We start from the raw sequence: 112,918 nt of genomic DNA, 5'->3' as shown, positions 1-112,918 counted from the left end.
AGCAGCACCGTCGGAGTTCCCTCGAAGCGCGGCACGAGACCCCCGGCCGCGGCCGCCCAGTCGACGTGCGACACGAACATGCCGGCGAGGAACCCGAAGGCGATCACGGCGAGCAGCCCCCCGATCACGAACTCGAAGCTGCGCTGCCGGCGATTCGACTGGATGAGCAGCAGGGCCATCGACACGAGCCCCACGATGAGCCCGCCGACCACGAGCGGCAACCCGAACAGCAGGTTCAGCGCGATGGCTCCGCCGATGACCTCGGCGATGTCGGTGGCGGCGGCCACGAGTTCGGCCTGCACCCAGAAGGCGCGGCGCCCCCAGGGCCGGGTGCGCGCACCGATGTGCTCGGGCAAGGTCTTGCCGGTGACCACGCCGAGCTTGGCCGACTGGTACTGGATGAGCATCGCCATCGCGTTGGCGAGCACCAGCACCCACACGAGCAGGTAACCGTACTGGGCGCCCGAGGTGAGGTTCGCGGCCACGTTGCCGGGATCGACGTAGGCGATCGACGCCACGAAGGCGGGGCCGAACAGCGCGATGCCGTGCCACCACCGCGGCCGCACGGCGATGCGGTCGACTCCGTCCCGCACTGCCACCCCATTTTTAGGCATGCCTAAAAATTAGCACAGCCCGAGGCTTCTCAGACGCTCGTGTAGCCCCCGTCGATCGGGAGGGAGACGCCCGTGATCATCGAGGCGCCGTCGCCGAGCAGGAATACGACCGGTGCCGCGATGTCGGCCTCCGTGGCCCAGCGGCCGAGTGGCATGGCCGCGAGGAACGGCTCCTCGATCTCGGGCTGACCCCAGTACGAGGCCGACATCGGCGTCATCACCACGGTGGGGTTCACCGCGTTGACCCGGATGCCGTACCGACCGAGTTCCAGCGCCGAGACGCGGGTGATGCTGTCGACGGCCGCCTTCGAAGCGCCGTAGGAGACGTGCCCGAGCAGTGCCACGAGTCCCGCCTGGCTCGAGATGTTCACGATCGCGCCGCCCCGGCCGAGCCGGATCATCTCGCGGGTCGCGTACTTCGTGACGAGCAGGGTGCCGCGGGTGTTGATGCTCATCACCGTGTCGAAGATGTCGATGTCGGCCTCGGTGGTGGGCTGCACGAGCCCACCCCAGCCGGCGCAGTTCACCACACCGTAGAGGTCGAGGCCCTCGATGGCGGCCCTGACCGCCTCCTCCGAGCGCAGGTCGAAGGCGAGAGCGCGGGCGCCGGTGGCAGCCGTGATCGCCTCGAGCGACTCGGGCGTCGCATCCGCCGCGATCACGTCGGCCCCCGCGGCCACGAGCTGACGCACGATCTCGCCGCCGATTCCGCCGGCGGCTCCCGTCACGAGCACGGTGCGGTTCTCGAGTGTGGTCACGCGTTCCTCCTCAGTGAGGCCTGACCGAGGCGGCCGGCCGGTGGTGGTGGTGGGCCGGCCGCGTCGCAGCCGGCCGGTGGTGGTGGTGGTGGCGTCAGTCGGTGCGGCTGATCCAGACGGCGTCGGCCGCATCGGGGGAGATCGGAATCCGCACGCCATCCGCCGCGACCTGGATGCCCGCATCCATGACCCGCACCTCGGTGCCGGGGCCCACCCCGTGCTCGGCGAAGGCGCGGAGCAATGCGGGGTCGCGGTCGTTGACGCGCACGATGCGGCCCTCGTGACCAGGGCGCGCCTCCGTCAGCACCACGGCGTCGAGATTCGGGATCGTGCCATCACGACCCGGGATGGGGTCGCCGTGCGGATCCTGCGCCGGATGTCCCAGCCGCGCGTCGATCGCATCGAGCAGTCGTTCGCTGATCGAGTGCTCGAGCACCTCCGCCTCGTCGTGCACCTCGTGCCACTCGTAGCCCATCTCGCGCACGAGCCAGGTCTCGATGAGGCGGTGCCGGCGCACCACACCCATGGCGCGCATCCGCCCCTCCTCGGTGAGGGTCAGTGGCCCGTACGGCACATGGGTGATGAGTCCCGCCGCGGCGAGCTTCTTCACCATCTCGGTGACGGATGAGGGGGCGACGCCGAGCCGCGCCGCGAGCACCGACGGCGAGATCGGCGCCGTCTGCCATTCGGTGTGGGCGTAGACGGTCTTGAGGTAGTTCTCGGTGGCGATGTCCTGCGCAGCGGAGCGGGCGGCTGAGGAGGAGATCGACATGGTGCGTCCAGCCTAACGATCGTGACGGATGTCACGACCGGATCGTGACGGCCGTGCACCGCATCCGCTCCCCCGGGCGGGCACGCTGGGTGCATGGACACCTTCACCCCCTCCCGCGAGGACGCCGTCGCCGTGGCCGCGACCGGACTGGCCAAGTCGTTCGGCGGCGTGCGCGCCGTCGACGGCATCGACCTCCACATCCGCCAAGGCGAGATCGTCGCCTTCCTCGGCCCGAACGGCGCCGGCAAGACCAGCACGATCGACATGCTCCTCGGCCTCACCAGCCCCGACGCCGGGACCGTCCAGGTGTTCGGCGAGTCGCCGCGCGCCGCGATCTCCCACGGCTTGGTCTCGGCGGTGCTGCAGACCGGCGGCCTGCTCAAGGACATCACCGTACGCGAGACCCTCGACCTCACCGCCAGCCTGTTCGCCGACACCCGCCCGGTGGCGGAGGTGCTGCAGCGCGCCGGCATCACCGAGATCGCCGACCGGCGCGTCGGCGTCTGCTCCGGTGGGCAGCAGCAGCGGCTGCGCTTCGCCATGGCGCTGCTCTCCGATCCGGGGCTGCTCATCCTCGACGAGCCGACGACCGGCATGGATGTGGAGGGGCGCCGATCGTTCTGGAACGCCATCCGCGCCGACGCGGCCCGGGGCCGCACGGTGCTGTTCGCCACGCACTACCTCGAGGAGGCCGACGAGTACGCCGACCGCATCGTGCTGATGGCCCGCGGCCGCATCGTGGCCGACGGAACCACCACCAAGATCAAGAACCTCGTCTCGGGCCGCATCGTGCACGCCACCCTGCCCGGGGCCGACCCGGTCGCGATCGCCGCACTGCCGGGCGTCGACGACGTCGAGGCCAAGGGCGACCGCATCGCCGTGCACACGCGGGACTCGGATGCGGTGGCCCGCTTCCTCCTCACCCAGACGGCCGCGCACGACATCGAGATCGCCGCCCAGAACCTCGAGAGCGTCTTCCTGGCGCTCACCTCCACCTCCGCCTCCGCCTCCGAAGGAGCCCTGTCATGACCACCGCGCCCCCAGCCGATCGCGTCACCCTCGACCGCCGCGTGCCGCCCTTCGGCGGCTTCAACCTCACCTATCTGCGCATCGAGCTGCTGCGCAAACTGCGCAACCGGCGCACCCTGATCTTCACGATCATCTTCCCGATCGCGCTGTACGTGATCATCGGGGTGCCTCAGGTCGACACCCCGCTCACCGCGACGCCGATCGCCCAGGGCGGCCCGTCGGTGGCCGCGTACATCATGGTGTCGATGGCGATGTACGGCGCGATGATGTCGGCCACCCAGACGGGCGCCGCCGTCGGCGTCGAGCGGGCACAGGGCTGGAGCCGGCAGCTGCGCCTGACCCCCCTGAACCCGCTCGTCAACGTGATCATCAAGATGATCGCCGGCCTGCTGCTCGGGCTCTTCGCCGTTCTGGCCACCTTCGCGGCGGGGGCACTGAGCGGCGTGCAGCTCTCCGCCGTGCAGTGGATCGGCACCGGGCTGAGCGGCTGGATCCTCGCGGGAGCCGTCTTCACGGCGCTCGGTCTGATGGTCGGCTACCTGGTTCCCGGTGAGAACGCCGCCCAGATCACGAGCCTCGCCATCGTGCTGCTCGCCTTCATCGGTGGACTGTTCTACCCCGTGAGCACCATGCCCGACTTCATGCAGTCGATCGCGGCGTTCACCCCCGTGTACGGCATCAGCCAGATCGCCCGCGCACCGCTCACCGGCGACACCCTCGACCTGCTGTGGGTCGTCAACGCGGTCGGCTGGCTCGCACTCTTCGTGGCCGGCACGGTCTGGGCGTTCCGTCGCGACACGCAGCGGGTGTGACCGTGCGGGCGGCGGCGACCGCGGCGGCGGGCACGCGGCCTAGAGTGATCGGCATGGGCACTGCATCCAGTCGGCCGACGGCATCCGGAGTGCTTCTCGCACCGCCCGCCGTGCGCTGGTACGGTGGCGCGGCCATCTCGCTGATCTGGCTGGCGATCATCGGGCAGCAGGTCGTCGACCGGTCGGAGTCGACCGCCTCGGCCGTCGTCGGGATCGCGCTCGTCGTCGTCTTCGGCCTGGCGTTCCTGGTGGGAGCGCCCGTGGCCTGGTCGACGCCACGGCGATTCCGGATGCTGGTGCCCGCCGCCCTGCTCGCCCTCTCCTTCTGCTTCTTCCCCTGGGTCGGCTGGAACGTCACCGCGACCTGGACGTACGTGGGCGTGCTCGTCGGGATGTGCGTCCTCAGCTGGGGCGTGACCTTCTCGGCCGTCATCGGGCTCGGGGCCGTCGCCCTGATCTCCGGTGGCGTCACCTGGGGCTGGACCGAGGACATCCTGTGGCTGCCCGCGGTCATCGTGTCGATCTCGCTCATGATGGCCGCGTTCGGCCGCACGACCACCGCGATGACGCAGCTGCGCAACACGCAGGCGCAACTCGAAGCACTCGCGGTCGAGCGTGAACGCAACCGTCTGGGGCGCGATCTGCACGACATCCTGGGCCACTCGCTCACGGTCATCACCGTCAAGGCCGAGCTGGCCGGCCGGCTGCTCGATGTGGATCCGGCCCGGGCGCGAACCGAGATCGGCGAGGTGGAGGAGCTCGCGCGCGGCGCTCTGGCCGACGTGCGCGCGACCGCCGCCGGCTTCCGCGGCGTCAACGTGAGCGGCGAGCTCGCCGCCGCCCGCTCGGCACTCGATGCGGCGGGGATCACCGCCGACCTCCCGTCGTCGACCGATGTCGTGCCGGCAGACCGCCGCGAACTCGCCGGCTGGGTGGTGCGCGAAGGGGTGACCAATGTCGTGCGTCACTCGGGAGCGACGCGGTGCCGGGTGGTCTTCCGTGCCCGCGAGGTCGAGGTGGCCGACGACGGCATCGGGCCCTCGACCGCGGCCACGAGCTCGACCGGTCTTGCCGGCCTGCGCGAGCGGGTCGAGGGCTCGGGCGCCCGGATGAGCATCGGCCGGAGCGATCTGGGCGGCTTCAGCCTCAAGGTGATGCTGTGAGCGGCACCGGATCGGCCGCGGGCCGCCCGCCCATCCGCCTGCTCATCGCCGACGACCAGGCCCTCGTGCGCGGAGCTCTCTCCGCGCTGCTCGGCCTCGAACCCGACATCGACGTCGTGGCCGAAGTGGGCCGCGGCGACGAGGTGCAGCACGCGGCGACCAGCGCCCGCGCCGACGTGGCGCTGCTCGACATCGAGATGCCCGGCATCGACGGCATCGCGGCGGCCGCGAACCTGCGCACGGCGCTCCCGGGCTGCCGGGTGATCATCGTGACCACCTTCGGGCGGCCCGGCTACCTCCGCCGGGCGATGCAAGCGGGTGCCTCCGGATTCATCGTGAAAGACACCCCGGCGGCCCAGCTCGCGGATGCCGTCCGCCGAGTGCATCAGGGCCTGCGCGTGGTCGATCCGACACTGGCCGCCGAGTCGCTGGCGCACGGCGACTCGCCTCTCACCGAGCGGGAGACCGACGTGCTGGAGGCCGCACGCACCGGGGGGTCGATCGCCGACATCGCGCGCATCCTTCACCTCTCCGAGGGCACGGTGCGCAATCACCTCTCGAACGCCATCGGCAAAACCGCCGGCCGCAACCGGGCCGACGCGGCCCGCATCGCGGAGAACAACGGCTGGCTCTAGGGTCCGAGGCCCTCCTCCCCCGCCGGATCCCGTGCGGCACCCGCGAATCGGTGGCACGATCGTTCGCAGGGGGGCATGACGAGGTGCGCACGGACAGGGTCAAGTGGTGGGCCGGCTATCTCGCGGACGAGCTCGCGGGTCACGCCGACGTCGTCTACGAAGAGCTCGCATCGACCGACGACCGGCATTGCCCCGGTCGGGTCGGCTCTCCCGCTCTCGTCTCGGTGACACCGCTTCGCCCGACAGCCCTGCCGTTCACGGTGCACGTGAGCGACGACGACGTTCCGGTGGTGCGGTTCGGCGAGGCCGCCGAGGTGAACTGCTTCGGCATCCCCTCCAGCGACACCACCGGTGGGCTCGACCCCTCGAACCACCTGGGGGTCATGGCCGCCGCCGTGATCAGTGACGGCGCGACGCTTCTGCATCGGCGCGGCCGCCGACGCACCCTCGTGCTCGGGCCTCTGGGGAGGCATCCGGGGCTGGCCCGGCACACCGTCGTGCAGGAGTGGACCCCGTACTCGGAGCTCTACGGGACCATGACGATGTTCCGCCGCCCGCCCGCCTACGACGAGCTCCCGGTCGCGGCGTTCGTCGTGCCCGGGCGAACCGGCCGTCTTCCGAGGGCACGCCGGCCCGCTTGAACGATCGGGGTCACACCCCCGCGTAGCGCCCCGGCCGGTGGTTGAGGGCGAGCACGAGGTTCAGCACCACCGCGCCGGCCGCCGACAGCAGCACGGTCAGGGGCGGCACCACCGCGAAGGCGCAGAGGACGAGGGTGACGTCGAGCGCCATCTGCACGTAGCCCGCGCGCCAGCCGAACTTCTCCTGGAGGAGGAGGGCGAGGATGTTGAACCCGCCGAGACTCGCCTTGTGCCGGAACAGCACGAGCAGGCCCATTCCCGCGAGAAGGTTGCCGGCGAGCACGGCCCAGACGGGGTCGAGGTGGTCGATCACGACGGCGAGCGGGTTGATCAGCGAGAGCACCGAGACGAGGGCGACACTCGCGGCCGTGCGGAGCGTGAAATTCCAGCCCTTCTTCCACGCCGCGAGGGCGAAGAACGGGAGGTTCACGGCGAGGAAGATCACGCCGAACGGAATCGGCACCACGTAGCTGAGCAGGAGCGCGAGCCCGGCGGTGCCGCCGGTGACGGCACCCGCCGACTTGAGCAGGAACAACCCGATGGAGGCCACGACGGTGCCCGTGGCGATCCCGAGCACGTCCTCCACGGGTGAGTGAGCAAGAGGGTTCGCCTCCTCGCGACCCGTCACTAGTGGCCCTTCCCGCGGTGTCTTCGGGCGAGAAGTGACGGCTCGCGGAGCCTTTGCGGTGGTCATAGGGCGGGGGCGACGGATGCGAGCACCGCGAGCACGCGATCGTTCGAGGCGCGGTCGGCGATCGAGATGCGCACGCCGGCGCCGGCGTAGGCGCGCACGAGGATGTCGTTGCGGGCGAGGAGGTCGACCACGAGCTCGCGGCGGTCGTCGGGCATCCGGAGCCAGACGAAATTGGCGAGGCTGTCGGGGGTGACCCAGCCCTGAAGGCGGAGTTCGCCGATCATCCGCTCGCGCTCGGCGGTGACAGCCCCGACGCGGGCCGCGATCTCGGTGGCGGCGACGGGTTCGAGCGAGGCGATGGCGGCGCGCTGGGCGATCGCGCTCACGGCGAAGGGCATGCCGGTGCGGCGCAGTCCGTCGGCGATCGCGGGGGCGGCGACGGCGTAGCCGACGCGCAGGCCGGCGAGACCGTAGGCCTTCGAGAAGGTGCGCAGCACGCAGACATTCGGATGCGCGCGGTAGAGCGCGACCGAGTCGGCCACAGCGGCATCCGTCGCCGGATCGGCCGCAGCCTCCGTCGCCGGACGGGCGTACTCGATGTAGGCCTCGTCGATCACGACGAGCACGCGCGAGGGCACCTCGGCGAGGAAGCTCTCGAGTGCGGCCTGGCCGAGCGAGACGCCGGTGGGGTTGTTGGGGGTGCACACGATCACGAGCCGGGTGCGGTCGGTGATGGCCGCGGCCATCGCGGCGAGGTCGTGGCCCTCCTGCGCGTCGAGCGGCACCATGACCGGCACCGCGCCGGCGAGGCGGGTGAGGATCGGGTAGGCCTCGAACGACCGCCAGGCGAACACCACTTCGTCGCCCGCGTCGCAGACGGCGGTGATGATCTGCTGCAGCACCCCGGTGCTCCCCGGCCCGACGGCCACCTCGACGGGGTCGACGCCGAGGTGGCCGGCGATGCTCTCGCGCAGCTCGAGGGCGCCGTTGTCGGGGTAGCGGTTGAGCGTCGCGGCGGAGTGGGCCACGACCTCGAGCACGGAGGGCAGGGGCGGGAAGTGGCTCTCGTTCGAGGCCAGCGCGGCGACGGCGGCGCAGTCGGCGCGCCGGCCGGCCACATAGGCGGGCAGCTCGCGCACGGTCGACCGGGGCCGGGGGAGATCGGCGGGCCCCGAAGCATCCGTCAGGAGTTCGCGGTCGAGGGGAAGCAGCGTCATGGTGCCATTCTGCGAAGCGGTCGGGCATGCGCGCAATCGAAGTGAGATCGACTGTGCAGATTGCACGAATTGACGGGAATCGGTGGCAGAGTGATCAGCATGAGTCTCCTCGACCAGCTGGATGCCCGCATCCTCCTCGCCCTCGACGCCGACCCGGATGCCACGGTGCTCGCCCTCGCCCACTCGCTCGGCATCTCCCGCAACACGGTGCACGCCCGACTGCGGCGGATGACCGAGAACGGCGCCCTCGGCTCGTTCAGCAAGCGAGTCGCCCCCTCGGCTCTCGGCTATCCGCTCGTGGCGTTCGTGTGGATCGCGATCAGCCAGACGGAGAACGACCCGTCGGTGGAGAAGCTGGCCGAGATCCCGGAGATCGTGGAGATGCACGCCACCACCGGCGATGCCGATCTGCTCGTGAAGGTCGTCGCGCGCGACCCGCAGGACCTGCGCCGGCTCACCGGCCGCATGCTCGCGGTGGAGGGAGTGGTGCGCACGAACACGGCCCTGTCGCTCGTGGAGGCGATGCCGCACCGCGTGCGCAGCCTGCTGGAGGAGGCGGCGGGCTAGGCGCTCGCGCGGAACGCCGCCGAGCCCATCACCCTCGTCACGTCGATGGCGATCACCACGCGGAGCGGATTCGGCTGGGGCCGGCGGTAGCGGGCGGCGTAGCGCTCGACCGCATCCTGCACCGACTCCGGGTCGTCGAGGATGCGCGCCGCACCCTCGAGGGTCAGCCACGTCGGCCCTTCGAGCTGGCTCACGCTGGCCCGGCCGTCGCGCCGCACGTTCAGCACCTTCTGGCTCGGCCCGTTCGTGATGATGCGAACGGTGCCGCCGCCGGGCGTCGGCTCGAAGGTGAAGCCGACGGGCACGACATGCGGCGAGCCGTCCGCGCGGAGGGTCGACAGGGTCGCGAGATGGCGCTCGGTCACGAAGGCGAGGCCGGCGGGCGAGAGGAGGGATGAAGGGTCTGTCACGATCACCCACCGTACGGCGGAATTCCCGCCGGGTGGGAGACCCTCCGTCGAACGGGAAGGAATCGCTCGCGTCTCAGCGAGGGTAGGCGATCCGCCGGAGTGTGTCGGCGAGCAGCTCGCGCTCTTTCGCCGACAGTGCGGAGTGCACCTCGAGCTCGGCGCGCTGCGTGGCCCGTCGGGCCACGGCGAACAGCTCCCGCCCGGCGGTCGTGCCCACGATCACCTTCGCCCGGCGATCGCTCTCATCGGGCAGCCGGGTCGCGAGACCGCGACGCTCGAGATCGTCGACGAGCGCGACGACCTGGCTCGGGTCGAGGCGCAGGAACTCGGCCAGCTCCCGCTGCGACGGCCGTTCGTCGCCCACGACGAGCGCGAGCACGGAGTAGGACCGCACCTTGAGGTCGAAGGCGGCGAGCGCCGTGTTCGCCGCCGACACCGACAGCGCATTCGCGCGCGCGAGCAAGAAGCTCAGATCGTCACCGAGATCGCCGTGGCGCAGCCGCTCGACCGGAACCGTCTGCTTCGGAGTCTCCGTCATGCCCCCATCGTAACGATTTCGATGCTCGGTTTTAATTATTGATTTCCACAATTATTTATGTTGTCATGAGTATGCGTCCACGACGGACGCCCGATCTGAGGAGCACGCGGATGCCACTGCACGGCAAAGTCGCCATCGTCACGGGTTCGGGCCGGGGGCTCGGCCTCGCCTACGCCCAGGAGCTCGCCCGGCAGGGAGCCGCTGTCGTGATCAACGACGTCGACACCGAGACCGCGGCCGAGGCGGTCGCGTCGATCGAAGCCAGCGGGGGACGGGCGGTCGCAGTGGTCGCCGCTGTCGGCCCCACCGCCACGGCCCAGGAGCTCGTGCGGGCCGCGGTCGAATCGTTCGGCCGCGTCGACATCCTCGTCACGAACGGCGGCGTCTTGCGCGACACCGTGCTCTGGAAGATGAGCGACGACGATTTCGACACGGTGATCGGCGTGCACCTGCGCGGCACCTTCACCTGCGTGCGCGAGGCGGTGATCCGCATGCGGGAGCAGGGCGAGGGCGGCCGCATCATCTGCATCGGCTCCCCCACCGGGCAGCGCGGCACCTTCGGTCAGACCAACTACGCGGCGGCGAAGGCGGGCATCGCCGGGATGGTGCGCACCTGGGCGATCGAGCTCGGCCGCTCGAACATCACGGCCAACCTCGTGATCCCGGTGGCCGCCACCGCGATGACCGCGACCGTGCCGTACTTCGCCGCGGCGGTGGAGGCGGATGCGGCCGGCGAGCCGATGCCGGCCTTCTTCCGCCACGACCTCGGTTTCGGCACGGCCGGCGATGTCGCGGGCACCATCGCCTACCTCGCCTCGGACGAGGCCGCCGGCGTCACGGGCCAGGCCATCGGGGTCGGCGGTGACCGCCTGCAGGTGTGGTCGCATCCGGAACCCGTGCTCAGCGCCTACCACGCCGGGGGCTGGACGGTCGAGGCGCTCGACGAGCAGTTCGCCGAGGTCGCCGGAGGTTCGCTGCAGTCGGTCGGTGAGTCGTTCCCTCCGCTGCCCGACGACCTGCGACGGTGACGGTCGCTCGATGAGCCGCTACGAATCCCGCATCGACGTCGCGGCCCTCACCGCGATCGATGTGCACGTGCACATCGAGACCGATGGCCACGGCCACGGCTCGCTGCCCGACGACCTGGCCGCGGGCGCCGCCGCCTACTTCAGCACGACCGGCCCGAACCCCGACCTCGACTCGATCGCGGAGCACTACCGCGAACGCTCCATGGCGGCCGTGGTCTTCAGCGTGGATGCCGAGACCGCACTCGGGCACCCTGCCCTCTCGAGCGCCGAGATCGCCGAGGGCGCTGCGCGTCACGCCGACGTGCTCATCCCGTTCGGCTCGGTCGACCCGCATCGGGCCGACGCGATCGACCGGGTGCGACGGCTCGTCGAGGAATCGGGTGTGCGCGGCTTCAAGTTCCATCCGACCCTGCAGAGCTTCGATCCGGGCGAGCAGCGCTGGTACCCCCTGTACGCGGCCATCGCGGATGCGGGGGTGCCCGCCTTGTTCCACACCGGGCAGACCGGCATCGGCGCCGGTCTCCCCGGCGGCCGGGGTCTCAAGCTGGGGCTGTCGAACCCGATGCTCCTCGACCCCGTGGCCGCCGACTTCCCCGAGCTGCAGATCGTGATGGCGCATCCGTCGGTGCCCTGGCAGGACGAGGCGCTGTCGGTGGCGACGCACAAGCCGAACACCTGGATCGATCTCTCCGGATGGAGCCCGAAGTACTTCCCGGAATCGCTCGTGCGCGCCGCGAACTCGTACCTGAAGACGCGGGTGCTGTTCGGTACCGACTTCCCCCTGCTCACTCCCGAGCGCTGGCTGCGCGACGCGGAGACCACGACGCTGAAGCCCGAGGTGATGCCCGGCATCCTGCGAGGAAACGCCGCCCGGCTGCTCGGACTCGTCTCCTGACGGCCATCCGCACCCTCGATCCACCCACGAAAGGACCCCACCCATGACCACCATCGTCGACTACGCCGATGCCGCCGGACTCGCCGGCACCGACCTCGGCTGGACCGAGTGGCTCGAGGTCACGCAGAACCGCGTGAACCTCTTCGCCGACGCCACCGACGACCACCAGTGGATCCACGTCGATCCCGAGCGCGCCGCGAGCGGCCCGTTCGGCGGGGCAATCGCCCACGGCTTCCTGTCGTTGTCGCTCACCGTCACCTTCTGGTCGGAGCTGTTCGATGTCACCGGCGTGGGCACGAAGGTCAACTACGGCCTCGACAAGGTGCGCTTCGTCTCACCGGTGAAGGTCGGTGCCCGCGTGCGGATGAACGCCGTGATCGCCGAGGTCGCCGAGGTGCCGGGGGGCTACCAGTTCACGGTCGACCAGGTGATCGAGGTCGAGGGCGGCTCGAAGCCCGCCGTGGTCGCGCGGGGGCTCTACCGCTTCTACGCCTGAGGCCGGGGCGGTGACGACGATGCACGACGGACTCGGCTCCTGGCTGCAGAGCCGACGCGTCACGTCTCCCGAGAAGACGGCTCTCATCGTCGACGACGGCCGTCGGGTGAGCTACCGGGAACTCGCCGACGACGGCGACCGGCTCACGACGCTGCTGGAGGAAGGCGGCATCCGCCCGGGTGATCGGGTCGCCTATCTGGGCGAGAACAGCCCCGAGTTCCTCGTGAGCCTGTTCGCCTGCGCGCGGCTCGGCGCGGTGTTCGTGCCGGTCAACACCCGGCTGGCACCGCCCGAGATGCTGCACGTGCTCGGCGACTCCCGCGCCCGCGCCCTCATCCACGATCCGGAGTTCGCCGAGCGGCTCGCACCCCTGGTGTCGGCCCTCGGCATCCCCCTCGTCGTCGAGACCGGCGCGGGAGCGACCGGTGGATCTCCGGTGCCGAGCGGCGCGATCGCCGGCACCGGCCTCGACGACCCCGTGGCGATCGTCTACACCTCGGGAACCACCGGCCGGGCGAAGGGAGCCGTGCTCACCCACGGCAACCTCACCTGGGCGTCGATCAACAGCATCGTCGACTACGACCTCGTGTCGACGGATGTCGCGCTGATGATCTCACCGCTGTTCCATGTCGCGGCGCTGGGGATGGGCGCGCTGCCGATTCTCCTCAAGGGCGGAACGCTGGTGCTCGAGAAGCGGTTCGACGCCGCGCGGGCGCTCCAGCTGATCGAGCGGCACGGTGTGACCATGCTCAGCGGTGTGCCCACCACCTTCCAGCTGATGGCCGATGACCCGGCATGGGCGGCCACCGACCTCTCCAGCCTCACGAAACTGACCTGCGGCGGCTCGGCGGTTCCGACGCGCATCCTCAGGGCCTTCGAGAACCGTGGCCTGTCGTTCTCACAGGGGTACGGCATGACCGAGGCGGCGCCCGGCGTCACCGCGCTCCCGGCCGGTCGCACGCTCGACAAGCAGGGCAGTGTGGGCGTGCCGCACTTCTTCACCCGGGTGCGGATCACCGACGGCGGAGGCACCGCCGCGACCCCCGGGGCAGTGGGTGAGATCGAGATCGCGGGGCCCAACGTGTTCCCCGGTTACCTCGGCCTGCCCGATTCCTCCAGGGCGGCGTTCACCGATGACGGATGGTTCCGCACCGGTGATCTGGGCCACCTCGACGCCGACGGCTTCCTCTTCCTCTCCGGCCGGCTCAAGGACCTGATCATCTCCGGCGGCGAGAACATCTACCCCGCCGAGATCGAGAACGCCCTGAGCGGGATCCCCGGCATCACGGCCGCCGCGGTGATCGGCGTGCCGGACGACCGCTGGGGCGAAGTGCCGCTGGCTGTGGTGACGGTCGCCGACGACGCCGATGTCGACACCGAGGTCGTGCGGGCCCATCTCGACGGCCGGGTCGCCCGCTACAAGATCCCGAAGCGGGTGGTGGTGGTCGACGAACTGCCGCGCACGGCCTCGGGGAAGGTGCGCACGGCGGAGCTGCGCATCCGCTACGGCGCGCCGGCCTCGCCGCTCAGCTGAGCCGCTCGATGACGATGGCCATGCCCTGGCCCCCTCCCACGCAGAGGGTGGCCATTCCGAGCGTCTTGTCGTCGGTGGCCAAGCCGTTGACCAGAGTGCCGATGAGCCGGGTTCCGGTGGCCCCGAACGGGTGCCCCAGGGCGATCGCGCCGCCGTGGGTGTTGAGCTGACGGTCGATGTCGATGTCGAGCGCGCGGGCCGAGGCGACGACCTGAACGGCGAAGGCCTCGTTGATCTCGATCAGGTCGAGGTCGGCGACGCCGAGTCCCGCCCGCGCCAGAGCCCGCCGCGACGACTCGACCGGCCCGAGTCCCATGATCTCGGGAGAGATGCCCGACACCGCCGTGGAGACGATCCGGGCGAGCGGACGCAGCCCGTGCGCCCTCGCATACCGGCCGGAGACCACGAGGGCCCCGGATGCGCCGTCGTTGAGCGGGCAGGCGTTCCCCGCGGTGACGCTCCCGGCGGGAGAGAACACCGGCTGCAGCTCGGCCAGGCCCGTGACGGTGGTTCCCGGTCGCAGGGAGTCGTCCGCGTCGAAGATGCTGCCATCGGGCCGGGTCACCGGCACGATCTCGCGAGCGAGGTAGCCGCTCGTCTGCGCCTCGGCCGCGAGCCTCTGCGAGCGCGCCGCGAACTCGTCCTGCTCCGCGCGGGTCACCCCCGAGAGACGGGCGACGTATTCGGCCGTGAAGCCCATCTGGATGTACGCGTCGGGCAGCTCGCCACCATCCCTCGGGTCGCTCCACGAGCCATCCGAGGCCATCGCCGTCTCCGTCCGCCGGGCCGCATCCGCGAAGGCGGGGTTGCCCGCGCCCACCGGAGGGGCCGCGTGCGACGTCGACTCGGTTCCGCCCACCAGGAAGGCATCTCCTTCGCCCGCCCTGATCGCGTGGAAGGCCATCCGGGTGGTCTGGATCGATGATGCGCAGAACCGGTTGACCGTGGTGCCCGGCAGGCTGTCGTAGCCGAGCAACGTGGAGACGACGCGGGCCATGTTGAACCCCTGCTCGCCCTCAGGTGCCGCGGTACCCAGCATCAGGTCGTCGACGTCGCCGACATCGAGGCCGGGCACACGGTCGATGACCGCCGCGAACACCTGTCGTGCGAGCTCGTCGCCGCGCACCTCGACGAGTCCGCCCTTGCGGGCGCGGGCGATCGGCGTTCTGGCGATCGAGACGATGACGGCATCGTCGTCTCTCAGCGATGGGGTCATGTCAGCTCCAGAAGGGTGGCGGGGTCGAGGGAGGCGAGGAGGGTGACGGCGTCGTCGACGGTCGAGGCCGATCCGAAGCCGTGGAGGTCGGGGCGATACACGAGGGCGATGGCCCCGGTGACATCGAAGACCCCGAGGTACCGGCCGTCGAGGTCGGCGCCACTGTGTCGATTGCGGGGCGGCTCGTCGACCGGCAGCACCTCGATCACGGGGCAGTCGATCGTGGCGGGCTTGGCGGCCCGGATGCGCTGCGCCTCATCCGCAGATACCCGCCGGCCGTCGAGGAAGGCGATGAAGCCGCCCCAGCTGAGCCGGTCGGCCGAGGTCTCTGCGCCGTCGAACCCGCGCAGCCGTCCCTGCACGCCGATCCGCCCGGCCACGGGGTCGACACCGGGGACTCCGCGGAAGAATCCCGGGCCGAGGAGTTCCGGCGGCATCGGAGGCATCGCATCCTGCGGATACGGCCCCACGGTGAGGAAGTGGGAATCCCGGGCCGCCACCTTCACCGGATCGGTCTCGCAGATCATCCGGCCCAGTTCGACGGACATGCCGATGGCGTGCTGCACGTGCCCGATCCGCTCGCTGCCGTAGGTGTCGAGCAATGCGAGCGGGGCGACTCCACGGAGCACGTGGTCGAGCTTCCAGGAGAGGTTCATCGCGTCGCGCACGCCCGACACCATGCCCCGTCCGAAGAACGGGGGCATCTGGTGCGCGGCGTCACCGGCGATGCTCACTCTCCCCTCGGTCCAGCGTGTCGCCCAGCGTGCGCGGAAGGTGTACACCGCGAGCCGCTCGAGCTCCGCCTCGTTCTGAGACACCCCCCAGGGCTCCACCAGCCGCCAGGCGTTCTCGGGCGTGGCCATGGTGGACGCATCTTCGCCCGGCATGATCATGAACTCGAAGCGACGACGCCCCGGGCCACCCGAGACCACCGAGGTCGGTCGGGCCGGATCGCAGATCTGGCCGTTCTCCGGAATCCACTCCCGCGGCGGCATCGTGAGGTCGAACACGAGCCAGTCGGAGCTGAAGCCGAGATCGGTGACCTCGAATCCGGCGAGGCCGGCGACATCCGAGTTCGCGCCGTCGCAGCCCACCAGGAAGCCCGCACGCACGGTCGAGCGCTCGCCGCCCGGGCCGGCGATCTCGGCGGTCACACCATCCGGATCCTGCGCGAACCCGATCAGCTCACTGCCCCACCGCACCTCGAGCCCCGGCACGCGCTCCTGCTCGATGCGCAGCGCGGCCTCGAGCTCGGGCTGGCTGAACATCGTGGAGTCGGGCCAGCCCTGGTCACCGTCGAGGGGCGCGGGAAACGTCAGCAGCAGCTCGCGGCCGGCCGAGAGCCAGTCGTAGCTCGTCGCCGGCTGGCTGAACTCGCTCTGCCGGGCGGCGTCGAGGCCGAGACCCGCCAGGATGCGGTTCACGTCGGGGTCGTAGTGCACGGCGCGGGGCAGCGAGTACGGTGCGGCGTGACGCTCGACGGCGAGCACCCGGTGTCCGCGCTGGGCCAGGTAGAGCGACACGATCTGCCCGACCGGCCCCTGACCCACCACGAGCACGTCGGTCTGGAGGTCGGTCATTTCTCGCCCAGCCCCTCTGCGCGTCGGAACGCGCGAGCGCGATCGGCGAACCAGGTCACCGAGTCCGGATTCTGCAGGGATCCCGTGTTCACCGCTGCGCCGAGCTCGTGTCCGAGGAACAGCTTCTTCAAGGGCACCTCGATCCGCTTGCCCGCGTGGGTGACGGGCACCGCAGGAACCACCTCGATCGCGTCGGGCACGTGCCGCGCCGTCGCCCGCGAACGGATGGTCGACCGGATCCGCTGGGCGAGCTCATCGTCGAGTACCGCGTCGTCGACGAGTTCGATGAACAGCGGCATCCAGTACCGCCCGCCCGGGAGTTCGAGGCCGAGAACGACTCCGTTGCGCACCTCCGGCACGAGGAGCAGGGCGGCGTAGATCTCGGCGCTGCCGAGCCGCACGCCGTCGCGGTTGAGGGTGGCGTCCGAGCGCCCGTGCACGACGAGCCCTCCCCGCGGTGTGCGGCTGATCCAGTCGCCATGGGTCCACACCGACGGGTCGGCACCGAAATAGGCCGATCGGTACTTCTCGCCGCCGGGATCGTTCCAGAACATCACGGGCATCGACGGCATCGGACCCGTGAGCACCAGCTCGCCCACCTCGTCGTCGGCGGCTTCCGCCCCGTCGTCCGTGCGCACCTGCAGCGGTGTTCCGAGCGTCGGGCCCTGCAACTCGCCGAGATGCACGGGCTGCCAGGGGTTGCCGCCCATGAAGCCGCCGCAGATGTCCGTACCACCGGAGTCGCTCGTCAGATGCACGTCGGGCTTGACCGCATCGTGCACCCACGACCAGGTCGACGGAGACAGCACCGAACCCGTGGACATGATGGTGTGCAGGGCCGACAGATCGAAGCGGTCGCGCGGCCGCAACCCCGACCGTTCGACGAGAGCGAGGTAGGCGGCTCCCGTGGCCAGCATGGTCGTGCCCGTCGCCGCCACCAGCTCGAACTGCCGGTCGGCCTCCGGCCACATGGATGCGCCCGGGAACGTCACGACGGATGCCCCGACGCTGAGCGTGTTCGGCAGCGTGTTCCACACCATCCAGGAGGTGTTCGCCGCTGTGAAATAGCGGTCGCCGGCCCCGAGGTCGAACTGCAGGCCGATGCCCTTCGCGGCCTCGAGCAGGATTCCGCCGTGCCCGTGCACGATGCCTTTGGGCGCGCCGGTGGTTCCCGAGGAGAACAGCACCCACAGGGGGTGATCGAACGGCACACGGCGATAGACGGGCGCCGCCGGCGGGAGTGCATCGAGGTCGTCGACGTACTCCACCGCGTGCACCGACGGCAACGCTGCGGCGACCGCCTCGACGAGCGGACGCGAGTCGACCGGCCGGGTCTTGAAGGTGTAACCCGGGTACCCGAGCAGCACCGCGGGCTCGAGCGGGCGGAGGCGGTCGACGATCGCGGTTTCGGCGAAGTCGGGCGAGCACACCGACCAGATGGCACCGATCGATGCCGTAGCGAGCATGGCCGCGATGGTCTCCGGCACGTTCGGGAGCACCGCGCCGACCACGTCGCCCTCCCCGATCCCCCGGGCCGTGAGGCGTGCGGCGAGGCGGGCGACCCGATCGCGCAGATCCGCCCAGGTCCATTCGACCCTCCCATCGGCCTCGTCGAGACCGACGATGGCCACCTCGCCGGGCCGGGCATCCGCGTGCCGGAGCACGTTCTCGGTGTAGTTGAGTCGCGCACGCGGGTACCAGACCGCTCCCGGGAGGCGCGTCTCGGTGAGTGCCGGCCCCACCAGGCCGTCGCCCACGATGCCGGCGTGCTCTCTGACGACGTCCCAGAAGTCGCCCGGCTCATCGACCGACCAACGCCAGAACTCGGCATAGTCGCGCGGGTACACACCGAAGCGCTCCCGAGCGAGTTCGCGGAGCGACCAGAGGGCGGTCGCTCGGATGCCGGCCTCGGTCGGGGCCCAGGTGACCGCCGGCGCCTCGGCCGTGCGGATCATGACGCGGCGACGAACTCGTTCGTGAACGAGCCGAATCCGTCGAGGGTGCTGGTGAGTCGGTAACCCGGGCGCATCAGGATGCCGCGCGACAGCCCCACACCCGCCGGCGTGCCGGTGAACACGATGTCTCCGGGCAGCAGGGTGACGATCTGCGAGAGCCGGTGTATCGCTTCGTCGATGGGGAAGAAGAACTGCGCCGTGTCGCCGGTCTGGAGCGTCAGGAGGGGCTCGCCCGGCCGCTCCAGCACCGCTCCGAAGCGGATCGAGTCGCGGTCGGGCAGCTCATCGGGGGTCACCACGAAGGGGCCGAAGGGGCCGAAGTTCGGAAAGGACTTGCCCAGCGAGAACTGGGGCACGGGCGGTCGGCGCTGCACGGTGCGCTCGGAGTAGTCCTGTCCCACGGCGATGCCGGCGACGTGCGACCAGGCATCCTCGCGCGAGATCCGATGGCCGCCCGCACCGATCACGACCACGATCTCGGTCTCGTAGTCGACGTCGTCGCTCGGCAGTTCGACCGTCGCGTTCGGGGCACCCAGACTCGACACGAACTTCGTGAACACGATCAACTCGTCAGGGTCGGGGATGCCGGCCTCGGCGGCGTGGTCTTTGTAGTTGACACCGATCGCGAGCACCTGCGGGGGCCGGGGCACCGGCACCCCGAGGTCGGACGGCTCGTACGGCAGGGCGTCCGGAAGCACCGCCGCCTCGGCCCAGGCCAGGAACTCGGCCCAGCGCTCGTAGACGTCCATGGGATCGGGGCCGAAGGCCCCCGCGGACGCGGATTCGATGTCGATCGCGCCGGACTCGACGACGAGGGCGGCGCGCCCCCGCAGGTTGGCGATGCGCATGGCTCAGGCCTCCGGAGCGGTGGGGAGGGGCACGCCCTTGAGCAGCTCCGGGTCGGCGGCGATCTTCTCGGCCCATCGGTCGGGGAAGGCCGGGTTGGCGGCCTCCACCTCCGGGCGGTACTCGCCGGCGTAGGCGCGCCGGTGGATCTCGTCGTGGTCGAGTCCCTCCTCCCGCGCGACCACGAGCTTGTCGGGGTCGAACTGCGGTCCGAGCTGATCGTCGGCGAACTCGCGGGATGCCCACATCCACTCGGTCGACTTGCCCCAGTCGTGGAAGTTGTCCACCTGGATCTCGATGCCGTTGCCGTCGGGGTCGGCGTAGTAGATCGACATCGTCATGCCGTGATCCATGCAGAAGGCGGGGAGGATGCCCTGGTCGCGCAGTCGCACGTAGTTGTCGAGCCAGGAGTCGAAGTCGCCGTACTCGAAGGCGGTGTGATGGATGCCCGCCGAGTGCGGCTTGTCCACCGGCGGGACCGTGCCCGGCAGCCGAAGGAGCGCGATGCGGTGGTTCGCCTCGTCATTCACCAGCCAGGCCGCGTGCTCGGAGTAGAACACCGGCTGGAGACCGCACACCGCTTCGTAGAACTTCACCATCGGATCGATCTCCATGGTCATGAAGGTCGCGTGGTGGAGTCTCGGAACCCGGATGGGACGCGGCTTCGGCGTGGTGGCATAGTTCGACAGGTCGTGGGACATCATTGTTCCTTCGTTGATCGACGCGTCTCGCCCGGAGCGAGATATGTACTGTACGGTTCAGTATACATTGCACAGGGCGCGCCGCCAGATCAATTTCCGGAGAAGCGGGCTCAGCGCTCGAAGGCCGGGCTCCAGGGATAGGCGTCGTAGCCGACCGGCAGTTCGGCCCGCCCGCCCGGAACGAGCGCCCCCTGCACGACCAGGTCGACCACGAGGCGCACGTGCAGGCCCACGATCTCGTCGCTCGGCTCGAAGTCCGACGTCAGCATGTCCAGCTGGAAGGTGGGACCGGCGAGGCGGAGCAACAGCACGACCCAGTGATGAGCCGCCACCAGCTCGACCCCTCGCTCGTCGGCGACCGCTTGGAGGAACGGCTCGAGAACGGAGATGACGTCGGGCAGCCCGGTCTCGGTGCGCGCTTCCTCGAGCGCGCCGGCGAGCTGGCCGCGCCGCTCGTGTTCGGCGATCAGCACCCGGAAGAACGCGATCAGCTCGGGGGCGATCGCCGACTCCACCACCGCGGTGAGGGCGCGCACGAGTCGCTCCACCGGATCGCTGACCTCGCCCGAGATCGCCTCGGACACGTTCGGCACCAGCATCGACGACGCGTGCGCCATGACCGCCCGGAACAGCTTGTCCTTGTCGGCGAAGTGCGCGTAGACCGTCGTCTTCGACACCCCGGCCTTCGCCGCGACCGCGTCCATCGAGGTTCCGCCGAAGCCCTTGGCGAGCAGCAGTTCCACCGCCGCCTCGAGGATCGCGTCGCGCTTGGTGCCGGTACCGTGGGTTCGCGGTCGCCGCATGTGTGTCTCCATCATCTCGAGCTCGTACTGTCCGGTTCAGTACATCATTGCGCGGAGGCGCTTGCTCAGAACCACGTCAGCGCGCCGCATCCAACTGCACGCTCGCACCGGTGATCCAGCTCACCACCGAGTCCCCGTCGCAGTCCGCGGTCAGGGCATCGGCGACCTTGCGGCCGCGGTTCAGCACCACCGTGCGATGGGAGACCGAGAAGGCGAGGGGCAGGTTGTGCGTCACGATCACGATCGACGTCCCCTGCGCAGCGAGCGTGCGGATGAGGTCCTCCACGAGTTCGGTCTGCTCGTGCCCGAGAGCCGCCGTGGGCTCATCCATCAGCAGCACCCCCCGCTCGGGAAGCCGCGCGGCCGACCGGGCGATCGCCACGACCTGACGCTGGCCACCGGAGAGCATCTCCACCGAGCGGTTCACCGGCGCCGTGCGCACCCCGAGCGCATCGAGCTCGGCCTGGGACTGATCGCGCATCGCCCGCCTGTTGATGAACCCCAGCCAGCCGAGGGGCCCCCGCAGAAGGGGCTCGCGACCGAGCGACAGGTTCGCGGCGATGTCCATCGCGTCGACCAGCGCGAGATCCTGATAGACCATCTCGATGCCCGCCGTGGCGGCATCGCGCGGCGAGCGGAACTCCACGGGCTGCCCGCGCACCAGCATCCGCCCGGTCGTCGGGCGATGCGCGCCGGACATCACCTTCAGCAGAGTTGACTTGCCGGCGCCGTTGTCACCGAGAAGGGCGACCACCTCTCCGGGCCCCACCCGCAGCGAGACTCCTTCGAGCGCGCGGGCGTAGCCGTAGTGCACGGAGATGTCATCCAGTTCGAAGACCGCGTCGCTCATGATGCCCGTCCGATCGCCGCAGCCGTTCTGCCACCGGAGAGCAGCAGCTTGGAGGTGGTCTTCGTGGTCCACATGTTCAGCCCGAGACCTCCCACCAGCAGCGCACCGGTGACGATCGACGACCAGTCGGTCGGCACCTTGGCGAGCAGCAGTCCGGCCGAGATCGTCGAGACCACCACCGCGCCGAGGGCGACCCGGGGAAGGCTCCCCCGGCCGCCGACGAAGGGAACGCCCGCGAGGGCGACGGCGGTCATCGCGCTGAAGACGATCCCCACGCTCGCGCTCGGCACCGCCGTGGTGATGTACGCGGTCGTGACGATCCCGCCGAGCGCCGCGCAGAATCCGGAGATCATGAAGCCCAGCACCCGATAGCGGTTCACCTCGATGCCGACCCGGCGGGCGGCTTCACGGCCGCCACCCACGGCCAGCAGCCGCATCCCCGTGCGGGTGTACCGCAGGAAGACGGTCAGCGCCGCGAACACCAGAACGGCGATGTAGACCGGGGCCGGGATGCCGAGGTAGGTCTGCGTGCCCATGAACTGCAACTGGGTGAGCCCCGAGATGTTGTAGTCGTTGGCGAGTAGCAGCGAGAGGCCGCCGAGTGCGCTGAGCATGGCGATCGTCACGATCAGCGGATCGAATCCCCGGATCGCGATGAGGCCGTTGACGAGACCGACCACGCACCCGATCGCCAACCCGGCGAGCAGCGCGAGCGGCACCGGGGCGCCGCCCTGGAGGAGCAGCCCCGTGACCACCCCCGCGAGCGCGGCCGTGCCGGGGACCGAGAGGTCGAGCACTCCCGTCATGACCCCCACGGTGACGCCGGCGGCGTAGATCCCGGCGATCGCCGCGGAGTTCAGCACCGAGATGCCGGTGGCCAGGGTGAAGAAGTGAGGTGCGCCCCAGAAGGCGAACACGATCACCAGCACGATGAAGAGGGCGAGCAGCCCCTGGTCGCGAACGAGGATGAGTCCTCGAACGCGACCCGGGAGCTTCTCCCCGCGGGCGATCTGATGCACCGATGCGATGGTGGCCACGGTCACGGCGCTACTTGATGACCGAGATGGCCGTCGGGTTGATCGTGCCCTCCGCGGTGGGATCGCCGATCAGCGTGATGAGGCTGTCTCCGGAGGCCTTGGCCGACGCGGCGTAGTCCCAGGCGACGACCTCGGTGATGTCGCCCGCCTTCTGCGCGGCGAGCACGTCCTGCCCGCCTCCGCCGACCACGACGCAGGCCGGAGTGCGACCGGCGGCCTTGAAGGCTCCGACCGCTCCGACCGCGGTCTCGTCCGTGGCCGCGATCACGACGTCGGCATCCGGATGCGCGATCAGAAGCTGCGTGACCGCCGACTGGGCGCTCGCCGGGTCGCCCGCTTGGGCCGTATCGACGATGGGTGCCGACGGGGCAGCCTCACCGTAGACCTTCTGAACGGTGTCGGGGATGACGGTCGAGCCGCCGCTCGACCCGGGAGCAGAGAGGAACAGTGCCTCCGTCCCTCCGTTCGACGTGGCGCAGTCGGCCGCATCCGTGGCGATGGTCGTGGCGTACTGCACGTAGTCGGACGCATCGAAGACCACGCCCGGCTGAGCGCCGTCGAAACCGAAGTCGCTCGGCTGCGCTTCGAGAACCACCGGCACCTGCTTCGACTGCAGGAGCTGGACGCTCTGGGTGAGCGCTTCGGGTGCGACGGGGAAGATCCAGGCTCCGACGATCGAGCCCGTGCTCACGGCCTGCTCGATCTGCTGGGCCTGCTTCGCGGGATCGAACTGCGCGTCTTTCACGACGACGGTGTAGCCCCTGCCCTCGAGGTAGCTGGTGACCTGGTCGGCGAGGGTGTTGATGAGGGGGATCTGCCCCGAGACGGTGAAGAAGTCGATCTCCCCCGCGGCCGCGGTCGATCCATCGGCTGCGGCGCCGGTCGATTCGGGGGAGGCACTCGAGCAGCCGGCGAGAGCCAGTAGCACGACGGCGGCCGCGGAGAATGTGGTGATCAGGCGTTGTTTCGTCATTGAAACTCCTTGCTGGGTGTTCATGGTGGGAGGTGGTGCTGGTGTGCAGGTGCTCCTGCTGCGCTGCCGCCCCGGCGGGGCTTCAGTGCACGGGCCGGTTGTCGGCGTCGATGCCGCTCCAATGCTCGGCGAGGCGCCCATCGGTCACCCGATAGGCGTCGAAGAGGTAGCGGATGAACGTGCCACCCGATCCGTCGGGCTGCGGGATCCCGGCGGCGATCACGACGCGGTCGCCCTCGCCCATCAGGATGACGGGCTCGGTGTCCGGCGACTCCGGCGCCGGAATGGGACCGTCGGGGAACAGCTCCCGCACGAACCGTTCCAGCCCGGCGCGCCCCGGAGGCACATGCTTCGCGTGCTGCACGTAGTCCTCGGCCACCAGGTCCGCGACGGCTCCGGCATCGTGGGCGTCGAAGACGCGACGGTAGAACTCCGTCACCGTGACCGTGGTGCGGCTCACGTCGCCGTCGCCGATCGGCACCGGCACATGATCGGGATCCGGGCGGCCCGAGCCGATCGGCGCCGAGCCGGGAGCGGAGTTCGACCACTCCTCGACCACCCGGCCGTCGCGCACCCGCACGGTGTGGAAGACGTAGAACTCGTCATCCGCCGCTCCCCGCAGCTCCCGGGTCACGACGGTCACGAGCTCGCCGTCGGCGATCACGAACTCCGGCGGGAACGCCTCGGCGTACTCGCCGAGATGCTGCAGTGCGACCGCCTTCACCGCAGCCGTCACGGCGTGGCCGACTTGTTCTGCAGGCCGGCGGCGAACATGTCGAAGGCCTGCTGACCGAGCAGCCGGCGGCCGGTGATCTCCGCGAGCGACTCCATCCGCAGTGCGCCGTGGGAGAGGATCACCTGGGCATCGCGCGAATACCGCTGGAGCGGGTTCGACAGCGTCATCACCGACGAACCGAGGATGCGCACCAGCAGGTTGATCGCATCCTGGCAGAGGTGCCCGGCGTAGGCGAGATCCATCGAACGCTGCGCCTCTTCGTCGGCCGTGAAGTCCTCCCCGATCGTGGCGAGGTGATCGATCTCGTCGGCGTACAGGAGCAGGGTGGATCGCGCGAGGGCGATCATCGCCTTCGCCTTGCCGGCGGCCACCTGAGCCGAGGCCATCTCCGCCACCGAGGGGTAGGGCGGGCTGAACGGCTTGCGCTTCTGGGCGATGTCGGCGAAGACCTCGAATGCGCCTTCGGCCATGCCGACGAGCACGCCGATGTTCAGCACCATCACCGACATCATCGAGGCGCGCGTGCGGGCCTGGTAGGCGAGGCCATCGAACCGGAAGGATGCCGTGTCCATGTGGATCGGCAGTTCGGCCATGTCCACGAAGTGGTGGTCCGGCACGAACATCGGCGCCGTCGTGACCACGGAGTTGGAGTCGGAGGCCGACATGCCCGAGGTGTGCCAGTCATCCAGCCGCTCGATGTCGGCCGGGTCGAACATGATGAGACCGTGGCCGCGCCGCTCGCCGTCGGCCCACGCGACGCCGCCGAACAGCCAGGCCGCGTCCCGGTTGCCGGAGACGTAGGTCCACTTGCCCTCGACCAACCATCCCGCCTCGGTGCGCACGGCCGTGCCGGTGATGGCGGCGAACGTCGATCCGCCGGCGGCCAGGGGTCCGTCGTGACCGTCGAGCCGCGAGTACAGGTCGTCGACGAGCTCTTTCGGGAAGGTGCTGACCATCCGCAGGCTGCAGGCCACGAGGAACGTCCATCCGGCTGCGGCGTCACCCCGGCCCAGCTCGGTGGCGATCTCCGCGATGTCCCGGGCCCCGATGGCGTAGCCGCCGTACTCGAGGGGAGCCGCCGAGCGGTAGAGACCCAGTTCGGTCAGCTCGTGGATGATCTCCGGCGAGAGCCGCCCGTCACGCTCCGCCTGGGCACCCCGTTCGCGGATACGCGGGGTCAGTTCGCGAACACCGGCGGCGATGCGCATCCCGGTCTCGGAGAGGTAGCGCGATGCAGACGGGTCCAGAGGCGTCGTGCGCTCGGGCGGCGGTGCGAGGGATAGCAGATCGTTCATGTCAATGACTCCTTCGGCAGTGATCGCGATCAGTGTACTGCACCGATCAGTACAGTCAACCCTAGCCCTAAACTGCACTGGCTGGTACAGTACAGTTCATTCATCGTCGAAGGAGACAAGCATGAGCATCACGTCGGACGACACCGTCTCACGCGATCTGGTCGACCAGATCGCGTTCCGCAATGCGATGGGAGCCGTGGCCACCCCCGTCTCCGTCGTCACCACCCATCTCGACGGCCCTCACGGCACCACCGTGAGCGCGTTCATGTCGCTGTCGCTCGAACCGCCGATGGTGCTCGTGTCGCTGCAGGAGTCGAGCAACCTCCTCCCGCCCCTGCGCGCGACCGGCCGCTTCGGCCTCAATGTGCTCGCCCACGACCAGTCGCCGATCGGCGCCGGCTTCGCCAAGCGCGAGGGCGACCGTTTCGCGGGTGTGGCCTGGAGCGACTTCGACGGCGTGCCCCGCATCCACGGCGCCGCCGCCTTCACGGTCTGCACCGTGGGCGAGATGATCGTGGCGGGCGATCACATCATCGTCACCGGGCTCGTCACCCACGCCGAGAACCACCATGAGCCCGGCCTGGTGTACCAGCACCGGGCATTCGGCACATTCGCCCCGCACTGAGGCGGAATCACTGAGGCGGAATCACTGAGCCGGCAGCGGCATCCGCGAGCAAGAGGAGGGGGTGACCACGGTCACCCCCTCCTCTCGTTGCTGCGCCGACTCGGCGATGCCGTCACATCGGCGGCATCCCCGGCGGCAGCTTGCGGAAGGTCGTCCAGTGCTCGACGAGCTTGAGGTTGCGCACCCGGAAGGTGGTGAGCATGTACCAGTCGTAGAACGAGCCGGGGGCGGCAGGATCAGGCAACGGCATCATCATCATGATCGTGGCGAGCTCTCCGTCGACCATGACCGATACGACGGGCGGCGGCACCATCCCGTCTCCCGTCGGCACGTTCCTGAAGTACTCGATCAGGTTGTCCCGTCCGTCACCGGGGGCATTGGGGTCGTGCTGCACGTACTCATCGGCCGAGACGTACCGGTCCATCACCGCCACCACGTCGTCCTGCACGGTGTCGTTGCACACCATCCTGGCGAGGTCGGCTTCGAAGTCGACGCAGAGCCTCTTCACCGCCGCGATCTCGGGCGACGGATGGGCCGCCACGGCCGCCTTGAAGTCCTCCCGGTCGATCCAGGTGCGGAAGATCTCCGGATCGTCGATCCGGGCGACGCCGCCGATCATCTCGAAGCCGGTCACGAGGCCGCCTTCGCCTCGGGGGCGATGGCCTGACCGTCGAACTCCCGCGGATGCATCGGCCAGGGGGCAGGATACTTCGGCAGGAGCACCGCCAGCACGACCGCCACGATGGTGAGACCCGTCACCACGACCAGCGGCACGGTGTAGCTGCCCGAGCTCGCCTGGATGGCACTGACGAGATAAGGCGAGAGCGCGAGGGCCGGCCCGGTGATCGCGAGCGTGAGGCCCTGCAGGGCCGCGAACGACTTCAGCCCGAAGTACCGCGCAATCAGTGCCGGGCCGAGCGCGGACTCCGCTCCGGTCGCGAACCCGAGAAGGGCCATCGACACGAACAGCAGAGCGGTGGATCCGGTGTTGAGGATCGCGAGCGCCATGCCCACGGGCACCGTGGCGATGAGGATAGCAACCACCCACGGGTGCCGGGCCCGGTCGAGGATCGTTCCACCGAGGAGCAGGCCGACGACCGAAGTCGTGAACAGCACCGAGAGGCCGAGCGACACGGTGGCGGAGTCGATCCCCACGCCGCCGAACAGGTCGACGGCATTCTGGCGGATGGCGATCGGCCCCGTGGCGGCGAGCGTGAGCAGCAGCGCGATGAAGATCCAGGCCCGGGTGGAGACCGCCCGCTTGAAGGGCACACCCGGCAGCGCGGCTTCGACGCTCTTGGGCAGGGTGGGGGCGGGCGCGATCTTGGGCTCCGAGATGAGCCAGATGACGGTGGGGATCCCGATCACGGCGATCGCGATCGCGAGCACGTAGTAGACGCCGTCCCACCCGAGACCCAGGAACACGCCCGGGTCGGCTGCCGGCGGTGCCACCGCTCCCGCGGGTGGGGCCGCGCCGGCCGGAGCGCCCCCGGCAGGTGCTGCAGGGGCGTTGCCGTTCACCAGCCATTGGAAGAGTGGCGAGAACACCGCGCTGGCAAGGCTCGACACCACACCGATGAGGCCGAAGCCGATTCCCCGGTGCTTCGGGAACCATCCCGAGATCACCTTGAACACGATGCCCAGGCTGGCGGCGAATCCGAAGATCGACGACAGCACGAGCATCAGCCCCACCAGCCAGCCCGTGCCGGCCACCAGTGGGATGCCCAGGGTGGCGAGGGCGTAGAGGATCACCGCGGGCAGGGCGATGCGCTGCGCCCCATAGCGATCGACCCAGCGGCCGGCGAACGGCAGCACGAGCGGGCCGAGAATGAGCGGCAGGGTCACGAAGAGCAGGATCGCGTCCTGCGGGGGCGTGCCCGTGGCCATCGCGTAGGCCGGAGCCGCGAAGGGGGTGAGGGCGGCGAAGCCCGACGGGCTGATCGCCACCATCAACAGGCTGCCGACCAGGGCCACCTTGGCACGCGCGGGGGCTTTGACGAAGTCGGCCGCATACTGACGCCAACTGGAGGCGGGCGGATCGGTCGTGGCCATCGAGATCGGGCCGGAAGGGTGGGGCGGGAGGGACGATTCCGTCGATGACGACGGATTGCTTTGTGACATCAGAACTCCTTGCGCTCGAAAGACACGAGCGTCACCTTCGGCGCCCGTGATCTTCTGTTGTGAGAGTGCGGCATCACCATCGATGCACACAGGGCGACGCAGACCGTGGAGTACGGAGAGCGACTCAGGGGCGGGGCGGTCCTCCGGGGAACGGAGTGGATGCCGCGGGAGGAGCTCCCGCGGGTGGAGCGCCGGCGGGCGGTGGGCCCTCCGGTGGAGCACCCGCGGGCTTGGCGCCGGCGGGGGGCGAACTGAGAGCCACCATCATGGGGAAGGGCTCGAGCCCGAACAGGGCCCGCCCGTTGATCTCGGCCATCGGATCGATGCGGAACGCACCGTGCGTCGCCACGACATGGATGTCGCGCAGCGCCCGCTGGATCGGGTTCGACAGCGCGATCGCCGACGAGCCGAGCGCGAGCATCATCCCGTCGACGCTCCGCAGGCACTCGTGGATCTGGTGCACCAGATCCATCGTGATCTCGGGTTCCTCCCAGGGCGCGAAGTCCTCGCCCGCGATCGCCCGGCGGTCGATCTCGTCGGCATGCCGCCAGAGCACCGCATTGGCCGCGTTGATGACGGCGCGTGCCTTGCCGGCGACGACCTGGATCGAGGCCATCTCCGACATCGTCTTGTACGGGAGGTTGAACGGCGCACGCTTGGCCGCCTGTTCGAGGAAGGCGTTCAAGGCCCCTTCGGCGATACCGATCGCGAGCGAGGCGAAGGCACAGGTGGTGGCGACCATGCCGCCGATGGCGCTGTGCTGGAACGCGAGTCCCGAGTAGGTTCCACGGATCCGGTCGTTCCGCTGCGGGAGCTCGTTGGTGTGCACGACCCGGTAGTCGGGGATGAACACCTCCTCGTCGACCCGCACGCTGTTGGAGTTGGTCGCCTGCAGGCCCATGACGTGCCAGTCGTCGACGATGGAGTACTGATCATGGGAGAGGATCCCCATCGCCCGGCGGTGCTCGCCGGTCTCGGCGTCGTCGTACTCGAACCCGATGGTTCCCCACGCCGCGTGCTTGCTGCCGCTGCCGTACGACCACTTGCCCTTCACCAGGAAGCCACCGTCGACCCGCCGGCCGAAGCCGACCTTCGGTGCGAACACGGTCGCCCCGAACATGATCGGACCCACCCAGTCCTCGATGTCGGCGAACACCTCGTCGCGGGCCCGTTCGTCGAAGCCCAGCGCGTTCTTGGCCGCGCTCGACACGATCACGAGCCATCCGGCCGACGCGTCGCCCTGGCCGAGGGCCTTCACGACCTCCGCGGTGTCGCGGGCACCGAGAGCGAAACCGCCGAGCTCGGTGGGGATCGTGACCTTGAACGCCCCGACCCCGTGCACCGCCGCCAGCGTCTCCGGAGCCAGCTCACCGAGCGCTTCACCCTCGGCCGCGTGTTGCCGCAACAGGGGCAGCAGCTCGAGGATGTCGTCCCGCATCCGGCGCCCCGTCTCACTGAGGTAGGGGGACTCGGGGAACGCGGGTCCGGCGACGGGCGGCTGGCCGAACGGCGGCACCCCTGAAGGCAGTCCGCCCGGGGGCATTCCGCCGGGAGGCGGCGTGGTGGCGAGAGTCATCTTTACTCCACTTCGGTGTGGTCGTACTCAGGGGTGGGTGGCTTCAGCCCGCATTCACGGGCGGGGTCCGGGTGGGGGCCCCGGCGGCATCATGGGTGCCGGCGGCCCTTCGGCGCGCAGGGGTGCCAGAGCGGTCGTCCAGCGGAGCAATTCGGTGAGCATCGGGGCGAACGCCGCCTCCGCCGGAGCCGGCGGCACGAACTGCCCGCTCGCGAGATGCTGCATCACCAGAGGCAGCACCACACCATCGGGGATGGGCATCATCCGCACAGTCGTGACGATCTGCTTCATCACCTGAACCGACCGGAGCCCGCCGGCGATGCCGCCGTAGCTCACGAAGGCGACGGGCGCGTAGGTCCATTCGCGCGCGAGGTAGTCGAACGCGTTGAGCAGCGCCACCGGCGGCCCGTAGTTGTACTCCGGTGTCACGAACACGAACGCATCGGCTTCACGCACCTTCGCCGACCAGGCCTTGGTGTGGTCCTGCTCGTAGCGCCCGAGAACCGGGTGGTGGGGCTCATCGAGCACCGGGAGGGAGTAGTCGGCGATGTCGACGAGTTCCACGTCGAAACGACCGTCGGCGGTGCAGCGCTCGAACGCCCAGTCGGCGATGGGCTTGGCGATCCGGCCGGGCCGGGTGCTGCCGACGATGATCTGCAGTGTGGGCATGGTCAGTTCCCCATCGGATTCTGGCCGGGCGCGACCTTGCGGAACGTGCTCCAGTGCTCGGCGAGCAGGCCGTCGCGCAGCCGGAAGACGGTGAGGATGTTCCATTCGTACGTAGCCCCAGGGATCACCGGGTCGGGTGCCAGCTCGCGCATCATGAGACAGGCGACGTCGCCATCGAGGATGACGCTGACCACCGGTGGAGGGGTCGCCCCGATGATCGGTACCCGGCGGAAGTGCTCGATCAGGTGCTCACGACCGTCACCCGGGGTGTTGGGGTCGCGCTGGATGTAGTCCTCGACCACGTACCGGGTCATGACCTCCACGACGTCTTCCTGGACGCGATTGTCGCGCACCATCCGGGCCATGTCTGCTTCGAAATCGATGAGCACGCGCTTCTTGGCCGTGCGCTCGGGGGTGTCCGCCTGAGCGACCGCGGACTTGAACTCCTCGTTGTCGAGCCAGTTGGCGTAGATGGCCGGGTCGGTGATCTCCGCGACGCCGTTGACGATCGAGAACCCGCCGCTCACGGACGGAATCCTTCCGGCTTGGGCTCCGCGCGTCGTTCCGGCACCGCGCCTCCGAACATGGCGAACGGAGGCAGGCCGAGGAGACGGCGTCCGTTCAGCTCGGCCTGCGGGTCGAGCCGGATCGCTCCGTGTGAGGTCAGAACCCGGGCGTCCCGCGCGAATCGCTGAATCGGGTTGCTGAGCACCACGGTCGAGGAGCCGAGCGTCTTCTGGAGGATGATGATGGCATCCTCGCAGAGGTTCGCGGCGTAAGCCAGGGCGAGGCTGATCCGGCTCTCTTCCTCGAACGAGAAGTCGAGGCCGGCTGCGGTGCGCGCATCGACCTGGTCGGCGATGCCCTCCACCGTGGCCGCGGAGAGATCGATCATGGCGAGGGCCTTGCCCGCGGCGACCTGTGCGCTCGCCATGTCGGCGACCGTCGGGTAGGGGAGAGTGAAGGGCTTGCGCTTGCGAGCCTGCTCGGCGAAGCAGCCGAGGGCTCCTCGCGCCATTCCGATCGTGATGGCGACGTTGGCCACCGCCACCGAGATCAGGAGGGCCGTGCCGCCCTGCTGATAGGCGGGTCCGGTGTAGCGTTCGTGCAGCTGCTGGAAGCGCTGCGGGTACTCGGACAGGTCGAGGTAGCGGTGCTCGGCCACGAACACCTCCTCGGTCACCCGCACACTGTTGCTCGAGGTGCCGGACAGGCCCGAGACGTGCCAGTCGTCGACGATCTCGTACTGGTCGCGTTCGAGCAGAACGACCGCGCGGCCCGATCCGGGATGGGTCGCTGGATCGTACTCGATGCCCACGAGCGCCCAGCGGGCGTGCTTGCACCCGCTGCCGAACGCCCACCGGCCCTCGACCATCCAGCCGCCCTCGACGCGCCGGCCGCGGCCGACGTTCGTCGCGAACACGGAGGCTCCGACGATCGCGGGGCCCACCCAGCCCTCGGTGTTCTCCCGCACCTCGCTCACCACGTCGTCGTTCAGTGCCAGCAGGTTCTTGACACCGACGCCCACGAAGGCCGCCCACGCCGCCGAGCCGTCCGCCTCGCCGAGCGCGGCGATGACCTCCACCAGGTCACGGGTACCCAGCGCCGTACCGCCCCACTCGAACGGCATGCTCATCGAGTACACGCCGGCCTCGGTGAGGGCCGCGAGCACGCGCGGAGTGAGGGATCCGATCCGCTCACCCTCCTGCGCGTCCTCCCGGATCAGCGGGAGGAGCTCGCGCATCCGATCGCGGATCGCCTTGCCGGTCTCGGTCAGCCACGGAGATTCGATCGAGCCGACGGGCGAGTGCGGCGGTGCCGGGAAGGGGGGTGGGGGAAGAACGGCACCCGCGGGCTGATTCATCTGAACTCCTTGTCTGACGAGACGGCATCGTCTCGGGCCACGCATCGAAACGACTGTGTTTCGTTTCGATGATGACGCTAGCGCTCCCCGGCAGTGACCGCAAGCACTTTCCTGACGAAAGAGCCGATCGTCAGGTGCGGCGCGGACCTCGACCGCGCCGGTTCAGCCTGAAACGGGGAGCTTGACCCCGAGCACCGGCACCAGGATGGCGTCGACGAACCCCTCGAAGTACTCGCGATCAGGACGGGACGCCTCGACCAGATGGCGCGCGAGCGGGATGGAGATCATCACGTGGTGGGTGTATCGGCGCGTCTGAGGCGTGATGTCGATCTCACCCCGAGCGACGGCCCGGTCGAGCACGTGATCGAGATGCGAACCCGCGGGGCCGGCGAGCTCTTCGCGCATCGTGAGGGCGAGCTCGTCGTCGCGCAGCGAAGCATGCGCGAGGGCGGCGATCAGCGCCAACTCGGTCTCGGCCATGCCGGCCACCTGGTAGACCATGGCCAGCAGGTCACCGCGGAGAGTTCCGGTATCGGGCACGGGGAGCGGTTCGGGTCGGCGCTGGCGCAGCGCGGCCGTCACCAGCCCGGGTTTGCCGTCCCACTGCCGGTACAGCGTCGCGGTGCTGCACCGCGCGAGCGCCGCGACCGCGGGCATCGTCAGTCCCTGGTAGCCGACTTCGCCCAGGAGTGCGAGTGCCGCATCGAGGATCTCGGCTTCACGCGCTTCGGAGAGGCGGCTCCGTCTCTTGTCGGGGTTCACCGCACCAGTCCTCCTCGAGCCCACGAGCGGGGCTAAGTAGAAACTATTCCACCCCGCTGGAGTCTGCGACCAGGCCCAGTGCCTTCGGGCCACCGCGGGTGGATCGGCCGCACGGCATCGAAACGCGATTTTCGCGGAGCCGAAACACGGGCGTTACACGCCTGCCGTAGCGTCGGAGCCATGAGGATGTCGCACGAATCAGAGGGCTTCTGCCAATGGTTCTGCCTGCGCCGCCAGAGCGGTCATCACAACACCTCTGTCTTCTCGTTCAACTCCTGAGCGCTCCGCACCCGGGTAGAGGTCTGCCCGCCGCCCGACTGGACTGAGTTCCGGCCGAGGCCTTCTGTGCGCCTGCCGATCCATTCGGTGGCGTCCCGGATGAGCCGACCTCCCCTCGCAGCCGACAGCGACGGCAACTCACCGCCCGCTGCTCGCGCATCCCGCCGAGCGATCGCACAGAGCGACCGCCTCAGCCGCTTCGTCGCGCCCGAAAACCGTGAGGAGAGAACCAGTGAGACTCGACGACATCTGCATCGTCAACACCGACGTCACCGCCAGTGACGACTTCTACCGCGAGAGCCTCGGCCTCGAACGTCGCATGCGCAACGTGCGTTTCGCCGACTTCGTGTTCGCCGAGGGCCCGCGGCTCGCCATGTGGCAGCGGGCGAGCATCACCGAGACGGTGGGGGCTTCCTTCCCCACCGAACCGGGGCTGCCCTTCCGCGTCACACTCGAGCTCGCGGATGCGGCGTCCGTCGCGGCGGTGGCGTCACGAGTCGGCAACTCGGTGCGCCTCCCCGGCGCCACCCCGCGGTACGCGGTGACGGATCCCGATGGGTTCGTGACCGTGATCGCGGAGTCGGGCGCCCGGAGGCCGCGCATCGCCGAGATCGAGCTCACGGTGCGCGATCCGGCACAAACCTTCGACTTCCTCGAGCGGCTCGGCTTCGCGCCGGTCGAGGCAGCCGGACGTATGCGGTTCGACGGCGGCGGGGTGGCCATCACCGTCCTCGACGCCGCCGCAGTGCCTCGCGAGGGATCGGCGCAGAGCGACCTCGCCTCGTTCACCCGCAACGGCGCCCACCTCATGCTGGCGGTCGAACTCGACTCGGGCGAACGGGTCGACGAGGTCTACGCCGAACTGAAGGCCCGCGGGCTCGCCGACTCCGGGCCACCGGCCCTCTACGAGTGGGGCGCCCGGTCGGCCTACTTCGTCGATCCCGACGGCTACATCTGGGAGATCTACGCGTTCGTCGACGATCCCGACTGAGCCGCCCGCACACACCGCATCACGCACCACCCCGCACCACGGCACCACCCTCCATCCGTATCCCGATCCACTTCCACACCAAGGAGCATCATGTCCCCCACCTCCACCCGGGCCGCCCGTCTCGCGGCCGGCACCGCGCTCGCCCTGGCGGGCGCTCTCGCCCTCGCCAGCTGCGCCTCCGCCCCCAGCGACTCCGCGACATCCGCAACCGGATCGACGGATGCGGCCGCCTCCGGCTTCCTCCCCTGCATCGTCTCCGACGAGGGCGGCTTCGACGACCAGTCGTTCAACCAGCTCGGCCTCGAGGGGGTCACGCTCGCCGCTGAGGCTCTGGGCACGAAGCACATCGACGTCCAGTCCACCAGCGAGAGCGACTACGCGCCGAACATCGCCAGCCTCGTCGACCAGGGCTGCACCACCATCGTGACGATGGGCTACCTGCTGGCCGCCGCCACCGAGGAGGCGGCGCTCGCCAACCCCGACATCCACTTCATCATGGTCGACGACAACACCATCACGGCCGACAACGTGAAGGGCGTGGTGTGGGACACCTCGCAGTCGGGCTTCCTCGTGGGCTACGCCGCGGCCAGCTACACCAAGACGGGCAAGGTCGGCACCTACGGCGGGGCGCAGATCCCTCCCGTGACGCTCTACATGGACGGCTTCGCCCGAGGCGTCGAGTACTACAACGCGCAGAAGGGCGCCGATGTGCAGGTGGTGGGCTGGGATCCCGAGACCCAGACGGGCCAGTTCACCGGCAACTTCAGCGACATCAACGCGGCCAAGGTGCTCTCGCAGGGCATCCTCGACCAGGGTGTCGACATCATCGTGCCGGTGGGTGGCCCCATCTACAAGGGCGCGGCGCAGGCCATCCGCGAATCGTCGAACTCCGTCGCCCTCGTGGGCGTCGACACCGACATGTACGTGAGCGACCCCGAGTACGACGACATCTGGTTCACCTCGATCGCCCGTGACATGCCCAAGTCGATCTCCGAGGTCATCCAGGATTCCGCGAACGGCGACTTCACGAACGAGTCCTACGTCGGCACGCTCGACAACGGCGGCGTGCTGATGAGCCCGTTCCACGACTTCGAGTCGAAGGTCGCACCCACCCTGCAGGCCGAGCTCGACACGATCAAGGCGGGCATCATCGCCGGCGACATCGTGATCGACACGCCGTCGGCGCCGTAGCCACCCTCGCGTGGGCCGGATGCGCGAGCATCCGGCCCACGCATCCGCTCTCCCACTCGAGAAAGGCACTCCCGTGCGCGACCTCATCTGCATCACCGACCCCGGCCAGGAGCAGGCCGTCGCGCTGCTCTCGATCGTCGCGTCACCCCACGACTTCACCGTGCTCGGCATCATCGCCAGCGCCGGAAACACCACCCTCGACCACACCGTCGAGAACGTCTTCAAGGTTCTCGAGCTCGCGGGCGTCGAGGGCGTGCCCGTCTACAAGGGCGTGCCGCAACCGCTGCTCCGCCCTCTCGTGACCGCGGCCCACGTGCACGGCGAGACGGGGCTCGACGGCTACGACTTCCCGCCGGTCGTCGGCACTCCCGAGGAGGAGTCCGGCGTGTCCGCCCTCATCCGGCTCTGCCGTGCCGCGCCCCCGCACTCGATCACGATCGCCCAGTTCTCCAGCATGACCACGCTCGCCGTCGCCCTCAGCGAGGCTCCCGACATCGCCGGGCACATCGCCGAGATCGTGATGATGGCGGGCGCCTACTTCGAAGTGGGCAACATCACCCCCGCAGCCGAGTTCAACATCTACGTCGACCCGCACGCGGCGGCGATCGTGCTCGGCTCGGGCATCCGTCTCGTCATGCTGCCGCTCGACATCACGCACCAGCTGCGCAACACCCGGGCCCGGCTCGACGCCTTCTCGGCCCTCGGCAACGAGTGCGGCCGGGCCGTCGACCAGCTGCTCACCTTCTCGGAGACGTTCGACCTGGCGAAGTACGGGTGGGACGGCGCCCCCTTGCACGGACCCGTGGTGCCGCTCTACCTCCTGCGCCCCGAGCTGTTCCACGGCCGGCAGATCAACGCGCGGGTCGAGACGGGCAGCGAGCTGACCATGGGGATGCTCGTGGCCGACTACTGGCAGATCACCGACCTGCCGCGCAACGTCTTCTATGCTCGGGATGTGGACGCCGATCCGTTCTACGAGGAGCTCACCGCTCGCATCGCGCGGCTGCGCTGAGATGCGCACTCTGTGGACCAACGCTCTCGTCATCGCCATGGACGAGGAGCACGGCGCGACGCCGTTCCGCGGCGACGTCCTGATCGACGGGGCCGACATCGTGGGGGTGTCGGAGCGTTCTTCGGCGATGAAGAGTTCGGACATCCCGGATGCCTCGACCACCGTCATCGACGCCACGAACCTCCTCCTCACCCCCGGTCTGGTGAACGCGCACACCCACTCCTGGGAGATCCTGCTGCGCGGCACGAGCGCGCCGTTGCCGCTCGAGATCTGGACCCTGCTGAGCTACCCGCCCGAGGGGGTGGAGCCCCTGTCCGAGCGTCTGATCTACCTGCGCACGATGGTGGCGGCGATCGAGTCGCTGCTCGGCGGGGTGACCACGCTGCTCGACGACACGGGTGAGCTGCCCGGGCAGACGGCGGCGAGCATCCGTGCCCTCTTCCAGGCCTACGACGCCTCGGGGCTGCGGGTCACCTGCGCGGCCAGCACGGTCGACGTACCGCTCGTCGACCGGCTCGCCTTCGCCGACGACGTGCTGCCGGCCGAGGTGCTCGCCGCCGATCGCGCCTCGATGCCTCCCGCTGCCGAGGTGCAGGAGGCCTACCTCGCGTTCGCCGAGGAGACGCGGATGGCGGCGCGCGAGTTCCCGCGCATCCGCTTCGCCCTCTCCCCCAGTGCGCCTCTGCGGGTCACCGACGACTACCTGCGGGCGTGCTCCGCCTCGGCGCGCGACCACGGCGAGGTGCTGCACACGCACCTGCTCGAGACGAAGCTGCAGGAGGTGCTGGCGCAGACGCGCTACGACGGGCGCACGATCGTGCAGCACCTCGACGACCTCGGTGCGCTCGGCCCCAATCTGACTGCGGCGCACGCCGTCTGGCTGACGCCGGGCGACATCGATCTCCTGGCCGCGTCAGGCGCATCCGTGGTGCACAATCCGCTGTCGAATCTGCGACTCGGATCGGGCTCGCTGCCGTGGCGGGCGCTGCACGACGCGGGCGTGCCGGTGGCGCTCGGCACCGACGGAGCGTCGAGCAACGACTCGCTCCGGATGCTGGAGGTGATGAAGGCGGCGGCGCTGCTGCACACCCTCGACGACCCCGACTACCGCACCTGGCCGAAGCCGTCGGAGATCCTGGTCGCTGCAACCACGGCAGGTGCCCGAGCAGCCGGGTGGGGCGACCGCACCGGTTCGCTCTCCCCGGGGCTCGCGGCCGACTTCGTGGTGTTCGACCTGACGGCGACCACCGCGTTCACTCCACTGAACGACGCGGCGGCTCAACTGGTGCTGTCGGCCGACGGCGCCGCCATCCACCAGGTCTGGATCGATGGCCGGCTGGTCGTCTCGGACGGCCGCTGCACCCTCATCGACACGGATGCGCTGCTCGCCGAGTTCCGGGTGGAGGCCGCCGCGTACCTCGAGCGCCACCTCCCGTCGTGGCGAGCCCTGCAGCACCGCTTCGAGCCCCCCGTCCGCGAGGCCTACCTCCGCGCGTGGAGCCGCTGAGCACCCGAGGCACCGCAGGACGCAGAGACCCTCGTGTTCGCGCCGCCGGAGCCCGAACTCCCCGTTCCACTCGTCCTCACCCGCGACCGGTCGCGGAGCCGAGGGGGCCCGGAGAATCCGTCTGGCGGCGGATGTCGGCGCGCCGCGGGCTGGGTACGGTCGATGACATGGATATCGCGTCGATGATCATGGGGGCCTCCATCGCCTCAGTCGCCTGGATCGCGTTCTACCCGTGGGCCAAGCTGAAGCGCCTGGCCGAGCTCGAAGCGTCAGCGGAGGGACGAGAGGTCGGCAATTCCGGCAGCCAGGGAGTCGACGGCTGACGTGAGGTCGGCGGCCGTGGTGTCGGGCGAGAGGGTGAAGCGCACCGCGGTCTGCGCCACGTCGGGCGTGAGGCCGAGGGCGAGGAGCACCGGCGACGGTTCGTCGCTGCCGGCTGCACAGGCCGAGCCGCTCGACACGATCACGCCGCGCTCCTCGAGCTGCAGCAGCACCGACTCGCCGCTCGTGCCGGGGAAGCAGAACGAGGCCACCGACGGGAGTCGGGGATCCGGATGCGCGCCTCCGCCGGCCTGCGGCGACGTGATCCGCGCCGCATCCGACGCCAGGGGTGGCCCCGTCAGCACCGCGCCCGGCACGCGGGCCAGCACGGCGCGGATGAAGTCGTCGCGCAGGGCCGTGACGCGCGCCGCCGCATCCGCTCGGCCCGGCTCTGCCAGACGGAGGGCCGTCGCGAGCCCCACGGCGAACGCCACGTTCTCGGTGCCGGAGCGCGCCCCGCGCTCCTGGCCACCGCCGTGCAGCACCGGTTCGAGTGGCAGGCGCTGACGCACCGCGAGCGCTCCCACGCCCTTCGGGGCACCGAGTTTGTGGCCCGAGATGCTCAGGGCGTCGACGCCGAGCGCGTCCAGGCGCACGGGAAGCCAGCCTGCGGCCTGCACCGCGTCCGTGTGGAACGGCACGCCCGCCTCGCGCGCACGAGCGGCGAGCGCCGCGAGAGGCTGCACCGTTCCCACCTCGTTGTTCGCGTACATCAGGGTGGCGAGCGTGGTGTCGGGCCGCAGCGCCCGGGAGAAGTCGTCGGGGTCGACGAGTCCCGCGGAATCGACCGGCAGCACCGTGACCTCGAAGCCGTGCAGCCGACGCAGGTGGTCCACGGTCTCCACCACCGCCGGATGCTCGATCGCACTCAGCACCACATGCCGCCCGCGCGGCGCCCCGAGCGCGATGCCCTTGACCGCGAGGTTGTCGGCCTCGGTGCCGCCCGACGTGAACACCACCTCGCCCGGACGGCAGCCGAGGTGCTCGGCAACCGTGCGCCGGGCTGCGGTGAGCGCGCGCGCCGCCGAGTCGCCCACGCCGTGATGGCTCGAGGGGTTTCCGAAATCGCCGGTGAGGTACGGCCACATCGCCTCGAGCACCTCCCGCTTCACGGGGGTGGTCGCGGCGGCATCGAGATAGATCATGACGATGCGGGCTGTGGCGAGGTCGAACCGCTCGCCGTGGCGAGCGTGCCCGGCACGAACCCCACATCGAGCCCCAGGTCGAGCGCCCGCACGCTGTGCGTGAGCGCCCCCACCGAGATGATGTCGACCCCCGTCTCCGCGATCGCCCGCACCGTGTCGAGGTTCACCCCTCCGCTCGCGTCGACGAGCGCCCGTCCCGCCACAAGCTCCACCCCCGCCCGCAGATCGGCGAGCGAGAAGTTGTCGAGCATGATCGTGTCGACCCCGGCGGCGAGCACCGGCTCGATCTGGTCGAGCCGGTCGACCTCCACTTCGAGGTGCGTGGTGTGCGACATCCGCGCCCGCACCGCGAGCAGAGCGGATGTGACGTCGCCGCCATGCGCGGCTGCCAGCACCGCGAGATGGTTGTCCTTCGCCATCACCGCATCCGAGAGCGAGAACCGGTGGTTGAAACCGCCGCCCGCGCGTACGGCCTCGCGCTCCAGGGCGCGGAGCCCGGGCGTGGTCTTGCGGGTGTCGACGATGCGGGCATCCGTGTGCGCCACCTCGGCCACATAGGCGGCGGTGAGGGTGGCGATGCCGCTCATGCGCTGCACCAGGTTGAGGGCGACGCGCTCGGACCGCAGAACACCACGGGCCAGGCCATCCACGGTCGCCAGCACGGCGCCGGCTTCGAAGCGGTCGCCGTCGGCCAGCTGGAAAGCGACCCGGATGCCCGGATCCACCTGGCGCATCGCCGCCTCGAACACCGCCGCGCCGCTGAACACCCCGGGCTCACGGGCGTCGAGGGTGGCCTCGACCCGCGCGTCGGCCGGGATCAGGAGTTCCGAGGTGATGTCGCCCCACGGTGCGTCTTCGGCGAGGGCACGGGCGACGACATCGTCGATGATCTGGGCGGTGAGCATCAGACGCCGACCTCTTCTCGCAGTTCGGTGGCCTGTTCGGTGGCGGAGCCGTGTGCGCTCGCGTCGCCGGCCGTGGCAACGACGGTAGGCGTTGCGCGGATGGACCGCCGGGCCTCGATGCGTGGTCCCGCCGCGGCGGTGGGCGGCTCGACGAGGGTGAGGTGGCGCGCGAATCCGGGGTCGGCCTCGGGGAAGTCGGCACGATAGTGCGCCCCGCGCGACTCCTCCCTTTCGAGCGCCGAGTCGACCATCACCCGGGCCAGCTGCACCAGGTTCGCGGTCTCGAGGCGCTCGATCGGCGTGGTGGCGGGGTCGTCGATCACCACCTCCCACCGGCTCAGGATGTCGCGGGCCGCCCGCAGCCCGTCGGCGTCGCGGTGCACGCCCACGTGCCGCCACATCACCTCGTGCAGTTCGGTGCGGGTGGGTTCGTGGTGGGCTGCGCGCGCGGGCCCGGACGCAGCGGAGGAGTTTCGGCCGCGCTCCGCCGAAGGGAGGAGCTGGGGCCCAGTCTCCGGCGCCGACTCCTCCTTGTGGGCGCCGCGGGGTTCGGGCCAGATCCAGCGGGAGGCGGCGTCCGGTGTCGGCCCACCCGCAGCCGCGAGTGTCGCATCCGGAGTCGACGGACTCGCGGGCGCAGGGAGCTCGCGCGACAGCGCCGCCGCGGCCCGATGCGCGAATACGAGCGACTCGAGCAGCGAGTTCGATGCCAAACGGTTCGCGCCGTGCACTCCCGTGCACGACACCTCGCCCACGGCCCACAGCCCGTCGACCGAGGTGCGTCCGTCGAGATCGGTGGCCACGCCGCCCATCCAGTAGTGTGCGGCCGGCGCCACCGGGATGGCCTCGCGGCTCCAATCGAACCCGTGATCACGGCTTGCAGCCGAGATGGTGGGGAAGCGCCGCTCCAGTTCCTCGGCACCGATCGCCGTTGCATCGAGCACCACGGGAGCACCGGTGCGCGCCATCTCGGTGGCGATGGCCCGGGCCACGATGTCGCGCGGCGCCAGCTCGGCGAGCGGATGCACGGCCTCCATGAACCGCTCCCCCGCATTGTTGCGCAGCACGGCACCATCGCCTCGCACCGCCTCCGACACGAGGAACGACCCGGGCACGGCGAGCGCCGTCGGATGGAACTGCACGAACTCGACATCGGCCAGCACCGCCCCGGCCCGCAGCGCGGCCGCGGCGCCGTCTCCGGTGGTCACCGTGGGGTTCGTCGTGTGCGGGTACAACTGCCCCACGCCACCGGATGCGAGAACCACCGCGTCGGCGGAGAGCGTCTCGACAACCCCGTCCCGAAGGACCTCCACCCCCACCACCCGCGAGGCCGCGTCCAACCGATCCGCCGCGGCGTCCCCACCCAAAACGCCCGAGGCGTCGTGCGCCGCATCCGCAGCCCGCACCAGATCCACCACGAATGCCTGCTCGATCACGCGCGCACCCGAAGCCCGCACCGCGCGCACGAGCGCCCACTCCACTTCGAACCCGGTCGCATCACCGCCCGCGTGCAGAATGCGGTGGAACGAGTGCGCCCCCTCGAGCCCGGCATCGAAGTCGCTCGCGGGGTCATCCGTCTGCCGGTCGAAGTCGACGCCCCACTGCACCAGATCGCGGATGCGGGCAGGCCCCTCCTCGCAGAGCACCTCCACCGCGGCAGGGTCACTCAGCCCCGCTCCCGCCACGAGCGTGTCGGCCACGTGCGAGGCCACGCTGTCGCCCGGCATCACCGCCGCCGCGATGCCGCCCTGGGCGTACCGGGTGTTGCTCTCGTCGATCGTCGACTTGGTCACGATCGTGACATCCACACCGTCGCCGAGCGCAAGCGCGGTCACGAGCCCGGCGACGCCACTGCCCACGACGACCACGTGCGGCCGCCGACCTGCCGCCCCCACCTCGAACTCCCGCTGAAACGACGGACTTCCGGCCCTCTCCCCGAAATCGACGGACTCACGATCCGTATCGCCGGTGATCCTCCGTCGATTCCCGACGCCCGCGCTCCGATACCCGCGCTCGGTGCTCATGGCCGGGCCGCGAGCATCCGCTCGAGCGCCACCCGTGCCGGCACCGCCACGTCGTCGCCCACCGTGATCTGGTTCACGACGCGCCCGGCCACGAGCTCCTCCAGCACCCACGCGAGGTAGCCGGGGTGGATGCGGTACATCGTCGAGCACGGGCAGATCACGTCGTCGAGGCAGAAGATGGTGTGCTGCGGATACTCGTTCGCGAGCCGCTGCACGAGGTTGATCTCGGTGCCGATCGCGAAAGTCGAGCCCGCGGGCGCGGCCTGGATCGCCTTCACGATGAAGTCGGTCGAACCGGCGGCGTCGGCCGCGTCGACCACGGGCATCGGGCACTCGGGGTGCACGATGACGCGCACATCCGGATGCTCGGCTCGCGCGCGATCGATCTGCGCCACCGAGAACCGCTTGTGCACCGAGCAGAAGCCGTGCCAGAGCACGACCTGGGCATCGAGCAGCTCCTCGGGCGTGTTGCCGCCGAGAGCCTTGCGCGGCTTCCACATCGGCATGCGCTCGAGGGGCACGCCCATGGCCTTGGCGGTGTTGCGGCCCAGGTGCTGGTCGGGGAAGAAGAGCACGCGCTGGCCGCGTTCGAACGCCCACTCGAGCACGGTGGCCGCGTTCGACGAGGTGCACACGATGCCGCCGTGCCTTCCGCAGAAGCCCTTGAGGTCGGCGGCGGAGTTCATGTAGGTGACCGGGATGATCGGAACCCGGCCGTCGGCATCCGGTTCGGTGCCGTAGATCTCGGTGAGTTGCGCCCAGGCCTCCTCGACCGAGTCGATGTCGGCCATGTCGGCCATCGAGCAGCCGGCGGCGAGGTTCGGCAGGATGACCGACTGCGTCGGCCCGGCCAGGATGTCGGCCGTCTCGGCCATGAAGTGCACACCGCAGAACACGATGGCCTCGGCCTGGGGCACCGTGAGCGCCGCGTTGGCGAGCTGGAACGAGTCGCCCACGAAGTCGGCGTACTTCACGACCTCGTCGCGCTGGTAGAAGTGGCCGAGCACCACGACGCGGTCGCCGAGGGTGGCCTTGGCGGCGAGGATGCGCGCATCCAGTTCGTCTTTCGATGCCGTCTTGTACTCGTCCGGCAGCTGACCCTGGCGGGGCGCGCCGGCGGGGATGGGATCGGCCATCGAAGCGCCCGGGCCGTACGAGGGGGCGGGCTCGAGGTCGAAGACCCAGGGACCGTCGGCGAGTTCGGGGGCGCAGACCGCGCCCGTGGCATCCGGGCTCTGGGCGGTGATGAGCTGGATCTCGGAGTCGACCGAGAGGGTGGGTGTGCTCATGGTGTTCGGCTTTCGTCGGGGAGGGGGGAGGAGGTGGTCGCGGTGTCGGCAAGCGCCGGGCTGGCGCGGCTCAGCGGGCCACGGTCGAGCGGGTCGACCGACTGGTTGTAGCGATAGAGCTTCGGCGGCCGGTAGCTGGTGCCGGTGACGCGCTTGCCGGTGGGCACGATGGTGTTCGACGACTCGAGCTGGCGGCGGAAGTTGGCCGGATCGAGAGAGCGCCCCAGCACGGCCTCGTGCACCTCGCGGAGTTCGGCGAGCGTGAAGGTGTCGCCGAGGAAGGCGTGGGCGATGCGGCTGTACTCGACCTTGTTGCGCAGCCGCCACAGGGCGTACTCGATGATGACGTCGTGATCGAAGGCGAGGTCGGGCAGGTCGTCGACCGAGAACCAGGCCACGTTCTCGCTGGCGATCAGCTCGTTCGAATGGATGACCTCGGCCGCGTTCACGAGGGCCCAGTACACGATCGACACCACGCGGTCGCGGGCGCCATCGGGGGAGCGGTCGAGGGTGCCGAAGGCGTAGAGCTGTTCGAGGTAGTTGGGCGCGAGGGCCGTGGTGCTGGCCAGCGTGCGGGCGGCGGCCGACTCGAGGTCTTCGTCGATCTGCAGCGGACCGCCGGGGAGCGCCCACTGACCCTCGTACGGCGGCCGGATGCGCTTCACCAGCGGCAGCCACAGCGACGGCAGCGCGTCGGGCCGGTCGGGGTGCTCGGGCTTGCCGGGCTGCGAGGCAGGGCGGAGCGCGAAGATCACCGTCGAGACGGCGAGCGCGACGGATGCCGCGGCAGGGCTCTCGGGACAGGTCACGTGTTCACCCCCTAAAGGTTGAACTGACTATAACCCTTAAGGTCGCGTTGACCCAAACTGCATCTGACCGATGTGACTCAGTGGCACTCCGGCATCAACCAGACGTCATGCTGCTCGCCTGTGATGGGGTTCGTCAGCGTCAGGGTCTTGTCGCCCCACATCTTGCACGGATCAAGCGGGGGCATGGTGATAAAGCCGGAATCCGGCGCAGGCTGAGCTGAGCTTTCGCTCGCGGTTGCGCGACGCTCCGCATCCGCTTCCGCAGCGGCGGCTTCGGCTGCCGCCTCTTCGGCCGCTCGCGCCGCAGCTTCGGCCGCGATCCGCTCCTGTTCGGCGACATAGGCGGCCTGCGATGCACGGGCGTTCACACCGGCGGTCACGAGTGCGGCGAGCGTGCTCGCGGTCTCGCGGGTCACTGGCTTGTCCGCCTCCTGGTCGGCGATCGCCGCCCGCAGCGTCTCGCGCACGGATGCCTCGGCGCCCGGGGTCTCCGTATCGAGGATCCGGGTCGCCGTGGCGACGACATCCGCTCGCACCCCGGCGAGCGCATCCAGCACGGCGTCCACGTCGCGATCGATGCGAACCGCTGAATCGAGCACCGGGATGGTGCGTGTCAGCTCCTGCTCGAGCTCTCCCACGGCGAGGTCGAGCTCTGTGCGAGCGCTCTCCGTGGCCCACTCGGCGGTGCTCGCACTCAGCGCGCGGGCCTCCTGCCCCAGCGAGGTCGCGGTGGCAGCGGCCGCCCGAGCAGGGTCGACCTGCGTGACCGACGCGACCGGTTCGATCGTCGCCCGGAAACCCGCGCCCTCCCCCGCCGCACCTCGGGAATCGGACGCGACCGCAGCGGGCGACAGCACACCGACCAGCATCACCGCGGCCACGAGTCCCACCCCGGCAACCGCCCACCGCAAACCAGACACACGCCCCCCACTGCCCACAACGCCCCCCTTGCTCAACATCTGTACGGTATCGGGCGATTCACCCCTCCCAGCACACGCCGAATGGGGGCGAACTATTCCTCCCCGCACGCCGGAACGAGCGAGCGAATCCTCCCTGCGCCCGCCGAAACGGGCGGGCCGACGTCATCCGCCGATCCGCCCGTCGCGGTGCTGGTGCTGTGGAGGTGACAGCGCCGATCCTCAGTGCCGAGTCAACCCGCCGTGACGTGAATGGTCACGGTGACCGGCAAGCTGTTCGCCCCGTTGGGACCGCTCAGGCGGTAGCGGAACGAGTCATCGCCGGTGTAGCCGGCCTGAGCGGTGTACTGGAAGGAGCCATTGGGGTTCAGCACCAGCGAGCCGTGGGTCGGCCCTGCCCCCTGCTGGGGGTACCACCCGTCGCGGCCCATACCGAACCGGTCGTTGGCCTCGATGCCCTGGGCCTCTTCGACGACCAACGTCGTTCCGGCAGCAGCAGAGTACTCATCGGCGACGGCCTCCGCCGGACCGACCACCCGGATGTCCACCATCGTGGGTTCGCTGTACTCCCCGTTCGCGGTACTCACGGCATACACGGGCACCGACTCGACGCCCGTGTAGTCGGCCGATCGGGCTTGGTATTTAAGCTGGAACACCCGCGGAGAGTCGGCCTGCGGCACGAGGCTCAAGTCGCCACTCGCAGCGGGGTCGTACCGGGTTGTGAGGATGGATCCAGCCGGCGCATCGCAGTGCGTCCCCCCGCTGAGCAACGTGGCTTCGCCTCCCTTCGGCACGACCGGCGCGGGCGCCGACACGGTGCACACGGGCGCCGCGGGCACGACGTTCACCGCCGCCTCCGACGTCGACTCATTCGCGGCGTGCACTCGTGCCGTGACAGAGCCGATGGCGGCGCCCGCCTTGAAGTGGAGCGACGCTGACTGCAAGTCTCCCGCAGAAAGGAAGGGCACGAGGTAGCGGATCACGCCCGAATCGAGGTTGCTGTAGCGCACCCAGTCCGTCGGGACGACTGCTTCGGATGCGTCGGTGAAACCGTCGACGTACAAGTCGAGCACCGCAGCGCCCGCTGAGGTGGCGGCGACCGACACTCCATAGCTCACGTCTGAGCCGACCGCCGCCGCGCGTCCCGGGGCCGCAAAGCTGGTGACGCTCATCTCACCCGGGGCGGTGTACTCACTGGGGGAATCGCTTGCGGTCAGGAACTGGCGACTATGGCCCACGACTCCTCCGGTGCTCTTGCTCATCCACGTCACAAACGGGCGGTTCAACGCTCCAGTCGCACGATCGTAGGTGTAAATCGCCTCAGCCCGGTACTTCTCCGTCTCGAACATGACCTTGAAGCATGATTGACCGTCGCGAGCCAATGATCCGGAGCAGTCGAGCGTGTCATCTTCGAAGAAGGAGGTGATGTCTCCTCGCCACGCGACGTCCCGCAGCTGGGAGATCGTCGCACCGTCCTTACCGGGCTTCGGCGCGGCGGCGGTAGTGCGGCTGCAGAGCATCGATCCGTTCTCGCTGACGGTACACATGAACCCACCGTCCGTCTTCGGGAAGAGTCGAGAGTCGCCGAGCTGGTTGAACTCACTGAAGTCGTGGTTGTTCTCATATCCCGACCACGAGTCGGGACGGCCGAGGCGCTGACCACAGCCGAGCGCAAGATGCCCTCCACCGTCGATCTTGCAGGCGAGCGGCTGATGCTTGGGAACCGGGGAGCCGGCATGGGCCGGCGTCGCGGTCAGGGTGAGGCAGGCGATGACCGCGGCGAGCAGCGCCACGCCCACGGTCAGGAGTTTTCGGCGCGCAGGGCGCACCACAGCGGTAGTCATTCGGATCAGTACTTTCTGTTCGGAGGTGAGCTGCCTCATCCGCTGGGTCGGCCGATGGAGGCAGAGAACAGACGTTAGCGCCACGCCAATCCGAATGTAAGCAATCCTCGATTTTTGAGCAAGAAGTACTCACAGCGCTCCGCGCTACCCTGGAGACACGAGGCAGAAGGAGATCCCATGACCCGCCGCGACGAGATCGAGTGCTGGCTGACCGACATGGACGGCGTGCTCGTTCACGAGAACCACCCCATCGAGGGCGCCGCCGAACTGCTGCAGCAGTGGCGTGACGAGGGCAAGCCCTATCTGGTGCTCACCAACAACTCGATCTTCACGCCCCGCGACCTCAGCGCGCGACTGCGCGCATCCGGTCTCGAAGTGCCGGAGGAGTTCATCTGGACGAGCGCCCTCGCCACTGCCGCCTTCCTCAAAGACCAGATGCCCGGGGGCAGCGCCTTCGTGATCGGTGAGGCCGGCATCACCACGGCCCTGCACGAAGCCGGCTTCATCATGACCGAGACCGACCCCGACTACGTCGTGATCGGCGAGACCCGCAACTACTCATTCGAGGCCATCACGAAGGCCGTACGCCTCATCGGTAACGGATCGCGCTTCATCGTCACCAACCCGGATGCCACCGGCCCCAGCGCCGAGGGCCCCCTCCCCGCCACCGGCGCCATCGCCGCCATGATCACGAAGGCCACCGGCAAGGAGCCCTACGTGGTGGGCAAGCCGAACCCCATGATGTTCCGCTCGGCCATGAACCGCATCGGCGCCCACTCCGAGAACACGGGCATGATCGGCGACCGCATGGACACGGATGTGGTGGCCGGTATCGAAGCCGGACTGCACACCATCCTCGTGCTCACCGGCATCAGCGACCAGACCGAGATCGACAAGTACCCGTTCCGCCCCGACGAGATCCTGAACTCGGTGGCCGACCTCCTGGATCCCACCCCGGTCGAGACCGAACTCTGAGACGACGGGGTGGAATCCGGCGCGCGCGGTCAGCGGATGAGGCTCAGCCCGCGATGCGGATGAGCTTCTTGTTCACGAACTCCTCCAGCGCGAATCGCCCCATCTCACGCCCCGAGCCCGAGCGCTTCACGCCGCCGAACGGCAGCTCCGCGGCATCGCCCAGCACGAGGTTGATCCACACCATGCCGGCGTCGATGGCATCGGCCATACGCAATGCCTGCGCGGAATCGGTGGTGTAGACGTAGGAGCCGAGTCCGAACGGGGTGTCGTTGGCGAGCAGCACGGCCTCCTCCTCCGACGAGACGCGATAGAGCGCCGCCACCGGACCGAAGAACTCCTCGTGGTACGCATCCATCTCATCGGTGACATCGGCCAGCACCGTGGGCCCGAAGTAGGTGCCCGAGCGCGAGCCCTCGGCCAACACGGTTGCGCCCTGCTTCTTGGCATGGTCGACCTGCTCGCCCAGGCGCTTCGCCGCGGCCTCCGACGAGAGAGGCCCGAGCAGGGTTCCCTCGGCGAACGGATCGGCCGGCTGCGCCGCTGTGAAGACCTCGACGAACTTGGCCGCGAAGTCGTCGTACAGCGAGTCGATCACGATGAACCGCTTCGCCGCGTTGCACGACTGGCCGTTGTTGTCGAGGCGCGCGTTCACCGCATCCTGTACCGCCGCATCCAGGTCGTCGGTCGACAGGAGGATGAAGGGGTCGGAGCCGCCCATCTCGAGCACGACCTTCTTGAGGTGCTTGCCCGCGAGTTCGGCCACGGCCGCTCCTGCCCGCTCCGACCCGGTGACCGAGATGCCCTGCACCCGCGGATCGGCGATGACGACAGCCGACTGCTCGTTCGTGGCGAAGATGTTGACGTAGACGCCGGCAGGCGCGCCCACGGCGGCCGCGGCATCCTGGAAGATCGCCTCCATCGCAGCGGCCGACTCCGGGCACTGCGGGGCGTGCTTCAGCAGGATGGTGTTGCCCACCACGATGTTCGGGCCGGCGAACCGCGCCACCTGGTAGTAGGGGAAGTTCCACGGCATGATGCCGAGAAGCACCCCGAGGCCGGCCCGGCGGATGAACGCGGAGCCCGTTCCGTCAGCCAGCTCGATCGGCTCGTCGGCCAGGTACTCGGCTCCGTAGTCGACGTAGTACTGGTAGATCGCCGCGGCGAACTCGACCTCGCCGATGGCCTGGTCGAGCGGCTTGCCCATCTCGCGCACGGCGATCTCCGCGAGTTCCTGCTTGCGCTCGAGGTGCAGCTCGGCCACTCGGGCGATCAGCGCGGTGCGCTCCGCCACACCGACCCGGCGCGACCAGCCCTGGAAGGCCTCGGATGCAGCTTCGATCGCATCCTGCAGCCCGGCATCGGTGATGGTGGGGTACTCACTCAGCTTCTCGCCGGTGGCGGGGTTGATGACGGCGTAATGGCTGCTCATGATGTGACTCCTGGAGTGTGTGCCGGATGCTCCTCGCAGCCTATTCGGCGGGTGCCGACTGCGGGAAGAGCGGAGCGAGATGGGGAGAACCGCACGGTCGCGGCGACCGGTGCAGGAGAGGACGGTCAGGCGGTGGGGAGAGCCGCGAGGACTTCGGCGGCCAATCGCTTCCCCACGCGGATCGCCCCGTCGACGTGCTGGTAGCCCTCGGCGGCGAGGTCGCTCGACCCGAAGCGCATGGGGCCGATCGGCTCCAGCTGCATCGCCCCGTAGCGGGTGAGCCCGCCGAGGTCGAAGCTCGCGGCGTAGGCGCCCTGTGTCCACTCCTCCGCGGCCCAGTCGCTCTCGTAGTACACGACCGGCGAGAGGGCGGCGGGCCCGTAGTACGCGGCGAGCGAGGCGAGAATGCGATCCTTGCGCTCCGCGGCGGACAGCTTGAACAGCGCGTCGGCCTTCTCGTCGGACACGAAGCCGACGAGGGTGCCCTGCGTCTCGCCGTGATTGGTGTTGTCGTAGGCCTCGTGCACGATCTGATAGGGGCTGAAGGCCGTGGCCGAGAGCCCATCCTCCCTCCAGAACGGCGTCTCGTAGGTGGCATGCACCTTGATCACGAGGCCGAGCGACTGGTGCTGGAACTGCTGCTGACGCAGTCGCGGCAGGGCGGGCACGTAGTCGATGCGGGAGTAGAGGTTCGGCGGCACAGCCACGATCACCTGCGCGGCGGCGACCTCGAGGGTCGCGGTGCGCACGACGGCGCCATCCTCGCCCCACTCGATCGTGGTGACGGGCTGGTTCAGCAGCACGTCGTCGCCGAGCTGCGCAGCGAGCGTGAGCGGCACCTGCTGCAGGCCGCCCACCACCCGCTTGTCGAGGATGAAGTCGGCGTCGACCAGGTGCGTGAAGCTGCCGGCGCTGGCTGCCATCAGGAGGGCCTGCAGCAGCGAGAACGCGTGCGACGGCTTCGTGAGCATCGCATCGGCGATGAACAGCGAGATGTTCTCCACAGCCTCGGTGTCGGGGGTCTGGTCTTCGAGCCAGCGGCGGAAAGAGATGTGGTCGAATTCGGCGGCCCGCGGATGCGTCCACGGCGCGGCCACGTCGGTCTCGGCCACGAGGCCGTCGAGCACCTCGATCAGGCGCTCGATCTCGGCCTTCGTCTCCTCGCTCGCCGGGAAGATGTCACCCGTGAAGCGCTTCGGCTCCCCATCCGGACCGATGTAGACGCTCTCGCCCTCGCGATAGCGCGAGTAGGTGTCGAGACCGAGCTCGGCGAGGGTGTCGATGAGGGCCGTCTGGTCGGGCGAGACCCACTGCCCGCCGATCTCGAACATCTGGCCGTCGATCGCGTTGGTCCAGAGCCGGCCACCCACACGATCGCGGGCTTCGAGCACCAGCACCGACTTGCCGGCGGCCTTCAGTTGAGTGGCCGCGGTGAGGCCGGTGGCCCCCGCTCCGATGATCACGACGTCGCGTTCGAGCATGAGACAACTCTTTTCGTTGCTAAAAGCCGCCTCGCATGGCGGATCAAGAACAATAGTGCCACGTCGACGGTTGATTTCGATAGTCACGGCACCTGGAGATTTACGGCCTAAGCCGGCCGGTACCGCATCGCGACCGCCCCCGAGCGGAACTCCTGGCGATCGACGAGCTCGAGCTGCATCCGCTCGCGCAGGCCGGCGAACAGGGTCGGCCCCCGCCCGGCGATCACCGGATGCACCACGAACGCGTACTCGTCGATCAGCCCCAGATCGGCCAGCGCGAGCGGCAACTGCACACCGCCCACGGACAGGCCCTCCCCCGGCTCCTGCTTGAGCCGCCGCACCGCCTGCGACAGATCGCCGCGCACGAGCTCGGCGTTCCAGTCGACCTCGCCCAGAGTGCTCGACACGACGTACTTCTTCGCGCCGTCGATCGTCTCGGCGAACGGGACATCCCACTCGTCCATCCAGTCGGGCCACGCACCCGCGGCCGGCCGCCGCCAGGCCGACTCCATCATCTCGTAGGTCACCCGGCCGTACAGCAGGGCGTCAGCCCGCGCGATCTCGGCGGTCCAGTAGCGCATCGACTCCTCGTCGGGCGCGACTCCGGCCTCGTGATGCACGCAGCCGTCGAGCGTGACGTTGATTCCGTAGCGCAGTGGTCTCATCCGTTGCTCTCCCTTGATGCAGGCGGAACATCACACCGATTCGCCTCAGGTTACTGACCCACCGACGATCCGTGAAGCTCCTCCGAGGCATCCCGCGTCGGCGGTGTGCGACTTGCGCAGGGGGCCGACGCGCGGATTTCCGCGGATGCTCACCTCGTGTTTCCCTAGTGGGTTGCGATTTGCGCGAACACGAAACACGGCCGCCACTGAAAACGAGGCAGTTCGCCGGTTCGGCCCGCATCCGCTGCCGCAGTATTGAGCCCACACCGATCCGAAGGACCCGAACCGTGACCACCCCCACAGCATCATCCGGCAGCCGCCGCGGCACCTCGCTGCTCGCCGGCTACCTCCTGCTGCTGCCGGCCCTGGCCGTGATCGTGCTTCTGGTGATCGTGCCGATGCTCGTGATCGCCCGTGACAGCTTCGCCATCAGCGACCCGCTCGGCGGCAACCTCGGCGGCTTCACGCTCGACAACTACATCAAGCTGCTCGACCCGGTGTACGCCAAGACTCTCGGCTACAGCCTCGGCATGGCCGCGCTGAACGCGGTGGTGTGCACCGTGATCGGCTACATCGTGGCCTACTACATCGCCACCCGGCCTGCGAAGCGCCAGCCGGTCCTGCTGGTGCTCGTGATCATCCCGTTCCTCACCGACTTCCTGGTGCGCACCTTCGCCTGGATCACCCTGCTGGGCTCCGGCGGCCCGTTCATCTCGCTGCTTCGCGCCTTCGGCGTGGATGCCCAGTCGCTCGTTCCTTCGCAGCTCGCCGTCACCCTCTCCCTCCTCTATGCATTCCTGCCTGTTGCCGTCTTCCCGATCTACGCCTCGATGCGGGCGATCGACCCGGCACTCAAGGAGGCCGCCTCCGACCTCGGAGCGGGCTGGTTCCAGACCCACGCCCGCGTATTCGTGCCGCTCTCGGCCTCCGGCCTCGCCTCCTCGGTGATGCTCACCTTCGTGCCGACCCTCGGGGTGTTCGTGATCCCCGTGCTGCTCGGCGGGGGCAAGGATCCGCTCGTGGGGAACCTGATCGTGACCCTCTTCACCGAGTTCCGCAACGAGCCGCTGGGCGCCGCGCTGTCGATGGTGGTGCTCGTGCTGATGCTCGCCTCGGTGGCCGTGGCCGGCGTGTTCCTCACCCGCCGGGGCCGTGCCCAGGCCCGCTCGGCCCGGGCGGATGCCGCCACCGTCGCGGTCTCCGCTGCCGCGGGGAAGGATGTCGACTGATGGATCGGCTCACCTCGTGGATCGCGCGCCTCGTCTTCGTCTTCCTCTACCTGCCGATCGCCGCGCTGATCGTCTACTCCTTCAACTCCTCCGAGGTGAGCTATCGCTTCGACGGCTTCACGTTCCGCTGGTACCTCGAGCTCTTCCAGGACCAGATGCTCGGGGATGCGCTGCGGACGAGCGCCATCGTGGGCATCATCGCGGCGCTGCTCTCCACCGCGATCGGCTTCCTTACCGCGTTCGCGCTGGTGCGGTTCCGGGTGAAGGGGCGCGCCTTCTTCCTCGGCGCCATCCTGGTGCCGCTGATCGTGCCCGAGATCGTGCTGGGCGTCTCGCTGCTCACCATCTTCTCCACCGCCGGGATCCCCACGGGATTCGTCACGCTCATCCTGGGCCACGTGGTGATCACGCTGCCGCTCGCCACCCTCGTGCTGATGGGGGCGATGAGCGCACTCGACCCGAGCCTCTCCGAGGCGGCCACCGACCTCGGCGCCTCGCCCTGGGTCACCTTCCGCCGGGTGCTGTTCCCGCTGCTGCGGCCGAGCATCCTGGCCGCCTTCCTCCTGAGCTTCACGACCTCGTTCTCGAACATCGTGATCTCCACCTTCACGGCCGGCGTCGGCACCACGACGCTGCCGCTGCGGATCTACTCCACCCTCCGCACCGGGCTCACGCCCGAGCTGAACGCGCTCGGCACCATCCTCGTCGTCGCGACCCTCGGCATCATCCTCGTGGTCGGAGTCGCCCAGATGCGCCGCATCCTGGCCGGCCCGCGGCCCTAGCTCCCTGCACCCCCTGCACCACTCCTCCCACCCGAACGAAAGAGTCCTCATGAACAAGAAGTTCCTGGCCCTCGGCGCCGTGGCGCTGGCCTCGGCCACCGTGCTCTCCGGTTGTTCCGCCGGCGGCGACGCCTCCAGCACCTCGGCCTCCGGATCCGGCTCCGGCACGCTCAGCATCTACGCCTGGGCCGGCGAGATCCCCGACTCGGTCATCCAGGGCTTCGAAGACGAGACCGGCATCACGGTCACCGTCGACACCTTCGACAGCAACGAGACGATGATCTCGAAGCTCGCCGCGGGCAACTCGGGCTACGACGTGGTCGAGCCCAGCCAGTACGCCGTGCAGCTCATGGTCGACCGCGACCTCGTGGCCGAGATCGACCAGTCGAAGCTCGAGGGCTTCGACAACCTGGCCGAGAAGTTCGTCGACCCGTCGTTCGACCCCGGCAACGCGCACTCCATCCCGTGGGCCTGGGGCACCACCGGCATCCTCTACAACGAGGCCTGCACCGGCGCTCCCGTCACGGGCTGGTCGGACATGTGGAACGCCGACTACACCGGCAAGGTCTACATGCTCGACAACATGCTCTCCGCCTACATCGCGGGCCTCCAGGTGAACGGCCTCAGCGCCACCACCACCTCGCAGTCCGATGTGGAGACGGCCACGAACTCGCTGCTCGAGCAGAAGTCGGTGCTCGCGGGCTACAACAGCACCAACTACGCCGACCTGGTCGGCTCGGGCGACGCCTGCATCGCGCAGGCCTACTCGGGCACCACCGCCGCGAAGGCCGTTGCCGCGAACCCCGACGTGCACTACATCATCCCCGAAGAGGGCGGCACGCTCTGGACCGACAGCTTCTCGATCGTGAACGGCACGCAGAACGAAGACGCCGCCTACAAATGGCTGAACTACACCCTGCGCCCCGAGGTCGCCGCGCTGCTGACGGATGACGCGTCGCTCGCCTCGACGAACGCCGCCGCCCTGCCGCTGGTCGCCGATCAGACCCAGGTCGAGAACGCCGCGATCTACGCACCGGCCGACTCGCTCACCAAGTCGGAGTTCATCGTCGACCCGGGAGACGCGCTCGCGTACTTCCAGGACGGCTGGACCCGCATCCGGGCCTCCTAGCCCTCCCGCCCCACCGCAGCATCCCACTCTGGAAGAGCATGTTCATGACCGAGACACCCGAACCGCCCGCCGTGCGCCTCACCGGACTCACCAAGTCCTTCGGTGCGAACCGCGTGGTGCAGCCGCTGGATCTCGACATCCGCCGCAATGAGTTCTTCAGCATCCTGGGCCCGTCCGGATGCGGCAAGACCACTCTGATGCGAATGATCACGGGCTTCGAGACCCCCACCGGTGGCTCCGTCGAACTCGACGGCCAGAACGTCGACAAGGTGCCCACGAAGTCGCGTGACCTGAACATGCTCTTCCAGAGCTATGCCCTCTTCCCCCACCTCTCGGTGTACGAGAACGTCGCCTTCGAGCTGCGCGTGCGCCGCACCCCGAAGGGCGAGATCGACACCCGGGTGAAGGAGGCCCTCGAGCTCGTGCGGCTCGGTGCCTTCGCGGCGCGCAAGCCCGCCGAGCTCTCGGGCGGCCAGCGCCAGCGAGTGGCACTGGCCCGCGCGGTGGTGGGCCGCCCGGCCGTGGTGCTGCTCGACGAACCGCTCGGCGCACTCGACCAGAAGCTCCGCAAGGAGATGCAGTTCGAATTGAAGCGGATGCAGCGCGAGGTGGGCATCACCTTCATCTACATGACCCACGACCAGGAGGAAGCGCTCACCATGAGCGACCGCATCGCCGTGATGAGCGAGGGTCGGGTGCTGCAGGTGGCCTCCCCCACCGAGATCTACGACGAGCCCGCCTCCCGCTTCGTGGCCACCTTCATCGGTTCGTGCAACGTTCTCGACGGCGTCATCGACGCTCACGGCCGCAGCGTCGTGGTGCCCGGGGTCGGCGAACTGCCGGCGGCCGTGCCCGCGGATGCCCGACCCGGCACGGGCGTGACCCTCGCCATCCGCCCCGAACGGGTACGGATGGCCGCGGCCGGCACGTCGGTACCGCCCGTCGGTGCCGTGCCCGGCACGCTCGAAGAGCGCGTGTTCCTGGGCGACGAGTGGACCTTCCACGTGCGCCTCGCCTCGGGCGGCGTGATGACCGTCAGTGTTCCGAGCGGCGAGGAGGCTGCCTCTCTCGGTGCCATCCCGAACGGCGGCGCCGTGGTGCTGTCGTGGCTGCCCGCCTCTGCCCGAGTGCTGCCGGCTGAGGCGGTGGCCGCATGAACCGCGCACCCCAGTCCAATCCCTCGCTGCTCGCCGCGGTGGCGCAGTTGGCACCCACCGTCGACGCCACCCTCAACCGCGAGGAGATCGCCGCCCTCGTGAGCGAGGCCGCCGTCGCCGGCGCCCGGCTCGTGGTGTTCCCCGAAGAGGCGATGTTGCTGGCCGGCGAGGTCGAGGGTTCGCTCGGCGAGGCGGTGGCCGACGCATGGCCGCTCTTCCTCGCGCAACTGTCGCTGCTCGCAGTCGAGCACGAGGTGTGGATCATCGCCGGCGGCTACGAGCCCACCGGCAGCGACCGCCCCTACAACACCCTCGTGGTGGTGAACCCGCGCGGCGAGCTCGTGGAGTCGTACCGCAAGCTGCACCTCTACGACGCGTTCTCCTACCGTGAGAGCGACTACGTCACCGGGGGAGGCGAGCTGCCTCCCGTGGTGATGATCGAGGGCGTGGCCATCGGTCTCGTCAACTGCTACGACATCCGGTTCCCCGAACTCAGCCGCGACCTCGTCACCCGCGGAGCCGACGTGCTCTCCGTGTCGGCCGCCTGGGTGGCCGGTGCCCGCAAGGAGGAGCACTGGGCCACGCTCCTGAAGGCTCGCGCCATCGAGAACACCTGCTGGGTGCTCGCCTCGAGCTCCAGCTCGCCCGAGTGCATCGGCAACAGCGTGGTGATCGACCCGATGGGTGTCGAGCGCGCCGGTCTCGGCCCTGTGGGCTCGGGCGTCGCGCTGGTCGAGATCTCGCTCGACCACACCGCCGAGGTGCGGGAGACCGTGCCGTCGCTGGCCAACCGCCGGCTGATCTCCACGATCACCGTCGCCCCTCCCGTTCCCGCCCTCGTCCCGCCCCTCGTCTCGGAGTAGATCACCGCCATGCCGTTCACCGCCGGGCCCACGCCCGCCCCCCTCGATGCCGAGCTCGTGGCCAAGCTCTCCCGAGTCTCCTTCCCCACCATCGGGCACTACCTCGAGGAGGGGTTCGCCGACTTCGGCATCCGCCGCATCGTGGGAACGACCCGGGTGGTGGGCCGGGCCATCACCGTGCGCATCACCGGGCAGGACTCCACCGCCCTGCACCACGCCGCCGGCTGGTGCGAGCCCGGCGACGTGTTCGTGATCGACACGGGCGGCGACACCCGTCACGCCCCGGTGGGCGAGGTTCTGGCCGCGACCCTGGCCATCCGCGGTGCCGCCGGCGTGATCGTCGACGGCGTCGTGACCGACCTCGACGAGGTGGAGCCCTTCGGCCTGCCCGTCTACGCCCGCGGCTCGAGCGTGCTCACCACCAAGCTGCTGTCACTGGATGCCGGCGGCGTGAACGTGCCCGTCACCTGCGGCGGCGTCGCCGTGAACCCCGGCGACGTGGTGCTGGCCGACCGCAACGGCGTCTTCTTCGCCGCGCCCGCGGTGGCCGCCGCGATCGTCGACACCGCTCTCGCCGACGACGCCGAGGAGCCTGAGCTCGTGCAGGAGCTACGCGACGGCGCCCGCCTGGGCGACCTCACCGGCGCCAGCGCGGCACTTGCAGCCCTCGCACCATCCTCGAACTGACCTTTCCACGGCACCACCCAGGAACACGGAGCACCACATGCTGATCAAGGCCGCCATCAATGGAGGCCGGGGGCGCGACGAGCACCCCGCCATTCCTCTCACCGTCACGGAGATCGCCACGGCCGCCGCCGCAGCCGTCGAGGCGGGCGCCGACGTGGTTCACGCCCACGTTCGCACGGCCGACGGCGGCCAGAGCATCGAGCCGACCGCGGTCGGGGAGTTCGTGCGGGCCGTGCGGGCCGTCGATCCCTCGATCGTGATCGGAACCACCACCGGCCTCTGGACCTGCTCCGGCCACGAGGAGCGGATGGCGCACCTCGCCTCCTGGCCCGCCGAAGCTCTCCCCCACTTCGCTTCCGTGGCATTCTCCGAGGAGGGTGCCGCCGAGGCGGCTTCGCTGGTGGTCGCGCGAGGCATGATCCTCGAGAGCGCCGTGTGGCACATCCGCGAGGTACCCGCCCTGCTGGCCTCGCCGACGCTGCACCAGAACGTGCGCATCCTGATCGAGCCGGAGGACGAGGAGGCGGATGTCGCCGTGGCGCACTGCCGCACGATCGCCGCCGCGCTCCGCGAGGCCGGGGTCACCGCACCCCTGCTGTATCACGGCTACGACGAGACGGCCTGGCCCGTGGTGCGCGCAGCGATCGAGGACGGCGTCGAAGTGCGCGTCGGCTTCGAAGACATGCTCGTGCTCGACGACGGCAGCCGTGCGCCCGACAACGTGGCGATGGTGCAGCTGGCACGGGCGCTCGAGCGGGAGATCACCGCGGCCGCACCCACGCCCTGACCCGCGAAGGGCGAGAATAGGGGCATGGCAGCCGACGATCTGGATCGACGCCTCGTCGAGCTCCTCGGCGAGGACGGCCGACGTGCTTTCACCGACATCGCGGCGATCGTCGGGGTCTCGGAGGCCACCATCCGCGCACGGGTGCAGCGACTCACCTCGAACGGCACCCTGCGCATCGTGGCGCTGTGCAACCCGCTCACACTGGGCCACCAGTCGGTGCGGCTGCTGCTCACCGTGCACGGCCTGAGCCCGCGCAATGTGGCGAAGTCGCTCACATCGATCCCGATGATCGGGCATGTGTCCCTCACCTCGGGTGCCCACGACATCTACATCGAGGCGACCCCGCGCGATCTCGGGCAGCTCGCCGACCTGCTCGACGACATCCGGCGCACCCCCGGCGTGGTGACGATCGACCAGTTCGTGCTCACCCGGCTCTACAAGGACTACTCGTGGAACGGCCTGCGCGACCAGTCGGGGCAGCGTGCCGTGGGCGGCTCGGGACAACCCGCCGGCGGCGAGAGCTGAGCCGGCGCGAGCCCTGACGGTTCGCGCCTGTCATGACGGGAGCGAACCGTCAGATCGGGGGCGGTTGCGACCGATGGTCGGGTCAGGGGCGGGCGATGGTGCCGGCGGCCGGATGCGGGCGGGTCGGGCGGCCGATCGGCTCGCGGAAGCCCGACCACAGATACTCGTCTTTGATCACCTCGAGCACGGTGGCCGTCTCGAGCACGTCGATGCCCGTGATGGTGCGCACCGTGTCGGTGAGGAACGCGTTCATCTGCACCTGGTCGTCGCAGCGCACGTCGACGCTGAGGTCGAACGAGCCGATGCAGGCGCCCACGAACCGCACCTCGGGAAGGGAGGCGAGAGCCCGCGCCACTGTCTCCACAGTCGCGCCGCGCACCCGGATCGACAGACGGGCCTCGACGTAGCCGAGCCGCGGGCTGTTGGGCATGCCCACCACCTGCACCACTCCGAGCGAGAGCAGGCGGTGGTAGCGCTGGCGCACGCTGCCTTCCGAGAGCCCCACATAGCGGGCGATCTGGCCGAAGGAGCGCCGGCCGTCGAGACGCAGTTGATCGATGATCTTGCGGTCGATCACGTCGATTGCTTCGAGCTCCACGGCCCTATTACAGCACGCCGACCCTCAGCGGATGCCGCCGTCCCACTCCTTGGCCGGCGGCAGAACCCGCGGGCGCGAGCCATAGCCGTCTCGGATGACGGAGATCGAGGTGGCGACAACAGCGATGACGGCGAGGATTCCGAGACTGAGCAGAACGAGGATCATGGCTCCAACGCTATGAACAACGCAAAACCGCCACCAGTGCTCTGACTGACTCGTCGCGTCGATTTCCTGCCGCAGTCGGCAACCGGCACCACGGGACTCCCCGGGAGATCACAGATCGGGTCGGCTATTATCGACCGGCGAAGCGGACGACACGCCGCGACGCCCCGCCCACACGACGCCCTACCGCCGAAGGACACCTGTGAACGAGATCGAAGGACGCCCCAGAAGGCAGCCCTCCGGCCCCATCCGGCATGGTCGCCTCCGCACCTCGTCGCCGGCCGGCATCATCCTCAAATCGCTCGCCGTGGTCGCCGCCATCGCCGTCGTGAGCGTCGGCGCCGTCACGGCCTACGCCGTGAACAATCTCGCCGAGCAGGTCACCGCGAACGCCGTCGACATCTCCGGCACCGAGGCGGCGCCTGCTCCGCCGCCCGTCCTGGGCGCCTTCGAGGGCGGCTTCAACCTTCTCGTGGTGGGCACCGACAACGACCCGAACCAGGGCGACGCCTTCGGCGAGCGCGATGCCACCCTCAACGACGTCACGATCCTGCTGCACGTCTCCGCCGACCACAAGAACGCCGTGGTGGTGAGCTTTCCGCGCGACCTCGTGATCCCGCATCCGGAGTGCACCGACCCCACCACGGGCGACGTCTACGACGCCATGAGCGCCCAGCCCCTCAATGAGGCCTTCAGCCGCGGCGGACTCGCGTGCGTGAACGCCACGATCGAGAACCTCACGGGCCTCGACATCAACTACGCGGCCGCCACCTCGTTCAACGGCGTGATCGAGATGACCAACGCGGTGGGCGGCGTGCCCGTGTGCCTCGTGGAGCCCATCTCCGACACGGACTCCGGGCTCGACCTGCCCGCCGGCACCAGCGTGATCGAGGGCCAGATGGCGCTCGCCTTCCTGCGCAACCGGCACGGCGTCGGCGACGGCAGCGACCTGGCGCGCATCGCCTCGCAGCAGCAGTACCTCGGATCGCTGGCCCGCACCCTGAAGAGCGCCAACACGCTCACGGATGTCACGAAGCTCTACGGTCTGGCCCAGGCTGCGGCGTCGAACATCCAGCTGTCGAAGTCGCTCGCGAGCCTCGATGCGATGGTGTCGCTCGCGCTCACCCTGAAAGACGTCAACCTCAACGACATCGTGTTCGTGCAGTACCCGGCCGCGTCGTCGTCGGCGTATCCGAACAAGGTGGTGCCGGTCACCGATCTGGCCGATGCCCTGTTCACCAAGGTGCAGAACGACGAGCCGTTCACCCTCGGCACCGATGCCACCGGCACCGGCTCGAGCATCGTGGCCGACCCGGCGAACCCCACGCCGACGCCGACTCCCACGGAGGAGGCCGCTCCCGATCCCGCGGCCACCGCCACGGCTCCGGCCACCGACTCCGCGGCCACCCCCGACGTGATCGAGGGGCTCAAGGGCCAGACGGCGGCGGAGCAGACCTGCGCCAACGCATTCTCCGACTGACCCTGGGGCCGCTCATCCCACGGCCCCACGGCCTGCCTCGCGCGATCGTCCCCCGGTACCACGGCGATGAGACCGCGGTCGGATGCCCGGGCGCGGCCGGTTCCGTAGCGTCGATGTCATGACGAACAGCACCTTCACCCCCGAGACCACCCCCTCCTCCGTGCACGCCACCGACTCCGACACGGGAGCCGCGACCGCCGCCACATCGACCACCACTCCGACCACCGACACCACCAGCCCCGCCGGCCCCGCCGCGCAGACCACGGCCTACCCGACCGGCATGCCGTTCCCGACACCGGCCTACCCGGCCGCGTCGCAGACCGCGTACCCCGGCGGTGCCGCCGGCGCCCCGGCCGCTCCTGGAGCGCCAGCCGCCCCGCAGCCGCAGTACTACCCCGCGCAGCCGAAGACCAACGTGCTCGGTATCGTGACCCTGGTGCTCGGCATCCTCGGGTTCGGCCTCGTGCCCGTGATCACCGGCCACATCGCGCTCGGCCAGATCAAGCGCACGGGCGAGGACGGTCGGGGCATCACGCTCGCCGGCCTCATCCTGGGCTACGTCACGCTGGCCGGATGGCTCATCGTGGCCTTCTTCTGGGCCGCGATCGCCGCCGTCGCCGTGATCGGTTCCGCAGCGGGCGTCAACTAGGGCGCCCGAGGCGGTCCGCCGCCCTGGCGGAGATGCTCGCGGGTGAGAGCCTCGAGTTCTCCGTCGCTGAGCTCGTCGACCTTCGTGCTCTCCGCCCGGTCGTGCTTCGACCAGCGGATGAACAGCAGGATCAGGATGGGGATGTCGGCGATCTCGGCAATGAACCAGAGCAGATCGCCCGAGAGCTGCTGATCGCGCACCGGGTTCGGGAACCACCAGGGCACCGACCCCGCCACCGGCGCCGCATGATCGAGGATGGCGTCGTTGAGCCGCAGAACGATTCCCGGAATCGCATCGATCACGAGCTCCGCGAACGCCAGCAGGAACTCGGCCGCGATGAAGAGGCTCGTGCGGGCCACCACGAGCTCGGTGAGCGGCAGCACCATGATGAGCCCGACCACGGGCACCACGAGCCCGATGGCCGCCTGCGCGCCCGGCGACTCGCGCAGCAGCCCCGCCACCGGGGTGAGGAACACCGAGAAGGCCGCGAGCGCGAACACCGGGCCGAACACGGCGTTGCCCATCATCCCGATCGCCTTCGACGACAGCACGCGCTCGAAGGCGGCGAGCGCTCTCCCCGTGAGCGCTGCACGCACCAGGCCGACGGGCTTGCCGGTGGCGAGCAGCGCGGGCACCGCGAAGAGCAGCAGAGCGATGCGCGTGGTGAACGCGAACCGCAGCTCGGCGCTGTAGACCCCGAGGAAGCCGAACTCGATCACAGCGAACGATCCGAGCCCGAGCACGAAGAAGCCGAAGGCCGGCCGGAGTCCCCAGCGGCCGCCCCGCCGCCTGATGGCGATCATGCACGCGGCGTAGAACGACGCGGCGAGCACGATCGCCACGATGTCGACGACGTTCGGCTGCCAGGTCGTCACGATCGTGATGATGTCAGGCACGGCGGCTCCTCGACGGTGGAATTCACGGGTCTCGCATCCCGGACCGGACCTCGACAGCGAGCTTGCCACCGCATCCCGTGAGTTGCCTGCTCGCGCCGGCCCCGAATCCGACCGGGCGCGCGTCACCAGATCCGGGTGTGGTGACCGGCAGCGGCTCGACCGCGCGGCGTCTTAGACGCCGCCTCCGCCCCCGCCGCCGCCTCCTCCGCCGGAGAACCCGCCGCCGCCCGAGAATCCGCTCGAGCTGCTCGACGAGCTGCCCGAGAAGCTCGACGCGGCGGTGGTCGACATCGAGGAGATGGCCGAAGCGAACAGCAGCGAGTTGAACGCCCCGGAGTTGCCGCCGTACCAGTCGGGCTGAGACCCGAGGCTCTCGTAGTAGGTGCCGAGCACCTTCGCCCACTCGCTCTCGAGATCGAGCAGCACCGCATACGGCAACAGCTTCTCGTAGAGCTTCACCACCTGGCCCCAGTCGGGTGCGTTCACCCCGGTCTTCAGGGCGCCCTCGGGACTCTGCAGCGCCTTGAACCTGTCTTCCTCGGCCCACTCGATGTACATCTTCACGCCCGCGATGTAGTCGCGCAGCTCGGCACCCTTCGCGGTGAGGGGCGAGCGGAACGCGATGAACAGCACCAGCGGCACGGCGGCGATGGCCGGCACCATGAGCAGCACGGGCAGACCGCCGCCGCGCTGCGCATCCGATGACATCGTGCCGGCCGCCACGGCCACGATCGCGAACACGAAAGCCGCGATGAGCAAGAGCGACCCCGTTCCGCGGATGCCCGACCGGAAGTACCCCTCCGAGAGCGCCCGCTTCTTGGTGGCCTGCACCACGGTGGAGATCGACTTCGCCAGCTCGGCGTCTTTCTGCTTCAGCTCACGCCAGGTGCCGGGCACCAGTTCCGACCCGAAGAGCGCTCGAGCCAGCTCGATCTCGTGCGGGTTCAGCCCACGCCAGTCGAGCAGCTGCAACCAGTACGCCATCTTGTCTCCGAAGAACCCCGCTTCGGTCTTCTCCACGATCTGGATGCGGTGCCGCACGGCGTAGTCGACGAAGGATGCCGCGGCCGCCCGGTTCGTGGTCTTCATCACCGCCGAGGCGATCAGCAGATCCGCCTCGCGCGGCGGGGTGTACTCCGGGATGATCACGGGACGGCCCGGCTCGTCGCGCAGGCGCGTGACCCGGTAGACGATCGAGAGCACCACCATCGCGACCGCCAGAACCGTGGCGACCAGCTGCACCCAGCTCGACGCCACCGAGAAATAGGAGGTGTCGGGCTGGAAGAAGGTGTGCGGCGTGAAGGCGATGCCGAGCGTCACGTTCTCGCCCGGCCCCAGGTTCTCGTTTCGCGTGGTGAACACGGCCGCGCCGGGCGGTGCGCCCAGCGCGGCTGCCGCCGCACTGTCGCCCGCCTCCTCGGTGATCGTGCACGCGTCGGAAGAGCCTTCCTCCCCGACGAAGCAGCCCGTGCTGCCGGTGAGCGCCGGCACGAGTTCGGGTGCCACGATCGTGGTGGTGGTGTGCACCGCGAACGGCTGGGCCCACAGTGTGCCGTTCGTGTCGCGGTAGAACTCGTCGTCGTCGGTGTTCGCGAAATAGCCGGTGACGTCGCGCTGCGTGTACACCAGCACGTAGGTCTGCTCGCCGTGCACGAAGTCGGGCGCCGCGATGGTGACCACCAGGTTCTCGCCGTCGGTCTCGGTCTCGTAGGGGCGCGGGGTGCCGTCGGCATCCGTCACCGCCTGCAGTTCGAGGTCGGTGGTGTGGCCCTGGTAGTCGAGGGGGATGGCCCGCTTGATGCCGTGGTTCTGATCGATGGCGGGGAAGGAGGCCACGAACGTCTCGGTGGTGGTGAGGGTGGAATGGCCCTCCGAGTCGATGCCGAGGTCGTAGACGGCGTCGAACGACGAGAAGGTGAAGTCATCCGTTCCCGCGGGCACCGCCGCGGCGCGGGAGGACGCCGAGGCGGAGGTCGCCGACCAGAGCACCGAGCCGGCGGTGACGAGGAGGAGCAGGAGCACCCCGATCGCGCCGAAGCGGGAGGCCCTCGCCCTGACGGGATGGGATGCGGTGCTCATGCGGTTCACTCTACCCACGGGCGCCGACAACGCGGAGTTTTCCTCAGCCCGCGGGAGCCACGGCCACCGACCCCGGGAGCGGCTCGCCCCCGCTGCGGGTGAAGAAGCAGTAGTACCGCCGGTTACCCGTGGCCCACTCGGCCTCGGAGGCCGGGTAGGAGCCCTGCCACACCAGATCGGTGAGCCCGGATGCCGCGTCGTAGTCGAGCGCGGCCGGCGCCGTGCAGAGCAGGTTGAGTCGCGAGAGCAGCTCCGCCTCACCGGGGAAGGCGGCGGCCGCATCCTCGGCGAAGACGCCCGTGGTCACGAGCTGGGCGTTCGGCGAGGCTGCGCAGTCGACCACCGTGAACTCTTCGGCCCATGGAGAGGTGTAGCCGGTGAGGCACTCGCCCCCGCCCAGGTCGTCCCAGGCGTGCACCCCTGCGGCCACCGGGCCCGGGGGCGCGCTGCCGGGCACCGTCGTGGGAGTGGGGGTCGGTGTCGGGGTGGCCGTCGGAGTGGAAGTCGCGCCGGTCGAGGGTGCCGGCTGCGCGACTCCGCCCTCACCGACACGCAGCCCCACGAAGAACAGCGCGACGATCACCGCCACGCCGACCACGATCGCCAGAACGAGGAGCACGCGCGAGGTGGACGCACTCCGCACCGACGAGTCGGTGGCCACCGCTTCGGCGTCACCGGGAGCGCCACCGGCCGCGCCACCGGCTTCGGGCGGCGCCGGCGCCTGTGCCGGCCGCTCTGCGGGGTCGCCCGGCGTCACGGCCTACTCCAGCCCGAGATCCGCCAGGCCGATCGCGTAGTGATAGGGGTAGCCGGCCTGTTCGATGCGCTCGCCCGCGCCGGTGTTGCGGTCGACCACCACGGCCACACCCGCGATGATGGCGCCCACCTTCTCGAGGGCGGCGATGGCGGCGAGCGGCGAACCGCCGGTGGTGGAGGTGTCTTCGAGCACCACGACGCGCTTGCCGGCGACATCCGGACCCTCGACCTGACGGCCGCGGCCGTGGTCTTTCGGCTCCTTGCGCACCACGAAGGCGTCGTACTCGAGCCCGCGGAGGGCCCCCTGGTGCAGCACGGCCGACGCGATGGGGTCGGCGCCCATCGTGAGCCCGCCGACCGCCTGCACATCGCGGATGCCGCCGATGAGATCGAGCATGACCTGCCCGATCAGCGGGGCCACACGGTGGTCGAGCGAGATCTTGCGCAGGTCGACGTAGTAGCTCGCCTTCTTGCCGCTGGTGAGCGTGAAGTCGCCGTGGAACACGGCGTCGGACTTGATGTACTCGATGAGTTGGCTGCGCGCGTCGGTCACCCGCCCAGTTTAGTGCGGGGCGCTCGCGAGGAACTCGCGCAGCGAACGGGCCGGGTGGCCGGTGAGCCGCTCGACATCGGATGTCACGCGCTCGAGCTCGCCGGCCGCGATCGCCGTGTAGGTGCTCACCCAGGCGTCGAGCTGCCACTGCGGGGCGTCGTAGACCGCCCGGGAGGCGTAGGCCTCGTCGATCGTCTCGTCGTGATAGCTCACCGTGCCGCGGGCGCCTCCGGCGGTGACGATCGCCGCGACCTCGGCCAGGGTGAGCGCCTCGGGACCGGTCAGTTCGTAGGTGATGCCGTTGTGGGCATCCGGGGTGTCGATCGTGTCGAGCAGCACCCGCACAGCCGACTCGGCCACGTCGTCGCGGGTGACCGAGGCCACCCGTCCGGTTCCGGCGGGCCCGCGGATGACGCTGTCCTCCCCCGCCAGCATCGGCAGGAAGTCGGTGTAGAGGTTGTCGCGCAGGAACGTATGGCCGAGCCCGGCGTCGCGGATGAGGTTCTCGGTCACGAAGTGATCCCGGGCGAGGGTGAACGTGGCATCCGGCGCGGCGCCGAAGAACGAGGTGTACACCACGTGGGCGACCCCGGATGCGCGTGCCGCCTCCACGATGCTGCGATGCTCGCCGAGCCGGTCGGCGTTCTCCGCGGCCGACACGAGGAAGAGCACGTCGACGCCCTCGAGCGCCCGCCGTGCGGCCTCCCCGTCGGCGTACGTGGCCACGGTCACCTCGGCGGCTGCCAGCTCGGGCGCCCGCGCCGCATCCCGCACGATCAGGCGCTGAGCGACCCCCCGCTCCGCGAGCAGCCGCGCCACGCGCCCACCCACACCGCCCGTGGCCCCGGTCACCGCAATCGTCGTCATGCCCCCATCATCCCGCCGAACACACCCCGTCCACCCGTCTCGACGGCCTAAACTTCACCTACCGATGTATTCGAGGTGGATCAGGCGCTCAGCCAGATCGATGCAGAGATGCCGCTCGGGATGTTCCGCCTTCTCTGCAGGACCGTTCTCCACGATGTCACGCAGATTCGCCAGATCGCGTTCGAACGCGACGCGACTGCCGGTGAGTACGAGTGTGTTCGCGGCGACCACGGAGGCCACCCTGTCCCGGTTCTCCCGGTAGTGCGATGGCGCGGGATTCTTCCCACCTCTATAGGCCGACTCGGGTAGCGCGATGGTCTCGATCCGTCCCGGACCGAGGCGCCCACGAATCCTCTTCCAGCGCGAGGGCTTGAACTGGAGTGCGTGATGAATCAGCACAAGATCGAGGACGGCCACTTCGCTGTCGGCTGCCTCGGTGTCGAACGGCAGGTAGGTGATGGTTCCCGGCGAGCGAGCGGCGAAGGCCCACGCGAGAGCGAGCGTGCGGAGCGCGTGCTTGTCGACCGTTCCGCCGAACCAGGAGGCGCGAGAACTGACGATCCGCCCTCGCAATGGCTCGACCGGTCTCATCACCCGGAACGCCGCTGGCCCCTCGCGCACAATCTGAACCGACGCCTTGAGAGCTATTTCATCGAGTTTCACTCACTTATGATGGCACGCGCTCCACGGGAGGGACACCCGGCTTTAGGCCGAAGGGTCGGGGGGAGGGGTCTGCGCGACGAGTGAGGCGAGTTCCTCCTGGGCGCCGTCACGGCGCCAGCGGGCCGCCGGGCGGCGGAGCCAGGAGGCGGCGGCGAGCGCCTCATCCGCCTCGCGCAGGCGCACCTCGGCCGCGAGCAGCAGGGCGCTGCGCTCGAGGGCGGCGCGCTCCGCGCCCGTCGGTTCCCAGAGGGCCTCGCCGCGGTCTTCGGCCGACACCGCTATCCAGGATGCGGCCACCAGCGCCACGATGCTCGTCAGCCGGAACCACAGCAGCAGCGCGATGAACACCACGAACGTCGACAGCAGCGGGTTGCGGGTGGCCCCGTCGAGCAGTCGGCTGCCCAACACCTGCAGCAGGAGGAGGGCCGCGCCGCCGAGCAGTGAGCCGAGCGCCATCCGCCGGATCGGCAGCCGCGCATCCGCGAGGAAGCGGAACAGCGTCATCAATGCCGCCGTGTCGATGGCGAACACGAGTGCGAGGCTCGCCGCGGTGACGAGCACCCGCGACCACTCGTGCGCGCCGTCGCCGAACAGCCCGATCAGCCAGTCGAGTGCCGACGTGCTGGCGATGCTCAGCACCACGGCGGCGAACAGCACGATGCCGATCGAGAACGCCACGAGGAAGTCGCGCGCTTTCAGCAGCAGGTAGGCGCGCCGGTCGCGGGGCATTCCGAAGATCGCGCGCACCGCGATCCGTGAGTAGGTGACCCAGCCGATCGCGGTCCAGACGAGCACCAGCAGCGCGGCGACGCCCGTGACCGTGAGCACCGACGTGCTCGATTCGGCGACCCGTCTCAGTTCGTCCTCGTGGATGATGCCGCTCTCGCCGATGAGGCCGGGCACGTAGGTGTTGATCAGCCGCACGAAGGCGTCGAGCGTGTCCCGGTCGGCCACGATCCAGATCCCGGCCACCGCGAACACGATGTAGACCGCCGCGAACACCGCGAAGAGGGCCTGGTAGCTCATGCCCGACGACAGCAGGAAGCCGTTGCCGGTGAGGAACCGCCGCCACACCCGGGTGGGGAAGAGGGCGAGAGTGTGGCGGGTGACGGTGGTCATCCGCTCGAGCGGCGTCTCGAAGCGTGCCTCGAGCCGGTTGCGCAGCCGGGCGACGTCGCCCTCGGCGTCGGGCGCGCGCTCGTCGTCATGCCTCGAGCCCGCCATGCCGCCAGCCTAAGGCCGGTGGGGCCCGGTAGCGTTGAGGCATGCGTGTTGCCACCTGGAACGTGAACTCCATCCGCGCCCGAGTGGGACGGGTGGTCGACTGGCTCGTGCGCGAAGACGTCGACGTGCTCGGCATGCAGGAGATCAAGTGCAAGGAGTCGCAGTTCCCCTTCGAGGCCTTCCAGGAGGCCGGCTACGAGGTGGTGTTGCACGGCCTCAACCAGTGGAACGGCGTGGCGTTCGCCAGCCGCCTGCCGATGACGGATGTGGCCAACACGTTCACCGGAATGCCCGGCTTCGGCAAGCCCCTCGATGACGGATCGCTGCCCCTCGAGGCCCGCGCACTGGGCGTCACGGTCGACGGGGTGCGGCTCTGGACGCTCTACGTGCCGAACGGCCGCGAGCTCGACAACCCGCACTACACCTACAAGCTCGCGTGGCTGAACGAGCTCGCGACGCAGACCGAGCAGTGGCTCGCCGCGCATCCGTCGCAGCCGCTCGCCCTCATGGGCGACTGGAACATCGCCCCTCTGGACACGGATGTCTGGGACCTCTCCGCCTTCGAGGGCTCCACCCACGTCTCCGCCCCCGAGCGCGCCGCCTTCGCCGCGTTCGAGCAGATCGGCCTCACGGACGTGGTGCGCCCCATCGTTCCCGAGGGCTACACCTACTGGGACTACAAGCAGCTCCGCTTCCCCCGCAACGAGGGCATGCGCATCGACTTCATCATGGGCTCGCAACCCTTCGCCGACCTGGTGACGGATGCGCGCATCGAGCGCAACGAGCGCAAGGGCGACGCCCCGAGCGACCACGTTCCCGTCGTGGTCGATCTCGACCTCGATTCCCCCGACGATGACGACGACCGCCCGATGATCTTCGGCTGATCCTCCTCGCGACCCGTCGATTTTGGTCCCAAAACGGCACTCTTAGGGCCAAAATCGGCGGGTCGCGAGGAGGGAAGCGTGTATAGATGGAGCATGTCGTCGCCCACTGTCGGAGCCGGATCGCCCATCACCCCCGGCGAGCCGTGGACCGATGAGCCCGAGAAGCGCTCCGCGCTGCGCCGCTGGCTGACCGACGGGCTGGTCGACCGCACCGGCCGGCATCCCGGACCGGGTGCCGCGAAGCCCGAGAAGACGCACTCGTGGTGGCGCGTGATGTGCCTCACCGGTGTCGACTACTTCTCGACGCTCGGCTACCAGCCCGCCATCGCGGCCCTCGCGGCCGGGCTGCTCTCCCCCATCGCCACGATCGTGCTCGTGCTCGTGACCCTGCTCGGGGCCCTGCCGGTGTACCGCCGCGTGGCCCGCGAGAGCTACCGCGGCGAGGGTTCGATCCAGATGCTCGAGAAACTGCTGCCCTGGTGGGGCGGCAAACTCGTGGTGCTGGTGCTGCTCGGCTTCGCCGCCACCGACTTCATGATCACCATCACCCTCTCCGCCGCGGATGCCAGTGCGCACGCCATCGAGAACCCGTTCGCCCCGTCGTGGTTCGAGGGCAATCAGGTGATCATCACCCTCGTGCTGATCCTGGCGCTGGCCGTCGTGTTCCTGCGCGGCTTCAAGGAGGCGATCAACATCGCCGTGGTGCTGGTGGCCGTGTTCCTCGTGCTGAACGCCGTGGTGGTGATCGTCTCCATCGCGCACGTGTTCGAGAACACCGTGGTGGTCACCGACTGGTGGGCCGCCCTCAGCGCTCAGCACGGCAATCCGCTCGTGATGGTGGGCATCGCGCTCATCGCCTTCCCGAAGCTCGCGCTGGGCCTCTCCGGCTTCGAGACCGGGGTGGCGGTGATGCCGCAGATCAAGAACGGCACGAACGGCACGCGGATGCCGGGAACCACGGGTGACGCCACGGGCGTGCCGGTGGCCCGCATCCGGGGTGGCAAGCGGCTGCTCACCACCGCAGCCGTGATCATGAGCGCCTTCCTCATCACCTCGAGCCTCGTCACCACCCTGCTCATCCCGCAGAAGGACTTCGAGGCGGGCGGCCCCGCCAACGGCCGTGCGCTGGCCTATCTGGCCCACCAGTTCCTGGGCGACGGGTTCGGCACCGCCTACGACATCGCCACCATCGCCATCCTGTGGTTCGCGGGCGCATCCGCCCTGGCCGGCCTGCTCAACCTCGTACCGCGCTACCTGCCGCGCTACGGCATGGCCCCGCACTGGGCGGGCGCGGTGCGGCCGCTCGTGCTCGTGTTCTTCGCCATCGCGGTCATCATCACGCTCGTGTTCGGTGCGAACGTGGATGCGCAGGCCGGCGCCTACGCCACCGGCGTGCTGGTGCTCATCACCTCGGCCTCGCTCGCCGTCACGCTCTCGGCGAAGCGCAAGAAGCAACGCGGTGCCACCATCGCCTTCGCGGTGGTGACGGTCGTCTTCCTCTACACGACCATCGCCAACATCATCGAGCGGCCCGACGGCGTGCGGATCGCGGCCCTGTTCATCCTCGGCATCATCGTGGTGTCGATCGTGTCGCGGGTGCACCGGTCGTTCCAGTTGCGCGCGACCTCCGTCACACTCGACCCGCAGGCGCTCGACTTCGTTCTGACGGATGCCGACGAGTACGACTCCATCCGGATCATCGCGAACGAACCGGATGACGGCTCGGCGGAGGAGTACCGCTCGAAGATCGCGGAGGAGCGTCGCGACAGCGGCATCCCGCAGCGATCGCCCGTGATCTTCCTCGAGGTCTACCCCTCCGACTCCTCCGACTTCGAAGAAGACCTCGTGGTGCGTGGCGAAGCGGTGCACGGGTTCCGGGTGCTCAAGGTGACGAGCGGCAACATCCCGAACACCATCGCCACCGTCCTGCTCGAGATCCGCGATCTCACCGGAACCGTGCCCGACATCTACTTCGAGTGGACCGAGGGCAGCCCACTGTCGAACATGTTCAAGTTCCTCGTGACCGGCACGGGCGAGGTGGCCCCCGTCACCCGCGAGGTGCTGCGTCGCGCGGAGAAGGACCGCTCGCACCGGCCCGAGGTGCACGTCAGCTGAGAGCTGGGAATTCCGCGGGTTCTGTGCCGTTAATGGCTGTATGACCACGAAGACCCTCACCCTCGACAACCACGACGAGACCATCGCCGACGGCATCGTGCTGATCGACTTCTGGGCCGATTGGTGCGGCCCCTGCAAGCAGTTCGCCCCCGTGTACGAGAAGGCCTCCGACGCCAACTCCGACATCACCTTCGCGAAGGTCGACACCGAAGACCAGCAGCAGCTGGCCGGCTCCTACGGCATCACGTCGATCCCCACACTCGTCATCTACCGTGACGGAATCCCCCTCTTCTCCCAGCCCGGCGCTCTGCCCGGGCCGGTGCTCGACGACGTCATCAAGCAGGTGCGCGAACTCGACATGGAGCCGGTGAAGAAGGAGTACGCCGAGGCGGTCGCCGCCCAGCAGGCGGAGGCCACGCAGGCCGCCACCGCCGAGTAGACCGGCAGCAGGCCCGGCCTGCTCCGTGCGCGACCGATCAGCCGTGCACGAAGGCCGGGTCGCGCTTCTCCGTGAAGGCGGCCATGCCCTCCTTCTGATCGGCGAGAGCGAACAGCGCCTGGAAGGTGCGGCGTTCGAAGCGCACACCCTCGGCGAGAGTCGACTCGAAAGCCACGTTCACCGACTCCTTCGCGGCATAGGCCACGGGCAGTGACTTCGAGGCGATGGTGGTGGCCACGTCGATCGCCGTGTCGAGCAACTCGGCCGCCGGCACGACCCGCGCCACGAGACCTGCGCGTTCGGCCTCGTCGGCCCCCATCATCCGGCCGGTGAGAACGAGATCCATCGCCTTGGCCTTGCCGACGGCGCGGGTGAGGCGCTGCGTGCCGCCCATGCCCGGGATGACCCCCAGATTGATCTCGGGCTGGCCGAACTTCGCGGTGTCGGCGGCGATCAGGATGTCGCACATCATCGCCAGCTCGCAGCCGCCTCCGAGAGCGAACCCCGCCACCGCGGCGATGATCGGGGTGCGCGCCTCGGTGAAGCGGCTCCACCCGGCGAACAGGTCGTCGAGGTAGACGTCTCGGTAGCTGAGCGAGGACATCTCCTTGATATCGGCGCCGGCCGCGAAGGCGCGGTCGGAACCCGTGAGCACGATCGCCCCGATCCCCTGGTCAGTGTCGAACTCCGCCACCGCCGCCCCCACCTCGCGGATGAGCGCCGCGTTCAGTGCATTGAGCGCCTTCGGCCGGTTCAGCGTGATGATGCCCACCCGCTCTCGTCGCTCGACGAGGATGTTCTCGTAGTCAGTCATGTCCATGCTCCCTGTCCGCTCGTGGCTCGTATCTCGGTGATGATTCCGGAGAAGTCGGTGGCCGCCCCGCCGCCGTCGGCGAAGCGCTGGTAGATGGCGTTCGCGAGCAGGCCGATCTCGGCGTCGACGCCCGTCGACGCGATGGCCTCGGCAGCGAGCCCCAGGTCTTTGGCCATCAGCGCGGCCGCGAATCCGGGCCGGTAGTCGCGGTTCGCCGGGCTCGTGGGCACCGGCCCCGGCACCGGGCAGTTGGTGGTGAGCGCCCAGCACTGACCGGATGCGTTCGACGCCACATCGAAGAGCGCCTGATTCGGCAACCCCAGGTGCTCGCCGAGCACGAACGCCTCGCTCACGCCGATCATCGTGATGCCGAGGATCAGGTTGTTGCACACCTTCGCGGCCTGGCCGAGCCCCGCGCCGCCGCAGTGCACGATGCGCCGGCCCATCGCCGCGAGGATGGGTTCGGCCACGGCGAAGTCGTCGTCGGAGCCGCCCACCATGAACGCGAGCGTGCCCGCTTCGGCGCCCACGACTCCTCCGGAGACCGGGGCATCCAGGGCACGGTGGCCTGCGGCCCGCGCGAGCTCGTGTGCCGCACGGGCATCGTCGACCGCGATCGTCGACGAGTCGATGAAGAGCGTGCCCGGCGGTGCCGCGGCGAGGAGGCCCGGGGCATCCGCTGATCCGTAGGCATCGATGACGTGCCGGCCCGCAGGGAGCATGGTGATGACGACCTCGGCGTCGCCCACCGCCTCCACCGCACTGTCCACCGCAGCGACCCCTGCCTCGCGGGCAGCGACCGTGGCGGCCTCGACGAGGTCGAAGCCGACGACGTCGTGGCCCGCCTTCACGAGATTGAGGGCCATCGGGGCGCCCATGTGTCCGAGTCCGATGAATGCGATCCGCATGCGTCTCTCCTGCCTCTAGTGGTTGTGGGCGTCCACGGGCACGAAGCGCGGGTCGATCTCGCCGAAGTACGCCTCCACCGCTTCGGGCTCGACCTCGCTCGCGGATGCGGGCCGCCACCGCGGGTTGCGGTCCTTGTCGATCACCTGGGCCCGCACGCCCTCCGCGAAGTCCGGGGTGGTGATGGAGTGCGCCGACACCCGCAGTTCCTGCGCGAGCGCCGCCTCCAGATCGGGGAGAACGGATGCCCGTGCCAGCGCCTCGAGGGTCACGGCCACCGCGATCGGCGACTTCGCCTCGATCGTGGCGGCTGTCGCGATCGCCCGCTCGTTCGCCGGATCGGCCCGGAGGGCGGCGAGGATCCGGGTGACGCCACCCGCAGAGAAGGCGGGGTCGATCCACCAGCGGGCTGTGCCGAGTTCGGACTCGGGCGCCGGCTCCGCGAGCGCGGCGATGGCGGCATCCGGTTCCTGCGTCTCCAGGGCCGCCAGCAGCTCGGGCAGGCAGTCGCTCCGCACGAACCGGTCGGCCAGACCGACCTCGATCGCGTCGCCGGCGCCGACAGACCCGGCGGTGAGCGCGAGGTAGGTGCCGAGCCGGCCCGGCGAGCGACTCAACAACCAGGTGGCTCCGACATCCGGGATGAATCCGATGCCCGTCTCGGGCAGCCCCAGCTTCGAGCGCTCGGTGACGATGCGATGCGAGCCGTGCGCCGAGAGACCGATGCCGCCCCCCAGCACCAGGCCGTCCATGATCGCCACGTAGGGCTTCGGATAGCGCGCGATCGCGGCATTCAGCGCGTACTCGTCGCGCCAGAACGCGATCGACGAGGAGGGATCGCCCGATGTGGCGTCGTGATAGAGCGACACGATGTCACCGCCCGCGCAGAGGCCGCGTTCCCCGCGGCCCACGAGCACGACCGTCGCGACGCCGTCATCCGTCGCCCAGGCCTCGAGCTGCCGGCGGATGAGGGTGACCATCGAGTGGTTCAGTGCATTGATGGCGCGCGGCCGGTTGAGCGCGATCTCGCCCACTCGACCTCGGCGGGTGAACACGACCTCGGGCTCGGACCCGGTCTCCTGGCCGCCGCTCATATCCGTCCTCCCACGATGGAGCGACCCACGATCAGGCTCATCACCTTGTTCGTGCCCTCCACGATCTGGTGCGCGCGCAGATCGCGACCCACCTCCTCGATACCGTACTCGGCGATCCGCGCGGGTGGGCCGAACCCGTGCCACTACGGCATCCGGGGCTTTTCGAAGGAGAATGGGCCACATGGAAACCTCGGTCATCGTCGCCGGAGCGCGCACTCCCATCGGGAAGCTGCTCGGCAGCCTCTCCCTCGTCACGGCACCCGAGCTCGGGGCGATCGCCATCCGGGCCGCACTGGAGCGCGCCGGTGTCGATCCGGCCTCGCTCGATGCCGTGACGCTCGGCAACGTCGTGCAGGCCGGCACGGGCGCGAACCCCGCCCGTCAGGCGGCCCTCGCGGGCGGGATCCCCCTCACCGTTCCGGCCACCACGATCAACAAGCTCTGCCTCTCGGGCCTGGCCGCGATCGGTCAGACCGATCTGGCCATCCGCGCGGGCTACTGGACCGCGGGCGTCGCCGGCGGCATCGAGTCGATGAGCAATGCCCCGCATCTGCTGCGCGGCGCCCGCACCGGCTTCAAATACGGCGGCGCGCCCCTCGAAGACGCGCTCGATCGCGACGGCCTGATCTGCTCGATCGAGAACGAGGTGATGGGGGCGGCGACCGATCGCCACCAGCGCCCCCTGAACATCTCGCGCGAGGCGCAGGACGAGTTCGCCGCCGCGTCGCACAGCCGGGCCGCCGCGGCCATCGACTCCGGCCGGCTGGCCGAGGAGATCGTGCCGGTCACGGTGAAGACTCGGCGCGGTGAGACCGTCGTCGACACGGATGAGGGCGTGCGCCGCGACACCACGCCCGAGTCCCTGGCGGGTCTGCGCCCGGCCTTCGGCGCCGAGGGAACGATCACGGCCGGATCCGCCTCGCAGCTCTCCGACGGAGCCGCGGCCCTCGTGGTGATGAGCCGATCCGAAGCCGAGCGTCAGGGAATCTCCTGGCTCGCCGAGATCGTGAGCTACGGCACCGTGGCGGGGCCGGATCCGTCGCTCCTCCTCCAGCCCGCCGGCGCGATCCAGGATGCGCTCCGCCGGCAGGACGCCATCGCGCTCGACGACATCGCGGTGTTCGAGATGAACGAGGCCTTCGCGAGCGTGCCGCTCGCCTCGATGCGCCAACTCGGCATCGACCACGAACGCGTGAACCCGAACGGCGGGGCGATCGCGCTCGGCCACCCGGTGGGCATGAGCGGGGCGCGGCTGGTGCTGACGCTCGCCCACGAACTGCGCCGGCGCGGTGGCGGCTACGGCGCCGCCGCCCTCTGCGGTGGGGGCGGTCAGGGCGATGCGCTGATCATCCGCGTGTGACGACGCTCCATCGGCGAGCCACGGCTGTCGCGCGTCCTCGCTTCGGGGCAGAATTCAGGAATCGAGGGAGAGGAGTCGAATGAAGATCGTGGTTCTGGTCAAAGAGGTTCCCGACACCTATGGCGATCGCAAGCTCGACCCGGAGACCGGCCTCGCCGATCGGGCCGCAGGCGAATCCGTGCTCGACGAGATCGCGGAGCGATCGCTCGAGGTCGCCCTCGCATTCGCCGACTCGCACCCCGACACCGAGATCGTGCTGCTGTCGATGGCGCCGGAGTCGGCCACCACCAGTCTGCGCAAAGGCCTCGCCATGGGTGCGGGGAGCGTGGTGCACGTCGCCGACGACCGGCTCGCCGGAGCCGACCTCGGGCTCACCGCCCAGGTGCTGGCGGCCGCCCTGCAGCGCACCGGCTTCGACCTGGTGATCACCGGCAACCTCTCGACCGACGGCTCCGGCGGCGTGCTGCCCGCCATGATCGCCGAGCACCTGGGTGTGCCCTTGGCCGGCGCACTGACGAACGTCTCGATCACCGACGAGGGCGTGAGCGGAGAGCGGGTGACGGATGCGGGCATCGCGAGGGTGCGGGCATCCCTGCCGGCCGTGATCTCGATCACCGAGGCACTTCCGGATGCTCGCTTCCCCACCTTCAAGGGAATCATGGCCGCCAAGAAGAAGCCGGTCACCGCCCTCACGGCGGCCGACCTCGACATCGACCCCGACGACCTGAGCGTGCCGCGGTCGATCCTGCTCGCGGTGGCCCAGAGGCCGCCTCGCACGGCGGGAACGAAGATCGTCGATGAGGGCGACGCGGGCCGGCAGCTCGCGGAGTACCTCGTCCAGCAGAAACTCGCGTGAGGAATCCTTCATGACCGACGACGCACCCATCCTCGTACTGCTCGAGACGACGCCGTCAGGCGAGCTCGCCACCAGCGCCGCCGGCTTGCTCGGCGCCGCTGCCGGTATCGGCACTCCGGTGGGCCTCCTGGTCACCAGGTCCGGTGCCGGAGCGGCAGCCGCACGCGCTGCAGCCGAACTCGGCGCCGCGCGCATCCTCACCGCGGAGAGCGATGGGGTGGCGACGGAGGTCGTGACGCCGGTCGTCGACGCTCTCATCGCGGCCGCCGAGCTCGTCTCGCCGCACGCCGTCCTCATCTCGAACTCGATCGACGGGAGGGAGGTCGCGGGGCGCTTCGCGGTGCGCACCCGCTCCGCGATCGGTGTCGACGCGGTCGGGGTCTCCCGCGACACCGAGGGGATCGTGGTTCACCACTCGGTGTACGGCGGTGCCTACAGTGTCGACTCGGCCGCCACCTTCGGCGCACCGGTGGTCACGATCCGGCAAGGTGCGATCGACGAGCGGGCTGCCGCATCCGGAGCCTCTGCCGAGCCGCTCGCGGTGGCCGCATCCGGGGCCCGGACGGCCACCCTCGAGTCGTTCGCCGAGGCCACGGTGCAGTCGAGCCGGCCCGAGCTGCGCGGGGCCGCCAAGGTCGTCTCCGGCGGGCGGGGGCTCGGATCACACGAGCAGTTCGCGCTCGTCGAGCAGCTCGCGGATGCGCTCGGCGCCGCCGTGGGGGCGTCGCGCGCGGCCGTCGACGCCGGCTATGTTCCGCAGACGTCGCAGGTGGGCCAGACCGGCGTCTCGGTTGCGCCGCAGCTGTACCTCGCTGTCGGCATCTCGGGTGCCATCCAGCACCGGGCCGGGATGCAGACGGCGAAGACGATCGTGGCCATCAACAAAGACGCGGATGCACCGATCTTCGACATCGCCGACTTCGGCGTGGTGGGCGACCTGTTCACCGTCGTGCCGCAGCTGATCGAGACCCTTGAAGCGAGGAAGAAGTAGTGGGCCCGAAAGACAGCACCCCCCTCCGCCGCGGGCTGCCGCGCGTGCCCGGCGGCGAGCCGTGGCCACCCGCCACCGCCGCGGAGGTCGCATCGCCGGGCGTGCTCGCCGACGCCGCTCCCGACGAGCCCGCTGCGCCGGCCGTCGCCGCAGCCGTCGCTGCACCGGAGCAGGCCGCACGACCGACCCACGTCGATGCGGCACCCGCATCCGCTCCGCCTGCGGCGGCACCCGCGGTCGAACCCGCATCCGCTCCCCCCGCGGCGGCACCCGCAACCCCTCCCCCCACGGCGGCACCCGCATCCACTTCGCCCGCGGTCGGTTCTGCTGCAGCGCCCGCCGCCCCCAAGCCGAAGATGCAGCCCTACGTGCCTCCCGCGAAGAAGGAGCCCGCTCCCGCCGCGACCTCCCGGCTGCAGGCACTCTCCCGCCCGAAGCAGATCGCCCTCGGCCTCGTGGCGCTCCTGGTCGTGGCCGCCGTCGTCGTGCTCGCCGCCCGCGGCCTCACCACCTACACAGCGGTGCAGGACTTCCTCGCCACCTACCCCGGCGAATACGCCCTCCCTGCCTCCGTGGCACCGGGCTTCCCGGTGTGGCTCAATTGGAGCCACTTCCTCAACGCCTTCTTCATCGTGCTGATCATCCGCTCCGGCTGGCAGGTGCGCACCGAGAAGCGCCCCACCGCGTTCTGGAGCAACCGCTGGTCGGAGAAGCCCCGCAAGATCAGCCTCACGCTCTGGTTCCACCAGTTCCTCGACGTACTCTGGCTGCTCAACGGCGTCGTCTTCGTGGTGCTGCTCTTCGCCACGGGCCAATGGCTGCGGATCGTTCCCTCGAGCTGGGAGGTGTTCCCGAACGCCCTCTCGGCCCTCCTCCACTACCTCACGCTCGAATGGCCCGTGGAGAACGGATGGGTGAACTACAACAGCCTCCAGCAGCTCATGTACTTCGTGGTCGTGTTCATCGCCGCCCCGCTCGCCGCCCTCACCGGTGTGCGCATGTCGGGCATCTGGCCTAAGAACGCCAAGCGCCTCACCGCGATCTACCCGGTCGAGTGGGCCCGGGCCGTCCACTACCCCGTGATGCTCTTCTTCGTGTTCTTCATCATCGTGCACGTGTTCCTCGTGCTCGCCACGGGCGCCCTGCGCAACCTCAACCACATGTACGGCGCGAGCGACGAGGTGAACTGGATCGGCTTCGGCATCTTCGTCGCCTCACTCGTGGTGATGGCGGCCGCCTGGATCGCCGCCCGGCCCGTCGTGATCGCCCCGATCGCGTCGCTGTTCGGCAAGGTGATCAGGCGATGATCGCGCCCCGCATCCGTTCACGAAAGGACTGACCATGGACATCGCAGGCGGAGTCGCACTCGTGACCGGGGCCGCATCCGGTCTCGGTCTCGCCACCACCCGGCGGCTGGTCGCCGAGGGGGCCGCGGTGGTGATGGTCGACCTGCCCTCGTCGGCGGGAGCGGATGCGGCGCTCGAGTTCGGCGACAGGGCCGTGTTCGTGGGGGCCGACGTGACGAGCGAGTCCGACATCCAGGCCGCCGTCGACACCGCTGTCTCACTCGGTGAGCTCGACATCGTGGTGAACTGCGCCGGCATCGTGACCGGCGCGCGGGTCGTGGGCCGCACCGGTCCGTTCCCCCTGGAGCTGTTCCGGCGCACGGTGGAGATCAACCTGGTCGGCACGTTCAACGTGATCCGGCTGGCAGCCGCCGCCATGATCGCGACGCCGGGCGACCTCGACGCCGAAGAGCGCGGCGTGATCATCTCCACGGCCTCGGTGGCCGCATTCGACGGCCAGATCGGCCAAGCCGCCTATTCGGCCTCGAAGGCGGGTGTGGCCGGCATCACCCTGCCGATCGCCCGCGACCTCGCCCAGCATCGCATCCGCGTGATGACCATCGCGCCCGGCCTCTTCCACACACCGATGTTCGAGTCGCTGCCGCCGGAGTCGATCGAGTCGCTTGCGGCGTCGACCCCGCATCCGAAGCGGCTCGGAAAGCCGGAGGAGTTCGCCGACCTGGTGGCCGCGATCGTGCAGAACCCGATGCTGAACGGCGAGACCATCCGGCTCGACGGGGCGGTGCGGCTGGAGCCCCGCTAGGTCCGGCCCGGCAGCGTGCAGCACGCCGGCGGGCCGGACCTCGATCGGAGGGGGGCCTATGCGGCCTGCTGCTCGTCGGCCTCGTCGAGTGCGGCGGCGAACGCGGTGAGGAACGCCGACAGCTGCTCCACGAGTTCGGCGTCGTCCTTCGGGTGCGTCTCCGCAAAGCGCACCATCGAGTTCGGCACGGCGAAGCGCTCGACCTCGATCACCCGGGCGCCGGCGATGCCATAGGCCTTGCGTGCCTCATCCTGCGCCCAGATGCCGCCGAACTGGGCGAATGAGGTGCCGATCACGGCAACGGGCTTGGCGGAGATGGAGCTGGCACCGAACGGCCGCGATGACCAGTCGATGGCGTTCTTGAGGTTCGCGGGCATGGTGCCGTTGTGCTCAGGGGTGACCACGAGCACGGCATCGGCATCGGCGACGGCCCGGCGGTAGGCCACGACGGACTCGGGCAACCCGCCCTCGACGTCGACGTCCTCGTTGTAGAGGGGCAGCGCGTGATGGCCGTCGAAGAGCTCGAGGGCGAGGCCCTCCGGGGCGAGCGCCACGGCGGCTTCCGCCAGCTGACGATTGGTGGAGGCAGCACGAAGGCTGCCCACGAGCACGAGCACGGACTTGTCGGTCATGGTTCTCCTGAAGGTCGGTTCGCCGCGGAGGCGCGGCGGATGGGTCATGTCGAGGGAATTAACCGGACTACAGTCCGTTTATTCCCGCCCTCACGAAGTCGTGTCGTGGGCCCGTGCTACAGTCCACGAATGGATCCGTGGGGAGTCCTCATCCCGCAGTCGACGATCGGCCCTCAGGTGCCCGAGCGAGCGGATGCGGCTCGCAATCGCGCCCGTCTGCTCGAAGTCGCGGGGCGCATCGTCGATCGCGAGGGGCCCGACGGTCTCACGATGGACAGGCTCGCCGCGGAGTCCGGGGTGGGCAAGGGCACGATCTTCCGCCGCTTCGGCTCGCGGGCGGGGGTGTTCCAAGCGCTGGTGGATGCGAACGAGCGGGAGTTCCAGGCCCGCTTCCTCAGCGGGCCGCCGCCGGTCGGGCCGGGCGCTCCGCCCCTCGAGCGCCTCGTGGCGTTCGGGCGGGCACGTATCGAGACGGTCTCGCGCCAGCGTGCACTGATGGCCGCCGCCGAGAGGCCCGTGACCGAGCGCACGGAGGTGCCGGCACGCAAGCTGGTGGAACTGCACATCGCCACGCTGCTCCGCGAGGCAGAGGTGCAGGCCGACATCCCGATCCTGACCTTCAATCTGCTCGCCGTACTGGAGGCGGTACTCCTGCTGCCCGACGACGAGCACCTGGACCACGCGGTTCCGCGGCTCGCCGCGGGGTGGGAGGAGCTGGTGCGGCGACTCGCCTGACCGGGGAAGGCCCGGGGGCGGCCGAAGGCAGGAGTTCTCGCGGTGGGCACCGGAACAGAGGGCCCCCTGTCCGGTGTCTGCCGGCGACCCGGAGCCGGGTCGAGAAGCCTCAGCCCCAGCCCCGGCCCGAGCCCCGGCCCCGGCGGCCGGCTCGGCGGCTTCAGTCGAGCTCGATCAGCTCGACGTCGACGAGCCTCCCTGCGTCGACGGCCGCCGTCATCATCGTGCGGTGAGGCTGGCGACGGCGATCGGTCGGCGATCCCGGGTTGAGCAGGCGGAGTCCCTGCGGGGTCGTGGTGTCCCACGGGATGTGGCTGTGGCCGAAGACGAGCACATCGGTGCCCAGGAACAGCTCGTCCATCCGTCTCTCGCGGCCGGATGCGGCGCCCGTCTCGTGCACCATCGCGAACGACAGTCCGTTGATGTCGGCCCGGGCGACTTCGGGCAACCGTCGACGCAGCTCGGGGCCGTCGTTGTTGCCGTAGACGCCGACGAGTCGCGCGGCTCGCTTCTCGAGGGCGTCGAGGGTGGCGACATCCACCCAGTCGCCCGCGTGGAACACCACGTCGGCCGCGTCGACGGCCCGCCACACCGCGTCAGGCAGCGCCTTGGCGCGCTTCGGCAGGTGCGTGTCGGCCAGGAGGAGCAGCGAAGTCGCCATGCTCCATGGTGGCACCGGGATTCGACCGTCGCCCGGGCGGCCGGGCCGGCGCGGCGCGGCGCGGGCTACGCCAAACGAGAAGGTGACCGCCGCCCCCTGAGCGCCGGTCACCACGATCCGTGCAGAAGTCCGCGGTCGCGGGCCTGGTCGCGGCGGGGTGGCCGCACGCGCGGAGGGCGCGCGGCCTAGGCTCGGTGCCAGAACCCGAGGTGGAGGAGGGCGGCGTGCAGAGCCTGAGCGAGATCGCCGACGAGCTCTACTCGCTCGCGCCCTCCGAATTCGTCGAGGCGCGCAACGCGCGGGCGGCCGGCGTTGCCTCCGGCGATCGTGAGCGGGCGGCGCGCATCCGCTCGTTCGTCAAGCCTCCCGTGGCGGCCTGGGCCGTGAACGCGCTCGTACGCAATCGGCCCGACGAGGTCGACGACCTCCTCGACCTCGGGCGACGGATGCGCGACGCCTCCACCGCCCTCGACCGCGCCGCACTGCAGGAGCTCGGCCGAGAACGGCAGCGGATGCTCGCCTCCCTCGCCCGCTCGGCTCGCGAACTCGGCGCGGAACTCGGCGTGCCCGTGTCCGAGGCGGCCGCGACGCTCGTGCAGCACACGTTCCAGGCGGCTCTCGCCGATGCCGATGCCGCGGAGGCCGTGCAGAGTGGCATGCTCACCCGCCCCCTGGCGAGCTCGGGCGTCGACCCCGTCGACCTCGCGGGGGCGGTGGCGCTGCCGCTCCGCCTCGCATCCGGCGGGCGGGCCGCTCCCGCCTCCGACCCGGGCGGCGGCTCTGCTGACAGCAGCCGCGCCGCCGGTCCCTCCGGTGCCGACGACAACCGCGCGGCTGACGGCGACGGCGACGGCCATGGCGACGGCGACGGCGACGGCCGCGGCAATGGCACTGCATCTCGCAGCGAGGAGAACGATCGCGCCGCCCGACGAAAGGCAAGGAGCGGGAGCGACGCCGCCCAGGACACGCACGGCACAGCCGAGAGAAGCGGCACCGGTGAGGCCACCCCCGGCCCGAGGCGCGTGACCCGGGCTGACGCCGAACGTGCCGCCGCCGACCGCGCGGCCGTCCGCGAGGCGGCCCGCGCCGAAGCGAAGCGCGAAGCCGAAGAAGCTCGTCAGAGAGCCGAGGATGCCGCCAACGAGGTCGCCGACATCGACCTCCAGCTGCGCGACAGCACCGAGCGCCGTGACGAACTGGCGGCCCGTGTGCGCGAGCTGCGCGATGAACTCGATGCCGCCCAGGACGAACTCTCCGAGCTCACCGTTCACGCCGCCGGCCTGCGCAAGGAGCGCACCCGAGCCCAGCGCGCATCCGACACCGCCGCCCGCGCCGCAGCCCACGCCCGGCGCCGCGCCGACCCCTGACAGCACATCGACCCCCACGAATCGCGCCGAACGGTCGACCCAGCGCGCGGCGACCTGCTGCCGCAACCCGCCGCGGCACCGAGCGCCCCTAGGGCGCGAGCAGCGCCGCCACGATCACCATCACCACGACCGATCCCAGAGTCGTGAGCAGCACCGTGTCACGCGCCAGCACCACACCGCGCTGATAGCGCACCGAGTAGTTGAAGATGTTCTGCGCCGTCGGCAGGGCCGCGAGCGCCACCACGCCGAAGAGCTGCTCGGGCGTGAGCGGGATGACGAAGCGCCCCACGAGGTACGCCACCACCGGCATCACCGCGAGCTTGAGGAGGCTCGCCACGATGATCGGCGCCCGCGCCTCTCCCGGCTGCAGCGGCCTCTGCCCCACGAGGGACATGCCGAAGGCGAGCAGCACGAGCGGAACCGCCGATCCACCGATCAGCTCGAACGGCGCCATCACCGCGTCGGGCAGCACAACCCCGAACACCGCGAGAAGCACGCCGGCCAGCGAGGCGAGGATGATCGGGTTGCGCAACGGCTGGGTGAGGATCGACGCCAGAGACACCCGTCCGCTCGTCGCCACATCGAGGATGCTCAGAATGATGGGCGCCATCACCAGCATCTGCAGCAGGATGAGCGGAGCCACCAGCTGCGGGTTCCCCAGCACGTAGGTGGCCACCGGCAGCCCGATGTTGTTGGCGTTCACGTACGACGAGGCGCCCGCGCCCACCACGGTGTCGGCCACACCGCGGCGGAACCAGACGCGCGACGCCAGCACGAACAGCGTCGCGCACACGGCGACCGCGGTCACCGTCACGAGAAGGGACGCCGAGAACACGGTCGACGGATGCGAGCGCGCCAGCACCGTGAACAGCAGCGCCGGGGTCGACACGAAGAACGCCACGCGGTTGAGCGCCACCCCCGACTCCCGGGGCAGCAGACCGATGCGCTCGACGACGTAGCCGATCAGGATGACGAACCCGATGATGCCGAAACCGGTCAGCACGCCCAGCACGGGTCAGCCCTCTCGCCGGAAAGGCGCGACGCCCGCCGGACCCGCCGGCCCCGCCGGCCTGCTCACCGCGCGATCGCCGCGCTCATCGCGCGCTCGAGGAACGGCTCGAGCGTGAACGCGAACGTGCGCGTCAGGTGGTCGGGGTCGCGGTACACGTTCGCCCCGCCCACCACCGCGGTGCACTCGGTGGCCGTGCAATAGGTGTCGCTGAAATCGAGCAGCGTGACATCCTGGCCCGCCGAAGCCGCGGCCGAGGCAGCCCGGGCGATCGGGTCGAACGCCGCGAGCCCCTCGGAACGCGGCACGGTGCAGTCGGCCGCCGACGAGGTGCGCAGGCACTTGTTCGGGTCGTCTTCCCACGCCGGGTTGTCGACCACGGTCACGATCGGGGTGCCCGCCGCGAGCACGGGCGCCCACGCGTCGGCGTACCCCGACACCGCCTGCTGGCCCACCCCGGCGTCGCCGGTGGTCTCGAGCGTGCCCGCGACATCCGGCGTTCCGGAGGCGTCGGCCACGGCGCGGTCGTTGAGGGCCGCCGTGAACACTGCGTCGAACGGAGTGTGTGCCGCGAGCTGGGTGGTGAGCGAGGCACGCCAGTCGTCGCACGAGGTACCGAACGCGTCCCGCGCGGCGAGCGGGGTGGCCGACCACGGGCAGCCGCCCTTGAGGTAGGTGGTGAGGTGCCAGCCGTTCTTCTCGGCCATGGCGATGAAGGGGTCCATGAGCGCATAGGCGTGGCTGTCGCCGATCAACGCGATCTGGGGCGCATCCGGTGCGTCGCTGCCGAACTGGCAGTCACGCACGCTCGAGTCGTTGAGCGTCGAGAGGCACTCGGGGTGCTCGGGGCGATCGGCGTTGCCGAACCCGGGGCTCGGGATGATGGTGTCGGCGAGCGCGGGGTTCACGCAGAGGGGGTCGATCGCGGTGACGCCGTCGGTGGGTCCGGATGCGGCGCCGAAGCACTCCGGCGGGTTCGCCAGTGTGTCGGCCAGCTGGGAGGCTTCCGCGTCGTACTTGGGCTGCTGCACCGCGAAGGCGGTGCCCACGAAGAGGCTCGACACGGCCATGGCGGCCACGACGCCGAGCATCGTCGCCCGAGGGCGGCGGGCGGTGAAGAAGCGCCAGTTGCGCGCCGGGTCTTCGATGAACTTCTTGGTGAGCCAGGCGATCACGAAGCAGAACACGAAGAGCGCGATGCGATGTGCCGTGCTGAGCCCCCAGAACGGGATGTACGGCGCGATGATGATGAGCGGCCAGTGCCACAGGTAGAGCGAGTAGGAGATGTCGCCCACGAAGCTCACCGGGCGGATGCTGAGCACGCGACCCGCATCCCACGGCTTCTCGCGGTGGTGGGCCACGATGATGGCCGCGGTGCCGAGCACGGGGATGGCGGCCATGTAGCCGGGGAACGGCGTGGACTGGTTGAAGAAGTAGCCGCAGCCGAGCACCACCGCTATGCCGCCCCAGCCGAGGATGTTCGACTGCCAGGCACGGGTGGGCCGAAGCCTCGGCAGCAGCGCGAGCGCGCCTCCCACCGCGAACTCCCACACCCGCGTGTACGTCACGAAGTAGGCGGCCGCCGGGTCGGTGTTCGTCATCACGACACTGGCGATGAACGAGCCCACGCCCACGATGCCGAGAACACTGATGAGCCCCACCCATTTGCGGGCCTTGAGCACCTTCACCGCCAGCACGGATGCTCCGAGCAGCAGCACCGGCCAGAAGAGGTAGAACTGCTCCTCGAGCGAGAGCGACCAGTAGTGCTGCACCAGGCTCGCCTCGTTGGCGGCGGCGAGGTAGTCGACCGAGTTGGCCGCGAGCACCCAGTTCTCGACGTAGAAGGTGGAGGCGAGGATCTCGCGCACGTTCTCGGTGAGGGCGCTCAGCGGCATGATGAACAGCGTCGCGAGGCTCGCGAAGATCAAGACCGTGATGGCCGCGGGCAGAAGGCGCCTCGCGCGCTTGGCGTAGAAGCTCGGCAGGGCGATGCGGTCGGTGCGCTCGAGCTGGCGGGCGAGCTGCTGGGTGATCAGGAAGCCCGAGATCACGAAGAACACGTCGACACCGATGTAGCCGCCGGTGAGTCGCCCGGGCCAGAAGTGGTAGATCACCACGAGCAGAACGGCGATGGCGCGGAGCCCCTGGATGTGGGGGAGGAAGTGATCCGGCTTCGCGCTGCCTCCCCGTTTCGACACCGTCGCCGCGGGGGTCGCCGCCGTCTGCTTCTCCATCGCGTCCATGCTACCGGGGCTCGCGGCCGCGGCCTGGGAAGCCGCTTCGCAGCAAATCTGCGCCGCGCGGCCGCATACGCGCAACGAAGTCCCGACCAGGTCAAAGAAGCGCGGATGCGTTGTGTCTAGGCTCGAGAGAACGATCGATTGGAGGTTCCACCATGTCATCACGCCCCGCCGCAGCATCCGCCGCCATCATCGGAGAACCCGAGGTCGTCGAAGACGTCGTGTCCTCCCCCGCCTGGGTCTCGCTGAAGTCGGCCGTCGCCGAACTGCAGGCACTGCAGGTGAAAGACGGCTCGGTCCCCGACCCCATCGATCACGCCGCGGCGCGCAAGCTCGTCGCCCGCATCGTGTCTTCCGTCGAGGTGCTCGCCCCCTCCTTCCCGCACGACCGCGAGTACCTCGCGGCGCTGCGCACCGACTTCGCCACGTGGGCATCCGAGGGGTTCGGCGTGCCCGACTTCCTCGCCTCGCTCGTGGCCTTCCACCCCGAGCAGCACCGGGTCGACGGCACCCGGCACCTCGTGGTGTTCCCCATGTACACCCAGAACGGCAGCACCGACCGGCACGTCGAGGCGGTGCTGATCGAGGTGCTCTGGCCGTCGTTCATCGCTTCTCTCGAGGCCGGCGACTACTCGAACTCGCTGTTCGTGCCCATCCGCTTCCTCGACTTCACGGCGGGGTACGACACCAACTCGGCCGTGCTCTTCCCCGAGTCGGTGGCCACCTCGAGCATTCCGCAGTACACCTGGGGGGCGATCTTCGCCGACCGCGAGGCGGCGCGCTTCCGGCGGGTGGTGCGGGAGGCCGCATCCGTCACCCGGCTCGAACTGCCGGCAGATGCGGTGCGGCTGCTCGACGACCAGGAGCTCACCGAGCGCACCTTCGTGATGTGGGACCTCATCCACGACCGCACCCACATGCGCGGCGACCTGCCGTTCGACCCGTTCATGATCAAGCAGCGCATGCCCTACTTCCTCTACTCCCTGGAGGAGCTGCGGTGCGACCTCACGGCGTTCCGCGAGGCGGTGCGCATCTCGCGCCGGCTCACGGCAGCGCGTGACGCGGTGGAGGTGGGCCGGCTGGATGCGGCCGACGCCGAGCTGCTCGACCACGCGAACCTGGTGCAGTACGCGGTGCTCTTCGACCGCATCTTCCGCTTCGCGATCACGGGTTCGCGCGTGCGCAACTACGACGGCCTCGGCGGGCAGCTGCTGTTCGCGTGGCTGCACCAGCGCGGCGTTCTGCACTGGACCGACACGCGACTCACCATCGACTGGCCGGATGTCGCCGACGCGGTCGTGGCCCTCGGCGACGCCATCGACGAGCTGTACTGGCGGTCGATCGACCGGCCGAAGACGGCGCACTGGCTGGCCGCCTACGAGCTCGTGACGTCGACGCTCACGCCCAACCCCGCATCCGTGTGGGCTCGCGGGGTCGACGCGCTGCCGCTCGATGGCCCGCCGCGCGGGCTCACGGATGCCGTGCTCGACGACGAGTTCCCCCTCTCGATGTTCTACGAGGCCCTCGAGAAGAAGATGCGCGACGTGATCACGTCGACCGCGGGCATCACGGGCCGCGACTGAGTCCCCTCCACCCCTCCAGAGTCGTCACAATTTGCGCGAATTGACGTTGTTTCGCGCAAATTGTGACGACTCTGGGGATCGGCGGGTGAGGATGGAGCAGGGAGAGTGACATGAGCGTGCGCGGACGGCGGGTAGTGGTGGCCGGGGCCACCAGCGAGTCGGGGGCAATGGTGTGCGCCGCCCTCGTCGATGCGGGCGCGGCGGTCGTGGCCGTGGGGTCGGATGCGGGGCGGCTCACCGCGCTGGCCGAGCGCGTGCCCGGCATCGCGACCGAGGTGTGCGACCTCGCCGACAGCGGTGCCGTGACCGCGCTCGCCACCCGCCTCACGGCGATCGGCCCCGTCGACGGGCTCATCCACCTCGTGGGCGGCTGGGTCGGTGGCACGGGCATCCTGGGCCAGACCGATGAGGGCTGGGCGGCGATGGAACGGTCGTTCCGCACGCTCCGCAACACCACTCGTGCGTTCTACCCCGCGCTGCTCGCGAGCGATGAGGGACGGGTGGCGTTCGTCTCGTCGGTGTCGGTCGACGCGCCCACGGCATCCGGAGCGAACTACACCGCGGCGAAGGCCGCCTCGGAGTCGTGGATGCGCTCGGTGGCCGACGGCTTCCGAGCCGACCAGGGCGACACCCCGGGCCTCCGCGCTGCCGCCACGATCTTCGCGGTGAAAGCCCTCGTCGACGAACGGATGCGCGCCGCGAGTCCCGAGAAGACCTTCCCGGGTTTCACCGACGTCGCCACCCTCGCCTCAGCGGTCGTGGGCCTCTGGGATGCCCCGGCCATCGACCTGAACGACACCCGCATCCTCCTCTGAGTACCCCGCTGTCAGAGCGGGAACGGTTTTCAGGGTCAAGCGCACTCGGCGAGTGGAAGCCGCGGGCCGTACTCGACGACCCAGGGTGAGCGCGCCGCCGCGCCAGCGACGGCTCGCGAACATGTCGCGTCGCGCCGGGCCGGGACCGGCGCGACAGCGCAGGCCCGCGCCGCGAAGCGGCACGGGGCGAAGCGCAGCTAACCCCTGGCCCGCAGCCGCGGCGCGATGTCGCGCTCGAAGTTCGCCATGAAGCGCTCCTGGTCGGCGCCCGGGGAGTGGAACACGAGGTGGTTGAGGCCCGCGTCGATGTAGGCGCCGATCTGCTCGACGGTCTCGTCGGGGTCGCTGCCCACGATCCAGCGCTTGGCGATCTGCTCGATCGGCAGGGCATCCGCCGCCTTCTCCATCTCGACCGGGTCGGTGATGGAGTGCTTCTGCTCGGGCGAGAGCGAGAGCGGCGACCAGAACCGGGTGTCTTCGAGTGCGCGCTCGGGGTCGGGGTCGTAGGAGAGCTTGATCTCGATCATCTTGTCGATCGAGGCGACGTCGCGCTCGGCCGCCGCGGCGCCCTCGACCACCGCGGGGAGGAGCTTCTCGGTGTAGAGCTCCATGCCCTTGCCGGAGGTGCAGATGAAGCCGTCGCCCGCGCGGCCGGCATAGCGCGCCACGACGGGGCCGCCGGCGGCGATGTAGACGGGGATCGGCACATCCGGCCGGTCGTAGATCGAGGCGTCGTGAGTGGAGTAGTACTCGCCCTCGAAGTTCACCCGGTCGCTGGTCCAGAGCTCGCGCATGAGCCGGATCGACTCGCGCAGGCGCGCGAACCGCTCCTTGAACTCGGGCCAGTCCTGCTCGCCCGCGCCGCGGAAGCCGGTGGCGATCTCGTTGAGCGCCTCGCCCGTGCCGACGCCGAGCATGATGCGCTCCGGGTAGAGGCAGCCCATGGTGGCGAACGCCTGGGCGAGCACGGCGGGGTTGTACCGGAAGGTGGGGGTGAGAACGGATGTGCCGATCATGATGCGCTCGGTGCGCTCTCCGACGGCGGCCATCCAGCTCAGCGAGAACGGCGCGTGCCCTCCCGTGTGCCGCCAGGGCTGGAAGTGATCGCTCACCGTGACCGAGTCGAAGCCGTGACCCTCGGCGGCCACGGCGATCTCGACGAGTTCACGGGGCGCGAACTGCTCGGCGGAGGCCTTGAGGCCGAGACGGAGTGTCATTGCACTGCCCTTCGATGGAGCGTCGCCCGCGTTCCGGGGCCACTCGATTCTATCGCCGGGCGTGGGGCACCGGCCGGCGCCTGCGCGCCGCACCCGGGCGTCATCCGCGCGACGGATGGCACGGCCGGGGCTTCTGGGTAGCGTTGACGGCATGTCTGCGACCTCGACGACCGCGAGTGCCGGCTCCGCCGCACCCCTCGGCGGCGAGTGGACGCGACCGTCGCCCGACCGGGCCGGCTATCGCCGCGACGCGATCGTGGCTGCCGCGCTCACCGCGGGCGCCATCGGCAGCGGCCTGCTCTTCGTGGGCGCCTCCGATGCCGAGCACGCGCCCGTGTGGGTGATCCTGCTGTGGGCCGTGTTCCTCGCCGGTCCGCTGGCCTTCCGCCGGCGTGTGCCCGAGGTGGTCTCCCTCGTGATCGCGGCCACCTTCGTGATCGGGCAGTACTCGGGTGTGTACGAGACGCTCTTCGCCAACATCTGCCTGTTCCTCGCGATCTACTCGGTGGGCGCCTGGGGACGCAACCGGATGCTCGCCACCGTCGTGCGCGTGCTCATCACCGCCGGGATGCTGATCTGGCTGCTCGCCGTGTTCGCCTTCCAGGCCATCAACCCGGGCAGCCGGCCCGGGGGCGACAGCACGATGTCGCAGTTCGTGGCCATCGGCCTCATCTCGATCATCACCAACCTGCTGTATTTCGGCTCGGCCTACGTCTTCGGCAACGCGATGTGGGCATCCGCCCGCCAACGCCGGCTGCTCGAACAGCGCTCCCTCGAGCTCGAACGAGAGCGGGAGGTGAGCAGTCTGCAGGCCGTGGCGCTCGAGCGGGTACGAATCGCCCGCGAGCTGCACGACGTCGTGGCCCACCACGTCTCGGTGATGGGACTGCAGGCGGGGGCGGCGCGACGGATGCTCGCCAAGAGCGTCCCCGACAGCGCCACCGGCACGGCTCCCGCGGCTCCTGCTCCTGCTCCCCTCGATCCCCGCGTCGTCGAATCGCTCGGCGCCATCGAGTCGAACGCGCGCGAGGCCGTCGACGAACTGCACCGGATGCTGGCCACCCTGCGCCGCAGCGACGACGACGAGGCCAGCCGCTCCACGTCCACCCGCGGCCTCGCCCAGCTTCCCGAATTGATCGAGGAGTCACGCGCCGGCGGCCTGGTGGTCGAGCTCGACACGGTCGGCGCTTCCGTCGCCGTGCCCGCGGTCGTGGGGCTCAGCATCTATCGCATCACGCAGGAGTCGCTCACGAACGTGCGCAAGCACGCGGGTGCGCGTGCCACCGCCGAGGTGCGTCTCCGCTATCTCCCGGATGCCGTCGAACTCGAGATCACCGACACCGGCGTCGGCCGCAGCCTCGCGACCCCCACGAGCGCCCACGGCCTCGGCCACGTCGGCATGCGGGAACGCGTGACGGCGGTCGGCGGCACCCTCGAAGTGGGCCCCAAACCCCGGGGCGGCTACCGGGTGCGAGCGCGCCTCCCTCTCGCCCCCGTCTCCGACCCCGACTCGCACGAATCCCTCAGCCACCCGGGAACGAACCGATGATCCGCGTGCTCCTCGCCGACGACCAGGATCTCGTGCGCGTCGGTCTCCGCATCATCCTCGAGTCCGAAGACGGCATCGAGGTCGTGGGCGAGGCCCGCACGGGGCGCGAAGCCGTCGAACAGGCCCGGGCACTCGCCCCCGACGTGATCTGCATGGACGTGCAGATGCCCGAACTCGATGGCCTCGCCGCCACCCGCGAGCTCATCGCGACCGGCACCACCGCCGGAATCCTCGTGCTCACCACGTTCAATCGCGACGACTACCTGTTCGAGGCGCTCGAGGCGGGAGCCAGCGGTTTCGTGCTGAAGAACTCGAGCCCCGAAGACCTGGTGGCCGCGGTGCAGATCATCGCGCGCGGCGATGCCCTGCTGTCACCGGATGTCACCCGGCGCGTGATCGAGGGCTTCACGCAGAGGCCGGCGCAGGCCGCGGCCGGGGCATCCATCGTTCCTCCCCGCGCGCCCGAACTCGAGCTGCTCACCGACCGCGAGGCCGAGGTGCTCGAGCTTCTCGCGGCGGGCCGCTCGAACGCCGAGATCGCCGCGGAGCTCTATCTGGGCGAGGCCACCGTGAAGACGCACGTGTCGCGCATCCTGCAGAAGCTGGGGCTGCGCGACCGCATCCAGGCCGTCGTCTACGCCTACGAGAACGGCGTGACGACGCCCGGCGCGAGCGGTTCTACTTCTTCTTGACGTTCGAGACGACGTCGGCGGAGTGATCCGCCCGGTCGCTCTTGGCCTTCTTGTCGGCGCGCTTCTCCTTGAGGGAGCGGGCGGCCGGCTTGGCGACGGCTTTCTTCGCAGATTTCTCGGCCATGTGAATCCTCCATCGTCGGAGCCACGGTGGCTTCGGTACCCGAAGGGTATGCCCTGGAGCTCCGGATGCCACCATCCCCCGCTCGACGGACCCGCGCCCTCCTCGCGGCCGATGTCGCGCGCGAGCGCCCGGCCTAGCGTGGAAGAACACGGAGACCACCTCCAGGAAAGGGGCGCCATGCTCGAAGTCACCGACATCTCCCGCTCGTTCGGCACCACGAAGGTGCTCGACGACGTCAGCTTCACCGTGGGCGACGGGCGCATGACCGGCTTCGTGGGGGGCAACGGGGCAGGCAAGACCACCACGATGCGCATCATCCTCGGGGTGCTCTCGAGCGACTCGGGCCACGTCGAGCTCGACGGCCGCCGGCTCACCCCCTCCGACCGTGCGCTCTTCGGGTACATGCCGGAGGAGCGCGGCCTGTATCCCAAGATGAAGGTCGCCGAGCAGATCGTGTACCTCGGGCGGCTGCACGGCATGAGCAATGCCGCCGCCACGAGGAGTACGGGCGACCTGCTCGACCGCCTCGGCCTCGCCGAGCGCGCATCCGACACCGTCGAGAGCCTCTCCCTCGGCAACCAGCAGCGAGCCCAGATCGCGGCCGCGCTCGTGCACGACCCCGACGTGCTGGTGCTCGATGAGCCCTTCTCGGGCCTCGACCCGATGGCCGTCGAGACCGTGCAGTCGGTGCTCTCCGAGCACGCGGCCGGTGGTGCACCCGTGCTGTTCTCGTCGCACCAGCTCGACATCGTGGAGCGCATCTGCGACGACCTCGTGGTGATCGCGGGAGGCAGCATCCGGGCCCGCGGGTCGAGGGAGTCGCTGCGCGAGCAGCACTCCGAGCCGCGCTACGAGATCGAGCTCGCGGCCGACGCGGGCTGGGTGCGCGATGTGCCCGGCGTGAGTGTGATCGAGCTCGACGGGCGGTACGCCCTGTTCGAGGTCGGCCGCGGCGACGGCGGCGCGGATGCGGCCCAGGCCGTTCTCACCCGGGCGGTGGCTGCCGGCCCCGTCACCCGATTCGCCCCCATCCATCCCACTCTCTCGCAGATCTTCAAGGAGGTCGTCGCATGAACACCCCCATCTGGCTCGTGGCCCACCGGGAGATCTCGATGAAGCTGAGGAGCAAGGCGTTCCTCATCTCCACGGGCGTGCTGATGCTCGCGATCCTCGCCTCGATCCTGGTCGGCGGACTGCTCAGCGCCTCGTCATCGGCGCCCAAGGTCGCCGTGGTGTCGTCGACCGCCTCGGTGGTGGGCACCGGCACACCGGGCTCGGCGCTCGAGGTGACGGAGGCCGCATCCGTCGACGACGCGCAGCAGTTGGTGCGTGACGGTTCGGTGGATGCCGCCATTCTGCCGAGCGGCACGGTTCAGGCCACGGGCGGGGCGACCGTCTCGGGGGGCGAGGCCATTCCCGGGCAGGCGGCCCTCGACTACGAGGTCGTGGCCCTCGACTCGTCGCCGTCGAGCATCCTGCCGCTGCTCAGCGTGCAGCCCTCGGTGGTGCTGCTCGAGCCGAGCTCGAACGACGGGTTCCTGACGTATCTGATCGGCATCGCGTTCGGGCTGGTGTTCTTCATGTCGGCCATCACCTTCGGCACCACGATCGCGCAGAGCGTGGTGGAGGAGAAGCAGACGCGCGTGGTGGAGATCCTCCTGTCGACCATCACCGCGCGGCAGCTGATGGCGGGCAAGGTGATCGGCAACAGCATCCTGGCGTTCGGTCAGGTCGCGGTGATCGCTGTCATCTCGGGCATCGGGCTCACAGCGACGGGGCAGTCGGCGTTGTTCGGCACGCTCGGGCCGGCCATCGCCTGGTTCGTGGTGTTCTTCGTGTTCGGTTTCGTCCTGCTGGCGGCGCTCTATGCCGCTACGGCGGCGCTGGTGTCACGGCAGGAGGACGTGGGCTCGGTCACCTCGCCGGTGACCATGCTCGTGATGCTGCCGTACTTCCTGGTGATCTTCTTCAACTCGAATCCCACGGTGATGGCGGTGATGTCGTACGTGCCGTTCTCGGCGCCCGTCGGGATGCCGCTGCGTCTGTTCCTGGGTGACGCCGAGTGGTGGGAGCCGCTGCTGTCGCTGGCCGTCCTGCTGGCCTCGACCGCGATCGTGATCGCGATCGGGTCGCGGATGTACTCGAACTCGCTCCTGCGCACGGGGTCGCGCGTGAAGCTGCGCGAGGCCCTGAGGGGCTGAGCGGCCGCGCATCCGGAGGCCGCCTCGCTACGGGTTCCGCGGATCGGTGACCCCGGCGGCCTTGAGGATCGATGCTCGCAACTCGTCGTAGCCCTCCGCGGTGCGGTCGAGCCTCACCACGCCGCCGGTCGATGCCGAGCCGATGAGAGCGCGCACCGCCTCGGCCATCTCCGAACCGGATGCGGCCGGGGACGGCTGCTGCGGCGGCGTTCCGGCGGGGGCGGCGAGTGCAGCGGCGAACGCCGCGTCCTTCGTCGCCTGCTGGGCCTTGAAGCTCAACCGCGGGTCGCTCTTGTCGAAGCGGGCCACTCCTCGGTCGACGTCGATCTCCACGCCGACCACCCGCCCGACGATCGGCTGCACGAAGTCGGTGAGCAGCCTGGGATCCTTCAGCACTGCACGGAAGGGCTCCGCGTGGGCCGGCCGGATCTCGACGACGTAGTTGTAGGTGATCATCGACCCGTCGCTGTCGGTGCCTTCGATCGTGCGTGCGACGACGGTGCCGGTCGCTTTCTGCCATTTCCTGCCGAACATGAGTGTCTCCTTCTTTGTGGGATCTAGGTGGATGGTGGAGTGGTGAGCGGATGGCTGCGCCGGTGACCGATCGAACGGTCACCGGCGCAGTGGGTCGGTCAGTTGCGGCGCTGCCGGCGGTGAGCAGCACCCGCCACCGCGATTCCGGCGCCGCCGGCCAGCAGCAGGATGAGGGACAGCCCGAGCACCGGATCGGTGGAGAGACCGGTCAGGGCGAGCGCGCCGCCGACGGCGGGCGTGCTGCCGGAAGACGCTGTGTCAGACTGCGGCGCGGTCGTGACCGAGGTGACGCCCTCCGTGGTCGTCGTCCCGTCGCCGGCCGAACCCGTCGGGTTCGCCGAGTCGACCGGGCTCGCCGGGTCGGTGGGGTCGACCGAGGTGCCCGGGGCGGCCGGATCGGTCACCTCGATGTGTGCGATGGCCGTCGTGCTGCCGAGATACGTGTCCATGGCCGTGTAGCCGAAGGTGTCCTCGCCCACGAAACCGGCCGGGGGCGTGTAGCTGAACGAGCCGTCTTCGTTGAGGAGCACGAGGCCGCCGGCCGCCGTCGCGGGGTCGGCGAAGCCGAAGCTGTACAGGGCATCACCATCCGGATCGACGTCGTTCGTCAGCACGCCCTGGGGGGCTTCCACGCTGAGGGCGGTGTCTTTCGCGGTGGAGTAGTGATCGTCGGCCGTGACCGGCGCATCGTTCTGCATCGCGGTGAGGTCGATCGTCACGGTGGCCGTCACCGGCAGGTTGTAGCTGCCATCGGTGACCTGATAGGTGAAGCTGTCGAGCCCGAGGTAGTCGGAGTAGCTCGCCTCGTAGCTGAAGCTGCCATCGGTGTTGAGGTACACGCGCCCGTGGTCGGTGGGGAGGAGCGACGGCACGATGACCGAGAGTGTGTCTTCTGCGTCGGAGTCGTTCGCGAGCAGACCGTGTTGCGCATCCACGACGAGGGGGCGATTGACTGCCGTGGAGTAGCCGTCGTCTGCGGCCACGGGCGGCTGGTTCGCCCAGTCGCCGACCTTGATGGTGACCGTGGCGAGGTGGCTGTCGAGCACGAGGTCGGTGGCCCAGTAGGTGACGGTGTCGTAGCCGATGAAGCCGGCGGCCGGCTGATAGACGAAGCCGCCACTGCTCTGCCAGGACACGGTTCCGCCGCCGGTGGTCGGCTGCGCCGCCCCGCCCGTCAGTGCGTCGGGCAGGTGGAGGGCGTCGCCGTCGGGGTCGGTGTCGTTCCCCAGCACACCGGATGCACCCACCGACAACGCCATCCCGGCAGGCGTCGAGTACGAGTCGTCATTGGCCGTCGGCGCCTGATCCGTGGTGTCGACGACCGTGAAGTGGATGGTGGCGGACATCTCGGAGTTCAGCACTCCGTCGCTCACGAAGTAGGTTGTCGTGTCGACACCGGAGAAGCCGGGAGCGGGCGTGTAGGTGAACGAGCGATCCCACTTGAAGTAGATGTGGCCGCCGGCCACCGTCTGGTGGTACCCCTGGTTGATGAAGAGCTGGTCACCCTCGGCGTCGATGTCGTTGCTGAGGGCGCCAGGAGCCGCCACCGTGAACTCGGTGTTCTTGGCCACGGTGTAGTAGTCGTCGACCGCGATGGGTGCGGTGTTCACGAGTTCCGCCGCCTTCAGGGCAGAGGGGCCCGCAGCAGCGGGCGCGGCATCGGCGGGAGCGGCATCGGCAGGGGCCGCATCAGCAGGCGCGGCATCGGCAGGCGCGGCATCAGCAGGGGCCGCATCAGCAGGCGCGGCATCGGCAGGCGCGGCGTCGGCCGGGGCCGGCTCAGAGGGTGCCACCAGCGCATCAGCGGGGTCGTCTCCTGTGCCGGAGGAGTCGGCAGGGGACGCCGGATCGGGGGTTCCGGCCGGTTCGGTGGCATCGGCAGACTCCGTCGCCTCGGCCGCTCCCGCGCCGTCAGCGGCATCGGCGGTCTCCTGAGTGCCCTGATCGGCTTGAGACGGCGCGGACGGAGCTTCGACCGCCTGGGTCGGGTCGGCCGGCGCCGTGACTCCGGTGGCGGCCGCATCCGGGGCCTCGTCGGCGGATGCGATGCTCGCGCCCTGAACGCTCAGTCCCACCAATGAGATGGCAGCGATCGCCGCGAGAACGGATGCCCGTGCCGACGCTCCGGGTGTCGCCGGTGAGCGGTGGGGCCGATGGGGCGTGATTCGAGTGAACATGATGGACCTCTTTCTCGTCGCAGGCCGAGCGGCTGCGTGCAGTTTGGTGGGGGATCTCCCGGGTGGCCTCCGCCGATCTGGTCGATCCGACGCGGGGTGTTCGTGCGTCGGATCCCACTCTCGCGATCGGGCAGAGCGCTGTCCTGAGTAGCGCCTACTCACCTCCGGCGGCCGGTACTGCTCATTCCGCATGCCCTGACCCTCGGGGGCGGGGGCGAGACCGGAAACGGGGCCCGGCTATGCTCAGTGCTGATGCGCCACCGCTCGGGGGTCGACGGTGGGTCCGCCATCCATGACGTCACCGGGAGGCTCAGACGACGTGCGACACGACGATCACGCCACCAGCCCTGACGTTCCCTCCTCCGCCGGAGTTCCGACCGAATGGCCCTTCACCGGGCGCGGCGACCTGCTCGCCCGGGTGAGCACCGCTCTGGCCGACTCTCCGACGCTTGCGATCGTGCTCCACGGCTCGACAGGGATCGGCAAGTCGCGCGCGGCCGCGGAATCGGCGACGATCCTGGAGAAGCAGGCCTGGTCGGTCATCCGCCTCTCTGCGCGAACGAGTGTGAGCTCGCTTCCCCTGGGCGGCCTGTCTCCGCTCTTCGCCGGTGCACGACCCGAGTTCGGCGCTCTCGCGGCCGATCCGATAGCCCTCCTCCATCTGGCGACCGAGCGCATCCGCGCGATCGGCGGCACCGGGCGGATCCTCCTCGTGGTCGACGACCTCTCGGCGATGGACGATCTCTCGGTGGCCGTGATCGCCCACCTCGTGCAGAGTCGAACGGTGAAGCTCCTCGCCACGGTGGGCGAAGGAGAACCGATCCCCGACGCGATCCTCGCCCTGTGGAGCGAGAGCTCGGCACAGCGCATCGATCTCGCTCCGCTGTCGAGCGACGAGACGGCCGAGCTCCTCGCCCGGGCCTTCGGCGAGTCCGTGGCGCGCCGCACCGCCGAGGAGCTCCACCGTGCCGCGGGAGGGAATCCGCTCTTCCTTCGGGAGCTGTGCATCGGCGCCCTGCAAGCCGGCACCTTGATCCGTGAATCCGGAGTGTGGCAACTGCAGGGAGAGCCGGTCGGCACGACCGCGCTGAACGCGGTGATCGATCGTCGTCTCGGCGCGCTGACGGAGGCCCAGCGTGACGCCGTCGAACGGCTGGCGATCTGCCAGCCCCTGCCCGTGAAGGAGATGCATCAGCCGGGCATCCGCACCACCCTCTCCGAGCTCGCACGAATGGGTCTGGTCGCTCTGAACGAATCCCCCGGGCTGGTGACCGCGTCACTCGCGCAGCCGCACTACGTGGGGGTGATTCGGGCGGGCATGTCGATCCTACGGATCGAAGACATCCTCTCGGAACAGGCGGACATCGCCGCGGCCGGAGATCCCAGCCCGGAAGACGCCTTCCGGGTGGCCGTCTGGCGCCTCGATGCCGGGCAGCCGGCATCACCCGACCTGCTGCTCGACGGAGCCCGCCTGGCTCAGCTGACCCACAATCACGCCCTGGCGGCCAAGCTCTCGCAGGCGGCGATCGACTCCGGAGCATCCGGCGCCGCCGCCCATCTCGTGCTCGCCGACGCCCATCGGCGGTTGGGCGCGGCGGACGCCGCCCGAGAGGCCGCGGAATCGGCCAGCTCCGTCGACGCGTCGCAGCCGCAGACCGAGACCCTGTCGGTGAGCATCGCAAGCACCCTGGCCCTCATCCGGCATGATCGCCCCGGAGGTATCGACGCCGCCCTCTCCCTGCTCGACGAGACCGGCCGGCGCCACCCCCGGTATGCCGCGCTGGTGACGGTCACCCGCTCGATGATGCTCTTCACCGTGGAGCGGTCTGGCGCGGCCCTCAACGAGATCGAACCGCTGCGCGCCCCCGGCGCGGTGGTGCCCGAGTTGAGGGGGATGGTGGCGATGGCCGCGGCCATGCCCCTCGCCGGCGCCGGGCGATGGTCGGAGTCGCAAGCCGAGGTACAGCTTCTCCTCACCGGCGCGCCTGCCGCCCGGGACCGCGCCTTCGCCCTGTTCACCGCGGCATCCTCAGCCCTCATCGGTGGGTCGCTCGACGACGCGAGGATCTTGGCCTTGGAGGCTCTCTCCGAGTCGATCCAGTTCGACGACGAGGTCTCGACCCGCTATGCGGAGCTGCTCCTCGGCCATGTGCTGCTGCAGATCGGGTCGGTGGCGTCGGCCTCCCGCTGGCTCGGCGACGCCATCGCCGGTTCACGCACGAAAGGGCCGCAGAATCTGCACCGGGTGGCGCTCGGTACCCTCGCCGTCGCCCGGATGGCGGGCGGCGATCTCGATGGCGCCACCGAGATCCTGGGCCGCATCGACGACGATGCGCCCGAGGGCAACTTCCATTACCGGCTCGCCACCGCCCTGATGCGCGCCCGGCGAGGCGAGCGCGCGGCAGCGGTCGCACAGCTGCGCGCCGATGCCGATTCGTACCTCGAAGGCGGCGTTCTCTACCTCGCCACGAGCCTGCTGTATCAGGCGGCCCGCATGGGTGGGGCCGCCGAGGTCACCGCTCAGCTGGACGAGATCGCCGCGCGCGGAGACAGTCCCCTCTTCGCCGCCCGCGCCGATCACGCCCGAGCCCTCGCGACGCCGTCGACGGTGGCGTTCCGTGCCGCCGCAGACGCCTGGCTCGCGATCGGCGGGCTGCTCCCCGCTGCCGAGGCGCTGGCGTCGGCAAGCAGTTGTGCCCGGATGGCCGGGGACGGTCAGGCCGCCATCGCCCTCCATCAGCGAGCTGTCGAGCTCGCCGACCGCTGCGACGGCGCCGATCTCGCTGCGCTGCACGCGTCCGCCGTGCCCGATGTGCTCACCCCGCGAGAGCGGGAGATCGTCGATCTGGCCACCCTCGGCCTCACGAGCCAGGAGATCGCGACGCGCCTGTTTCTCTCCGTGCGCACGGTCGACAACCACCTGCAGTCCAGCTACGGCAAGCTCGGGATCGGCGGGCGACGCGACCTCATCCGATCGAACCCGGCCTGAGGTCGGTCTCTTCGCCCTGCACGATGGCCCCGCGGTGTGCCCTCACCGTCTCCAGCACCTCCGCCACCGTCTCCCGGGAGACACCCACGTCGGTGAGGGCCAGGCCGAGATGCTCGACCATCGCGTCGAAAGCGGGGCCGGTGATCGCGAGCCCGCGATGGGCATCCGTCAGCCCTCTCCCGGCGAAGGCCTGGGGGCCGTCGAGAGCTGCCGACAGGAAGGCAGCCTGGTGTGCCCTCAGCCGGCGAACATCCACTCCCTCGAAGTAGTGCGCCAGTGCAGGATCGGCCACCGCTCGCCGATAGAACACGGCGACGGCCGTTCGCATGGTTCCATGACCACCGATCCGTTCGTAGCTGGTCGTCATCGGGTTCTCCTCACCGATCGCTGTGCGATTCGATTCAGGATGCCACCTACCAGTGCCTTGGTCGTGAGCAATGACTACTCAATTCGCGGCCGGATGCAGTCCGCCCTCCGGTTTGAGAGACTGGACCGGTGACCGAGATCCTGAGCCCGACCACCCCTGCTGCGCCCGGAGCGGCACTTCACGACATCACCTACCGGGGGTTCGCCTCCGACAACTACGCGGGCGCGCATCCGGAGGTACTCGAGGCCATCGCCCGGGCGAACGGCGGGCACCAGATCGCCTACGGCGAAGACGTGTACACCGCCGAGCTGCAGAAGGTGGTGCGCCGGCACTTCGGACCTGATGCCGAGGCTTTCCCGGTGTTCAACGGCACGGGCGCGAACGTGGTGTCGCTGCAGTCGATGCTGCCGCGCTGGGGTGCGGTGGTGTGCTCCACCACGGCGCACATCCACACCGATGAGAATGCGGCGCCCGAACGCGTGGCCGGATTGAAGCTGCTGACCGTGCCGACGCCCGACGGCAAGCTCACCCCGGAGCTCATCGACGTGGAGGCATGGGGCTGGGGCGACGAGCACCGCGCCCAGCCGCTCGCGGTATCGATCACGCAGACCACCGAGCTCGGCACCGCCTACTCGGTCGAGGAGGTGGCGGCGATCGCCGACCACGTGCACTCGCTCGGCATGACCCTGCACATGGATGGATCGCGGATCTCGAACGCCGGTGCGTCGCTCGGCGTGCCACTGCGGGCCTTCACGACGGATGCGGGAGTCGACGTGCTGTCGCTCGGCGGCACCAAGAACGGCCTGCTCTACGGCGAGGCGGTCGTGGTTCTGAACCCCGCGGCCGCGACGGGCATCCACTTCCTGCGCAAGCTCGACATGCAGCTCTCGTCGAAGATGCGATTCGTGTCGGCTCAGCTGATCGCGCTCTACGGTGGCGACCTGTGGTTGCAGTCGGCGTCGCACGCGAACGCGATGGCCACCCGGTTGCGCGCCGCCGTGGTCGACCTGCCGGGCGTCACGCTCACGCAGCCGACCCAGTCGAACGCCGTGTTCGCGATCGTGCCACCCGGGGTGGCCGACCGGCTGCGCGAGTCGTTCCGCTTCTACGACTGGAACCCGGCCACGGGCGAGGTGCGCTGGATGTGCGCCTTCGACACCACTCCCGACGACATCGATGCGTTCGCCGCGGCCCTGCGCCGCGAGTTGGCGGCGTCGACGGTCTAGAAACGCTCAGTCCGTGGGCGCCGGGGTGCAACCGGGCGGCTCGGAGTTGCCACTGATGATGAAGTCGCCACAGGTGAGGAAGCTCGACTGGTTGAGTCCCAGCGCGAACGAGGCGACGGCGATCAGCACCACCGACACGATGATCACGATGCGATTGGGCCACCGGATGTCGTCGCCGAATTCGGGCCAGATGGTGCGCGCGAGCACCCAGATCGTCGTGGGCACCGCGAGGAAGGCCACGAGTCCGGCGAACAGAGCGAGAAGCAGGGTGAGCAGGTTCTGATTGTCGGAGTCGGGAACGATGAACTCGAGCGCCAGCCAGACGCTCGGGATGGCGAGCGCGAACGCTCGCCGCACCCTCACCCACCCGCGGGTCTGGAACAGCACCACGATGAGCGCCCCTGTCGCGGCCGCCCACACCGTCAGCATCTGATCGAAGAAGAACGTTCCCCACGCTCCGAGCGTGAACGCCGGCCACCACACGGCCACGCTCATGCCGACCACGATCACCCCGGTCACCCGGCCGCGCGCACCGTCCGACGTTCGCGCCTGCCTGGCCACGGGACCAGCGGAAGTGGCGGCGGCAGGCACAGAGGCGTCTCGAGCTGAGCCATCGTCGGAGCCGGACACGCGATCACGGTACCACTGGCCATCATCGCCACCACAGGTCTGGAGGGCGAAGGACCGTCAGAGCACGCAGGTGATGAAGGAGGGATAACCCGCCTGCGCGTATTGCGTCGGGGTGAGGTGCAACGGATCAAACAATCCCGCGCCGGGGTTGCTCCCGCACCACGAATAGCCGTAGAGGGCGGGCTCCTCGAGGAAGAGTTCGGAGGGATTCGTCGGGTACCGGAGCACCTGGCTGCCATCGATCCAGTCGGCGACCTGCGGTCGCGGTGAGCCGGCCGAGAGCCACTCCGCGAGGGTCAGCCTGACCGGACCGCCGTAGCCGATTGGGTAGATGTTCGGAGACCAGGAGTACTTCTGTCAGCACGTTGTGAAGGGCGGAGTGCCGGCCTTCGTGTATTGCGCGAGCGTCAGATGCACCCGGCCAGGCAGGCCCGCGGCTGAGTTGCTCCAGTAGACGGCGCCGTCGGCCGGGGTCTGGCAGAACTGGTCGCCGGCATTCGTGGCCTGCAATTGCGGGGTCGGCCTGCCGAATTCGATCCAGACCGTCTCGTCGATGCGCATCGGCGCGATGGCGCGGCCGGCCATCAGGATGGTCTCGTTCCAGGTGTACCCCGAGAACGAGTGGTCGACATCGACACGGGGAGCATGTCCCGTGCCGGCCCACTCCGCGGAGGTGAGGTGATGACGGGGCGCCTTGAGGCCCGGCTCTTCGAGGAAGAGCTCCGATGGATGAGAGGGATAACGCAGCACCTGGCTGTCTTCGATCCAGCTGACCACCTGAGGCGTGGGGGAACCGAGGCCCAGCCATTCCGGGAGCGTGAGCTGGCGCGGACTGCCCTGCCCGATGGCGTAGATCGCCGACGACCAGGAGTACTTCTGATAGGAGACGGAACCGGCGGCGTGAGCGGGAACGGCTGCCGCAGCGAGCGGCGCGAGGAGGGCGATGGCAGCCGCGGCGAGCGCGGTCTTTCGAATGGTAAACATGGGATGAGGGTACTGAGTTTTCCTCGCCATCGGACGAGGTGTGGATAAGTACCCCTAGGGGGTATATGTTGGAGAGCATGAGCACCCAGCACCACGACCACGCGACGCACGATCACACGGGGCACGACGACCACGAAGCCCAAACCGAGCACGACCACGCAGGCCACGACCACGCCGGGCATGACGGCCACGCAGGGCACAGTGGGCACAGCGGGCACGACGGCCACGCAGGGCACGGTGGGCACAGCGGGCACGACGACCATGCAGGGCATGACGGCCACGCAGGCCACAGGCACGCAGGCCACAGCGGCCATGCTGGTCACGGGCACGGCGGCCACGGCGACCACGCCGGCCAGTTCCGCCGCCTGTTCTGGGTGATGCTCGTCATCGCCGTGCCCGTGGTGGCGTTCAGCAGCATGTTCGCGATGATCCTCGGCTACCCGCTGCCCGACAGCGGACCCATCATGTGGATCTCCCCCGTTCTCGGCACCGTCATGTTCGTGCTCGGCGGCCGCCCGTTCCTCACCGGTGGCGTCGACGAGCTGCGGGCCCGGCGCCCCGGCATGATGCTGCCGATCGCCCTCGCCATCACGGTGGCGTTCGTGGCATCCTGGGGCGCCACGCTCGGCCTGCTCGACCATCAGCTCGACTTCTGGTGGGAGCTCGCCCTCCTCATCGTGATCATGCTGCTCGGCCACTGGATCGAGATGCGCTCCCTCGCACAGACCACCTCGGCCCTCGACTCGCTCGCCGCCCTCCTGCCCGACGAGGCCGAACGCATCGACGAGACGGATGCGGCCGGCAGCGCAGGCACCGCCACTGCCGCCACCGCCACTCCCGCCACCTCCGGCGCCACCACCACCACGGTCGCCCCCTCCGACCTCCGCGTCGGCGACCTCGTGATCGTGCGCCCCGGCGGCCGCGTGCCCGCCGACGGCGAGGTCGTCGAAGGAACGGCAAACGTCGACGAGTCGATGATCACCGGCGAATCCAAGCCCGTGAGCCGCGGCCCGGGCGACCACGTCGTGGCCGGAACCGTCGCCACCGACACGGCCCTCCGCATCCGCGTCACCGCCGTGGGCGACGACACCGCCCTCGCGGGCATCCAACGCCTCGTCACCGAGGCCCAGAACTCGAGCTCGCGCGCTCAGCGCATCGCCGACACCGCCGCCGGCTGGCTGTTCTGGTTCGCCCTCGGGTCGGCCGTGATCACCGCCCTCGTGTGGACGCTCGTGGGCAGCCCCGACGACGCCGTCATCCGCACCATCACCGTTCTCGTCATCGCCTGCCCCCACGCGCTCGGCCTCGCCATCCCTCTCGTGGTCTCCATCGCCACCGAGCGCGCCGCGAAAGCGGGCATCCTCGTGAAAGACCGGCTCGCGCTCGAGACCATGCGCACGGTCGACACCGTGCTGTTCGACAAGACCGGCACCCTCACGATGGGCCGCCCCGCGGTCGTCACCGTGATCGCCGCCGACGGTCACGACGAAGCCGAGGTGCTCGCGCTGGCCGCGGCCGCCGAGGGTGACAGCGAGCATCCGCTCGGCCGGGCGATCGTCGTGGCGGCCCGGATGCGGGAACTCGCCATCCCGGTCGCGACCGCCTTCACGGCGTCGGCGGCCGTCGGCGTCGAGGCCACGGTCGGCGGCGCGACGATCCGTGTCGGCGGACCCCGCCTCCTCGAGCAGCACGGGGCCGAGCCCCGGACCGCCCACCGCGATGCCACGGCGCACGCCGGCCAGACCGTGCTGCACGTGCTGCGCGACCACGAGGTGATCGGCCTGATCGCGCTGGCCGACGAGGTGCGGCCCGAATCCACGATCGCGGTGACCGAGCTGCGCGAGCGCGGAGTCGAGGTCGTGATGATCACGGGCGACGCCGAGTCGGTGGCCCGTAGCGTCGCCGCCGAGCTCGGCATCGACCGCGTATTCGCCGGGGTGCGTCCCGAAGACAAGTCGGCCAAGGTCGGCGAGCTGCAGGCAGAGGGCCGGAGAGTGGCGATGGTGGGCGACGGCGTGAACGACGCCCCGGCGCTGGCTCGCGCCGACGTCGGCATCGCGATCGGTGCCGGCACGGATGTCGCGATCGCCTCGGCCGGCGTCATCCTCGCCAGTGACGACCCCCGCTCGGTGGTCTCGGTGATCGAGCTCTCGAAGGCGGGCTACCGCAAGATGACCCAGAACCTCTGGTGGGCGGCGGGCTACAACCTGCTGTCGGTACCCCTCGCCGCGGGCGTGCTCGCCCCGATCGGCTTCGTGCTGCCGATGGCCGTGGGGGCCGTGCTGATGTCGCTCTCGACGATCATCGTGGCCCTCAACGCCCAGCTCCTGCGCCGGATCGACCTGCGACCCGAGAGAATCGGAGCATGACCATGCCACACAGTGAGAGCACAGACAGTGAAAGCAGCGGCCACGAGCACGGCCACCACGGCTACATCTCCGAGAAGGACGCCTACCTCAAACGCCTCCGCCGCATCGAGGGCCAGGCCCGTGGCATCCAGAACATGGTGGCCGACGAGAAGTACTGCATCGACATCCTCACCCAGATCTCGGCCATGACGAGCGCCCTCGAATCCGTGGCGCTCGGTCTCCTGAACGACCACCTCAGCCACTGCGTGGTCGAGGCCGTGGCCGAGGGCGGCGAGGTGGCCGAGGAGAAGCTCAAAGAGGCGAAGGACGCGATCGCCCGTCTGGTGCGCTCCTGATGAGAGCGCACGCGCGGCGCCGCTAAGGTGGATTCAGCTCTGACGAGAGGGGACTCGCCATGACCACGCCCGAGACCGTGCGCCTCGACCGCATCGTGGGCCTCGACATCGCCCGCTTCATCGCGATCGCCGGCATGATGGCCACCCATGTCTGGCTCTACGCCGACCTGCAGGCGAGAGAGACCAACTGGGGATCCGAGATCTTCGAGGGGCGCGCATCCGCCCTCTTCGCCGTGCTCGCGGGCGTCGGCGCGGTGCTCTCCACCCGATCACCTCTCCGGCGGGGCCGCCGCGCCTCCGCCCGCTGGACCCTCGTAGGGCGAGGCGTCGCCCTCGTCGCGCTCGGGCTCACGCTGAGCCTGCTGCCGAATCCGATCCTCCTGATCCTCGTGTACTACGGCGTGATGTTCTGGTTCCTCGCCCTCGTGCTCACCTGGCCCACCTGGGCGCTCGTGCTCACCGGCTCGCTCGTGGCCGTGGTGACCCCCGTGCTCGCCTACCTCTTCGGGCTCGCGGCCGACATCCAGGGCGCCGAGGGCAAGAACCTCTCGTGGTTGAGCTTCGGCGAACCTCTGGTCGTGCTGCGCAGCCTCCTGCTCACCGGCACGTATCCGGCGCTCATCTGGCTCGCCTACGGGATCGCGGGGATGCTCGTGGGCCGCGCCCTGCTCGCCGCTCGCGACTCGGAGGCGCTGCGGAGCCTCTGCATCCGCATCACGGCGATCGGTGCCGCCCTCTGGCTCGGCGGCATCGCCCTCGCGGGTCTCACCCAGCACCTCTTCGGTGGAGTGCACGCGATGGCGCTCGACCTCGGCGTCGACGACGACGTCGCGCAGGCCGCCCTCGACAACGCCGGCTCCGGCCGCCCCCTCCCGAGCACCGTGTACTCCTTGCTCTCCGCAGGCGCGCACCATGGCACGACCTTCGACCTGGTCATCACGATCGGCTTCGCCCTCACGGCGATCGGAGTGCTGGTGTACCTGGGCACGGTGCTCCCACCCCGTGCGCGGCGCATCCTCAGCCCGGCCACGGGCGCCGGCGGCGCGCCCCTCACCGTGTACACGGCCCACATCCTGCTCGTCGGCATCGTGACGCTGGTGATGCTCGGCAAGCCGTACTCGCAGCTCACCTACGAGGAATACATCGCCATCGACGATCCGTGGTTCCTCTCGAGCGCCGGGTTCTTCTTGGCCAACCTGGTGATGGCACTCCTGATCGGCGGCGTGCTCGTGGCCCTCGGCCGGCGGGGCCCGCTCGAGACCTTCGTCACGTGGGTCGGCCGTCGTTTCGGGCGACTCGGCGACCGCACAGCGGATGCGGGCGACTCACGGAATACAAGGAGCCCGTCTGTGGTTGGCTAGTCCAGAACGGACCATGGTCCGTTTGACGGAATCACTGCCCGATGATGTGCAGCGCCACCCCTCATCAATCGGAGAACAGTGATGACCATCATCGACACCCCCGCCGGTTCCCGCGCCGCCGAGACCAGCACCCCCATCCACCCCGCCCTCGCGGAGCGCTGGAGCCCCCGTTCCTTCCAGAAGGCCACCCCCATCGACGAGTCGCTGCTCACCGCAGCGCTCGAGGCCGCCCGGTGGGCGCCGTCGGCCGCCAACTCGCAGCCGGCCCGCTTCATCGTGGCCCGTCGCGGTTCACGTGCATTCGAGCTCGTCGAGAAGAGCCTGATGGGCTTCAACGCGGTGTGGGCCGGATCCGCCGCGGTTCTCGTGGTGGGTGCCGTCGAGCTCTCCGATGCCGAGGGCACCCCGCGCCGCTGGGCCGAGTACGACCTCGGCCAGGCACTCGCCCACCTCTCGGTGCAGGCGCACCACGACGGCCTGCACGTGCACCAGATGGGCGGCTTCGACGTCGACGCGGTGAAGGCCGCTTTCGACCTGCCCGAGAACGTGGTGCCCGTCACGGTGAGCGCGATCGGCCTTCTCGACACTCCGGATGCGCTCCCCGACGACACCCTCCGCGCCCGCGAGGTGGCCCCCCGCACCCGGCTCCCGCTCGACGAGATCGTGCTCGTCAACGAGTAGCCCCTCCACCGGGCCGGCACCCGTCGGCCTGCCCCGCGGATTCGCACACACGAGGCGGCAACCGCACCCGTATCGGGGTGGGTTGCCGCCTCGTGTGGCGTTGTCGGGGGCCGGCGGAGAGGCGGAGTCCGAACCGACCGCCCTACTGGGCCGCCACGGTGAGAGCGTCGCCGCCCGGAGCCAGCCCCACGAGCACCGTGTCGCCGTCGCGCACCGAACCTGCGAGCAGCGCGGTGGCCAACCGGTCGTCGATCTCGTGCTGCATGAGCCGCCGCAGCGGACGCGCACCGTAGATGGGATCGTAGCCGCGCTCGGCGAGCCAGCCCCGCGCATCCGGGGTGACCGCGAGGTGGAGGCGCCGCTGCTCGAGCCGGCGCGACAGCCGGTCGACGTAGAGCGACACGATCTGCGCGAGATCTTCTTCGGTGAGCGCCTGGAACACCACGATGTCGTCGAGCCGGTTCACGAACTCGGGCTTGAACGCCTGCCGAACCGCCGCCTGCACGAACTCCTCGCGCTGCTCGTTCGTGAGCGCGGGATCGACGAGGTACTGCGACCCCAGGTTCGACGTGAGGATGAGGATGGTGTTGCGGAAGTCGACCGTGCGCCCCTGCCCGTCGGTGAGCCGCCCGTCGTCGAGCACCTGCAGAAGCACGTCGAAGACTTCGGGATGCGCCTTCTCCACCTCGTCGAGCAGCACCACCGAATAGGGCCGGCGGCGCACCGCCTCGGTGAGCTGACCGCCCTGCTCGTACCCGATGTACCCGGGAGGGGCACCGAGCAACCGCGCAACGGAGTGCTTCTCGCCGTACTCCGACATGTCGATGCGCACGAGAGCACGCTCGTCGTCGAAGAGGAACTCGGCGAGCGCCTTCGCCAACTCGGTCTTGCCCACACCGGTGGGGCCGAGGAAGAGGAACGAACCCGTGGGGCGGTTCTCGTCGGCGATGCCGGCGCGCGACCGGCGCACGGCATCCGCCACGGCCCGCACGGCCGACTTCTGGCCGATGAGGCGGCGGCCGAGTTCACCCTCGAGATTCAGCAGCTTCTCGGTCTCGCCCTGGGTGAGACGATCGACCGGGATGCCCGTCCAGGCCGCGATGACCGCCGCGATGTCATCCGCGCCCACCTGATCGTTCACCATGCGCTGCTCGCCCTCGGCGGCCACCTCCGCGGCCTCCGCCTCGGCGAGGTCGCGCTCGATCACGGGGATCTCGCCGTACAACAGCCGCGACGCCTGCTCGAGGTCGCCCTCGCGCTGAGCGCGCTCGGCCCGCATGCGCGCGTTGTCGAGCTTCTCCTTGAGCGAACCGACCCGGTTGAGGGCTGCGCGCTCGCGATCCCAGCGCGCCTGCAACTCCTGGAGAACGGATGTGCGCTGCCGGAGCGTCTCGCGCAAGGTGGCGAGCCGCTCCTTCGACGCGTCGTCCTTCTCCTTCTTCAAGGCCAGCTCCTCCAGCTTGAGCCGGTCGACGCTGCGGCGCAGCTCATCGATCTCGACGGGCGCCGAGTCGATCTCCATGCGCAGTCGAGATGCGGCCTCGTCGATCAGGTCGATCGCCTTGTCGGGCAGCTGCCGCCCGGGGATGTAGCGATTGGAGAGGGATGCGGCCGCCACGAGCGCCGCATCCGCGATGGCCACCTTGTGGTGCGCCTCGTAGCGCTCCTTGAGGCCGCGCAGGATGGCGATGGTGTCTTCGACGGAGGGCTCACCCACGAACACCTGCTGGAAACGGCGTTCCATCGCCGCGTCCTTCTCGATGAACTCGCGGTACTCGTCGAGCGTGGTGGCGCCGATGAGGCGCAACTCACCGCGTGCGAGCATCGGCTTCAGCATGTTGGAGGCGGCCACCGAGCCCTCGCCGCCGCCCGCGCCCATGAGGGTGTGCAGCTCGTCGATGAAGGTGATGATCTGGCCGTCGGCGTCGTTGATCTCTTTGAGCACGGCCTTAAGCCGCTCCTCGAACTCGCCGCGGTACTTCGCACCGGCCACGAGGGCCGCGAGGTCGAGCGAGACGAGCTGCTTGCCCTTCAGCGAGTCGGCGACGTCGCCCGCCACGATGCGCTGGGCGAGGCCCTCGACCACAGCCGTCTTTCCGACACCGGGCTCACCGATGAGCACCGGGTTGTTCTTGGTGCGCCGGGTCAGCACCTGGCTGACACGACGGATCTCGGCGTCTCGGCCGATGACCGGGTCGAGCTTGCCGCTCGCCGCGATCTCAGTCAGGTTGACGCCGTACTGCTCGAGAGCGCTCTTCTGCTCGTCGCCGTTCTGGGGTCCCTGTTGAGCCATGGTCGTGGGAATTCACTTTCTGTTTCGGGGTGTTCAAACTTGAGTTGACCTGGCTCAAGTTTATCGCAAACCTCTATCCGAGCGCTAGTCATGGGCGTTCATCCATGTGGGCATGGTAAGAACGAGGTGTGCATGTCCTCACACCTCGTGTACGTCTCGCAGCTGGGATCGTAGGGTCGGTGTTCATCGCGCTGGGTTCGCTCGGCGTCGGTTGGCTCGGACCTGACTCCGTGCTGCGCTCTTGGCTGCTGTTCGACGTGCTCCGCAACTCCCGCGGAGGCGTGGGCATCTGCGCGATGCTCCTGGTGGTCGGCGCCGTTCTGCTGCTCGCCGCATGGCTGTCGCTCGGCCTCGATCTGCTCCGTTCGCGGTCGCGACCCGACGCCCCCGGCCGGCTCTCGCAGGTCGTCGTCTCCGCGCTCGCGTGGAGCGCGCCGCTCATCGTCGCCCTCCCCCTCTTCAGCCGCGACATGTTCGCCTATGTGGGCCAAGGCCGTCTCATGGCCGCCGGCCTCAACCCGTACACCACGGGGATGGCCGACCTGCCCGGCTGGTACGGCATCGGTGTCGACCCGCTCTGGGCCGACACGCAGACCCCCTACGGCCCCGTCTTCGTGTGGCTCGAAAAAGTCGTGGTCATGGCCACCGGCCCGCTTCCGACCGAGGTCGCGGTGCTCGCGTTCCGCCTCATCGCCGTCGCCGGCCTGGCGATGCTGGCCTACTACGCCTGGCGCATCGCCCGCCTCCGCGGTCTCGACCAGGCCGCCGTGCTCTGGATCATCGCGGCCAGCCCCCTCGTCTTGATGAACTTCGTCGTCGCCGGGCACAACGACTCGCTCATGCTCGGCCTCATCGTGGCGGGCACCTATTACGCGATGAAAGACCGGCCGATCCTCGGCACCGTCATCGTCGCGCTCGCCATCGGCGTCAAGCCCATCGCCATCATCGCTTTGCCGATCATCGGTCTCATCTGGGCCGGCCGCAACGCGGGCTGGGGTGTCATCATCCGTCGCTGGATCGCGGTCACCGCCATCGCCCTCGGCGGCATCGCCGTGCTGGGCTGGGGCATCGGTGTGGGCATCGGCTGGATCGGCGCGCTCGCCACCCCCGTCAGCATCTCCTCCTGGTACGCACCCACCAACATCCTCGGCATCAGCATCGGCGGTCTCGCCAACGGTGTCGGGCTCGACGGCGACATCGTGCAGACCGCCGTCAAACTCGGCATGCTGGCACTCGGATGTGCGGCGGCCGCCTACCTCCTCATCGCCAAGCGCCACGCCGACCCCATCTGGCTGCTCGCCGGATGCTTCGCCGTCGTGAGTCTCTCGTCGCCGGTGCTGCACCCCTGGTACGGCCT

At 69.7% G+C, this 112,918-nt stretch carries 110 protein-coding genes (2 of these 110 cut by a window edge); 50 read left to right on the top strand and 60 right to left on the bottom strand.

Annotation, left to right across the window (positions count from 1 at the left end):
* The 3 genes from EPO52_RS10425 to EPO52_RS10415 all read right to left on the bottom strand — a co-directional run.
* Positions 1-599 carry the beginning of an Nramp family divalent metal transporter gene (locus EPO52_RS10425; RefSeq protein WP_290805722.1) on the bottom strand. The gene continues 796 nt to the left of window position 1, outside the view, so the window shows 599 of its 1,395 coding nt (coding positions 1-599); it begins with the start codon at positions 597-599; the stop codon falls past the left edge of the window.
* 44 nt (positions 600-643) lie between these two features.
* Positions 644-1,372 (bottom strand): SDR family oxidoreductase, encoded by a 729-nt coding sequence (locus EPO52_RS10420; protein WP_290805719.1) that lies wholly within the window; start codon positions 1,370-1,372, stop codon positions 644-646.
* Between the two features lie 94 nt (positions 1,373-1,466).
* Entirely contained in the window at positions 1,467-2,144 is a 678-nt protein-coding gene (locus EPO52_RS10415) for a metal-dependent transcriptional regulator (RefSeq protein ID WP_290805716.1), read from the bottom strand.
* A gap of 93 nt (positions 2,145-2,237) precedes the next feature.
* Between EPO52_RS10415 and EPO52_RS10410 the strand changes: the two genes are divergently transcribed.
* The 5 genes from EPO52_RS10410 to EPO52_RS10390 all read left to right on the top strand — a co-directional run bounded on the left by EPO52_RS10410 (position 2,238) and on the right by EPO52_RS10390 (position 6,424).
* On the top strand, positions 2,238-3,173 hold the full coding sequence (locus tag EPO52_RS10410) for an ABC transporter ATP-binding protein (RefSeq protein WP_290805713.1): 936 nt from the start codon (positions 2,238-2,240) through the stop codon (positions 3,171-3,173).
* Positions 3,170-3,985, top strand: a complete 816-nt coding sequence (locus tag EPO52_RS10405; protein WP_290805711.1) for an ABC transporter permease — start codon at positions 3,170-3,172, stop codon at positions 3,983-3,985. The genes EPO52_RS10410 and EPO52_RS10405 overlap by 4 nt, the downstream gene beginning before the upstream one ends.
* Positions 3,986-4,038: 53 nt before the next feature.
* A complete protein-coding gene (locus EPO52_RS10400) occupies positions 4,039-5,148 on the top strand; it encodes a histidine kinase (protein ID WP_290805709.1) in 1,110 nt (369 codons plus the stop codon).
* Positions 5,145-5,783, top strand: coding sequence for a response regulator transcription factor (locus EPO52_RS10395; RefSeq protein WP_290805706.1), 639 nt, complete (start codon positions 5,145-5,147; stop codon positions 5,781-5,783). Before EPO52_RS10400 ends, EPO52_RS10395 begins: the two co-directional genes overlap by 4 nt.
* An 83-nt stretch (positions 5,784-5,866) precedes the next feature.
* The gene (locus tag EPO52_RS10390; RefSeq protein ID WP_290805704.1) at positions 5,867-6,424 is read left to right on the top strand and encodes a hypothetical protein; all 558 of its coding nucleotides are present in this window, start codon (positions 5,867-5,869) and stop codon (positions 6,422-6,424) included.
* Between the two features lie 10 nt (positions 6,425-6,434).
* On the opposite strand, the gene EPO52_RS10385 is transcribed toward EPO52_RS10390, so the two are convergent.
* Together EPO52_RS10385 and hisC are read right to left on the bottom strand one after the other, a co-directional pair.
* The gene (locus EPO52_RS10385) at positions 6,435-7,052 is read right to left on the bottom strand and encodes a YitT family protein (RefSeq protein WP_290805701.1); all 618 of its coding nucleotides are present in this window, start codon (positions 7,050-7,052) and stop codon (positions 6,435-6,437) included.
* A gap of 62 nt (positions 7,053-7,114) precedes the next feature.
* Positions 7,115-8,275 carry a histidinol-phosphate transaminase gene (hisC, locus tag EPO52_RS10380; RefSeq protein WP_290805698.1) on the bottom strand — a complete coding sequence of 387 codons (1,161 nt, stop codon included), beginning with the start codon at positions 8,273-8,275 and terminating at the stop codon, positions 7,115-7,117.
* A gap of 99 nt (positions 8,276-8,374) precedes the next feature.
* On the opposite strand from hisC, the gene EPO52_RS10375 reads away from it, so the two are divergent.
* A complete protein-coding gene (locus EPO52_RS10375; protein WP_290805695.1) occupies positions 8,375-8,842 on the top strand; it encodes an Lrp/AsnC family transcriptional regulator in 468 nt (155 codons plus the stop codon).
* Here EPO52_RS10375 and EPO52_RS10370 read toward each other — a convergent pair.
* Both EPO52_RS10370 and EPO52_RS10365 read right to left on the bottom strand, forming a co-directional pair.
* A complete protein-coding gene (locus tag EPO52_RS10370) occupies positions 8,839-9,252 on the bottom strand; it encodes a PPOX class F420-dependent oxidoreductase (protein WP_363339963.1) in 414 nt (137 codons plus the stop codon). The two genes, EPO52_RS10375 and EPO52_RS10370, sit on opposite strands and share 4 nt — an antisense overlap.
* A gap of 73 nt (positions 9,253-9,325) precedes the next feature.
* Positions 9,326-9,790, bottom strand: coding sequence for a MarR family transcriptional regulator (locus EPO52_RS10365; protein ID WP_290805693.1), 465 nt, complete (start codon positions 9,788-9,790; stop codon positions 9,326-9,328).
* Between the two features lie 110 nt (positions 9,791-9,900).
* Between EPO52_RS10365 and EPO52_RS10360 the strand changes: the two genes are divergently transcribed.
* The 4 genes from EPO52_RS10360 to EPO52_RS10345 are packed head-to-tail and all read left to right on the top strand — an operon-like array spanning position 9,901 to position 13,743.
* The gene (locus EPO52_RS10360) at positions 9,901-10,818 is read left to right on the top strand and encodes an SDR family NAD(P)-dependent oxidoreductase (protein WP_290805691.1); all 918 of its coding nucleotides are present in this window, start codon (positions 9,901-9,903) and stop codon (positions 10,816-10,818) included.
* Positions 10,819-10,828: 10 nt separating this feature from the next.
* Positions 10,829-11,713, top strand: a complete 885-nt coding sequence (locus tag EPO52_RS10355) for an amidohydrolase family protein (protein WP_290805687.1) — start codon at positions 10,829-10,831, stop codon at positions 11,711-11,713.
* Between the two features lie 43 nt (positions 11,714-11,756).
* Complete coding sequence (locus tag EPO52_RS10350) at positions 11,757-12,209, top strand: MaoC family dehydratase (protein WP_290805685.1); 453 nt, start codon at positions 11,757-11,759, stop codon at positions 12,207-12,209.
* A 19-nt stretch (positions 12,210-12,228) separates the two neighbouring features.
* Positions 12,229-13,743, top strand: a complete 1,515-nt coding sequence (locus EPO52_RS10345) for a long-chain fatty acid--CoA ligase (RefSeq protein WP_290806188.1) — start codon at positions 12,229-12,231, stop codon at positions 13,741-13,743.
* On the opposite strand, the gene EPO52_RS10340 is transcribed toward EPO52_RS10345, so the two are convergent.
* From EPO52_RS10340 to EPO52_RS10290, 11 genes are all read right to left on the bottom strand, one after another.
* Positions 13,736-14,959 (bottom strand): acetyl-CoA C-acetyltransferase, encoded by a 1,224-nt coding sequence (locus tag EPO52_RS10340; RefSeq protein WP_290805683.1) that lies wholly within the window; start codon positions 14,957-14,959, stop codon positions 13,736-13,738. The two genes, EPO52_RS10345 and EPO52_RS10340, sit on opposite strands and share 8 nt — an antisense overlap.
* Positions 14,956-16,539, bottom strand: a complete 1,584-nt coding sequence (locus EPO52_RS10335; protein ID WP_290805680.1) for a bifunctional 3-(3-hydroxy-phenyl)propionate/3-hydroxycinnamic acid hydroxylase — start codon at positions 16,537-16,539, stop codon at positions 14,956-14,958. The genes EPO52_RS10340 and EPO52_RS10335 overlap by 4 nt, the downstream gene beginning before the upstream one ends.
* A complete protein-coding gene (locus tag EPO52_RS10330; protein WP_290805677.1) occupies positions 16,536-18,494 on the bottom strand; it encodes an acetoacetate--CoA ligase in 1,959 nt (652 codons plus the stop codon). Before EPO52_RS10330 ends, EPO52_RS10335 begins: the two co-directional genes overlap by 4 nt.
* Positions 18,491-19,342 (bottom strand): fumarylacetoacetate hydrolase family protein, encoded by an 852-nt coding sequence (locus EPO52_RS10325; protein WP_290805674.1) that lies wholly within the window; start codon positions 19,340-19,342, stop codon positions 18,491-18,493. Before EPO52_RS10325 ends, EPO52_RS10330 begins: the two co-directional genes overlap by 4 nt.
* Positions 19,343-19,345: 3 nt before the next feature.
* Positions 19,346-20,044 carry a VOC family protein gene (locus tag EPO52_RS10320; RefSeq protein ID WP_290805671.1) on the bottom strand — a complete coding sequence of 233 codons (699 nt, stop codon included), beginning with the start codon at positions 20,042-20,044 and terminating at the stop codon, positions 19,346-19,348.
* A gap of 107 nt (positions 20,045-20,151) precedes the next feature.
* Complete coding sequence (locus EPO52_RS10315) at positions 20,152-20,844, bottom strand: TetR/AcrR family transcriptional regulator (RefSeq protein WP_290805668.1); 693 nt, start codon at positions 20,842-20,844, stop codon at positions 20,152-20,154.
* Between the two features lie 76 nt (positions 20,845-20,920).
* Positions 20,921-21,694, bottom strand: coding sequence for an ATP-binding cassette domain-containing protein (locus EPO52_RS10310; protein WP_290805665.1), 774 nt, complete (start codon positions 21,692-21,694; stop codon positions 20,921-20,923).
* Positions 21,691-22,737: an ABC transporter permease gene (locus EPO52_RS10305; protein WP_290805662.1), complete on the bottom strand. Its 1,047-nt coding sequence runs from the start codon at positions 22,735-22,737 to the stop codon at positions 21,691-21,693. Before EPO52_RS10305 ends, EPO52_RS10310 begins: the two co-directional genes overlap by 4 nt.
* Before the next feature lie 4 nt (positions 22,738-22,741).
* Positions 22,742-23,704, bottom strand: a complete 963-nt coding sequence (locus EPO52_RS10300) for a substrate-binding domain-containing protein (protein WP_290805660.1) — start codon at positions 23,702-23,704, stop codon at positions 22,742-22,744.
* A gap of 82 nt (positions 23,705-23,786) precedes the next feature.
* Positions 23,787-24,440, bottom strand: coding sequence for a nuclear transport factor 2 family protein (locus EPO52_RS10295; protein ID WP_290805657.1), 654 nt, complete (start codon positions 24,438-24,440; stop codon positions 23,787-23,789).
* On the bottom strand, positions 24,437-25,735 hold the full coding sequence (locus EPO52_RS10290; RefSeq protein WP_290805654.1) for an acyl-CoA dehydrogenase family protein: 1,299 nt from the start codon (positions 25,733-25,735) through the stop codon (positions 24,437-24,439). Before EPO52_RS10290 ends, EPO52_RS10295 begins: the two co-directional genes overlap by 4 nt.
* Before the next feature lie 121 nt (positions 25,736-25,856).
* Between EPO52_RS10290 and EPO52_RS10285 the strand changes: the two genes are divergently transcribed.
* Complete coding sequence (locus EPO52_RS10285) at positions 25,857-26,360, top strand: flavin reductase family protein (protein WP_290805651.1); 504 nt, start codon at positions 25,857-25,859, stop codon at positions 26,358-26,360.
* Between the two features lie 112 nt (positions 26,361-26,472).
* Here EPO52_RS10285 and EPO52_RS10280 read toward each other — a convergent pair whose 3' ends face one another.
* The 7 genes from EPO52_RS10280 to EPO52_RS10250 all read right to left on the bottom strand — a co-directional run bounded on the left by EPO52_RS10280 (position 26,473) and on the right by EPO52_RS10250 (position 33,352).
* The gene (locus tag EPO52_RS10280; protein WP_290805650.1) at positions 26,473-26,994 is read right to left on the bottom strand and encodes a nuclear transport factor 2 family protein; all 522 of its coding nucleotides are present in this window, start codon (positions 26,992-26,994) and stop codon (positions 26,473-26,475) included.
* Entirely contained in the window at positions 26,991-28,481 is a 1,491-nt protein-coding gene (locus EPO52_RS10275; RefSeq protein ID WP_290805647.1) for an MFS transporter, read from the bottom strand. Before EPO52_RS10275 ends, EPO52_RS10280 begins: the two co-directional genes overlap by 4 nt.
* 124 nt (positions 28,482-28,605) lie before the next feature.
* Positions 28,606-30,057 carry an acyl-CoA dehydrogenase family protein gene (locus EPO52_RS10270; RefSeq protein ID WP_290805644.1) on the bottom strand — a complete coding sequence of 484 codons (1,452 nt, stop codon included), beginning with the start codon at positions 30,055-30,057 and terminating at the stop codon, positions 28,606-28,608.
* Between the two features lie 54 nt (positions 30,058-30,111).
* Entirely contained in the window at positions 30,112-30,726 is a 615-nt protein-coding gene (locus EPO52_RS10265) for an NAD(P)H-dependent oxidoreductase (protein WP_290805641.1), read from the bottom strand.
* A gap of 2 nt (positions 30,727-30,728) precedes the next feature.
* Positions 30,729-31,253: a nuclear transport factor 2 family protein gene (locus tag EPO52_RS10260; protein ID WP_290805638.1), complete on the bottom strand. Its 525-nt coding sequence runs from the start codon at positions 31,251-31,253 to the stop codon at positions 30,729-30,731.
* Entirely contained in the window at positions 31,250-32,590 is a 1,341-nt protein-coding gene (locus EPO52_RS10255; RefSeq protein WP_290805634.1) for an acyl-CoA dehydrogenase family protein, read from the bottom strand. The genes EPO52_RS10260 and EPO52_RS10255 overlap by 4 nt, the downstream gene beginning before the upstream one ends.
* Before the next feature lie 162 nt (positions 32,591-32,752).
* Positions 32,753-33,352 carry a TetR/AcrR family transcriptional regulator gene (locus tag EPO52_RS10250; protein WP_290805631.1) on the bottom strand — a complete coding sequence of 200 codons (600 nt, stop codon included), beginning with the start codon at positions 33,350-33,352 and terminating at the stop codon, positions 32,753-32,755.
* Positions 33,353-33,863: 511 nt separating this feature from the next.
* Here EPO52_RS10250 and EPO52_RS10245 point away from each other — a divergent pair.
* From EPO52_RS10245 to EPO52_RS10225, 5 genes are all read left to right on the top strand, one after another.
* Positions 33,864-34,622, top strand: coding sequence for a VOC family protein (locus EPO52_RS10245; RefSeq protein WP_290805628.1), 759 nt, complete (start codon positions 33,864-33,866; stop codon positions 34,620-34,622).
* Between the two features lie 90 nt (positions 34,623-34,712).
* Positions 34,713-35,813, top strand: coding sequence for a BMP family ABC transporter substrate-binding protein (locus EPO52_RS10240; RefSeq protein ID WP_290805625.1), 1,101 nt, complete (start codon positions 34,713-34,715; stop codon positions 35,811-35,813).
* A 19-nt stretch (positions 35,814-35,832) separates the two neighbouring features.
* A complete protein-coding gene (locus EPO52_RS10235; protein WP_290805622.1) occupies positions 35,833-36,825 on the top strand; it encodes a nucleoside hydrolase in 993 nt (330 codons plus the stop codon).
* 1 nt (position 36,826) lies between these two features.
* Entirely contained in the window at positions 36,827-38,332 is a 1,506-nt protein-coding gene (locus EPO52_RS10230) for an amidohydrolase family protein (protein ID WP_290805619.1), read from the top strand.
* A gap of 167 nt (positions 38,333-38,499) precedes the next feature.
* Entirely contained in the window at positions 38,500-38,655 is a 156-nt protein-coding gene (locus tag EPO52_RS10225) for a hypothetical protein (RefSeq protein WP_290805615.1), read from the top strand.
* Here EPO52_RS10225 and EPO52_RS10220 read toward each other — a convergent pair.
* From EPO52_RS10220 to EPO52_RS10190, 7 genes are all read right to left on the bottom strand, one after another.
* On the bottom strand, positions 38,602-39,798 hold the full coding sequence (locus tag EPO52_RS10220; RefSeq protein ID WP_290805612.1) for a cysteine desulfurase family protein: 1,197 nt from the start codon (positions 39,796-39,798) through the stop codon (positions 38,602-38,604). The two genes, EPO52_RS10225 and EPO52_RS10220, sit on opposite strands and share 54 nt — an antisense overlap.
* Positions 39,795-40,703 carry a carboxylating nicotinate-nucleotide diphosphorylase gene (nadC, locus tag EPO52_RS10215; protein ID WP_290805609.1) on the bottom strand — a complete coding sequence of 303 codons (909 nt, stop codon included), beginning with the start codon at positions 40,701-40,703 and terminating at the stop codon, positions 39,795-39,797. The genes EPO52_RS10220 and nadC overlap by 4 nt, the downstream gene beginning before the upstream one ends.
* Positions 40,703-42,598: an L-aspartate oxidase gene (gene nadB / locus EPO52_RS10210; RefSeq protein ID WP_290805605.1), complete on the bottom strand. Its 1,896-nt coding sequence runs from the start codon at positions 42,596-42,598 to the stop codon at positions 40,703-40,705. Before nadB ends, nadC begins: the two co-directional genes overlap by 1 nt.
* A gap of 125 nt (positions 42,599-42,723) precedes the next feature.
* Entirely contained in the window at positions 42,724-44,016 is a 1,293-nt protein-coding gene (gene nadA, locus EPO52_RS10205; protein WP_290805602.1) for a quinolinate synthase NadA, read from the bottom strand.
* Positions 44,013-44,825 (bottom strand): NUDIX domain-containing protein, encoded by an 813-nt coding sequence (locus EPO52_RS10200; RefSeq protein ID WP_290805599.1) that lies wholly within the window; start codon positions 44,823-44,825, stop codon positions 44,013-44,015. Before EPO52_RS10200 ends, nadA begins: the two co-directional genes overlap by 4 nt.
* Before the next feature lie 77 nt (positions 44,826-44,902).
* Positions 44,903-45,715, bottom strand: coding sequence for a hypothetical protein (locus EPO52_RS10195; RefSeq protein WP_290805596.1), 813 nt, complete (start codon positions 45,713-45,715; stop codon positions 44,903-44,905).
* 260 nt (positions 45,716-45,975) lie between these two features.
* On the bottom strand, positions 45,976-47,625 hold the full coding sequence (locus EPO52_RS10190) for an Ig-like domain-containing protein (RefSeq protein ID WP_290805593.1): 1,650 nt from the start codon (positions 47,623-47,625) through the stop codon (positions 45,976-45,978).
* Positions 47,626-47,763: 138 nt separating this feature from the next.
* Between EPO52_RS10190 and EPO52_RS10185 the strand changes: the two genes are divergently transcribed.
* The gene (locus tag EPO52_RS10185) at positions 47,764-48,561 is read left to right on the top strand and encodes an HAD-IIA family hydrolase (RefSeq protein ID WP_290805590.1); all 798 of its coding nucleotides are present in this window, start codon (positions 47,764-47,766) and stop codon (positions 48,559-48,561) included.
* A gap of 43 nt (positions 48,562-48,604) precedes the next feature.
* Here the strand turns inward: EPO52_RS10185 and EPO52_RS10180 are convergent, their stop codons facing one another.
* The 3 genes from EPO52_RS10180 to EPO52_RS10170 all read right to left on the bottom strand — a co-directional run bounded on the left by EPO52_RS10180 (position 48,605) and on the right by EPO52_RS10170 (position 52,136).
* Positions 48,605-49,990 carry an NAD-dependent succinate-semialdehyde dehydrogenase gene (locus tag EPO52_RS10180; protein ID WP_290805588.1) on the bottom strand — a complete coding sequence of 462 codons (1,386 nt, stop codon included), beginning with the start codon at positions 49,988-49,990 and terminating at the stop codon, positions 48,605-48,607.
* Between the two features lie 125 nt (positions 49,991-50,115).
* Positions 50,116-51,471, bottom strand: coding sequence for an NAD(P)/FAD-dependent oxidoreductase (locus tag EPO52_RS10175; protein WP_290805585.1), 1,356 nt, complete (start codon positions 51,469-51,471; stop codon positions 50,116-50,118).
* Between the two features lie 107 nt (positions 51,472-51,578).
* The gene (locus EPO52_RS10170; protein WP_290805583.1) at positions 51,579-52,136 is read right to left on the bottom strand and encodes a dihydrofolate reductase family protein; all 558 of its coding nucleotides are present in this window, start codon (positions 52,134-52,136) and stop codon (positions 51,579-51,581) included.
* Positions 52,137-52,423: 287 nt separating this feature from the next.
* Here EPO52_RS10170 and EPO52_RS10165 point away from each other — a divergent pair, with 287 nt between their 5' ends.
* From EPO52_RS10165 to EPO52_RS10130, 8 genes are read left to right on the top strand one after another with little or no spacing between them, the layout of a single operon-like run.
* A complete protein-coding gene (locus EPO52_RS10165) occupies positions 52,424-53,365 on the top strand; it encodes an ABC transporter permease (RefSeq protein ID WP_290805580.1) in 942 nt (313 codons plus the stop codon).
* A complete protein-coding gene (locus EPO52_RS10160) occupies positions 53,365-54,147 on the top strand; it encodes an ABC transporter permease (RefSeq protein ID WP_290805577.1) in 783 nt (260 codons plus the stop codon). Before EPO52_RS10165 ends, EPO52_RS10160 begins: the two co-directional genes overlap by 1 nt.
* Positions 54,148-54,196: 49 nt before the next feature.
* Positions 54,197-55,276, top strand: a complete 1,080-nt coding sequence (locus EPO52_RS10155; protein WP_290805574.1) for a spermidine/putrescine ABC transporter substrate-binding protein — start codon at positions 54,197-54,199, stop codon at positions 55,274-55,276.
* 44 nt (positions 55,277-55,320) lie between these two features.
* Positions 55,321-56,433: an ABC transporter ATP-binding protein gene (locus EPO52_RS10150; protein WP_290805571.1), complete on the top strand. Its 1,113-nt coding sequence runs from the start codon at positions 55,321-55,323 to the stop codon at positions 56,431-56,433.
* Positions 56,430-57,296: a carbon-nitrogen hydrolase family protein gene (locus tag EPO52_RS10145; protein ID WP_290805568.1), complete on the top strand. Its 867-nt coding sequence runs from the start codon at positions 56,430-56,432 to the stop codon at positions 57,294-57,296. Before EPO52_RS10150 ends, EPO52_RS10145 begins: the two co-directional genes overlap by 4 nt.
* Positions 57,297-57,305: 9 nt before the next feature.
* A complete protein-coding gene (locus EPO52_RS10140) occupies positions 57,306-57,983 on the top strand; it encodes an RraA family protein (RefSeq protein WP_290805564.1) in 678 nt (225 codons plus the stop codon).
* Positions 57,984-58,020: 37 nt separating this feature from the next.
* Positions 58,021-58,770, top strand: coding sequence for a 3-keto-5-aminohexanoate cleavage protein (locus tag EPO52_RS10135; RefSeq protein ID WP_290805561.1), 750 nt, complete (start codon positions 58,021-58,023; stop codon positions 58,768-58,770).
* Between the two features lie 24 nt (positions 58,771-58,794).
* A complete protein-coding gene (locus EPO52_RS10130; RefSeq protein WP_290805558.1) occupies positions 58,795-59,295 on the top strand; it encodes an Lrp/AsnC family transcriptional regulator in 501 nt (166 codons plus the stop codon).
* A gap of 82 nt (positions 59,296-59,377) precedes the next feature.
* Here EPO52_RS10130 and EPO52_RS10125 read toward each other — a convergent pair whose 3' ends face one another.
* Positions 59,378-59,893, bottom strand: coding sequence for an Lrp/AsnC family transcriptional regulator (locus EPO52_RS10125; RefSeq protein ID WP_290805555.1), 516 nt, complete (start codon positions 59,891-59,893; stop codon positions 59,378-59,380).
* 24 nt (positions 59,894-59,917) lie between these two features.
* The gene (locus tag EPO52_RS10120) at positions 59,918-60,058 is read right to left on the bottom strand and encodes a hypothetical protein (protein ID WP_290805552.1); all 141 of its coding nucleotides are present in this window, start codon (positions 60,056-60,058) and stop codon (positions 59,918-59,920) included.
* Positions 60,059-60,257: 199 nt separating this feature from the next.
* Between EPO52_RS10120 and EPO52_RS10115 the strand changes: the two genes are divergently transcribed.
* Positions 60,258-61,535: an LCP family protein gene (locus EPO52_RS10115; RefSeq protein ID WP_290805550.1), complete on the top strand. Its 1,278-nt coding sequence runs from the start codon at positions 60,258-60,260 to the stop codon at positions 61,533-61,535.
* Between the two features lie 118 nt (positions 61,536-61,653).
* Complete coding sequence (locus tag EPO52_RS10110; protein ID WP_290805546.1) at positions 61,654-62,184, top strand: DUF4190 domain-containing protein; 531 nt, start codon at positions 61,654-61,656, stop codon at positions 62,182-62,184.
* On the opposite strand, the gene EPO52_RS10105 is transcribed toward EPO52_RS10110, so the two are convergent.
* The 7 genes from EPO52_RS10105 to EPO52_RS10075 all read right to left on the bottom strand — a co-directional run bounded on the left by EPO52_RS10105 (position 62,181) and on the right by EPO52_RS10075 (position 69,222).
* On the bottom strand, positions 62,181-63,080 hold the full coding sequence (locus tag EPO52_RS10105) for a cytochrome c oxidase assembly protein (RefSeq protein ID WP_290805543.1): 900 nt from the start codon (positions 63,078-63,080) through the stop codon (positions 62,181-62,183). The genes EPO52_RS10110 and EPO52_RS10105 overlap by 4 nt on opposite strands.
* Before the next feature lie 171 nt (positions 63,081-63,251).
* Complete coding sequence (locus tag EPO52_RS10100; protein ID WP_290805540.1) at positions 63,252-65,159, bottom strand: DUF2207 domain-containing protein; 1,908 nt, start codon at positions 65,157-65,159, stop codon at positions 63,252-63,254.
* A 43-nt stretch (positions 65,160-65,202) separates the two neighbouring features.
* Positions 65,203-65,916: a hypothetical protein gene (locus EPO52_RS10095; protein ID WP_290805538.1), complete on the bottom strand. Its 714-nt coding sequence runs from the start codon at positions 65,914-65,916 to the stop codon at positions 65,203-65,205.
* 3 nt (positions 65,917-65,919) lie between these two features.
* The gene (gene pyrE / locus EPO52_RS10090) at positions 65,920-66,468 is read right to left on the bottom strand and encodes an orotate phosphoribosyltransferase (RefSeq protein WP_290805535.1); all 549 of its coding nucleotides are present in this window, start codon (positions 66,466-66,468) and stop codon (positions 65,920-65,922) included.
* Between the two features lie 9 nt (positions 66,469-66,477).
* Entirely contained in the window at positions 66,478-67,335 is an 858-nt protein-coding gene (locus EPO52_RS10085; RefSeq protein ID WP_290805533.1) for an SDR family oxidoreductase, read from the bottom strand.
* Positions 67,336-67,389: 54 nt separating this feature from the next.
* A complete protein-coding gene (locus EPO52_RS10080; protein WP_290805531.1) occupies positions 67,390-67,998 on the bottom strand; it encodes a hypothetical protein in 609 nt (202 codons plus the stop codon).
* Positions 67,999-68,040: 42 nt separating this feature from the next.
* The gene (locus EPO52_RS10075; protein WP_290805528.1) at positions 68,041-69,222 is read right to left on the bottom strand and encodes a YihY/virulence factor BrkB family protein; all 1,182 of its coding nucleotides are present in this window, start codon (positions 69,220-69,222) and stop codon (positions 68,041-68,043) included.
* A 41-nt stretch (positions 69,223-69,263) separates the two neighbouring features.
* Here EPO52_RS10075 and EPO52_RS10070 point away from each other — a divergent pair, with 41 nt between their 5' ends.
* The 3 genes from EPO52_RS10070 to trxA all read left to right on the top strand — a co-directional run bounded on the left by EPO52_RS10070 (position 69,264) and on the right by trxA (position 72,660).
* Complete coding sequence (locus EPO52_RS10070) at positions 69,264-70,106, top strand: exodeoxyribonuclease III (RefSeq protein WP_290805525.1); 843 nt, start codon at positions 69,264-69,266, stop codon at positions 70,104-70,106.
* Between the two features lie 93 nt (positions 70,107-70,199).
* On the top strand, positions 70,200-72,221 hold the full coding sequence (locus EPO52_RS10065; protein ID WP_290805522.1) for an amino acid transporter: 2,022 nt from the start codon (positions 70,200-70,202) through the stop codon (positions 72,219-72,221).
* A 40-nt stretch (positions 72,222-72,261) separates the two neighbouring features.
* Positions 72,262-72,660: a thioredoxin gene (gene trxA / locus EPO52_RS10060; protein WP_290805520.1), complete on the top strand. Its 399-nt coding sequence runs from the start codon at positions 72,262-72,264 to the stop codon at positions 72,658-72,660.
* 37 nt (positions 72,661-72,697) lie between these two features.
* Here trxA and EPO52_RS10055 read toward each other — a convergent pair whose 3' ends face one another.
* Genes EPO52_RS10055 through EPO52_RS10045 form a run of 3 tightly spaced genes read right to left on the bottom strand, consistent with a single transcriptional unit; the run spans position 72,698 to position 75,474 of the window.
* Entirely contained in the window at positions 72,698-73,474 is a 777-nt protein-coding gene (locus EPO52_RS10055; RefSeq protein WP_290805517.1) for an enoyl-CoA hydratase, read from the bottom strand.
* Positions 73,471-74,382, bottom strand: coding sequence for a 3-hydroxyisobutyrate dehydrogenase (mmsB, locus tag EPO52_RS10050; RefSeq protein WP_290805515.1), 912 nt, complete (start codon positions 74,380-74,382; stop codon positions 73,471-73,473). Before mmsB ends, EPO52_RS10055 begins: the two co-directional genes overlap by 4 nt.
* Before the next feature lie 15 nt (positions 74,383-74,397).
* Entirely contained in the window at positions 74,398-75,474 is a 1,077-nt protein-coding gene (locus EPO52_RS10045; RefSeq protein WP_290805512.1) for an enoyl-CoA hydratase/isomerase family protein, read from the bottom strand.
* A 181-nt stretch (positions 75,475-75,655) separates the two neighbouring features.
* Here EPO52_RS10045 and EPO52_RS10040 point away from each other — a divergent pair, with 181 nt between their 5' ends.
* The 5 genes from EPO52_RS10040 to EPO52_RS10020 all read left to right on the top strand — a co-directional run bounded on the left by EPO52_RS10040 (position 75,656) and on the right by EPO52_RS10020 (position 80,790).
* The gene (locus EPO52_RS10040; protein ID WP_290805509.1) at positions 75,656-76,834 is read left to right on the top strand and encodes an acetyl-CoA C-acyltransferase; all 1,179 of its coding nucleotides are present in this window, start codon (positions 75,656-75,658) and stop codon (positions 76,832-76,834) included.
* 79 nt (positions 76,835-76,913) lie between these two features.
* Positions 76,914-77,690 (top strand): electron transfer flavoprotein subunit beta/FixA family protein, encoded by a 777-nt coding sequence (locus tag EPO52_RS10035; protein WP_290805507.1) that lies wholly within the window; start codon positions 76,914-76,916, stop codon positions 77,688-77,690.
* Positions 77,691-77,700: 10 nt separating this feature from the next.
* Positions 77,701-78,681, top strand: a complete 981-nt coding sequence (locus EPO52_RS10030; RefSeq protein WP_290805504.1) for an electron transfer flavoprotein subunit alpha/FixB family protein — start codon at positions 77,701-77,703, stop codon at positions 78,679-78,681.
* On the top strand, positions 78,681-79,988 hold the full coding sequence (locus tag EPO52_RS10025; protein WP_290805501.1) for a cytochrome b/b6 domain-containing protein: 1,308 nt from the start codon (positions 78,681-78,683) through the stop codon (positions 79,986-79,988). The genes EPO52_RS10030 and EPO52_RS10025 overlap by 1 nt, the downstream gene beginning before the upstream one ends.
* 34 nt (positions 79,989-80,022) lie before the next feature.
* Positions 80,023-80,790 carry an SDR family NAD(P)-dependent oxidoreductase gene (locus EPO52_RS10020; RefSeq protein ID WP_290805498.1) on the top strand — a complete coding sequence of 256 codons (768 nt, stop codon included), beginning with the start codon at positions 80,023-80,025 and terminating at the stop codon, positions 80,788-80,790.
* A gap of 56 nt (positions 80,791-80,846) precedes the next feature.
* On the opposite strand, the gene EPO52_RS10015 is transcribed toward EPO52_RS10020, so the two are convergent.
* Entirely contained in the window at positions 80,847-81,422 is a 576-nt protein-coding gene (locus EPO52_RS10015; RefSeq protein ID WP_290805495.1) for an NAD(P)H-dependent oxidoreductase, read from the bottom strand.
* A gap of 129 nt (positions 81,423-81,551) precedes the next feature.
* Here EPO52_RS10015 and EPO52_RS10010 point away from each other — a divergent pair, with 129 nt between their 5' ends.
* On the top strand, positions 81,552-82,157 hold the full coding sequence (locus EPO52_RS10010) for a TetR/AcrR family transcriptional regulator (RefSeq protein WP_290805492.1): 606 nt from the start codon (positions 81,552-81,554) through the stop codon (positions 82,155-82,157).
* 160 nt (positions 82,158-82,317) lie between these two features.
* On the opposite strand, the gene EPO52_RS10005 is transcribed toward EPO52_RS10010, so the two are convergent.
* Positions 82,318-82,818: a metallophosphoesterase gene (locus EPO52_RS10005; protein WP_290805489.1), complete on the bottom strand. Its 501-nt coding sequence runs from the start codon at positions 82,816-82,818 to the stop codon at positions 82,318-82,320.
* A 194-nt stretch (positions 82,819-83,012) separates the two neighbouring features.
* Here EPO52_RS10005 and EPO52_RS10000 point away from each other — a divergent pair, with 194 nt between their 5' ends.
* Entirely contained in the window at positions 83,013-84,185 is a 1,173-nt protein-coding gene (locus tag EPO52_RS10000) for a hypothetical protein (protein WP_290805486.1), read from the top strand.
* An 88-nt stretch (positions 84,186-84,273) separates the two neighbouring features.
* On the opposite strand, the gene EPO52_RS09995 is transcribed toward EPO52_RS10000, so the two are convergent.
* The gene (locus EPO52_RS09995; RefSeq protein ID WP_290805483.1) at positions 84,274-85,197 is read right to left on the bottom strand and encodes an AEC family transporter; all 924 of its coding nucleotides are present in this window, start codon (positions 85,195-85,197) and stop codon (positions 84,274-84,276) included.
* Positions 85,198-85,259: 62 nt separating this feature from the next.
* Complete coding sequence (locus tag EPO52_RS09990) at positions 85,260-87,428, bottom strand: acyltransferase family protein (protein ID WP_290805481.1); 2,169 nt, start codon at positions 87,426-87,428, stop codon at positions 85,260-85,262.
* A gap of 161 nt (positions 87,429-87,589) precedes the next feature.
* Here EPO52_RS09990 and EPO52_RS09985 point away from each other — a divergent pair, with 161 nt between their 5' ends.
* Both EPO52_RS09985 and EPO52_RS09980 read left to right on the top strand, forming a co-directional pair.
* Positions 87,590-89,017, top strand: a complete 1,428-nt coding sequence (locus EPO52_RS09985) for a DUF6421 family protein (protein ID WP_290805478.1) — start codon at positions 87,590-87,592, stop codon at positions 89,015-89,017.
* A gap of 110 nt (positions 89,018-89,127) precedes the next feature.
* Positions 89,128-89,832: an SDR family oxidoreductase gene (locus EPO52_RS09980; RefSeq protein WP_290805475.1), complete on the top strand. Its 705-nt coding sequence runs from the start codon at positions 89,128-89,130 to the stop codon at positions 89,830-89,832.
* A gap of 197 nt (positions 89,833-90,029) precedes the next feature.
* On the opposite strand, the gene fgd is transcribed toward EPO52_RS09980, so the two are convergent.
* A complete protein-coding gene (gene fgd, locus EPO52_RS09975; RefSeq protein WP_290805472.1) occupies positions 90,030-91,049 on the bottom strand; it encodes a glucose-6-phosphate dehydrogenase (coenzyme-F420) in 1,020 nt (339 codons plus the stop codon).
* Positions 91,050-91,200: 151 nt separating this feature from the next.
* Between fgd and EPO52_RS09970 the strand changes: the two genes are divergently transcribed.
* On the top strand, positions 91,201-92,598 hold the full coding sequence (locus EPO52_RS09970) for a sensor histidine kinase (protein WP_290805469.1): 1,398 nt from the start codon (positions 91,201-91,203) through the stop codon (positions 92,596-92,598).
* A complete protein-coding gene (locus EPO52_RS09965) occupies positions 92,595-93,290 on the top strand; it encodes a response regulator transcription factor (RefSeq protein ID WP_290805466.1) in 696 nt (231 codons plus the stop codon). The genes EPO52_RS09970 and EPO52_RS09965 overlap by 4 nt, the downstream gene beginning before the upstream one ends.
* Here the strand turns inward: EPO52_RS09965 and EPO52_RS09960 are convergent.
* Complete coding sequence (locus EPO52_RS09960; RefSeq protein WP_290805463.1) at positions 93,277-93,414, bottom strand: hypothetical protein; 138 nt, start codon at positions 93,412-93,414, stop codon at positions 93,277-93,279. The genes EPO52_RS09965 and EPO52_RS09960 overlap by 14 nt on opposite strands.
* A gap of 177 nt (positions 93,415-93,591) precedes the next feature.
* On the opposite strand from EPO52_RS09960, the gene EPO52_RS09955 reads away from it, so the two are divergent.
* Positions 93,592-94,488: an ATP-binding cassette domain-containing protein gene (locus EPO52_RS09955; protein ID WP_290805460.1), complete on the top strand. Its 897-nt coding sequence runs from the start codon at positions 93,592-93,594 to the stop codon at positions 94,486-94,488.
* On the top strand, positions 94,485-95,615 hold the full coding sequence (locus EPO52_RS09950) for an ABC transporter permease (protein WP_290805457.1): 1,131 nt from the start codon (positions 94,485-94,487) through the stop codon (positions 95,613-95,615). Before EPO52_RS09955 ends, EPO52_RS09950 begins: the two co-directional genes overlap by 4 nt.
* Before the next feature lie 27 nt (positions 95,616-95,642).
* Here EPO52_RS09950 and EPO52_RS09945 read toward each other — a convergent pair whose 3' ends face one another.
* Both EPO52_RS09945 and EPO52_RS09940 read right to left on the bottom strand, forming a co-directional pair.
* Positions 95,643-96,149: a hypothetical protein gene (locus EPO52_RS09945; RefSeq protein ID WP_290805454.1), complete on the bottom strand. Its 507-nt coding sequence runs from the start codon at positions 96,147-96,149 to the stop codon at positions 95,643-95,645.
* Between the two features lie 98 nt (positions 96,150-96,247).
* Positions 96,248-98,326 carry an Ig-like domain-containing protein gene (locus EPO52_RS09940; protein ID WP_290805451.1) on the bottom strand — a complete coding sequence of 693 codons (2,079 nt, stop codon included), beginning with the start codon at positions 98,324-98,326 and terminating at the stop codon, positions 96,248-96,250.
* Positions 98,327-98,645: 319 nt separating this feature from the next.
* On the opposite strand from EPO52_RS09940, the gene EPO52_RS09935 reads away from it, so the two are divergent.
* Positions 98,646-101,315, top strand: a complete 2,670-nt coding sequence (locus EPO52_RS09935) for a LuxR family transcriptional regulator (RefSeq protein ID WP_290805448.1) — start codon at positions 98,646-98,648, stop codon at positions 101,313-101,315.
* Here the strand turns inward: EPO52_RS09935 and EPO52_RS09930 are convergent.
* A complete protein-coding gene (locus tag EPO52_RS09930; RefSeq protein WP_290805445.1) occupies positions 101,293-101,682 on the bottom strand; it encodes a group 1 truncated hemoglobin in 390 nt (129 codons plus the stop codon). The genes EPO52_RS09935 and EPO52_RS09930 overlap by 23 nt on opposite strands.
* Positions 101,683-101,810: 128 nt before the next feature.
* Between EPO52_RS09930 and EPO52_RS09925 the strand changes: the two genes are divergently transcribed.
* Positions 101,811-102,908 (top strand): low specificity L-threonine aldolase, encoded by a 1,098-nt coding sequence (locus EPO52_RS09925; RefSeq protein ID WP_290805443.1) that lies wholly within the window; start codon positions 101,811-101,813, stop codon positions 102,906-102,908.
* Between the two features lie 6 nt (positions 102,909-102,914).
* Here EPO52_RS09925 and EPO52_RS09920 read toward each other — a convergent pair whose 3' ends face one another.
* The 3 genes from EPO52_RS09920 to EPO52_RS09910 form a co-directional block, all read right to left on the bottom strand.
* Positions 102,915-103,469, bottom strand: a complete 555-nt coding sequence (locus EPO52_RS09920) for a hypothetical protein (protein ID WP_290805441.1) — start codon at positions 103,467-103,469, stop codon at positions 102,915-102,917.
* Positions 103,470-103,595: 126 nt separating this feature from the next.
* A complete protein-coding gene (locus tag EPO52_RS09915; protein WP_290805438.1) occupies positions 103,596-103,766 on the bottom strand; it encodes a hypothetical protein in 171 nt (56 codons plus the stop codon).
* Between the two features lie 129 nt (positions 103,767-103,895).
* Positions 103,896-104,522, bottom strand: a complete 627-nt coding sequence (locus tag EPO52_RS09910; protein WP_290805435.1) for a hypothetical protein — start codon at positions 104,520-104,522, stop codon at positions 103,896-103,898.
* 77 nt (positions 104,523-104,599) lie between these two features.
* Between EPO52_RS09910 and EPO52_RS09905 the strand changes: the two genes are divergently transcribed.
* From EPO52_RS09905 to EPO52_RS09890, 4 genes are all read left to right on the top strand, one after another.
* Positions 104,600-106,891 carry a heavy metal translocating P-type ATPase gene (locus EPO52_RS09905; RefSeq protein WP_290805432.1) on the top strand — a complete coding sequence of 764 codons (2,292 nt, stop codon included), beginning with the start codon at positions 104,600-104,602 and terminating at the stop codon, positions 106,889-106,891.
* Entirely contained in the window at positions 106,888-107,226 is a 339-nt protein-coding gene (locus tag EPO52_RS09900; RefSeq protein ID WP_290805430.1) for a metal-sensitive transcriptional regulator, read from the top strand. Before EPO52_RS09905 ends, EPO52_RS09900 begins: the two co-directional genes overlap by 4 nt.
* 59 nt (positions 107,227-107,285) lie before the next feature.
* Positions 107,286-108,587 (top strand): heparan-alpha-glucosaminide N-acetyltransferase domain-containing protein, encoded by a 1,302-nt coding sequence (locus EPO52_RS09895; RefSeq protein ID WP_290805428.1) that lies wholly within the window; start codon positions 107,286-107,288, stop codon positions 108,585-108,587.
* A gap of 81 nt (positions 108,588-108,668) precedes the next feature.
* Positions 108,669-109,268, top strand: a complete 600-nt coding sequence (locus tag EPO52_RS09890) for a nitroreductase family protein (RefSeq protein ID WP_290805425.1) — start codon at positions 108,669-108,671, stop codon at positions 109,266-109,268.
* Between the two features lie 142 nt (positions 109,269-109,410).
* Here the strand turns inward: EPO52_RS09890 and EPO52_RS09885 are convergent, their stop codons facing one another.
* On the bottom strand, positions 109,411-111,561 hold the full coding sequence (locus EPO52_RS09885; protein ID WP_290805422.1) for an AAA family ATPase: 2,151 nt from the start codon (positions 111,559-111,561) through the stop codon (positions 109,411-109,413).
* Positions 111,562-111,689: 128 nt separating this feature from the next.
* Between EPO52_RS09885 and mptB the strand changes: the two genes are divergently transcribed.
* Positions 111,690-112,918, top strand: partial view of a polyprenol phosphomannose-dependent alpha 1,6 mannosyltransferase MptB gene (mptB, locus tag EPO52_RS09880; protein WP_290805419.1) — the 5' portion only. 268 nt of this gene lie beyond the right edge of the window; only the first 1,229 of its 1,497 coding nucleotides appear in the window; it begins with the start codon at positions 111,690-111,692; the stop codon falls past the right edge of the window.

It is taken from the genome of Herbiconiux sp. (assembly GCF_004297105.1).
Lineage (GTDB): Bacteria > Actinomycetota > Actinomycetes > Actinomycetales > Microbacteriaceae > Herbiconiux.
This window is presented reverse-complemented; position numbering and strand designations above follow the sequence as displayed.

Bases quoted from the DNA above. Each gene is read 5' to 3' on its own strand.
- EPO52_RS09955 (WP_290805460.1), top strand. From the start codon at position 93,592: ATGCTCGAAGTCACCGACATCTCCCGCTCGTTCGGCACCACGAAGGTG.
- EPO52_RS10145 (WP_290805568.1), top strand. From the start codon at position 56,430: ATGAACCGCGCACCCCAGTCCAATCCCTCGCTGCTCGCCGCGGTGGCG.
- EPO52_RS09950 (WP_290805457.1), top strand. From the start codon at position 94,485: ATGAACACCCCCATCTGGCTCGTGGCCCACCGGGAGATCTCGATGAAG.
- EPO52_RS10055 (WP_290805517.1), bottom strand. From the start codon at position 73,474: ATGACTGACTACGAGAACATCCTCGTCGAGCGACGAGAGCGGGTGGGC.
- EPO52_RS09990 (WP_290805481.1), bottom strand. From the start codon at position 87,428: ATGGAGAAGCAGACGGCGGCGACCCCCGCGGCGACGGTGTCGAAACGG.
- EPO52_RS10285 (WP_290805651.1), top strand. From the start codon at position 25,857: ATGAGCATCACGTCGGACGACACCGTCTCACGCGATCTGGTCGACCAG.
- EPO52_RS09980 (WP_290805475.1), top strand. From the start codon at position 89,128: ATGAGCGTGCGCGGACGGCGGGTAGTGGTGGCCGGGGCCACCAGCGAG.
- EPO52_RS09985 (WP_290805478.1), top strand. From the start codon at position 87,590: ATGTCATCACGCCCCGCCGCAGCATCCGCCGCCATCATCGGAGAACCC.
- EPO52_RS09970 (WP_290805469.1), top strand. From the start codon at position 91,201: ATGTCTGCGACCTCGACGACCGCGAGTGCCGGCTCCGCCGCACCCCTC.
- EPO52_RS10365 (WP_290805693.1), bottom strand. From the start codon at position 9,790: ATGACGGAGACTCCGAAGCAGACGGTTCCGGTCGAGCGGCTGCGCCAC.
- EPO52_RS10350 (WP_290805685.1), top strand. From the start codon at position 11,757: ATGACCACCATCGTCGACTACGCCGATGCCGCCGGACTCGCCGGCACC.
- EPO52_RS09945 (WP_290805454.1), bottom strand. From the start codon at position 96,149: ATGTTCGGCAGGAAATGGCAGAAAGCGACCGGCACCGTCGTCGCACGC.
- EPO52_RS10030 (WP_290805504.1), top strand. From the start codon at position 77,701: ATGACCGACGACGCACCCATCCTCGTACTGCTCGAGACGACGCCGTCA.
- EPO52_RS10275 (WP_290805647.1), bottom strand. From the start codon at position 28,481: ATGTCACAAAGCAATCCGTCGTCATCGACGGAATCGTCCCTCCCGCCC.
- EPO52_RS10310 (WP_290805665.1), bottom strand. From the start codon at position 21,694: ATGAGCGACGCGGTCTTCGAACTGGATGACATCTCCGTGCACTACGGC.
- EPO52_RS10045 (WP_290805512.1), bottom strand. From the start codon at position 75,474: ATGAGCGGCGGCCAGGAGACCGGGTCCGAGCCCGAGGTCGTGTTCACC.
- EPO52_RS10355 (WP_290805687.1), top strand. From the start codon at position 10,829: ATGAGCCGCTACGAATCCCGCATCGACGTCGCGGCCCTCACCGCGATC.
- EPO52_RS09965 (WP_290805466.1), top strand. From the start codon at position 92,595: ATGATCCGCGTGCTCCTCGCCGACGACCAGGATCTCGTGCGCGTCGGT.
- EPO52_RS10220 (WP_290805612.1), bottom strand. From the start codon at position 39,798: ATGATCTATCTCGATGCCGCCGCGACCACCCCCGTGAAGCGGGAGGTG.
- EPO52_RS09890 (WP_290805425.1), top strand. From the start codon at position 108,669: ATGACCATCATCGACACCCCCGCCGGTTCCCGCGCCGCCGAGACCAGC.
- EPO52_RS10335 (WP_290805680.1), bottom strand. From the start codon at position 16,539: ATGACCGACCTCCAGACCGACGTGCTCGTGGTGGGTCAGGGGCCGGTC.
- hisC (WP_290805698.1), bottom strand. From the start codon at position 8,275: ATGACGCTGCTTCCCCTCGACCGCGAACTCCTGACGGATGCTTCGGGG.
- mmsB (WP_290805515.1), bottom strand. From the start codon at position 74,382: ATGCGGATCGCATTCATCGGACTCGGACACATGGGCGCCCCGATGGCC.
- EPO52_RS10190 (WP_290805593.1), bottom strand. From the start codon at position 47,625: ATGAGGCAGCTCACCTCCGAACAGAAAGTACTGATCCGAATGACTACC.
- EPO52_RS10290 (WP_290805654.1), bottom strand. From the start codon at position 25,735: ATGAACGATCTGCTATCCCTCGCACCGCCGCCCGAGCGCACGACGCCT.
- EPO52_RS09895 (WP_290805428.1), top strand. From the start codon at position 107,286: ATGACCACGCCCGAGACCGTGCGCCTCGACCGCATCGTGGGCCTCGAC.
- EPO52_RS10140 (WP_290805564.1), top strand. From the start codon at position 57,306: ATGCCGTTCACCGCCGGGCCCACGCCCGCCCCCCTCGATGCCGAGCTC.
- EPO52_RS10255 (WP_290805634.1), bottom strand. From the start codon at position 32,590: ATGAATCAGCCCGCGGGTGCCGTTCTTCCCCCACCCCCCTTCCCGGCA.
- EPO52_RS10135 (WP_290805561.1), top strand. From the start codon at position 58,021: ATGCTGATCAAGGCCGCCATCAATGGAGGCCGGGGGCGCGACGAGCAC.
- EPO52_RS10065 (WP_290805522.1), top strand. From the start codon at position 70,200: ATGTCGTCGCCCACTGTCGGAGCCGGATCGCCCATCACCCCCGGCGAG.
- EPO52_RS10225 (WP_290805615.1), top strand. From the start codon at position 38,500: ATGGATATCGCGTCGATGATCATGGGGGCCTCCATCGCCTCAGTCGCC.
- EPO52_RS10320 (WP_290805671.1), bottom strand. From the start codon at position 20,044: ATGATGTCCCACGACCTGTCGAACTATGCCACCACGCCGAAGCCGCGT.
- EPO52_RS10040 (WP_290805509.1), top strand. From the start codon at position 75,656: ATGGAAACCTCGGTCATCGTCGCCGGAGCGCGCACTCCCATCGGGAAG.
- EPO52_RS10235 (WP_290805622.1), top strand. From the start codon at position 35,833: ATGCGCGAGCATCCGGCCCACGCATCCGCTCTCCCACTCGAGAAAGGC.
- EPO52_RS09910 (WP_290805435.1), bottom strand. From the start codon at position 104,522: ATGTTTACCATTCGAAAGACCGCGCTCGCCGCGGCTGCCATCGCCCTC.
- EPO52_RS10120 (WP_290805552.1), bottom strand. From the start codon at position 60,058: ATGATCCTCGTTCTGCTCAGTCTCGGAATCCTCGCCGTCATCGCTGTT.
- EPO52_RS10300 (WP_290805660.1), bottom strand. From the start codon at position 23,704: ATGACGAAACAACGCCTGATCACCACATTCTCCGCGGCCGCCGTCGTG.
- EPO52_RS10230 (WP_290805619.1), top strand. From the start codon at position 36,827: ATGCGCACTCTGTGGACCAACGCTCTCGTCATCGCCATGGACGAGGAG.
- EPO52_RS10375 (WP_290805695.1), top strand. From the start codon at position 8,375: ATGAGTCTCCTCGACCAGCTGGATGCCCGCATCCTCCTCGCCCTCGAC.
- EPO52_RS09960 (WP_290805463.1), bottom strand. From the start codon at position 93,414: ATGGCCGAGAAATCTGCGAAGAAAGCCGTCGCCAAGCCGGCCGCCCGC.
- EPO52_RS10150 (WP_290805571.1), top strand. From the start codon at position 55,321: ATGACCGAGACACCCGAACCGCCCGCCGTGCGCCTCACCGGACTCACC.
- EPO52_RS10270 (WP_290805644.1), bottom strand. From the start codon at position 30,057: ATGACTCTCGCCACCACGCCGCCTCCCGGCGGAATGCCCCCGGGCGGA.
- EPO52_RS10325 (WP_290805674.1), bottom strand. From the start codon at position 19,342: ATGCGCATCGCCAACCTGCGGGGGCGCGCCGCCCTCGTCGTCGAGTCC.
- EPO52_RS10010 (WP_290805492.1), top strand. From the start codon at position 81,552: ATGGATCCGTGGGGAGTCCTCATCCCGCAGTCGACGATCGGCCCTCAG.
- EPO52_RS10345 (WP_290806188.1), top strand. From the start codon at position 12,229: ATGCACGACGGACTCGGCTCCTGGCTGCAGAGCCGACGCGTCACGTCT.
- EPO52_RS10175 (WP_290805585.1), bottom strand. From the start codon at position 51,471: ATGCTCGAACGCGACGTCGTGATCATCGGAGCGGGGGCCACCGGCCTC.
- EPO52_RS09900 (WP_290805430.1), top strand. From the start codon at position 106,888: ATGACCATGCCACACAGTGAGAGCACAGACAGTGAAAGCAGCGGCCAC.
- EPO52_RS10405 (WP_290805711.1), top strand. From the start codon at position 3,170: ATGACCACCGCGCCCCCAGCCGATCGCGTCACCCTCGACCGCCGCGTG.
- EPO52_RS10085 (WP_290805533.1), bottom strand. From the start codon at position 67,335: ATGACGACGATTGCGGTGACCGGGGCCACGGGCGGTGTGGGTGGGCGC.
- EPO52_RS10160 (WP_290805577.1), top strand. From the start codon at position 53,365: ATGGATCGGCTCACCTCGTGGATCGCGCGCCTCGTCTTCGTCTTCCTC.
- EPO52_RS10170 (WP_290805583.1), bottom strand. From the start codon at position 52,136: ATGAGACCACTGCGCTACGGAATCAACGTCACGCTCGACGGCTGCGTG.
- EPO52_RS10020 (WP_290805498.1), top strand. From the start codon at position 80,023: ATGGACATCGCAGGCGGAGTCGCACTCGTGACCGGGGCCGCATCCGGT.
- EPO52_RS10340 (WP_290805683.1), bottom strand. From the start codon at position 14,959: ATGACCCCATCGCTGAGAGACGACGATGCCGTCATCGTCTCGATCGCC.
- EPO52_RS10400 (WP_290805709.1), top strand. From the start codon at position 4,039: ATGGGCACTGCATCCAGTCGGCCGACGGCATCCGGAGTGCTTCTCGCA.
- EPO52_RS10180 (WP_290805588.1), bottom strand. From the start codon at position 49,990: ATGAGCAGCCATTACGCCGTCATCAACCCCGCCACCGGCGAGAAGCTG.
- EPO52_RS10005 (WP_290805489.1), bottom strand. From the start codon at position 82,818: ATGGCGACTTCGCTGCTCCTCCTGGCCGACACGCACCTGCCGAAGCGC.
- EPO52_RS09940 (WP_290805451.1), bottom strand. From the start codon at position 98,326: ATGTTCACTCGAATCACGCCCCATCGGCCCCACCGCTCACCGGCGACA.
- EPO52_RS10130 (WP_290805558.1), top strand. From the start codon at position 58,795: ATGGCAGCCGACGATCTGGATCGACGCCTCGTCGAGCTCCTCGGCGAG.
- EPO52_RS10415 (WP_290805716.1), bottom strand. From the start codon at position 2,144: ATGTCGATCTCCTCCTCAGCCGCCCGCTCCGCTGCGCAGGACATCGCC.
- EPO52_RS10035 (WP_290805507.1), top strand. From the start codon at position 76,914: ATGAAGATCGTGGTTCTGGTCAAAGAGGTTCCCGACACCTATGGCGAT.
- EPO52_RS09905 (WP_290805432.1), top strand. From the start codon at position 104,600: ATGAGCACCCAGCACCACGACCACGCGACGCACGATCACACGGGGCAC.
- EPO52_RS10015 (WP_290805495.1), bottom strand. From the start codon at position 81,422: ATGACCGACAAGTCCGTGCTCGTGCTCGTGGGCAGCCTTCGTGCTGCC.
- EPO52_RS10185 (WP_290805590.1), top strand. From the start codon at position 47,764: ATGACCCGCCGCGACGAGATCGAGTGCTGGCTGACCGACATGGACGGC.
- EPO52_RS10315 (WP_290805668.1), bottom strand. From the start codon at position 20,844: ATGCGGCGACCGCGAACCCACGGTACCGGCACCAAGCGCGACGCGATC.
- nadC (WP_290805609.1), bottom strand. From the start codon at position 40,703: ATGCTCACCGCCCAGATCATCGACGATGTCGTCGCCCGTGCCCTCGCC.
- EPO52_RS10110 (WP_290805546.1), top strand. From the start codon at position 61,654: ATGACGAACAGCACCTTCACCCCCGAGACCACCCCCTCCTCCGTGCAC.
- EPO52_RS10070 (WP_290805525.1), top strand. From the start codon at position 69,264: ATGCGTGTTGCCACCTGGAACGTGAACTCCATCCGCGCCCGAGTGGGA.
- EPO52_RS10265 (WP_290805641.1), bottom strand. From the start codon at position 30,726: ATGCCCACACTGCAGATCATCGTCGGCAGCACCCGGCCCGGCCGGATC.
- trxA (WP_290805520.1), top strand. From the start codon at position 72,262: ATGACCACGAAGACCCTCACCCTCGACAACCACGACGAGACCATCGCC.
- EPO52_RS10100 (WP_290805540.1), bottom strand. From the start codon at position 65,159: ATGAGCACCGCATCCCATCCCGTCAGGGCGAGGGCCTCCCGCTTCGGC.
- EPO52_RS09930 (WP_290805445.1), bottom strand. From the start codon at position 101,682: ATGACGACCAGCTACGAACGGATCGGTGGTCATGGAACCATGCGAACG.
- fgd (WP_290805472.1), bottom strand. From the start codon at position 91,049: ATGACACTCCGTCTCGGCCTCAAGGCCTCCGCCGAGCAGTTCGCGCCC.
- EPO52_RS10410 (WP_290805713.1), top strand. From the start codon at position 2,238: ATGGACACCTTCACCCCCTCCCGCGAGGACGCCGTCGCCGTGGCCGCG.
- EPO52_RS10360 (WP_290805691.1), top strand. From the start codon at position 9,901: ATGCCACTGCACGGCAAAGTCGCCATCGTCACGGGTTCGGGCCGGGGG.
- EPO52_RS10155 (WP_290805574.1), top strand. From the start codon at position 54,197: ATGAACAAGAAGTTCCTGGCCCTCGGCGCCGTGGCGCTGGCCTCGGCC.
- nadA (WP_290805602.1), bottom strand. From the start codon at position 44,016: ATGAGCACACCCACCCTCTCGGTCGACTCCGAGATCCAGCTCATCACC.
- EPO52_RS10075 (WP_290805528.1), bottom strand. From the start codon at position 69,222: ATGGCGGGCTCGAGGCATGACGACGAGCGCGCGCCCGACGCCGAGGGC.
- EPO52_RS10330 (WP_290805677.1), bottom strand. From the start codon at position 18,494: ATGATCCGCACGGCCGAGGCGCCGGCGGTCACCTGGGCCCCGACCGAG.
- EPO52_RS09885 (WP_290805422.1), bottom strand. From the start codon at position 111,561: ATGGCTCAACAGGGACCCCAGAACGGCGACGAGCAGAAGAGCGCTCTC.
- EPO52_RS10240 (WP_290805625.1), top strand. From the start codon at position 34,713: ATGTCCCCCACCTCCACCCGGGCCGCCCGTCTCGCGGCCGGCACCGCG.